Origin of the sequence: Aliidongia dinghuensis (assembly GCF_014643535.1) — a bacterium.
GTDB lineage: Bacteria > Pseudomonadota > Alphaproteobacteria > ATCC43930 > CGMCC-115725 > Aliidongia > Aliidongia dinghuensis.
The window spans coordinates 222,294-318,807 of record NZ_BMJQ01000009.1 but is presented as its reverse complement, the minus strand read 5'-3'; the positions used below and the strand labels follow the sequence as shown (position 1 = coordinate 318,807).

The window sequence follows — 96,514 nt, the reverse complement described above, 5'->3', positions numbered from 1 at the left end:
CTTGGCCAGATCCAGGCCGATTGTCGTAATCTCCATGGCGGATGGCTCCTTTGCTCGGGTTTGCCTGACAGCAACCCACCTTGGCACTCAGATGTCGTGAGCGGGAGCCATCCACCTCATCTGCTTTCGGGCATCGGCGCGGCGATTCGAGACATTCGCGCAGCGCGTCACCCCAGCGACTTCGGCAGCGACACCCCCGGTGATCTCGACCGCCGAACTTGCAACAGCTAAGCTCCTTAGCATCATGCAGAAGCCAGATTTTTCCCTTTCACAACACAACGACATCCTAGCGCCAGGAACCACCATTCACGGCCGGTGGGTGCCGCTGGAGGGGGATTCACCCCGGCGGCGTTGGGAAGGGATGGAGCGTTGGACCACAAGGCATGGCGTCGCCATATGCGCCTGGCATAGAGGTACGCCCGTCTCAGCCGAGAACGTTCGGTTGCCGAATGGAACCAGGGGCTATGTGGGCCACACCCAGTTCGGCCCTATTGTTGGCTGGCGGCGTCCCGAGCGTGAGACCGAACTCGCGTTCGACGGCTGGATATTTGGCAACGTCGAAATTACCGATGATGACGCCATCTTTACCGATGCCCCAGCGCAGCCCGTTGTCGCTCCGCCGCTCGATTGGGGTTATCCGGATCTTGAATGCGACCTTTGGAATAGCCCCAGTATCAGGGAGCAATGCCAGGATCAGGGATTTGCCATGGCTCTTTACGAAGCCTTGGTGAGCCGACACTGGCGGCAGATCGACGGGGGCATTTGGCACTGCACCAATCGCAACGCGGGCGCCATCGTCGCCGAGGTCCGAGGTCGTGGCGAGAACTACCATGACTACTACTGGCGGGGCCTGCCCGAACTCGCTGCCGGGCGAGAGCCTGAAGTTGAAACAGCCCTAGCACAGATTGGTTGGTCCCCGCTCGAAGACGCCCAACTGCATACCATCGAGGAAAATGCTAGGAATATCTTGAGCAAATGGGAAGTCAGGCCGAAGACGACGCAGCCGGTATGGTACGTAGATGTTAGAGTTCCCAGTAACAAAGTCCAATCAACTCGGATTGGCAGCCTTATTGCCCGCATCCACCTGCTTACGCTTGAGGGCAAGCTCTCGCAGTCTGAATGGCTTCAGATATTCGACACGTTGCATATTTAGCGATCGGGTATCCAATCCTACCTCTGACCGACTTTCAGATTCCGAAGCATAGGAGATCGCGTTGGGTGGATTTATGCCAGAGCCTGACAGCATTTATGCGGAGCTTCTAGGGAAGGTAAAGGCAGGTTTCTCGCTGGAAGAGGTTGGAGCGACAGACCCTCAACCTTGTTGGAGTTTCAGTGGACGTCCCGAAACAAGGTGTGGATTTCGGGGCCTAGATGCCGAAGGCCGGATGCTCGCCATCGAACTTCGCGTTATTGGGCGCGGCATGGGAATCAAATCCGCCGAGCTTCAGGTATTACGCGACTGCATTGATGGGACTGCCTTCGACTGGCTAAAGCTGACGAATGTTGTCGTGAGCCTAGCGCCGGAGATCGCGACCGAAAAATCACAGCGTGCGGAAGCCAGACTGCTCTCAGATCTGGAAGATGCGCCGTGGCAGCAACGCATCCGCCATTCAGAAGGAACGCCTTTACCTCAACACCTGCCGCCGGTTCTGGTTGGTCGCGGGGAATTTCGCGAGGTATTGGTCCTTGAGGAACCGACTGCTCAGTTTCACGTGGTGCAAGGGGCTGGATCACCGCATCGGGTAGAGGCGCTCTGCTATTCCTTCGCTCTCAGGCCCGCGCCGTTTCCACCTCGTTATCACGTCATCCGCGAACGAGAGGCAGAGTGATGAAAAGGCTGGCGAGCGGTCCGGTTCCCTGGCTTGGATGGCACCGTGGATGTCCGCAACGGAGCAGCGCTAGAAAACGTGTGTGCGTCCATGACGGGTCGGTGGCAGCCATCCATGCTGATCGACCGTCTGTGTTATCAATTTGTCCGTTTTGGTCGGGAGGTTGATCAATGGGCAGCGTGCCGATTGGAAGGGTAGGAAAAATAGTCTCCGGCGATGAGGCTGGCTGGTTCGTCAAGGTCCTGGACGACTCAGACGCTACGGGCGGCTTCCTGATTTTAACTTCGCGCGAGGATCATTTTGTCAGCGGGTTTGACAATTGGGTCGCTGATGAAAACGCCCTTAAGCAGTATCTGCACGAGGCCCGCTGGTTAATTGAGTGGGTTGCATGACGGCTTTCGAGAAACGGTCCAAGCTGGCTAAACGACTTCATTGGGTCGCGAACGGCCATCGCCAATGGATTTCCAACCTAGCGTAGCGGCCGGTTGCCGACGCCGATATTCATGGCGTTGAGCAGGTCGCCGTTGTCGCCGGACAATTCCCAGGCGAACAGGCCGGCAAGCCCGTCTTTGACCGCATTGTGCCCCTTCACCACGACGGCACGCGGGTCGTCGTAGCCGATATAGACCCGGCTTTCGGGGTTCCAGAGGGCAAAGGCCTCGAGCGCCCGGTCATATTCGACCCGGAAGCCGCCGATGCCGCGTCCGGCGGCGCCGATCGCCTGCTTCGCGAGTTCGCGATACTCGGTCGAGCCGTCGACGCCGTTGTAGCGGCCATCGAGCCGGCCGGTCGGCCCGACCTGCCAGCCGCGGCCATAGGCGGCGACGCCGCGCACGAGCTTGCCCGGCGGAATGCCGGCCGCGAGCAGCGGCGCCAAGCCGACCGGACCGACGGCCGGGTCCTGCGGATCCGCGACCGGCGCATGATGCCCGGCCAGGTCGGCCCAGGGGCCGTAGTAGTCATAGGTCATGGCGAAGAACAGGTCGGTGTCCCGCGCGGCGTCCCGATAATCGATCGCCGCCGTGCGCGCGCCGGCGGTGCCGATCGCCGAGGTCAGCAGATAGTGGCGCCGGCTGCCACCGAGCCGGTCGAGGCCCAAGCGCAGGTCGTGCAGCAGCGTCGCGTAGGCCTGCCCGTCCTCAGGCCGGCCGAGCTGCGCCTCGCCCGGCACCGGGCTGCTGTCGGTCGGGAATTCCCAGTCGATATCGAGCCCGTCGAACATCGGGTGCGTGGCGAGGAAAGCGACGGCGGAGGCGACGAAGCGCTGCTGGCCGGCGGGCGACCGGGTGAGCGCGAAGAACGGCTTCGACCCCATGGCGCCGCCGATCGAGGCCAGCAGCTTCAGGCGCGGGGCCGTGGCCTTGATGCGGGCGAAATAGCGGGCGAGGGCAGTATCGTCCCCGGGGGCGGCGACCTCGAAATCCTGCCGGGAGCGACACGCCTCGGCCGCATCCGTCGGCGCGTCCGGCCCGCAGATCGCGAGGAACGCATAGACGAGATGGGTCAGGTCCCGCGCCTGGACCGGGCTCACGCGATAGCCGCGGGCGATCGCGTCGCCGTCCAGGTAGAAGGCGACGACCTTGCCGCTGGTCTCCGCGAACGGCCGGACATGGCCGGAAAACAGCCGGTCGGGCTCGGCCTGCGCTAGCGTCGCGGCCGCGCACCAGGCACCGAGCGTCAGGCCGAACTTGCGTGTCAATGCCATCGAAGGGCCTCCCGAGCCAACTTCTCGCGGGATCGTCAGTCGATCGATTATTGGGGACGGCGGGACGCGATCCGGTCCTGCCGAAAGGATCGTCCAATATTATCAAATGATTTGTGGCCTGTCCTGCGGACACCAGCTTCTTGGGCGCCGTGGATTGCAGCGCCTATCGGACGAAAAGCCGTGGATTTACTTGGATTCTGAGGTGCCCATGGGGGTTCGGCCGGTCCCCTGAAAATTTGTCATTTTCGGCAATCTGCCGGTTTTCGCCTTTCCTGGCGTGGGCATTCGGAGTGGACTGGCCGCGTGCCATGGGCGCTTGGGTGCGCCCCATGTTTCCCTTCCAGGAATAGATCTTCTCCCTCTATTCCTCACCTGCGTGGCCCAAGACCCCGGACTTGGGCCACTCTTTTTTCATCGTATTGCCGTTGACATACGCCGCGATGCGCACTCTATCGGAAGAGAGTGTCGGCGGTGCGCGCCGCCGGACCGTCTCCGTCGCTGGAAAGAGATCACGCCCATGATGAAGACCATACCCGTCGCTCCCTTCGATTACCTGGTGTTTGGCGGTTCGGGCGATCTCTCCATGCGCAAGCTGCTGCCGGCGCTCTATTTCCGCGACCATGACGGCCAGCTGTCCGAGGGTTCGCGCATCATCCTCGCCTCACGCGGCGACCAGTCGACCGAGGAGCTGGTCCCGCGCGTGCGGGAGGCGATCGGCAAGCATGTCGCGGCCGAATTCATCAATGACGACATCTGGCGGCGCTTCGTCGGGCGGCTCACCTACCTCTCGCTCGACGCGACGGCGGAGCGGGGCTGGGACAATCTCGTGCACCTGCTGCAGGACCAGCCCGACCGCATCCGGGTGTTCTACCTGGCGACGGCGCCAGACCTGTTCGGCGACATCTGCCGCAACCTCGCGCGGCACAACCTCATCACGCCGCAGGCGCGCGTCGTGCTCGAAAAGCCGATCGGGCACGACCTCGCCTCGGCGCGCCACATCAACGAGGCGGTCGGCTCCGTCTTCGCCGAGCACCAGATCTTCCGCATCGACCACTACCTCGGCAAGGAGGCGGTGCAGAACCTGCTGGCGCTGCGCTTTGCCAATTCCCTGTTCGAGACGCTGTGGAACCGCACGGCGATCGACCATGTCCAGATCACGGTCGCCGAGACGATCGGCGTCGAGAGCCGAGGCGGCTATTACGACAAGTCGGGGGCATTGCGGGACATGGTGCAGAACCATCTCCTGCAGCTCCTTTGCCTGGTGGCGATGGATTCGCCGAGCAGCCTCAGGGCGGACGACGTGCGCGACGAGAAGCTCAAGGTCCTGCGCGCGCTGAAGCCGATCACGGCCGAGACGGTGGGGATGGTGACCGTGCGCGGGCAATATCGCGGCGGCGCCATCGGCGGCGCCTCGGTCGCAGGCTATCTCGACGACCTGGGCGAACCCACGAGCGACACGGAAACCTTCGTGGCCTTGAAGGCCGAGGTCGCGAGTTGGCGCTGGGCCGGCGTGCCGTTCTACTTGCGCACCGGCAAGCGGCTGCCCGAGCGCGTGTCTGAGATCGTCGTGCAGTTCCGCCCGGTCTCGCTCAACATCTTCCCGGCCGAGGCCGGCCTGTTCAGCGCCAACCGGCTCGTCATCCGGCTGCAGCCGGACGAGGGTATCAAGCTCGAACTGGTCAGCAAGGATCCGGGGCCGGGCGGCTTGCGCCTGCGCAACTCCGCGCTGAACCTCAGCTACGCCGAAGCGTTCAAGATAAGGTTCCCCGAGGCGTATGAGCGGCTGCTGATGGATGTGGTGCGCGGCAATGCCACGCTGTTCATGCGGCGCGACGAGGTCGAGGCGGCCTGGTCCTGGGTCGAGCCGATCCTCGACGGCTGGTCGCGGACCGGCCAGGCCCCGAAGCCCTATACCTCTGGAACCTGGGGCCCGTCGTCGGCGATCGCGCTCATCGAGCGCGACGGCCGCACCTGGCACGACGAGCCGATGTAACACCGGCCTGCGATCCTAGGGGCCAAGGGAGATGATTATGAGTGCAGCGCTGAATTCCGTCCTGGCCGACGCGACCGCCCGCATCATCGAGCGCAGCCGGCCGACCCGTGCGGCCTATCTCGACCGGATCGCGGCCGCGACATCCGACCGGCCGCACCGCACCGATCTCGGCTGCGCCAACTTCGCCCACGGCTTCGCCGCCTGCGAGGCGCACGACAAGAGCGACCTGCGCGTATCGGCGAAGCCGAACATCGCCATCGTCTCGGCCTACAACGACATGCTGTCGGCCCATCAGCCGCTCGAGCATTTCCCGGACGTGATCCGCGAGGCGGTACGCGCGGCGGGCGGCGTCGCGCAGTTCGCGGGCGGCGTGCCGGCGATGTGCGATGGCGTGACGCAAGGCCGCGCCGGCATGGAGCTGTCGCTGTTCAGCCGCGACGTGATCGCCATGAGCACGGCGATCGGGCTCAGCCACGACATGTTCGACGGCGCGCTGCTCCTGGGCGTGTGCGACAAGATCGTGCCGGGCCTGGTCATGGGCGCGCTTACCTTCGGCCACCTGCCGATCATCCTGGTGCCGGCCGGCCCGATGACCTCGGGCATCCCCAACAAGGAAAAGGCGCGGGTGCGCCAGCAGTTCGCCGAGGGTAAGGTCAGCCGCGAACAGCTGCTCGAGGTCGAGGCCGCGTCCTATCACGGGCCGGGCACCTGCACTTTCTACGGCACGGCCAATTCGAACCAGATGCTGATGGAGATCATGGGCCTGCATCTGCCGGGGGCGAGCTTCGTCAATCCCGGCACGCCGATGCGCGACGCGCTGACCCGCGCCGCTGCCCAGCGCGCCGTGGCGATTTCACCGCTCGGGTCCGATCCGACGCCGATGGCCAAGGTGATCGACGAGCGCGCCATCGTGAACGGCGTCGTGGGCCTGCTCGCGACCGGCGGCTCGACCAATCACACGCTGCACCTGGTCGCGATGGCGGCGGCGGCCGGCATCAAGCTCACCTGGGATGATTTCCACGATCTCTCGCCCGTGGTGCCGCTCCTGGCGCGCGTCTATCCGAACGGCCAGGCCGACGTGAACCATTTCCATGCCGCCGGCGGCATGGCGTTCCTGATCGGCACGCTGCTTGACGCCGGGCTGCTGCACGAGGACGTCGAGACCGTCGCCGGGCCAGGCCTCGGACGCTACCGGCGGGAGCCGACGCTCGAGGGCGGTGAGCTCGCCTGGCGCGACGGTCCGCGCGCGAGCCTCGATCCGGACGTGCTGCGCCCCGTGTCGGACCCGTTCTCGCCCGACGGCGGCCTGCGCATGCTGGACGGCAACCTCGGCCGCTCGGTCATCAAGATCTCGGCGGTCAAGACACAGCATCTCGTCATCGAGGCGCCGGCGCGCGTCTTCTCCTGCCAGGAGGAACTGGCCGCCGCGTTCAAGGCCGGCGAGCTGCATCGCGACGTCGTCGCCGTGGTGCGCTTCCAGGGCCCGAAGGCGAACGGCATGCCGGAGCTGCACAAGCTGACCCCGCCGTTGGGCGTGCTCCTCGACCTTGGCTACCAGGTGGCGCTCGTCACCGACGGCCGCATGTCGGGCGCGTCCGGCAAGGTGCCGGCGGCGATCCATGTGACGCCGGAGAGTGCCGAGGGCGGTCCGCTCGCGCGCGTCCAGGACGGCGACATCATCCGCCTCGACGTCGATGCCGGTACGCTCGAGCTCCTGGTCGATCCGGCCGAGTTCGCGGCCCGTCCGCTCGCGCCGTTCGACGCCCATCGTAGCGCCAAGGGCACCGGCCGCGAGCTGTTCGGCGTGCTGCGCCGTGCCGTGAGCGGCGCCGAGGCCGGCGCCACCGTGTTCGCGCCCGACTTCGCGTCGGTATGAGGCACCCGACGCGTCGTTAGTTTGACGACGCGTCGGCCTCGGCCAGCAGCCAGTCGTGGAAGGCGCCCATCGCCGGCGTCTCCGGGCGGGACTTGAGGCGGGTCAGCCAATATTCGCCGAGCGTGACCTCGGCGGCGAACGGCCGTTCCAGGCGGCCCTGGCGCAGGTCGTGCTCGAACATCCGTGCCGGCAGCAGCGCGATCCCGATGCCTTGCACCGCCGCTTCGGCCATCGTCAGCGACGAATCGAACACATAGCCATGGATGCTGGGTGCGGAGAGATCGACCGCAGTGAACCAGCGCTCCCATTCCTCCGGCCGGTAGGAGCGCAGCAGGGTCTCGCGCGTGAGATCCGCCGGATGCTGCAGGCGCCGGGCCAAGGCCGGCGCGCACAGCGGCGACAGCGGGGCGGCGAAGAGGCGCGTCGCCTCCGTGCCGTGCCAGGCGCCGTCGCCGAAGCGGATGGCGCAGTCCAATCCCTCGCCGGCCAGGTCCACGCGATTGTTGTTGGTCATGAGCCGCAGGTCGATGAAGGGATGGGCGGCGCGGAAGTCCGGCAACCGGGGCAGCAGCCAGCCGGTGACGAAGGTACCGACGGCGCCGACGGTCAGCACCTCGCGCATCCGCCCGTTGCCGAAGCGCTCCAGCGTGCCGCCGATCCGGCGGAAGGCGTCGGTCAACACGGGGAGGAGAGCCTCGCCCTCCTCGGTGAGCGCCAGGCCGCGCGGCAGGCGGCGAAACAGCGCCACCCCCAAGATTTTCTCTAGGGTCTTCACCTGCTGGCTGACTGCCGCCTGGGTCACGCGCAGCTCGAGGCCGGCCCGGGTAAAGCTCAAGTGCCGAGCTGAAACCTCGAAAGCACGCAGGGCATTGAGCGGAAGCAACGACAGCGACATGGGCGGGATCATTAGTTTTTCTTGGAGCTTCCGCAAGAGATGATCGTTTGTCGAAACGACCGGCGTCCGGCAGGTTCCGGCTCGTAAGAGGAGGGACGCATGATCGACAGACGGCAATTTCTGGTAATGTCGGGCGCGATGGTGGGCGGCTCGGCGCTGGGTTTGACACTTGCGCGGGCGGGAAGCGGCTTCGATGGTCTCGAGCGTGCCTTCGCCCAGATCGAGGCGGCGCATGGCGGACGGCTCGGCGTGGCCGTGCTCGATACCGGCAGCGATCGGCGGGCGGGCTATCGCCAGGACGAGCGTTTCCCACTGTGCAGCACCTTCAAGCTGCTGGCCGCCGGGGCCATCCTGGCTCGGGTCGAAGCCGGCAAGGACAGCCTGGAACGGCGTATCCGCTTCTCGGCCGCGGACGTGGTCGCCTACTCGCCGGTGACCAAGTCGCGGACCGGCGGCGACGGCCTGATGCTGGCGACGCTGTGCGAGGCCGCGATCACCCAGAGCGACAATACCGCGGGCAATCTGCTGCTGCGCACGCTCGACGGGCCGGCCGGATTGACCGCCTATCTGCGCAGCCTGGGCGACACCGTGACGCGGCTCGACCGGTGGGAAACCAGCCTGAACGAGGCCCAGCCAGGCGATCCGCGCGACACGACCACGCCCGCGGCCATGCTGGCGGACGTGCAGGCGCTGACCCTGGGCGCCGCGCTCAAGACGGCCGGGAAGGCGCAACTGCTCGAGTGGCTACGCGGCAACCGGACCGGCGACCGGCGGCTGCGCGCCAAGCTGCCGGACGGCTGGGTCGCGGCCGAGAAGACAGGTACCGGCGATCATGGCACCAGCAACGACGTCGGGCTGCTCTTTCCGCCCAATGGTGCGGCACCGCTGCTGGTGGCGGCCTATTTCACCGAGGGCCCGGCCGACAGCACCGTCCGGGACGGGACCCTGGCGGAGGTCGGTGCCAGCGTGGTCACGGCGTGGTTGTCGTGAGGCGAGGCTGATGTTGCGACCGTGAGGCGTGCTTCACACGTCGACCCAACGTTAGGGGGCTATATACCTCTCTCGTCTATTCCTCACCCCGGGCGCCGTCATGACGATGTTCTCCTCAGCCGGACTTTTCAGGCCGCCTCGTACGCTCAAGCTCATTCCCGTTGCCGTCGCACTTTCCTCCCCTTCTTTCGGTGGTGAAGACGATGCATGACCTGTGGGCGGACTGGCAGAAGTGGTCGTTGTACGAGCGGGCTTCCGCGGTCATCGGGCTCTCGTTCCTGACCGCGCTGGTTCCGGCATTCGTCGCGGCGGCGCTGTTGCCGCACTGAGTCTTGCTTCCGGGCGGGCGCTTACGCCGCCTGCCACTCTCCTGCAACCCAGGTGCCCAGCACCCGGTCGCGCGCGTCCAGCAGCGTGAGATCGGCCAGGTAGCCCGGTGCCAGCCGACCGCGCCGGTCGGCCATGCCTAGAAACTCTGCCGGATAGAGCGAAGCCATGCGCAGCGCCTCCTCGCGCTCGACGCCGAGGAGGCGGATCGTATTGCGCACGGCTTGACCCATGTCGAGGTCGGCGCCGGCGAGGGTGCCGTCGTCGGTCACGAGGCGCCCGTCCCGGCGATGGATCCTCGCACCATAGAGCGTGAAGCTCCGGGCATCAGTGCCGAGCGGCGTCATGGCGTCGGTCACGAGCATCAGCTTGCCGCGCGGCTTTGCCGCCAGTGCCAGCCGCAGCATCGCCGGATGGACATGGATGCCGTCGACGATGATGCCGCACCAGATCTCGGGCGAGGCGAGGGCGGCGCCGGCGATGCCCGGCTCGCGGTTGGCGAGCGGCGGCATGGCATTGAACAGATGGGTGAAGCCGCTGAGGCCCGCGTGGATCGCGTCGGTCGTGCGGGCGAAGCTCGCGGCCGAATGGGCGCCGGCGATCAGCAGCCCGGCCTCGGCGAGCGCGCCGATGACGGCATCCGACACCGTCTCCGGGGCCAACGACAGCAGCACCTTGCCGCCGGGGAACTCGTTCGGCAGCTCGACCAGATAGGCGAGATCGTCCGGCGTCGGCGCGCGAATAAAGGCGGCGTCGTGCACGCCCCGGCGTTCCCTGGCGAGGAACGGGCCTTCCAAATGCAGGCCCAGCACGCCGCTCGCCGGTGCGCGCATCGCCTCGGCCGCGGCCGAGGCCGCCGCGTGCATCTTGTCGGCGGCATCGGTGATGAAGGTCGGCAGCAGCCCGGTCGTGCCGAACCGGCGGTGGGCCGCGACGATCGTGCGGATTGCCGCCACGGTCGGCGTGTCGTTGAAGAGAGCGCCGCCGCCGCCGTTCACCTGCGTATCGATGAAGCCGGGGGCGATCAAGCTGCCCGCGGGCAGCGGCACGACCTCTGCACCGGCGGTCTCGCCCTGCACGAGGTCGAGGATCCGGCCGTCCTCGACGAGCAGCGCATGCCCGTCGACGATCCGCTCGCCGGTGAACAACCGGGCGCCTGTCAGGAGCCTGCGCATCAGACGGTTTCCGTCACTTTCTTGAGGTTGGCCGGGGCGTCGGGGTCGAGCCCGCGCGCCAGCGCCAAGCCCGGCACCGCCATGTAGAAGCTCTGCACCTGGGCGAGCGGCGCCACCTCCGGCGGCAGGTCGGGCAGCGCCGGCAGCGGCACAACGCCCGGCACCGTCGGGTCCGTGCTCAGCACCGTGGCGCCGAGCGCCACCATGCGGTGGATCGTGTCGCGGCTCGAGTCCAGCGTCCGGTCGGCCTGGGTCAGCGCGATGGCGCCGAAGCCGGGGCGGACCAGTTCCAGCGGCCCGTGGATCACCTCGGCGGCGCTGAACGCCTCGGCATGGAGCCGGCAGGTCTCCTTGAACTTGAGCGCCATCTCGAGTGCCGCGCCGGCGCCGAGCCCGCGGCCGATCACATAGAAGCTCGGGAGCGCCGCCAGCTGCTGCAGCGCCGGGCCCCAGTCGAGCCGGGCCGCCTGGTCGAGCCAATCCGGTACCCGCTCCACTGCGGCCAGCAGCCCGTCGTCGGCGCGCCAATGGGCGGCGAGCTGCAAAAAGGCGAAGGCCGAGGTCAGGTAGGACTTCGTTGCGGCGACGCTCGATTCCCGGCCGGCGCACAACGGAATGAACAGGTCGGCCTGACGGGCGAGCGGCGAGTTCTCGTCATTGACGAAGCACACGACAAAGGCGCCGCTCGCCTGTGCCGTCGCCGCAAGGCGCAAGAGGTCAGGGCTCTGCCCCGATTGCGACACGGCGATGAACAGCCCGTCCTTCAGCTGCAGCGGCGCGTTGTAGAGCGAGGCGACCGACGGGCCGATCGAGGCGACCGGCACGCCGAGTCCGGTCTCGATCAGGTACTTGCCATAGGCGGACGCATGGTCCGACGAGCCGCGCGCGCAGGTGACGACGAAGCGTGGTGCCAGTGCCCTGAGCTTTGCGCCGAGCGCCTTGAACGATGGGCCGCAACGCTCGATCTGGCGGCGGGCCGCATTCGCGGATTCGGCCGCTTCGCGCGCCATGGCGGGCAGGGGGTGGGTGGTCATGCGGATCTCGATCGGAATGGGCAGGAAAGGGGGGCGGGATCGCCGGTCATGGCGCGGCGCTCTGGCGGCGTGCCAGCAGGATGGCGCCGTCCATGGCGTCGCCTTCGGGTGCGGCAAGGCAGGCACGGGTGCGGGGGGCGAGCCAGCCCGTGATCGCCGGCGCGAGGCCGCCCATGAGGGCGACCCGGCCCCGACGATCATGGGCGGCACCGAGTGCCAGCAGCCGGTCGACGAAATGCGCGACATGATCGGCCGTCGCCTGGACGAGGGCGGTCGCGACCGGGTCGCCTGCCCCGGCATGGTCGAGCACTGTCGGAGCGAGGCTGCCGTAGTCGCCGGGCTTGGCGCCGCCCACCCAGGCGACGACCTGGGGCGGATGGCCGCCGAGCCGCGCCATGATCGCGCGCGTCAGGTCGCTTTCGGGGCCGAGCCCGTCATAGGCGCGCACCGCCGCGCGGATCGCCTCGCGGCCGAGCTGCGCGCCGCTGCCGTCGTCGGAAATCTCGAAGCCCCAGCCGCCGATCGGGTGGCCGCAGCCGCCGACCAGCGCATAGCCGGCGCTGCCGGTGCCGAGGATCAGGATCGCGCCGTCGCGGCCGCCGAACGCACCGAGGCACGCCGTGTGCGCGTCGGTCTCGGCGGCGACATGGGCGAAGTCGGGAGCGGCGACCACGACCCGCGCGGCGTCGGCCGCATCGGTGATGCCGGCAAGGCCGAGCCCGGCATGGATGCGGGGGAACGCCCGGCGATCGAGCCCGGCCTCGGCCAGCGCCTCGTCGGCCGCCACCAGGATCTGGCGCCAGCTCGCGTCCAGGCCCAGGCGGATGTTCGCCGCCCCGGCCTTGCCGTCGCCGAGGCGACGTCCCGCGCCGTCCACGAGTCTGGCCCGGCAGCCGGTGCCGCCGCCGTCCACACCCAGATAAAGTTCCCCCTCCGTCGTCATGCCCTGGCCTGCTCCGTTGCGATCTCTTGGGATCATACTAGAGCGACGCCGGGCGGCGAGCGGGCGAGATCGTCAAGCGCCCGGAACAATCCCGCAAAAGGGGGACAATCCCGTCAAAAACGACGGTTTTGTCCCTTCCAAGCCCTTCTTAGCCGCGGCCGACGAACGGCATCTTGGTGGCCATGACGGTCATGAACTGCACGTTTGCTTCCGGCGGCAGGCTCGCCATGTAGAGGAGCGCGCGAGCGACTTCGCCCACGTCCATGACCGCCTCGGGCGCGATCGTGCCGTTGGCCTGCGGCACGCCCTTGGCCATGCGGCCGCCCATGGCGGTGACCGCGTTGCCGATGTCGATCTGGCCGCAGGCGATGTCGTACTTGCGCCCGTCGAGCGAGATCGACTTGGTCAAGCCCGTGATCGCGTGCTTGGTCGAGGTATAGGGCGCCGAGTTCGGCCGCGGCGCATGGGCCGAGATCGAGCCGTTGTTGATGATGCGGCCGCCTTGCGGCGTCTGGTCCTTCATCATGCGGAACGCCGCCTGCGCGCACAGGAACGAGCCGGTCAGGTTGATCGCTACGACCTGGTTCCACTGCTCGGCCGTCAGATCCTCGAATGCCACGTCGGGCACGTTGACGCCGGCGTTGTTGAACAGAAGGTCGAGCCGGCCAAACCGCTCTTTCACCGCGGCGAAGAGGGTCGCGACCGAGGCGGGATCGCTGACGTCGGTCGGGACCGCCAGTGCGCGCTCGGCCGCTGCACCAGCGAGGCCCGCCGTTTCCTCGAGCTGCTCGCGCCGCCGCCCGGCGAGTGCCACGCCGTAGCCGGCACCCAGCAACGCCAATGCGCAACTCCGGCCGATGCCGGAACCGGCGCCCGTCACGACGGCGATCTTCAATCCTTCGTTCATGCTCGCTTCCTCCCCGAGGTCTGTCCGCTTGCGGTCGAGCCCCCGAGTATCAGGATTTTTGCGTCGAGGCGAAGACCCTTGATGACATTGGAGAAAAAACGTCGCGGCAGTGTCACTGTGGCGGAATGATCCGGCGTGCAACCCGTTGGCAGGTTCGCGTTCGTAGGATCCGCGGGCGGCGCCTCGGCGCGGTATCGGTCAGGAGCGGCAGGAAGATGACACGGTTCATTCGCCGGACCCTCTGGATGCTGCTTTCCCTTGCGGCCGTGATCTGGGCCTGCCCCCAGGCCCGGGCGCAGACGCCGTCGCCCATGGCGGAATGGCAATATTCGGCGGGCGTGCCGCTGCAGTCACTGTTCCAGGGCACGCCGCCCGACTGGCAGATCGAGGTTGGCCCCGCCGCTGACCTGCAGCCGCTCTATCCCGGCGCCGGCAAATACCGTGTCGAGATCGGACCGGACATCGATGTCCGCTATAAGGACCAGGTCTTCTTCTCGACCGGGGAAGGTTTGGGCGTGAACCTCCTCATTGACAAGACCTATCGCATCGGTGCCTCGCTCGGTCTCGACATGGGCCGCCAGGCAGACAGCGCCACGCGGCTGCACGGCACCGGCGACATCGGCTACGCCCCGGTGCCGAAACTGTTCGCCGAATATGTGATCTTCCCGGTCGTTCTGCGTGCCGACGTGCGGCGCGCCCTGGGCGGCGTCGACGGCTTCGCCGGCGATCTCTCCGCTTACCTGCCGGTCTGCTGCAACGACCGCTTCTTCGTGTTTGTCGGCCCGTCGGCCACCTTCGTCGATGACACCTACAATCGGCACGAGTTCGGCATCAGCGCGACCCAGCATCTGCGCTCCGGCCTGCCGCGCTTCAACGCCGGGGGCGGGCTGCAGAGCACCGGGATCGGCGCGAACCTCACCTGGATCCTCGGCGATCAGTGGCTGCTCGAAGGCGGCGTCACCGGCCAGCGGTTGCTGGGCGACGCCGCACACAGTCCGCTGACGCAGGCGCGCTTCCAGTACGACGCGAATTTCTCGGTTGGCTATCTGTTCTGAGCAGCCTGCCTGAGGGCGCTCGGCGCCACGCCCAGCCGGCGGCGCAGCTGGGCGGTCAGGTGGGCGTGCGAGGCGAAGCCGCAGGCGGCGGCGATTTCGGCAAGGCCGCTCGAGGTCGTTGCCATCAGGCGGCGGGCGCGCGCGATGCGCCGCTCGATCAGATGATCATGCGGCGTGACGCCGGCTGCGGCCTTGAAGGCGCGGCCGAAGAAGCCTGCCGACAGGCCGACGCATGCCGCCATCTCGGCGACGGAGAGACCGTCCTCCATGTGCGCTTCGATCAGTTCCTCGATCAGGCGGAGACGCCGCGGCGTCATCCAGCGGGCGGCCGCAACGTCGATCTTGTCGCCGTGCGGGCCGCCCGCCGCGCGCAGGACCGCGCCCTGCAGGATCGCGACCTCGCGCTCGAGCTCCAGCGGATCGGCGGCCGCCCGCATCAGGAGCAGCCGCCGCAGGCGACGCGCGGCCTCGATGGCGACCGGATCGACGTGATCATTGAAGTGGCCGGAACGGGCGTCCGGCTCCTCTGCCCCCGACCGCAGCCGGATCGTCAGGTATTCGCCGCCCGTGCCCGAGCGGGACAGCACGTCGCAGCCGGGTGGGACATAGGCGAGGCTGTTCGGCCGCGTCCGGAACGGCGTGACCCGGTCCGAGGCGAAGGCATGGGAGCCCGCCTGGGTCTCGAACGCGAAGCCGATGACCGGCACCTCGGGCGTATAGCCGACATCGTAGGGCGCGGCCGGCAGGAGCTCGACCCGGGCGTCATGCAGCAAAACGGACAGCATGGCCGGATGGTGCCTTGGGCCGGCGCGCTCGTCCAGGAGGTGCTGCGGCAGGCCCGATGTTTGGGTTGGTTTTCTGAAAGCGCGCGGGGACAAGCACGGCTATCGACGGCGCATCGTCATTGCCCCGCGAGTTCCATCATGCCGCTCTTTTCGCTCGAAGACCTCGCCGAAGTCATGCCGCTGGTCCGCAGTTTCGTGCCGCCGACGCCGGCCTATGCCTGGCCGCTGCTGCGTGCCCGGACCGGCGTCGACGTGATCGTCAAGCACGAGAACCACACGCCGACCGGAGCCTTCAAGGCACGCGGCGTGCCGGTCTATCTGGATGCGCTTCGCCGGGCGGGTGCGCTGCCGCCGGGCGTCGTCTCGGCGACGCGCGGCAATCATGGCCAGGCGGTCGCCATCGCCGCCGCCCGCAACGGCATTCCTGCCGTGATCGTTGTGCCTGCCGGCAATTCGGTCGAGAAGAATGCGGCCATGGCGGCCTTCGGCGCCGAGGTGATCGTCGCCGGCGCGGATTTCGACGAGAGCCGGGTCGTGGCCGCCGAGATCGCCGAGACACGCGGCTACCATGTCGTGCCCGCGTTCCATGCCGAGATCGTGAAGGGCGTTGCGACCTATGCTCACGAGCTGTTCACCGCCGTCCCCGACCTCGCGGTCGTCTATGTGCCGATCGGCATGGGGTCCGGCATCTGCGGGCTCATCACCGTGCGCGACCTCCTCGGGCTCGACACCGAGATCGTCGGTGTGGTCTCGACGGAGGCGCCGGCCTTCGCCCTGTCGTTCGAGGCCGGCCGGCCGATATCGACCGAGAGCGCCCGGACCTTCGCCGATGGCATGGCTTGCCGCATGCCACTCCCGGAGCCGGTCGAGATTATCCGCGCCGGTGCCGCCCGGATCGTCCAGGTCGGCGACGCGGCGATCGCGGATGCGGTGCGTGCCTATTACGCCGATACCCATAACCTCGCCGAGGGGGCTGGTGCCGCACCCCTCGCGGCCCTGATCGCCGAGCGTCAGCGCTATGCCGGCCGGCGGGCCGCGGTCGTGCTGACCGGCGGCAATATCGATGCGCCGCTGTTCGCCCAGATCCTGCGGGGCGGCACGCCTGCCGTGTAACAGGCTGAGGAGCGTCAACGGCCCGTAAGTGAACTGTCGACAACGCTGCGTAGCGTCGCCATGCGATAGGGCTTGGCTACGATCGGGCCGGGCGGATGATTGTCATTTTCGGCGAACACGCCGGTGAAGCCGGTCGCGTAGACCACGGGCAGCCCCGGGCGCAGGCTCGCGATCCGGCTGGCCAGCTCGAAGCCGCTCATGTCCGGCATCTGGATATCGGTGAAAACCAGATCGATCTGCGCCGGCCCGGAGACGATCTCGAGCGCCGCCGCCGGATGAGGCACGTCGATGACGACGTAACCCAGGCTTTCAAGTAAAGCGCGAGTCACGTTCCGAATATCGGCGTCGTCGTCGACCAGCAGGATCGTCGGATTTCGCTGTTCCATCTCTCGATAACAGTCGTCTCGAAGAAACGATCCGTCTCGATGTGGTTATGGGTGCATTCCGGATTCGCGCCGACTTGCCTCGGACCGGGTGCCGCGGAACGTTCGGCCGGGAGGCGGGGTTTGCCAGACGAGCCTCGCGCCGCGGCCGACATGCCATTGGACGTCGGGTTGCCGCCGTGAGGCGAGTGTTCGGAGTGGCTCATCATCATGTGGAAACCGCTCGCCGCGTCGGCCCTGGCGCTCGGCTGCCTGGGCGCCGCTGCGGCCCGGGCCGCCGAGGTTCCGGCCAATTATGACTATCCCTACCGGGACTCGTGGCTCGCGACGGCGTCGGTCGCCCTGCTCAACGATCCGAAGCTGCCGGAGAAGCAAGTCAAGGACCTGACCCTGCTGCCGGCCCGGGCACGCACGCCGCTGTTCGAGAACAGGGCGCGTGTCTATTATGTGACCTATCGCCAGGAGAAGCCGGCCGACCTCGTCGTGCTGATCTCGGGCCTGGGCTCGGTCGCGGAGGATCCGCTCGCGCTCTATCTGGGCGGCCAGATCTTCGCCATGGGCTACAACGTCATCGTCGTGCCCGACGCGTTCAACTGGCAATTCGCGCTCGGTGCCTCGACCTCGGGCTATGTCGGCATCCCGAGCGTCGATGCCGGCGACCTTGAGAATTTCATCGTCCGCGCGCGCGACCATGCGGTGCGGGCCGATGGCATGAAGATCCGCAAGACCAAGCTCGTCGGCTATTCGATGGGCGCGCTCGAAGGCGCGTTCCTGGCGGCGCGCGAGGCCGACCATCCGCGGCTCCGCTTCGACAAGGTCGTGCTGCTCAATCCGCCGGTCGATACGTTCTACGATCTGCATCTGCTCGACAGCCTGGCCGCGACCGGCGCCGACTGGTCGGCGGACGAGAAGAAGACGGCGAAGGCGCACGCCTTCAAGCTGGTGGCCGACGCGCGCCTGACCGATCCCAAGGGGGCGCCCTATTTCCGCGATCTCGCCCAGCGCAACACGCTGACCGATGACCAGCTGAAGTATGTGCTGTTCGGCCTGTTCCGCAGCAGCTTGAGCGACGTCATCATGGTGACGCAGCAGATCAAGGATCTGGGCATCCTGAAGACGCCGGCGGACGCGACCCATCTCGACGCGCGCGAGCGGGAGGCGGCGCAATACGGCTTCGAGGATTATCTCGCGAAGTTCATCGCGCCGCAGCTGGGCGGTGCGCAGGCGGGGAGCGAGCGGCTGAAGGGCGAGACGCTCTACGGCCTGCACGACTTCCTCGCGAACCACCGCGAGGTCGAGATCTTCCACAATGCCGACGATTTCCTCGTCCGGCCCGAGGACGTGGCCTATCTGCAGGCGACGCTCGGTAACCGGCTGACCCTGTTCCCGCACGGCGGGCACATGGGCAACATCTGGTACCCGGCGAACCAGCAGGCGCTGGCGCGGGCGCTCGGCAGCGGCCCGGTACCGCCCGCTGCGCCGCCCGAACCCAATGCTGAACAACCCAATGCCGCCCCTGAAGCCGCCCCTGAAGCCCAGGGCCAGGCAATTGCCGTGTCGGCGCCGGGTGGGCCGGCCGATCAGCCATCGAACGCACAGGCCGCCGCGGCGACGCCGGCGGCGAGCTCGCCGCCGAGCCCCGAAGCGTTGCCGCCGGCGCCGCCCACCCCCGCGGTCTCGCCACCACCCGCGCCGTCGCTCGATCCTCCGGTAACGGCGGCCGTGACGCCAAGTTCGCCGCCTGCTGCACTTCCGACCACGCCATCGGTGACGGTGCCGCCCGTCAACGCCGCATCGTCACCTTCGCCGCAGCCCGACGGGCTCGCTTCCGCGCTCTCGCCGCCGGATGCGCCGGTGACGGCGGCGGTGACGGCACCGACTTCGCCGCCGCCTCCGCCATCGCCCGCCGCACCTCCGGCCGCGCCGGCGGCGATGGCACCGTCCGTCAATGCCGCGTCGTCGCCCCCGCCGCAGCCGGATCCGCTGTCTTCGGCACTTTCACCGCCGGATGCGCCGGTGACGGCGACGGTGACGCCGCCCAACCCCATGCCGCCCAACTCCACGCCGGCGAGCCCTCCGCTGGCGAGCCCTTCGCCAACGATCGCCCCGGCAGCCGGCGTCGCGCCGCCGGACGCGCCATCGGTCGCAACGCCGGCGCCATCGGGCACGGTAACCGAACCGGCCGCTTCCGGACGGTCGCCGACCTACACGATCAAGATCCCGCAGATCCCGCAGGCCACGCCCTCCGAGATGCCGCCGTCCTGATCCCCATACCGCGGGGCGAGCGGTCTCCGGGTCGCGCAACTTATTGAACGCGGCGGCGTTTCTCTGTCGGGCGCCGGCGTCGTGGCGCCGCGGCTCGAGGGGTCCGATGAATCCTGCGCCTGCCGAGCGGATGGGGCGGATCTACTGCCCCGATTGCGGTCTCGCCCAGACTCTGCCGCCCCTGCCGGCCCATTCCGTCGCCGAATGCGGACGGTGCGGCGCCGTGCTGTTGCGGCGCATTCCCGGCGGTGCAGGCGCCGCACTGGCCTTGGCGCTCGCCGCTGCCCTGCTGCTGCTGCCGGCCAATCTCGAGCCGCTGATGGTCGTGCGGTTCGAGGGCGCGGAGCGGTACAATCTCACGGCGACCGGCGCGTGGGCGCTGTGGAACGACGGCTATCCCGGGCTCGGCACGCTCGTCGGCCTGTTCAGCGTGGCGGCACCCATCCTGTGGCTCGCGGCCCTGCTGCCGTCGCTCACCCTCGTGCTGCGCGGCCGGCGCCTGTCGGATGGGACCCGGTCCTGGCTTGGCTGGCTGTTCCGCCAGTCGCTCCGCCTGCGCCCCTGGGCGATGACCGAGGTGTATCTGCTCGGTAGCGTCGTGGCATATACCCGCGTCCGCGACGTCGCCCAAGTCGAGATCGGCTTCGGCGGCTGGGCCTTCCTGGCGTTCGCGCTGACCGTGCTCGCGGTCGATGCCGTGCTCGATCCGCGCGCGGTCTGGCGCGCGATCGGGCCGGGCTCGGTTGCCGGCAGCGAGACGGGCGACGTGATCGACTGCCACGGCTGCGGCCTCATGGCGCCGCTCACGGTCGAGGGCGCGCGCTGTCCGCGCTGCGGCACGGCACTCCATTGGCGCCGGCCCGATGCGTTCAACCGTACGGCGGCGCTGACCGCAGCTGCCTTCTTCCTCTACATCCTCACGAACATCCTGCCGATCCTCAGCATCGTCCGTTTTGGGCGCGACGAGCCGTCGACGATCTTCGCCGGCGTGCGCGAGCTTATCCAGCTCGGGCTCTGGCCGCTCGCCGCGATCGTGTTCGTGGCCTCGATCGCGGTGCCGCTCATCAAGCTCTCGGGCCTCACCTGGTTCTTGCTGGCGATCCGGCGCGGCTTCACCCGGCAGGTCATGCTCCGGACCCGGCTTTACCGCTTCATCGAGGGCATCGGCCGCTGGTCGAACATCGACGTGTTCATGATCTCGATCCTGACGGCACTCGTGCAGTTCGGCAGTCTCACCCGGGTCGAGGCCAAACCGGGGGCGGTCGCCTTCGCCGCGGTCGTCGTGCTGACCATGCTCGCCTCCCGGTCGTTCGACGCCCGGCTGATGTGGGACGTCGTGGAGGGCAGCGATGAGTGAGCGCGAAGGAACCGCCCGTATTCGCCGTAGCCACCTCCTGGCGCTGGTCTGGCTGGTGCCGATCGCGGCCTTCCTGGTCGTGGTCTGGGTCGGCTTCCAGACCTTTGCCGAGCACGGGCCGACCGTGACCATCACCTTCGCCTCGGCCGATGGGCTCGACGCCGGCCGGACCAAGATCCGGCACAAGGCGGTCGATATCGGTACGGTCAAGAGCGTGGTGCTGACCAAGGACATGAGCCATGTCGAGGTCACGGCGGTGCTGGATCGGCAGATCGAGGACCGGGTCACGACCAACGCCCGTTTCTGGGTCGTCCGGCCGCGCGTCTCCGCCGCCGGCATCACCGGCCTCGCCACGCTGGTCTCGGGCGCCTACATCGAGATGGACCCGGGGCCGGCGGACAAGAAGGGAGAGCCCGCCGACCATTTCGCCGGCCTCGAGGAGCCGCCGGTCGTCGACGAGGAGGATGTGCCCGGCACGCGCTTCACGCTCCATGCCGACGACCTGGGCTCGCTGGCCCAGGGCTCGCCGCTCTATTTCCGTGGCATCAAGGCGGGCGAGGTGCTGGGCTTCCAGCTGGGCAAGCAGGCGAGGCAGACCGACATCTTCATCTATGTCCGGGCGCCCTACGACAAGCTCGTGCGGCCGAAGAGCCATTTCTACAACGTGAGCGGCCTGTCGATCTCGGCCGGGGCCGGCGGCATCCGCGCCAGCACGCGCTCGGTCGAAGCGCTCATCGTCGGCGGCGTCGGCTTCGACACTTCGGACGCGGCCATGTGGGACCCGCCAAGCCCCAAGGACGCCGAATTCTACCTCTTCGGCAGCGCAGACGAGGCGAGCCATCAACCGGCGGGGCCGACTGTGACCTACCTTGCCTATTTTTCAGGCAATGTGCACGGTCTGGGTAACGGCGCCGCCGTCGAGCTCGAGGGCTTGCGGGTCGGGCAGGTGACCGATGTGCATCTCGACTATGATCCGAGCAGCGACACCTTGCGTGTGCCGGTCACCTATCAGCTCGACTTGAGCCTGCTGCCCTTCCGTGCCGACAAGAACGCCGACGGCAAGGAGGCGCCGGCCGACCTCGTCAACCAGGCGATGGACCGGCTGGTCAAAGAGGGCCTGCGCGCGCGGCTGGGCTCGGCGAACCTCTTGACCGGCCAACGCTTGATCCAGCTCGAATTCCTGCCCGACCAGCCCCCGGCGACGATCGACTATAGCGCCGCTGCGCCGCAGATCCCGACCGTGGCCTCCGGCGATCTCGACCAGCTGTCCGCCTCGGCCAGCGCGTTCACGGACAAGCTCGCGAAGCTGCCGATCGCCGAGATCGGCGCCGGGCTGCACGACATCGTGAGCCATCTCGACCAGGCGACCGCCGGCCCGGAGCTCGGGCGGGCCGTGAAGTCGCTCGATCGATCGCTTGCCAATCTCGACCAGATCACCCAGCAGGCGAGCAAGGAGGTTGGGCCGGCGCTCGCGAGCCTGCGTCGCACCGCCGACGCGGCCGACCAGACGCTCGAAGCGGTGCAGCAGCTGGTGGGTGCCGGCGGCGACCGCAGCCGCGACCTGCCGGCGCTGGTCCATGAACTGACCGATGCCGCACGCTCGCTTCGCGCACTCGCGGATTATCTCGACCGGCATCCGGAGGCGCTGCTGCGCGGCCGGACGGCGTCGGCACCGTAGGGGAGGGGCGATGCACGGACGCAATTTCGCCGTTGTCGGCCTAGTCTCGCTGCTCGCCGCCTGCGCCAGTGCGCCGGTGCGCTTCCATACGCTCGATCCCGTGGCGCCGGCGAGCCCGCTGCCGGCTGCACCGGCGCTGCGCGTGCCGGTCCGGCTCGTGAGCGTGACCCTGCCGCCCGAGCTTGACCGCCCGCAGATCGTGCGGCGCGCCGGACCGGGTCGGCTCGACGTCGCGGATGACGACCGCTGGGCGGGCGGGCTCGACGAGCTGGCGCGGCGGGCGCTCGCGGCCGACTTGGCGGCACGCCTGCCGCCCGGTGCCGTCGTGCCGCCGGACGACCCGGCGCCGCCGCGGCTGCTGCACGGGCTCGATGTGGTGATCGAGCGGTTCGAGGGCACGACGACGGGTGAGGGCGGCGGGCCGGTGACGCTCGAGGCGCGCTGGACCCTGCTTGGCGGTGCCCCAGGCCAGGCGCTCGCCCGGCATGACGAGCGGATCGAGGTGCCGGCCAACACGAGCAAAGACGGTATCGACATCGACGACACCGTCACCGCCATGAGTGTGGCGCTGGGCCAACTCGCCGAGCGGATCGCGCGGGAGATCCGCTAGTCTTTCGCCCGCGTGAGCGTGGCTCCGGGCAATTTGCCGTCGGAACCGGGAAGAACGTGCCGGGTTCAAATGTTAACGTCCGGGCCACATCTGATGGGATGCCGCAGATGGATCCGAGCGTCGGCGGAAGCACCGCCGATGCCTCGGATCGAAGGATGGTCCCGGGGTGGCACAAGCCCCCGGGTCGAATGGCTCGGGCGGTGTGACAAGCGGAATATTTGTCGAGGCGCGCCCGGTGCCCGGCTCGGTTGCGGTGGCACGCAACTTGCGGAATCCCCGATGAGCGCAGACGGTCCGAACCGCCGGCGCACCGACGGGAGAGATGCGATGTTCGCAGCTGGCTCACACGACGCCAAACGCACGGCGCTTCTTTGGAAGGACTGGCTGGATCTGCAGGCGGACCTGCGGCGCTGGACCAGGGCCGAACGGGTTTCGGCCGGGCTGATCGCTGTTGCCTTCGCACTTCTGCCCGCCACGCTGGCTCTGCTCGCCTGAGAGCGGACGCCATGGAACCTGATCGTCATCAACTTTCTGATTCCACGGGGGTATTGGATATGCGGCTCGTCTTTGGACCCGTCCTGAAGCAGCGGGAAGGCTATGCTTACGACAGTTGGGTGCCGGCGCAGGGCGTGCGCCGCAGCTATGCCTACAGCCGCATCGAAGATGCCTATTATGCACTCAAAAGCGCCATCGAAGAGGCGGCGGGCGGTGGCTGCACCGCGCCGGTCGTCTGCCGTACGAGCGACGAGTTCCGCTTGAACGTCGACGGCGCGTGGTTCGTGGCCGCCTGATTTCTTCCTTGCAAAATACCCGGCAAAATTCCCGTTCGAGTGGCAAGACGCCAAACCGCCGGTAGCCGATGCCGGCGGTGCACGGGGCCGGGCCGGCTGGCCGTCATCCCAGCCTCGTGCCCACCTCTGTCCCGGGCCGGCGCGGCTTCAAGCGAACCCAGCACAAATCACCCCTGCAAAAGTGACAGGCTGCCTGTGCTTGCCTATTGCTGCACTGCAATGTAATGAGCTTGATGCCTGATTAGGGCAGCCTGGTCTCCCCTTTCTCCCGTGAGTTCGGCAAGACATGAGCAATCTGCAGAAGCAGCGCGTTCTCGAAGTGCATCATTGGACCGATACGCTCTTCAGCTTCAAGGCGACCCGCGACCCGTCGTTCCGGTTCCAGAACGGCCAGTTCACCATGATGGGCCTGGAAGTCGACGGCCGCCCGCTGCTGCGTGCCTATAGTCTCGTCAGCGCCAACCACGAGGAAAATCTCGAGTTCTTCTCGATCAAGGTCGCGAACGGTCCGCTGACCTCGCGCCTGCAGCATCTCAAGGTCGGCGACGAGATCCTGGTCGGCCGCAAGCCGGTCGGCACGCTGCTGCTCGACAATCTGCTGCCGGGCAAGACCCTCTATCTGCTGTCGACCGGCACGGGCCTGGCGCCGTTCCTGGGCGTCATCAAGGACCCGGAGGTCTACGACCGCTTCGAGCGCATCGTGCTGGTGCACGGCTGCCGCTTCGTGGCGGAACTCGCCTACCAGGACCTGATCACCAAGGAACTGCCGGAGAACGAGTATTTCGGCGACATCGTGCGCGAGAAGCTCGTCTATTACCCGACGGTCACCCGCGAGGAATACCGCAACACCGGCCGCATCACCGCACTCATCCGCTCGGGCAAGCTGTTCTCGGACATCGGCCAGGCGCCGTTCGACCCGGAGTTCGACCGTGTCATGCTGTGCGGCAGCCCGGCGATGCTGAAGGACATTCATCAGATCCTCGACGAGCAGAAGTTCGTCGAAGGCTCGAGCTCGTCGCCCGGCCATTACGTCATCGAGAAGGCGTTCGCCGAGCAGTAAGCGCCGACAGCGCCGCACAGGCCTTCGAAACGGGCGTCCGGGCAACCGGGCGCCCGTTTTGTTTTTGGGGCCGCTCAGGTCTTCACAGCACCGTGTCCATATAGTATGCATAGCCTATGCATGAATTGTTGGCTAACAAGCTCGCAGCCCTGGCAACTGCCGTCACTGACCGGACGGACATGGCCTTCGGGCCGGCGCGCTCGCGCTCGTCGGTGGCGGCCTTGCAGACGCTGCTTCATTGGGGGCCACTTACCGCGACCGAACTGGCGCGCATTCTGGGCGTCGCGCAGCCGACCATGGTACGGGTGGCCGGCAGCCTGATCCGTGAAGGGCTGGTCATGCGCCGCGACAAGGAGGCCCGCAACGTGGCGCTCGAGCTGACCCGCGCGGGGCAGAGCGAGGCCGAGCGCCTCCGGCGCGTTCGCTTGGTGGAGATGGCGCAACTCCTCGGTGCCCTCGATGGCGAGCAGCGGCGATCGCTCGACGGGCTGGTCGATCTCCTGCTCGCGGCCGCGACGAACGGGCGCGCAACCGCGCGCTGCATCTGCCGTTTCTGCGCCCATGGCATCTGCGAGGGGGCGGCGTGCCCGGTCGGCTCCCGGGCGACGGTCCTCGACGGTGAGTTCAAGGAGAGGCGACGTGACGATCCTGGAGCATGAGGGCGTTCGTCCGAGGATAGACCCGACCGCGCGCGTCGCGCCCACGGCTACCATCTGCGGCGATGTTTCGATCGGCCCGAACACGTCCGTCGGCTTCGGCGCGGTCGTGGTCGCCGAGAGCGGCCCGGTCCAGATCGGTGCCAACTGCGTCATCATGGATACCGCGGTCCTGCGCGGCATCAAGGGCGCGCCGCTCACGATCGGCGACAATGTGCTGGTCGGGCCGCGCGCCTACCTCACGGGATGCACGATCGAAGATGACGTGTTCCTGGCGACCGGCTCAGCGGTCTTCAACGGCGCCCATATCGGCGGGAAATCGGAAGTGCGCGTCAATGGCATCGTCCATCTGCGGACGCGGCTGCCCGAAGGGTCGATGGTGCCGCTCAACTGGATCGCCGTCGGCGATCCGGCGGTCATCCTGCCGCCGGACCAGCATGAGAAGATCTGGGCGATCCAGAAGCCGCTCGACTTCCCGCGCTATGTCTTCGGCGTCGAACGGCCGCCGGAAGGGGAGACGATCATGCCGACGGTCATGCCGCGCTACGCCCGCGCGTTGCGGCGCCGGCACGCGGCGGACCGCGAGATCGGGCCCTGAGTGTAACGGCGCGAGATCGGCGCCGTGAAGCGCCTCAGATCCCCGCGTACCATTCATAGCCGCGATCTTCCCAATAGCCGCCGCGGCCGCCATGCAGATCGGCGAAGCTTCGCACCAGCTCGATGCGCATGAGGTATTTCGCCATCTTGTAGCCGAGCTGCCGTTCGAGGCGCAGCCGCAACGGCGCGCCGTGGGGAACGGTCAGCGGCTTGTCGTTCATGTCGTAGGCAAGGATCGTCTGCGGATGTGCCGCGTCGATCAGGTCGATGCTCTCATAGTAGCGGATGCTCTCGGGATCGACCCAGAACCCGCCGCCGTCGTCCAAGGCGTCGGCGCAATGGAACACGACAAAGCGTGCCTCAGGCCTGACGCTGGCGCGCGACAGGATCTCCGAGAGTGGCACGCCGGTCCATTTGCCGATGCCGCTCCAGCCCTCGACGCAGTCGTGGCGGGTGATCTGTGTGCGGGCCGGCAAGGCGCGCAGTTCCTCGAGCGACAGCGACAGCTCTTGCTCGACGAGGCCGTCGACCTTCAGGCGCCAATCCGTGAATTGATTGCCGGCGAGATCGCGATATGCCTCGTCCTGCGGGTCGGTCGAGCCATTGGCACGAAAGACCGGCGAGATATCGGCCTCGCCATATTCGGGTGCCAGCCGGTCGGCGCCGATCAGGAGGCGCTGCGCCCGGTATGTCAGGCCGTTTGCGGCATCGAGCACTGAACGGGTGTGCCGCTCGATCGAGAGGCGGTCGCAGCCCGACACCGCGAGGCCGCCGAGCGCCGCAAGTGCCTTCAGCAGGTCGCGGCGATAGAGACGATTACCGCGCATCGGTCGCCCCCGGTTTGCCGAGATCGTACCAGCCGGTGATCATCGAGCGCAGGTTGTTCCAGACGCCCGAGACCAGCACCATCACCAGATGCACGATGACGAAAAGCACGAGGCCCGATGCGGCAGCGAAATGGATGAGCCGCGCCGTCTGGCGCCCGCCGAAGAGTGTCAGAAGCTGCGGCACGGCGCTGTCGATGCCGGGCGACATGGTGAGGCCGGTGAGGACCATGAGCGGGAACAGCCCGAAGACGACGAGGAGATATGCCAGCTGCTGCAGCACGTTGTACCGCTTCGCCGCCTCGCCGCGCGGAAAGCGCAGGCGCAGATGGTCAAGGACCTCTCGCCCGACATGGCGAAGCGCCGCACGGCGGGGGAGCAGATCCCTGCCGATATGCCGGCTCGCGAAGCCCCAGGCGAGATAGGCGAGGCCGTTCGGCACCAACAGCCAGGCGAAGAAGAAATGCCAGCGCCGCCCGGTCGCAAGATCCTGGTAGCTCGGGATGGTGATCCAGCTTGGGAAGGCGCGCGGCGAGATCTGCCCAGCCTCGCGCGAGGCGCCGAGCACGCCCGTCGTGTCGAAGGAATGGCCGAGGATCACTGTTTCGCCGACGATGCCATGCTCCGACGGGCGCGCCAGGATCGACAGGGTCGGATGGTCGAAATCGGAGCGCTCGCCGACATAGAGCGCCGGATGGGCGTTGAAGATCTGCAGCCCGCTCATCAGCAGGAGCGTGAAGCAGACGACATTGATCCAATGGGTGACGCGCACCAGCCCGGCATGGCGGCGGTACCGGCGTTCGGCGCCAGGCGTATCGGGGGTGAGGACGGCGGCCATGTCGTACTCCGCGGGCGCACATGCTTTGCGCGTCGATGAACGGCAAAGCATGTGCGCGTCATAGACGAACCAGGTGATCGCAGAATGATTGCCGGTTGATCGCCTACTTCGCGGCGGCCTCGATTACTTTGGCGACGGCGGACGGCTGAGAGATGAAGACGGCGTGACTTGCGCTCACTTCGGTCACCTTGGCGCCCGAGCGCTGATACATCCAGCGCTGGAGTTCGGGGCTCACCATGTGATCCTGGGTGGTCAGGATGGCGTAGCTGGGTTTGGTGCGCCACGCCGCCACGGAGACAGGCGCCCCCAGAGCCTTCTCGGCGAGCTGCTGCTGCGAGTCCGCCAGGAATTGAGCCTCCGGGGCCGGGACATCCGCGGCATAGGTTGCGGGGAATTTCGCCGGCGGGAGGAAGAAATACTTGTCCGGCGTGTCATGATTGGCCGTGGCCCGCATGGCATCGTTGGGCGCCGCGAACTTCGACAGCAGTTGACCGCTCGCTTCCCCCGCGTCGGGCTGGAGGGCGGCCACATAGACGAGCGCACTGACCTTCGGGTCGGCGCCGGCCTCCGTGATCACGGAGCCGCCATAGCTGTGGCCGACCAGCACGACGGGACCCGCCTGCTGATCGATGGCGCGCTTGGTGGTCTCGACGTCCTCGGCAAGGCCGGTGAGCGGTTCCTGGACGATCGTCACATGGAAGCCGTCCTTGGTCAGGATGTCGTGGACGGCCCGCCAGCCGGAGCCATCCACCAGCGCGCCATGAACGATGACGATATCTTTCGCCGGCGGGTTCGGCGCGGCGTGAGCCATCGTGCCGCCCGTGGCAATCATGAGGGCAATCGCAGAAGTCTTTCGCAACATGGACATTTAAGTCTCCAAGGATATTTCGATTTGCCCGTCGTTTCGCGCGACCATCTCGGTGACGGGCGAGCGGGGATGGTGTCAGGTCGGCTGATTCTTCATGCCCAGGATGTCGACGGGCTCGACCGACGGCGGGCTTGCCAGCAGCTCGTCGACCCGTGACATCAGGGCCTTGGCCATGTCGCCGGCGAGGTGCGCCTGGCGATGCTCTTCACTCGCAAAGGCGTCGAAAACGCCGAACGTCGTCGGCGAGAGCTTGAGGGCGAACCAGATCGGCGTCGCCACCTCCTGATTCGTCAGTTCAAGGCCGGCGGCAAGGAAGGCCTCTACCGCCTGCTCCATGCCCGGCTTGGCTTCGAGCCGGACGAACAATCCACACTTGATCATTTTTTCCTCTCCACTAGGTGCTCGCTGAGCGCTCCAAAGTGGGGGGACCTTACTGGGGGAGCCTTGCCGGCTGTATTGGCAGGATTGCCAAGTTTGATATCGATTGAGCCACATCATTCCTGCTTATGGCGGACCCTGGGCTCGGGCAGCCGGGAGGCGCAAGCTGAGTCTGGAAGCGTGTTTGCTCTATTGGCAATAGTGTCTATTTTGATATCGTATTTGCCATGCACATCCATGTCCTTGCCCTCGACGGCGTGTTCGACACTGGCCTCGCCACGGTTCTCGACGCCTTCGGGATCGCCAATGCACTGGCGGAGATGACCGGCGTTTCCTCGCTGCGCTTCCAGACGACGGTGGTGGGCCTCGCCAAGACCGTCACGACCGCACAGGGCCTGAGCATGCCGGTGACCGCGGCGGCGCGCGCTGAGACACCGGACGTGGTGGTGATGCCTGCCATCAACCGGATCATGCCGGACCCGCTGATGCAGGCGCTGGCCAGCGGCGAGGTGCGCGAAGCCGGCGCGGTGCTGCGCAAATGGTCGGGGCTGGGCGCGCAGACCGCGGCGGCCTGCGTTGGCACTTTCGTGCTGGCGGAAGCGGCCCTGCTCGACGGTGAGCAGGCCACCACGACCTGGTGGCTGGCACCACTGTTCCGGCAGCGCTATCCGCAGGTGCAGTTGGACGAGACCCGTCTCATCGTGCAGTCCAATGCGGTCGTCACTGCCGGCGCGGCGCTTGGGCATCTGGACTTGGCCCTGACCCTGATCCGGCGCGCCAGCCCGGAACTCGCCAGCGTCACGGCGAAATACCTGGTGGCGGACACGCGCACGTCGCAGGCAGCCTATACGATCCCCGGCCACCTGGTTCACACCGACCCACTGGTGCACAAGTTCGAGCGCTGGGCGAGGGAACGTCTGGCCGAGGGCTTCTCGCTCGATCAGGCAGCGGCCGCGCTTGCCACCAGCAAGCGCACGCTTGCGCGCCGGATGCAGGGCGTGCTGGGCAAATCGCCGCTTGATTACTTCCAGGACCTGCGGATCCAGCGCGCCGTGCACCTGCTCGAGACCAGCCAAGCGAGCGTCGATCAGATCGCCGCCGAAGTCGGCTATGCCGAAGGTGTCACGCTGCGCGTGCTGCTGCGCCGGAAGCTTGGCCGCGGCGTGCGCGAAATCCGCCGCAGTCTGTAAGCTCCGTACCGGCGAACCTGCCGCGCCGGCAAAGAAAAGGGCGGTGCCGCGGCACCGCCCTTTCCCATTCGAACCGCTCGCCCCGAGCTTACACGATCGCCGGGCTGGGCAGTTCCGCCTCCGGCTTTTCCTCGTGCGCCTTGTGATGGTCGCCCGCGATCAGCATGTAGACCGCCGGCACCACGAACAGGGTGAACAGCGTGCCGATGGTGAGGCCGGCTGCGATGACGAGGCCGATGTTGAAGCGCGAGACCGCACCGGCACCGCTCGCGATGATGAGCGGGGCGACGCCCAGCACCATCGCGGCGGTGGTCATGAGGATCGGCCGGAGACGGATGCCGGCGGCGTACTCGATCGCCTCCCGCTTGCTACGGCCCGCGGCCTGCGCCTCGTTCGCCACCTCGACGATCAGGATGCCGTGCTTGCTGATGAGGCCGATGAGCGTCACCAGACCCACCTGGGTATAGATGTTGATGGTGGCGCCACCGATGCCGAGGCTCAGGAACACGAGCGCGCCGGCGATCGACATCGGCACGGAGACCAGGATGATCACCGGGTCGCGGAAGCTCTCGAAGAGGGCGGCCAGCGACAGGAAGATGATGATGATCGCAAGCCCGATCGTCGTGAAGAAGCCGCTCGACTCCTGGATCGCCTGGCGGGACGGGCCGCCGTAGTCGATCGTGTAGCCGGCCGGCAGCGTATCCTTGGCGATCTGCTGCAGGGTCGTGAGCGCATCGCCCATGGACACGCCCGGCGCCATCACGCCCTGGATCGTGGCGCTGTTCAGCTGCTGGAAGTGGTTGAGCGATTCCGGCACCGTCTTGGTCGTGATCTTGGCGACGGTCGACAGCGGGATCGGCGTGCTCTCGCCGTTCTTGATGTAGTAGTCGAGCAGCTGCTGCGTCGTCTGGCGCGACTGCTGCTCGACCTGCGGGATGACCTTGTAGGACCGGCCGTCCAGGCTGAAGTAGTTGACGTAGCCGCCGCCCAGCATCGCCGCCATGGCGCTGCCGATGTCGCTCATCTTGAGCCCCAGGTCGGCCGCCTTCTCGCGATCGATGTCGATGGTCGATTGCGGCTGGTCGATCTTGAGATCGGTGTTGAGGAAGATGAACTGGCCGGTCGCGAGCGCCTTCTGCAGGAAATCCTGGGCGATCGGATTGAGCCGATCGAAGGACTCCGTCGAGTTGATGACGAACTGGATCGGAAGGCCGTTCGAGCCGGGCAGGGACGGCGGCTGGAAGGCCACGATCTGCGAGCCGGCGATGCCGGCCAATGCGCCCTGCACGATCGGCTGCAGTTCGTTCGTCGTCCGGGTGCGCTCGTCCCATGGCTTCGTGACCATGCCCGCGATCGACTGGCCGGGCGCGTCGATCTGGAACACGTGGTCGGTTTCCGGGAACTTCGCGAAGGTCTCGTACACCTGGCGGTTATAGAGCTGGCGCTGCTGCAGGGTCGCGGTCGGCGCGGAGGTGACGAGGGCGATCACGACGCCCTGGTCCTCCTGCGGCGCCGGCTCCTGCTTCGCACCCTGCCACAGGGGCACGATCGAGCCCAGGATGATGAGCGCGAAAACATAGGTCACGGGCCGGAAGTTGAGCGCGCCATGCAGCGAGCGCTGGTACCAGCGGCGGATGCCCTCGAAGCGGCGGTCGATGAAATCGACGATCCGCTCCTCCCAGCCGCTGCGGTCGTGGCTGTGCGCCTTCAGGATGCGCGAGCACATCATGGGCGTGAGCGTGAGCGCCACCACGGCCGAGACCGTGACCGCACCCACGAGCGTGAAGGCGAACTCGGTGAAGAGCGCGCCGGTCAGCCCGCCCTGGAAGCCGATCGGGACATAGACCGCGATCAGCACGACGGTCATGGCGATGATCGGTCCGCCCAGCTCGCGCGCCGCCTGAATGGCGGCGCCCATGGGTTTCATGCCCTCCTCGAGATGGCGGTTGACGTTCTCGACCACGATGATCGCGTCGTCGACCACGAGGCCGATGGCCAGCACCAGGGCGAGGAGCGTCAGCAGGTTGATCGAGAAGCCGAAGGCGGCCATCAGGATGAAAGTGCCGACGAGCGACAGCGGGATCGCGACGGTCGGGATCAGCACCGAGCGCGGCGAGCCCAGGAAGATGAACACGACCGCCGTCACGATCAACAGCGCCTCGCCGAGCGTGTGCTCGACCTCGGTGATCGAGCTGTTCACGAACGCGGTCGAGTCGTAGACGATCTCGCCGTTCAAGCCGGTCGGCAGCTGCGAGACGATGTCGGGGAAGACCGCGCGCACGCCGTCGACCACCTGCAGCAGGTTGGCGGCGGGCGCCACCTGGATGCCGATATAGACCGCCTGCTTGCCGTCGAAGCCGACGGTCGATTCATAGGTGTCGGCGCCGAGCGTCACATTGGCGACGTCCTTGAGCCGCACGATGGCGCTGTTCGCCTGCTTCAGGATCAGGTTCTTGAACTGGTCGACCGAATGCAGGCTGGTCGATGCGCTCAGGTTGACCTGGATCATCTGGCCCTTGGTGTTGCCGACGCCCGAGATGTAGTCGTTCGAGGCGAGGGCGCTCGAAACGTCGGCGGCGGTCAGGCCATAGGCCGCGAGCTTCACCGGGTCCAGCCAGGCGCGCAGCGCAAAATTCTGCGAGCCCAGAAGCTCGGCCGTCTGCACGCCCTCGACCGCCTGCAGCTTCGGCTGGACGACGCGGACCAGGTAGTCGGTGATCTGGTTCTGCGCCAGCACGTCGGAATTGAAGCCGATGTACATGGCGTCGATGGTCTGACCGACCTTGACCGTGAGCGTCGGCTGCTGGGAGCCGGACGGCAGCTGGTTCAGGACGGAGCTCACCTTGGCCTGGATCTCGGACAGCGCCTTGTCGGAGTCATAGTTGAGCCGCAGGTTGACCGTGATCGTGCTGACGCTGTTCTGGCTCGTCGACGTCATGTAGTCGATGCCGTTCGCCTGGGCGATGGCATTCTCGAGCGGCGTCGTGATGAAGCCGGCGATGACGTCGGGGTCAGCGCCGTAATAGGTGGTGCTGACGGTGACGATGGCGTTCTGCGTCTGCGGATATTGCAGGATCGGCAGCGAGAACGCCGCGCGCAGGCCCAGGACCAGGATCATCAGGCTGACGACCGAGGCCAGGACCGGGCGGCGTATGAAGAGATCAGTGAAATTCATCGTCCGCTCCGACCGTTACTGGTCCTTGATCGAGGGATTGGCGTCGGCCGTCGGCATCACGGAGTTGTTGACGACGACCGGGCTGCCGTTGCGCAGCTTGACCTGGCCGGCGGTCACAACCTGATCGCCCTGCTTGACGCCCTTCAGCACCGCCACCTGGTCGCCGCGCGTGTCGCCGGTCGTGACGAACGTCTGGCGCACCTGCAGCAAGGCCTGGCCCTTGTCGTCCTTGCCCTTCTGCTCGACCAGGAAGACCGTGCTGCCGAAGGCGTTGTAGGTGATGGCCGACTGCGGCAGCGTCACGAAGTCCTCCGGCGCGCCGGTGTCGATCAAGGCGGTCGCGAACATGCCGGGCAGGAGCTTGCGGTCCGGGTTCTTGAACGCGGCGCGGATCTGCAGGTTGCGCGTCGAGGCGTCGACCTTGGGATCGACCGCGATCAGCTCGCCGTCGAAGCTCTGGCCGGGGTAGGAGTCGACCTGGGCCGTGACCTTCTGGCCGAGCTTGAGCTGGGAGAAGGCCTGCTGCGGCAGAGTGAAATCGACGAAGATCGGGTCGAGCGCCTGCAGCGTCACGATGGTCGTGCCGGCGTTCAGGTACTGGCCGACGTCGACCTGGCGGATGCCGAGGCGGCCGTCGAACGGCGCCTTGACCGTCTTCTTCGCGACGATGGCGCGCTGCTGCTCGGCGAGCGCCAGGTCGTTCTTGAGGTTGGCAGCGTCGCTGTCGAGCGTCTGCTGGCTCACGGCCTCGACCTTGAACTGCTTCTGGTCGCGCTCGTAGGTGATGCGGGCGAGCTCGGCCACCGCCTCCAGCGAATGCAGCTTGGCAACGTCATCGTCCGCGCGCAGCGTCAAGAGCGGCGTCCCGGCCTTGACCTCGTCGCCCGACTTGAACTCGATCTGGTCGACGATGCCGGACACTTCGAGCGACAGGTCGGCGCCGTTGACCGCGCGGAACGAGGCCACGGCCTTGAGCTGCGGCTGCCATTCCTGCATGCCGGCGGTGACTGCGGCCACCGTCTGGGATTCCTTGCCGAAGCCGGCGAGGAACTGCTTGATCATCTTCGCCCTGAACGCTTCGAAGCCGAAGATTCCGCCCAGCACGACACCGACCAGCACGAGCATGATGATCATGCGTTTGGCCATCGAAAACACTCCGTTCTTGAACGCCGGCTTCAGAGAGCGGCGTCGGTCATCTTTTGTTGGGCGGCGCCGCCATCCTTGGCGACGACATCGCTGCGATTCCACCAGCCGCCGCCGAGCGCCTGGAACAGGGCGGCCGTGTCGGCATAACGGGCGGCCTGGGCCTTCACGAGCCCGATGTGCGCCTGCTGGTAGTTTTGCTGGGCGGTCAGCAAGGTAAGGAACGAGATACCACCTGCCTGGTACTGCGCCTGTGCCAGGTTGAGACTGTCTGCGGCGGCGCGCTCGGCCTCGAGCTCCGCCTTGAGCGCGTCGGCGTCGGACGTGACCGCGCGGAGCGCGTTGGCCACGTCCTGGAACGCGGAGAGCACGGTCGAGCGATATTGCGCCGCGGCCTGGTCGTAGGCCGCGTCCGCCGCCCGCCGGGTATGGAGCAGCTTGCCGCCGTCGAAGATCGTGCCCGTGGCGCTGGCGCCGGCGCTCCACACGCCGCTGGCGAGCCGGAACAGCTTGCTCATTTCGCTTGCCTGCAGGGCGACGCTGGCGGAGAGCGTGAATTGCGGCAGCTCGTTTGCGATGGCGACGCCGATGTTGGCGCTCGCCGCGTGCAGGGTGGCCTCTGCCGCCTGGACGTCCGGGCGCTGGGCGACCAGCTGCGAGGGCAGCGAGACCGGCAGCTCGGTCGGCAGGGCGAGGGACGCGAGGTCGAACTGCTCGCCCGCGTCCTGGTTCGGAAAGCGGCCGGCAAGAACCTGGATCAGGTTGCGCTCCTGCTCCAGCTGCTTCTGTAGCGGCGGCAGCGTCGCCTGGGCCGCGGCGAGGGTCGCCTGCTGATTGAGGAAATCCGCGCGTGACGCGCCGCCGAGCGCCAGCTGGCGCCGGACCGTATCGAGGCTCTTGGTCTCGATCTGGATGACCTCCTCGGTCGCCTGGATCTGCGCCTTGAGCGAAGCCTCGGTGATCGCCGCCGTGACCACATTGGCGGTGAGGCTCAGATAGCTCGCCTCAAGCTGGAAGCGCTGGTATTCCGCCCGGGCCTCGAGCGATTCGATGTTGCGGCGGATGCCGCCCCACACGTCGATCGTGTAGGAGACGCTCGGGCCGACGTTGTAGAGGCTGTAGATCGTAGCGCCGGAGCCGCCGATCTGCTGCTTCTGGCGGGTGCCCGACGTGGTGCCGGTTACGGTCGGATAGAGCTCGCCTTCGCCGGCCAGCACGTTTTCATGCGCCTCGCGCAGGGCCGCCTGCGCTGCGTCCAGGTCCGGATTGGTCTTGAGCGACGTCTCGATCAGCTTGTTGAGCGGCTCGGAATGATAAAGCGACCACCATTCGCCCGGGATGTCCTTGCCATCGACGAGCTGCTGGACGGCGCCGCCCGACACGTCGGCCGACACCGTCTGCTTCGGCAGCGGGTTGCTGCTGGCACTGTAGCCGGCGTCGGTCGGCGCATCAGGCGCCTTGAAATCGGGGCCGACGGTGCAACCGGCAACCAATGCCAATGTCGCTGAAGAGGCCGCCCGGGCGATAATGCGCCTTGAGCTCGTCACGTCTCTGTGCTCCTGGAAGCCGATTATTGTTGGGTTGCCTGCGTGCCCCGAGGACGCAGGGGTTAATTTAAGAAACTAAGGGGTTTCTCGCCGCCAGGAAGCTAGGGATGTGATTCCCAGGAGTCAAGGGACGAGCCGCGAAATATCTTGCGGTTGCGCCTCGCAAAATCCTTGCTTGTGCAAATTTTGATCGGGAACGGAGGGTGCATGGCTGATCCACGCTTGCTCGCCGCGGCCAACCATCTTAAGTAAGAAACCACGGAGTTTCCTATCCGCACGACCTGCGGCGATGCGCGACCACCGACGCGCGGATAGGCGGAGGAGCGATATGGTCGATCTCATGACGGCAGTGTCGTGCTGCGGACCACGCACGCGCGGCCGGCCGAAGCCAATTTCCGAAGACGAGCGGCGCGGCCGCTTAATCCAGGCCGCCGAGGATGTCTTCATCGAGCGCGGCTACGGGCTCGCGACGATGGACGACGTCTCGCGCCGCGCCGGCATGTCGAAGAAGACGATCTATCAGCTGTTCGCGACGAAGCAGGCGCTGTTCGAGGCGCTCCTCGCGCAGTACATCGAGCACCTGATGATGCCGATCAGGGCCGATGACGGGACGCGCAGCCCCCGCGCCGTGCTCGAGGAGTTCCTGACGCAGCTGGCCCGCTTCGTGCTGTCGCCGCGCCAGGTCGCGATGAACCGGCTGGTGATCTCAGAGGCGCTGCGGACGCCGGAACTCGCGCAGTCCTTCATGCGCCAGGCGGTGGATCGCGGCCGAGGCACGCTCATTCAATGGTTCGAGCGCCAGCATGAACGGGGCGCGCTTTATATCGAGGACGCCGACGAGGCAACGAGCATGCTGTGCGGTTTCGTGATCAGCGAGCCGCAGATGCGCCTGCTCTACGCTTATGATGCGCCGCCGACCTGGGCGATGATCGACCGCCGGGTCAGGCGCGGCCTGGACATCTTCTTCCGCGGCACCGGGGCCGACCCTCGCGCGCCGGCCTGAACGGCTTTGGGCGCGCGGGAGCCGGGTCTTCGGCAATCAGGTCGTGGATCTCAGCTCGGCTTCCCGGCCGATCAGGCCCGGCGATTCGCCGGGGGCGAGCAACTGCTTCCAGATGACGGCGCCCAGGGCGGCACCGATTAACGGGGCGACCCAGAACAGCCAGAGCTGACCCGTGGCCCCGGTCGTCGCGAAGAAGGCGACGGCCGTCGAGCGCGCCGGATTGACCGACGTGTTCGTCACCGGGATCGAGATCAGGTGGATGAGCGTCAGCGCCAGACCGATGGCGATCGGCGCGAAGCCGGCGGGTGCCGCCTTCGAGGTCGATCCCAGGATGACGATGAGGAAGCCGGCCGTGAGCGTGATCTCGGCGATGAAGGCTGCCATAAGGCCGTAATGGCCGGGGGACAGCTCGCCATAGCCGTTCGAGGCGAAGCCGCCCGCCGCGAAGTTGGGGGCGCCCGAGGCGATCGCATAGAGCACCGTGGCGGCGACGAGGCCGCCCACGACCTGGACGACCCAATAGGGAATGAGTTCGCGCCACTCGAACCGGCCGGCGATCGCCAGGCCGAGCGAGACGGCGGGGTTGAAATGGCCGCCGGAGATGCCGCCGACGGCATAGGCCATGGTGAGGACGGTCAGGCCGAACGCCAGGGAAACCCCAACGAAGCCGATGCCGAGCTGTGGAAAGCCCGCGGCGAGCACGGCACTGCCGCATCCGCCGAAGACCAGCCAAAAGGTGCCGAAAAACTCCGCTGCCAGTTTTCTGCCCATTTTTAGCCTCCGATTGAACATGGCAGCGGAGTTCTACTCGGAAGGGCTTCTTTTTTCCAGAGAATTACTGAGGCTTGCCGCCTACCCGAGCGCGTTCGCCCGCGGGTTGATGGCGGCGAGCAACGCGTGCCCGGCGCCATTGGCGACGATCGAGATCGGCCCTGCGGCTCGGTCGAGCCGCAGCGTGTCGCCCGCAAGGACGGACCAGGTGCCGAGCTTGCCCGCATCCACGGTCAAATCGCCGGCGAGCGCGTAGAGCAGGGCCGTGTCGGCTGCGAGCGGAACCGAACAGGGAGTGCTGGAAAGGCGGAGCCGGCTCAGCGCGCCGGTCGTCGTCGCCCGGTCGAGGATCAGGTTGAAGTCGCGAATCGGGCCGCCGATGAGGCGGCAGTCGGTCGCCGCATCGCCGGGAAAGGCGAACGGGGCGGAGGCCTGATCGAGGCGCACCGGGGCCACACCCCGCTCGCCTTTCCCGGCGACGGCCAGTTCCATGCCGGTGCCGGCGACGACGGCGATGATCCGCTCATAGCCGGGAAAGGTCGAGAACGGGCCGCTCTCCGGCACGTCGGCGATGCTGACGCGCCACAGGAAGCGGCCGCCGGCGCCCTGGCTGTGAGTGCCGGCCGACAGCGCGACCTCCGTCGTGGTGCCGCGCCCGTTGCGCCAGGGCATGGTGCGGTAGTGCGCCGCCGGCAGCAGGCGGCCCGACGGGGTGCGGTCGATGAAGGAGCCGTTCATTGATCCCGCTTGGCGGTCAGGCTCGTGCGGATGCGGGAAAGCCAGTCGACCGCGCGCCGGAAGGTGCGATCGGTCTCGAAGAAGGCGGCGACGACGAGGTCGGCCTGTCCCTCGCTGCGCCAGGCGAACGGCAGCAGCAGGCGGTAATAGCCGAACTTCAGGAACAGGAGGTTGAAGACGCGCTCCGTATAGACGGGCTGGCCGGTCTCGACCGCGCGGCGATAAGCCGTGAGCGCCTCTGTGCGGGCCCGGGGCGACGCCATCTCGTCGACATAGCGCCCGGTCGGGTCTTCGCCCAGGAGTTCGGCGAGCCGCGTGCCGACCAGCCGATAGCGCGGGCGGAACGGCCGCTCGATCTCGACGAGGGCGACGTTGCCGAGGCAATAGGCGATGTCGGTCGGCTCGAGTTCGCTCCGGCGCGGCAACCGCTGGTCGCCGCGCAACTCATGCCAATGCTGCAGCAGGCGGCCGAGTTCCGGACGCTTGATCGTCGGCTGGGCTATCCTTGCCGTTCCCATGTCCTGCGGCGTTGCCAGCGGCAGGGGTGGCCGACGATCTAAAGTAAGCGAAGACATATCAGTCGTTACGGTCCTCTAAGGTGCTGTGACGAGAATGCATTTCTCGTATTAATAGTTGGTCTATGTTTGTTTGGATTTGATCGATCGCCATATTTTTTGCATTGCATTTTAGACAAGGACGTAGCGGTCGCGATCGATCCTTGAACACTCGCAACTCATGGTGCCCTGGCAAAAGTTCCATGCATCGTGTCTTTTTTTGGCGTCATTCAAGGCTGGACGACACGCAACTTTGCCTTATAGCAAGGTGGTCCAAAGGTTTAAGGGGGATGAGATGAGCATGGGCCCGTTCCGTTCGATCGGCTTGGCACTCCTGGGGGCGACCCTGTCGCTGCCGGCGCTTCCTGCGCTCGCCGCGGCGCCCGAGAGCCCGCCTCCCACGAGTTCGCCTCCCAAGAGTTCGCCGGCCGCGGGCGATACCGCGGTGGCCAAGGCGGCGCCGACCGACATCATCTTCAACCGCGTGTTCATCTTCTTTCGCAACAACGAGGCGACGTTGACGCCGCTCATGGCGAAGCAGGTGACGCGGGCGGCGGAGCTCGCCAAGCAGGGCGGCGCCACGCGCGTCAAGATCACCGGCTATTCCGACGATGCGAAGCACGCGGAAACGCTTGGCCAGGCGCGGGCCGACGTGGTCAAGGACCAGTTGGTGAAAGCGGGCATCGCCGCCGACATGATCCAGACCCAGCCGCGTATCAAGGCGCCGCCGCCGAGCGACGTTGGCGGGCCGAACCCGGCTAATCACCGCGTGCGCATCGCGCTCATCCGCGCACTGGCGGCACCCGTGGGCCCGCGCGACACCGCGCGATAGACCCCGTCAGCGGCCGGTGAAGCGGGCCTCACGCTTCTCGCGGAAGCTCGCGACGCCCTCGGCCGCGTCCTCACTCGCCATCAGGCGCTGCTGGACGGGGCCGAGCTCGGCCACGGCTGCGGCCGGGCCGTGCTCGATCGCGAGTGTCGCATTGCGGATCGTGGCCGCGACCGCGAGCGGCGCTTCAGCCGCGATCCGCTCGGCGAGCTCGATCGCGCGCTCGAACTGGCGTCCGGGCTCGACCACCTCCTGGACGAAGCCCAGGCGGAGCGCGGTTGCGGCATCGAATTCGTCACCGGTCAAGAGATAGCGCATGGCATTGCCCCAGCCGGCGCGCTCGACCATGCGGATCGTGGCGCCGTGGTTCGCCATGATGCCGCGCTTCACCTCGATCTGGCCGAACCGGCAGTCGGCGGAGGCCACGACGACGTCCGCCGCCAGCATCAGCTCGATGCCGGCCGTGAAGCAGATGCCCTGGACCGCCGCCACGACCGGCTTGGTGCGGAGCGGCGGGCGCAGGTTGTAGGGATCGACCTTGCCGGCGAGGCCCAGATGCTGACCCCGCTCGAACCAGGACTTGAGCTGGTCGAGTTGCAAGCCGGCGGTGAAGTGCGGGCCGAGTGCATGGAGCACGCCGCAGCGCACGGCCGGGTCATGCTCCATCCGGTCGAACGCCTCGGCGAGCTCGACGACCATCTTTTCGCTGAAGCCGTTGCGTTTCGGCACCCGGTCGATGCCCATGAGCAGGAGCGGCCCGCGCTGTTCGACGAGGATGCGGCCGTCAGCTGGCACGTCGGTCATGGGGCGGCTCCTGCGGGCGGGTGGCGTTAGGCATCGACCTCGAACTTGATGCCCTGGGCCAGCGGCAGGGCGCGCGAATAGTTCACCGTGTTGGTCGCCCGGCGCATATAGGCGCGCCAGCTGTCGGAGCCGGACTCGCGGCCGCCGCCGGTCTCCTTCTCGCCGCCGAAGGCACCGCCGATCTCGGCGCCCGACGGCCCGATGTTGACGTTGACGATGCCGCAGTCGCTGCCGGCCGCCGACAGGAAGGTCTCGGCCTCGCGCAGGTCGGTCGTGAAGATCGACGACGACAGGCCCTGCGGCACGGCATTGTGCAGCCGGATCGCCTCGGCCAGGTCCTGGTAGCGCAGCACATAAAGAATCGGCGCGAAGGTCTCGTGGCAGACGACCTCGGCCTGGGCCGGCATCTCGACCAGCGCCGGGCGGACGTAGAACGCCTCGGGGAACCGCTCGGCCAGCACGCGCTCGCCGCCCTGCACCTGGCCGCCAGCCTCGCGCGCGGCGCCGAGGCTCTTCTGCATCATGTCGAAAGCGGCGCCGTCGATCAGCGGACCGACGAGCGTGCCGGCCTCGAGCGGGCTGCCGATCGGAACCGAGCCGTAGGCGCGCTTCAGGCGGCCGACCAGCGCGTCATAGACGCTGTCATGGACGAACAGGCGGCGCAGCGACGTGCAGCGCTGGCCGGCCGTGCCGACGGCGGCGAACAGGATTGCGCGCACCGCGAGGTCCAGGTCGGCCGACGGCGCCACGATCATACCGTTGTTGCCGCCGAGTTCCAGCAGCGCGCGGGCGAAGCGCTTGGCGAGCCGCGGGCCGACCTCGCGGCCCATACGGGTCGAGCCGGTCGCGGAGACGAGCGGCACGCGCACGTCGTCGACCAGCGCCTCGCCGATCGGGCGCTCGCCGATGAGGAGCGCCGACAGGCCTGCCGGCACGCCGCCGAACTTGGCGGCCGCCTTTTCGAACAGCGCCTGGGTCGCGAGTGCGGTGAGCGGCGTCTTCTCCGACGGCTTCCACACACAGGCGTCGCCGCAGACGAAGGCGAGCGCCGCATTCCACGACCAGACCGCGACCGGGAAGTTGAAGGCGCTGATGATGCCGACCACGCCCAGCGGGTGCCAGGTCTCGCGCATCACATGGCCCGGGCGCTCGGTCGCGATGGTGAGGCCGTAGAGCTGGCGCGACAATCCCACCGCATAGTCGCAGATGTCGATCATCTCCTGAACCTCGCCCAGGCCCTCCTGGACGATCTTGCCGGCCTCGAGCGTGACCAGCCGGCCGAGCGGTTCCTTGTGGGCGCGCAGCTCCTCGCCGAACAGGCGGACGAGCTCGCCGCGCCGGGGCGCCGGCACCTCGCGCCAGGCGAGGAACGCGTCGTGCGCCCGGCCGATCGCGGCGGTCGCCTCGGCGGGTGTGGTCTCCTTGAGCTGGCCGATGACCGCGCCGTCGATCGGCGAGCGGACCGTGAGCGTGCCGCCCTCGTAGGCGCCGCGATCGACGCCTAGCTGGGCGAGCAGGGACGAGACCTCATGCGCGGTATTGATGGGGGCGGTCGACATGGCGGCAAAACTCCATAGGCACGATCATGCCGATGCTTAGCTCGTCGGCGCGCGTTGGTCATCCCCTGAAAACATCCGCCGCGCCGGAGCGCCGAGGCAAGGTGGGCCGCTTCGGCGATGTGACGAGGCGAGTGGCACAATGCCGAGAGGTGGAGAGGTGCTCGGCGGCCGAAACCCCTCTGCGCCGCAGCGCGGGGGCCGGCCGCCGAGCGGCGCCACGGCGCTAGTTCAGGCCCGCCGCATGGGCCTGGTTCGTGGCGCTGGTGATCGCGGCCGCCTTGTCACTCGAGAGCAGCAAGCCGTCCTTGACCAGCGCATCGGCCGCGGCCTCCGCAGCGGCGGTGTACTTTGCGAGCGTGCCGTAGCGCTCCTCGAGCGACGGTCGCGGATCCTTCGCCTGCAGCCGCTCGGCCTTGGTGAGCGCGAACGGGATCCAGCCGCCGGTCAGGTCGCAGGCGTCGCCCTCGCTGAAGCCCGCCTTGCGGACGTTCCAGCCGGTGTAGGTGCCAAGCGGGGCGCGGAGCGTCACGGAGCGGAGCCCATCGACATCGTTGCCGTCGGCATTCACCTGCGGCACCAGCGACGGATATTGCTGGAATTTATCGGGCGGCTCGGTCGAGATGATCCCGGTCACGTCGGCGGCGTTGTAGCGCGGGCCGCGCTTATAGACGTCGCGCGTATTGAAGATGCCGTGCGGGTCCGTGACCGTCGGAATGGCCGGGAACACGAACTGGTTCAGCGGCACGAGCGTGTGGCGGGCGAGCGAGGAATATCGGCTGGCCGGCGGCTCGGTGTCGTGCGCGACCCAGTGCTGGAGCGCCACCAGCAGCGCCCTAATATTATAAGTGTAGGAATTGGTGTTCGGCAGCTGCTGGCAGATGCCGGTCGAGGTCGGCAGCGGGGCCACCGGCGAGAAGCCGCCGTGCTGCGTGCTCGAGAACTCGTAGATCCTGACGTTGCGCGGCAGCGCCTCGTCGCGCGTGCCTTGCGGGTTCGTCGTGTCGCCGGCGCCCGATGCCTCCCAATATTCGATGTCGCTCATGGTGTGAACGATCTTCGGGCAGGTATCGGACAGGCGGCAGCGGTCGAGCAGGCCGCGGTATTGGCCGGAAAATTGATCAAGGCTCGGCTCGTAGGTGAGCGACGACTCCGGGCCGGGATATTGCTTCTCGGTATGCTGCGTGCCGGCGAGGCGGCCGGGTTGGGCGAAGCGGACGTTGATGTAGTTGCGCACGGAGCCGATGTGCGGCTGCATGCCGTCATAGACGCGGTGGTGCTGCTCGTCCTCGTTGAAGCCCAGGTCGAGGAAGGTGCGGAGCAGCCGGCCGCTCTGTGAAATGCCGTTCAAGAGCGTGTGCTTGATCTGACCGGCGAGCGGGTTGGGCGTGCCCGCGTCATCCTTCTTCGCATGGTGCAGGAAGGCGCCGACGTCGCGGATCGCCGCCATGCCCAGCCCCATGACGATCGGGTCTCGCGCCGTATAGACCAGCTCGTAGATATGGTTGGTGTCGAAGCCATGCTTGAGGCAGACCTTCTGCGCATTGGGCGTGCCGGGGAAGGGCACGCTCGTGCAGTCGGCGTAGGCCCAGTCGCTGCTGGGGATCGCGACTTTCGGGTCGCCCTGGTGCACGCGCATCGTGAGCACGTCGAACGTATTGTCGAGATTCACCGTCGGGTAGCCGGGCGTGTTCGAGCTCGAATCGGCGAGAATGTTCTGGGTCGAGGCCGGCACGCTCACGATGAATTCGGAGCGCACGAAGCCGGTGATGTAATGGCCGTCCAGCTGATGGGCGATCACCGGCTGCATGGTGACGAGGTTGGCGAGCGGGAGCAGGTCCGACTGCCAGCCGGCCCAGACCAGCGTGAAGCCCTGGCGTTCCAGGAACCCGTCGCCGGCCGGGTTCGCCGCCGTGGCGCCGACATTGTAGAAGCCCGGGTCGAGCTTGTTGCCGCGGTTCACGATCTCGAACAGCAGCGTGTGATTGCCTTTACTTTCGTCCACTGGTTTCAGGATGGAAATCTTGGTCGAATATTCGACCATGCCGTGCGCGTTGCGCGGTGCGAGCTTGATGTCCTGGATGACGGCATTGAGCGGATCGGCCGGGTCGAGCTCGCCCTTGGCGATGCCGTCGAACTGCTCGTAAGCGCCGACGCTGCCGAAGCTCGTCGTGCCGTAGGGCTGGCTCGGCGGGCCGAGCACGAGGCTGGTGACGCGGGCATCGGCTGTCGGTGCGAGACCGACGAGGGCGATCAGACTGGCGGCGAGGCACCCCGCCCATGGTTGGAAATGGCGCACGGCGCATAGGTTTTTCACGATTTCCTCCGTTGATTTTTGGTGGTTTTCAGTGGCGGAAACGCGGATTTTTTCTTGAGCCTATACCTGAGTATGGGGGTGCTCAATGTGTTGGCTGAACTTACGTATGTGGTTTTCCCAATATAACTGCGAGTAATGCCAGGGATGATTGCCGTGGATGGACCCGTCCGTCCGGCTCGGCGAGTGCGGTGAAAAAGTCAGGCTAATCGACCGAAAAGGCCTATCGGACGGTTGCCCTTCGGCCGTCGCTCAGGAATGCTAGCGCCCAACAAAAAGATCTTTGGTGAGGGGGAGGAAGGATCCATGCCGGGCATTACCCGCAGACGCTTCGTCGGTACGGCCGCCGCCGTCGGCCTTGGTGCAACCTTGCTGCCGAAGGGGCTGCGCGCTGCGGAATTCAGCTACAAGATGGCGAACAATCTCGCCGTCTCGCATCCGATGAACACGCGCCTCAAGGAAGCGGCCGACAGGATCCGCGAAGGCTCCGGCGGCAAGCTCGACATCCAGATCTTCCCGAACAGCCAGCTGGGCGGCGACACGGACATGCTGAGCCAGGTCCGCTCGGGCGCGCTCGAGTTCTTCACACTGTCGGGCCTGATCCTGTCGACGCTCGTGCCGATCGCGTCGATCAACGGCATCGGCTTCGCGTTCAAGAATTACGACCAGGTCTGGAAGAGCATGGACGGCGACCTCGGCGCCTATGTGCGCCAGGCGATCGCCAAGGTCGGCCTCGTCGCCTTCGACAAGATGTGGGACAACGGCTATCGCGAGATCACGTCGGCGTCGAAGCCGATCCTGAAGCCCGAGGACCTGGCCGGCTTCAAGATCCGCGTGCCGGTGAGCCCGCTCTGGACCTCCATGTTCAAGGCGTTCGGCTCGGCGCCCGCCAGCATCAATTTCTCCGAAGTCTATTCGGCGCTGCAGACCAAGATCGTCGAGGGCCAGGAGAATCCGCTCGCCATCATCGAGTCCGGCAAGCTCTACGAAGTGCAGAAATACTGCTCCATGACCAACCACATGTGGGACGGGTTCCACTTCCTCGCCAATGCCGAGGCGTTCAAGGCGCTGCCGAAGAACCTGCAGGACCTGGTGCAGGAGAATTTCAACAAGTCGGCGGTCGACGAGCGTGCCGACGTGGCCAAGCTCAACGCGTCGCTGCGCGAGGAACTGACCGGCAAGGGCCTGACATTCGCCGACCCGGATCCCGAGCCGTTCCGCGCGGCGCTCAAGAAGGCCGGCTTCTACGCCGAATGGAAGCAGAAGTACGGCGAGGAGGCCTGGGCGTTGCTCGAGAAGAACGTCGGCAGCCTCGCGTGACCAGGGCCGGGGAGCGGGAACGATGACGATGGCAGCGGCCGAACGGTCCCGGGCCGAGAAGCCTCGAGCGGGTGAGCCCGGGGCTGCGGCCGGCGGCGACCGTTTCGATCTCTGGCTCGCCCGCCTCACCGAATGGCCGGCAGCCGCTCTCGTCGTGGTCGAGGTCGTGGTGCTGTTCGCCGGCGTGTTCTCGCGCTATGTCGTCAACCGCCCGCTCACCTGGTCGGACGAGCTCGCCTCGATCCTGTTCCTGTGGCTCGCCATGCTGGGCGCGGTCGTCGCGCTGCGGCGCGACGAGCACATGCGCCTCACCGCGATCGCGGCGCTGCTGGCGCCCGTGTGGCAGACGCGGCTCCGCGCCCTCGCGGCCGCCATCGTCGCCGTCTTCGTGCTCGAGATCGTGGTACCCGCGCGCACCTATGTCGAGGCGCAATGGTTCATCACCACGCCGGCGCTCGAGATCCACGACAGTTTCCGCGTCGCGGCGATCATCACGGGCGCGCTGCTCATGCTGGTGATCGCGGTCCGCCGGCTGATCGCCTGCGCGAGCCTGCCGCAGATGCTGGGAGCCCTCGCGGTCGTGGGGCTCGTCGCCGGCGCGTTCTGGCTTGCCAAGCCGTGGCTCATGGGCCTGGGCTTCGGCAATCTCGTCGTCTTCTTCGTCCTGCTCGTCGCCGCCTGCGTCGCGATCGGCGTGCCGATCGCCTTCTCGTTCGGCGTCGCCACCATGTCCTATCTCGCGGTGGTGACGCGCATGCCGCTCACGATCGTGGTGAGCCGCATGGACGAGGGCATGTCGGGCCTCGTCCTGCTCGCGGTGCCGCTCTTCGTGTTCCTGGGTCTGCTCATCGAGATGACCGGTCTCGCGCGCGTGCTGGTCGCCTTCATGGCGTCCCTCGTCGGCCACGTGCGCGGCGGGCTCGCCTATGTGCTGCTGGGCGCCATGTATCTCGTGTCCGGCATCTCCGGCTCCAAGGCGGCCGACATGGCGGCGGTGGCGCCGGTGCTGTTTCCGGAGATGAAGCAGCGCGGCGCCAAGCCGGGCGAGCTTGTGGCGTTGCTCTCCGCTTCCGGTGCCATGGCCGAGACGATCCCGCCGAGCCTCGTGCTCATCACCATCGGCTCGGTCACCGGCGTCTCGATCGCAGCCCTCTTCACCGGCGGCCTGCTGCCCGCAGCGGTCGGCGCGCTGGCGCTCGCTGTCGTGGCACGGCTGCGCGGCCGCAACGACGACGTCTCCGGCATTACCCGGGCGCCGCTCAGCGAGGTCGGCAAGCGTTTCGTCGTGGCGCTGCCGGCGCTCATCCTGCCGTTCGTCATCCGCGCCTCCGTGGTCGACGGCATCGCGACCGCTACCGAGGTCTCGACCGTCGGCATCATCTATGCGCTTCTGGTCGGGCTGTTCGTCTATCGCCAGTTCGACTGGCGCCGCATCCTGCCGATCCTGGTCGAGACCGCCTCGCTCTCGGGCGCCATCCTGCTGATCATCGGCACCGCGACCGCAATGGCCTGGGCGCTCACCCAGTCCGGCTTCTCGCGGGCGCTCGTCCAGATCATGAGCGGGGTGCCGGGCGGTCCTATGGGTTTCCTCGTCATCTCGATCCTGGTGTTCACGATCCTCGGCAGCGTGCTCGAGGGCATCCCGGCGATCGTGCTGTTCGGCCCGCTGCTGTTCCCGGTCGCGCGCGCGCTCGGCATCAACGAAGTGCACTACGCCATGGTCGTCGTGCTGGCCATGGGCATGGGCCTGTTCGCACCGCCGTTCGGCGTCGGCTTCTATGCTGCCTGCGCCATCGGCCGGGTTTCGCCTGATCTCGCGATGGCCCGGGTCTGGCCCTACCTGGCGGTGCTGCTGGCCGCGACGGTGCTGGTCGCCGCCGTGCCCTGGCTCTCGATCGGCTTCCTCTAAAGGCGCCTCCCTAAAACCGGCACCGCGTTTGCGGAGAGAGAAGGGACCGGGCGTTTCGCCCACCCGATTTCGCCGGATTTCAGGAGGAAGCCATGTCACTCAACAACATTCGCACCGCCGAAGAACTCGCCGCCTGGATGAAGCGGATGAACCTTTCGCTCACCTCCGCTGCGGAACAGCTCGGTCGCAAGCGCGCGACCATCGCGCGATATGTCAATGGAATCACGGACTTGCCTGAGAGTGTCGCCCGGCACGCGTCGATCATCGAGGCGGCACGCGGCGGCCAGCCGTTCGAGAGCCGCGGCGGCCGGCGCAGCGTCCGCCCGATCTGAGCCGGCGCGGCGCATCGCAAAGTTCAAGGTATAACACCAGGCAAAATGCAAATGCGGCACCGGCAGGTGCCGCGCTTCGCAAATTGCCAGCGCTTCCGCCCCACGCACCTTCGCCAGCAGCACCTTCGTTCGCAGCACTTTCGCCCCCAGCACTTTCGCCCCCAGCACTTTCGTAAGGGGGGACGGCTCGATATAGTCCGGCCATGCCGTCCCCCTCGCCCCTCCAGGCCAGCCGCAATGTTCCGGCCCTGCTCGACGCCGCAGTCAGGGCGCTCGAGGCGGGCGATCTCGCCGAGGCCCGCGCCTGCTGCGAGCGGGTGCTCTACCTGCAGCCGAAGAATGTCGACGGGCTCCATCTCCAGGGTCTGGTCCTGTGCGCCGGCGGAGAGAGCGAGAAGGGCCTGAAGCTCATCCGCCGGGCGATCGCCTTCGCGCCACGCCACGCCATCGCCCTCAACAACCTCGGCAACATCCTGAAGGACCTGGGCCGGCTCGACGAGGCGCTGGCGTCCTACGACAAGGCGCTCGCCGTCGATCCCACCCTGGCCGACGCCCATTACAATGCCGGCAACGCGCTGCGCGCCCTCGACCGGCCGGCGGACGCGGTCGGGCGCTACGATCGGGCGCTGGCGCTCAGGCCTGCCGATGCCGCCGTCCTCGTCAACCGCGGCAATGCTCTGGGCGACCTCGGCGACCTCGGCGCGGCGCTGGAAAGCTTCGAGCGGGCGGTCGCGGTCCGGCCGAATTTCGCCGAAGGGCACTACAACCGCGGCAACGCGCTCGCCGCCCTCGGCCGCGGCGACGAGGCGATCGCCAGCTATGACCGCGCACTGGCGCTGGAGCCCAATCACTCCACCGCGCTCAACAACCGGGGCATTGCCTTGCAGAGCGCCGGGCGCCTCGAGGCGGCGCTCGCGAGCTATACCCGCGCGCTGGCGCTCGACGCCACTGACGCCGAGGCGCTCAACAATCTCGGCAGCCTGCGCCATGACCAGGGACGGGTCGCAGACGCGGCCGAGGCCTACGGCCGTGCGGCGGAGCTGCGGCCGGATCTGCCCGGCCCGGGCAGCAACCTCCTGCTGCTCCGGAACTACACGACCGAGCTTTCGCCCGCGGAAATGCTGGCGGCGCATCGCGCCTGGGCGAGGCACCTCGCCGTGCCGGCGCTGCCATTTCCTCCGCGCCGGCCAGGGCGGCTGCGCATCGGCTATGTCTCGGCCGATTTCCGGACCCATTCGGTCGCCTATTTCTTCGAGCCGCTGCTGGCCTGCCACGACCGGGACAGCTTCGAGGTCTTCTGCTACGCGGCCGGCCGCAAGACGGATGCGACGACGGCCCGGCTCCAGGCGCTCGCCGAGCATTGGGTCCCGATCGATCGCCTGACCGATGTCGAGGTGGCGGCGCGCGTACGCGCCGACGGGATCGACATCCTGGTCGACCTGGGCGGCCATACCGGCCAATCGCGGCTCGCCGTCTTCGCCCATCGCGCGGCGCCGATCCAGGTCACGTGGCTCGGTTATCCGAACACGACCGGGCTTCCGACTGTGGATTACCGGCTGACCGACGCGGTCGCCGATCCGCCGGGCGAGACCGATCCGTTCCACAGCGAGCGGCTGGTCCGGCTCGACGGCGGCTTTCTGTGCTACCGGCCGTCCGGGGCCGCCCCGGACGTGGTGCCGCCGCCCGTGAGCCGGAACGGCTTCGTCACGTTCGGCTCGTTCAACCACCCGGCCAAGCTGTCCGACGCGACGGTCGCCTGCTGGGCCCGGCTGCTCGCCCAAGTCCCCGAAAGCCGGCTGCTGCTGAAGGCCCGCACTTTCGAGGATGCGTCGACGTGCGATTATCATCGCGACCGCTTCGCCACGGCCGGCTTGGCACCCGACCGGCTCGACCTCGTCAGTTACATCGACGATCCGCAAGGCCATCTCGCGGCCTACGGCCGGATCGACGTGGCGCTCGACCCGTTCCCCTACAACGGCACGACGACGACCTGCGAGGCGCTCTGGATGGGCGTGCCGGTCGTGAGCCTCGCCGGCGACCGCCATGCTGGACGGGTCGGCGCCAGCCTCCTGCATCGGATCGGGCTCGACGAGTTGGTCGCCGAAGACGGCGACGGCTATGCAGCGCTGGCCGTGGCGCTCGCCGGCGACGGCGAGCGTCTCGCCTGGCTCCGCGCCGGCATGCGCGACCGTCTCCGGGCGTCAGTGCTGCTGGACGAGACCGGCTTTGCCCGGTCGATCGAGGCCGTGTACCGAAGCTTCGTCGCCGCCTAGCCGGAGCCGCCTTCGCGCGGGGAGCTCAGCGTCCCGCCCCATAGCCGGTCGTAGCTCCAGCCGAGGCCGGGCAATGAGCCGGGCAGGACGCGCTTGTCCTCGGCGAAGCTGCGGCCGCGCCATTCCATGCCCTGTTCCAGGCGGTGCACCAGGAGCGGCCACCAGGGCCGGGGCTTCAGGCCGTGCTCGGCGCGGATCCGCTCGATTTCGGCTGCCCCCTCGACCGAGCGCTTGCGCGTGCTGGTCGAGCTCGGATTGAGCCGCGAAGCGCCCAGGAACCGGTTCACCCGATCGACCCGGCCGATCATCATGAAGCGGGCGAACAGGTCGAAATCCATGGCGAAGCGGTATTTCGCGTCAATGCCGCCGGCGCGCTCGTAGACGCCGCGGCGCCAGAAGCAGGTTTCCTGCGGAATGCGTGGCCAGCGGCGCATGGTGCCGTTCGAATGGCGCGGCAGCAGCCAATAGCCGACCGCGCGATCGTCCGCGTCGATCAGGACACGGTGGCTGTAGATCATGTCGACCCTGGGATGGGCCGCGAAATACCAGGCGACGAACTGGAGCGTCTCGGGCGCCAGCAGGTCGTAGCTGTTGACCCAGCCCATGATCTCGCCGGTCGCGCGCGCGAAGCCGCGCTGCAGGGCGGGGGCGGGGCCGTCGTCGGGCGTGCTTTCGATATGGGCGAAATGGCGCCGGTAGCGCTTCAGGATCTCGAGCGTGCCGTCGGTCGAGCCGCCGTCCATGACGATATATTCGAGGCGCGGGTAGCGCTGGCCCAAGACGGATGCCACGGTCCGCTCGACGAAGCGCACTTGGTTGAGGCTCGGCGTCACCAGGCTGATGCGGGGGCGTTCCATCCGGCGTCAGCTCCGCAGGTCCGGTTGCAGCACGGCGTAGAGATAGTCGCCGCGCCCGCGCCAGTTCTGGAACAGGCGGGCGGCGAGCGCCGTCACCTCGGCCGCGGCACGGGTTTCGGCGTCGGGGGCAAGCCCGTGCGGCACGGCGCCCATCAGGCCGAGCGCATTGAGCTTGAGGCTGAGCCAGCTCCAATAGGGATGCGAGAAGCTGCGCATGCGGAGCGGCCGGAGACCGCTGGCCCCGGCGAGGCCGGTCAGCGTGCGCGCCGAGAAGACGAAGCGGTGGAATGGCGGGTGCCAGTGCGCCCAGGTCGGCCCGAATCGGTCGATCTGCGCCGAATCGAGATTGGGCGTGCTGATGAGGATCAGCCCGTCCGGCTCCAGGAGCCGCGCCGTCCGTTGGAGGGCCAGGAGCGGTTCGGTCGTGTGCTCGAGCGTATGGGCGAGGATGATGAGGTCGAAGCGCTCCTCGGCCGGGATGACGCGCAACGCGTCCTCGACGCCGCCGAGCCAGACGCCGTGCCCCTTGGCGCGCGCGGCTTCCACCGTCCGTTCGCTCGGATCGCAGCCGAACGTGCGCCAGCCTTCGGCGCGGAACTCGTCCAGCAGGTCGCCCTCGAAGCAGGCGAGGTCGAGCACCCGCAGCGGGCCGGTGCGTTTCGGCAGCAGGCCGCGCAGCATGCGCTTCATTTCCGGCATCGTCGGATCGGCCCAGGACACGAGGCGCCGCCGGAGTGCCGCCGGCACCAGCCCGGCCAAGGCGGTCGCGGGATCGGATCCGGCGGGTCGGCAATGGCGGAACGGACTCGCCGCATCCTCGGCCGGCGCGCGGATCTCGCGGGTGGTGCCGCCGTAGTGCCACTCGTGCAGCCGGCGGAGCGTCGTCCGGTCGATTTCGGGGCCGACCGCGGCCACGTGGCTCTCCGGGTGGTACCAGATCTCGTTCATGCCCGCCTCGCCGAAGCGGGTGTCCGGGCTCGAGAACAGCAGCCGCCGGGGCAGCGCACCGCTGATGGGGCAGCGGGCCGGCGCCAAGGGCTGCATCGGCGGGCGCGTCGATCCGGCCGGCGCGGCCGGCACGCTCTCGTCCGGGGCGAGCGGAAAATAGAGCCGCCGCCGCGGTCCGAGCCGGCCGGCTGCCGTCTCCAGCCGTTCGACCAGGGCCAGCGCCAGATGGCGCGGCAAGTCCGCGAGCCGTTCCGCCGTCGAGCGGGCCAGTGCTTGTCCCGGCGCGTATCGCGCCTGGAGCTGGGCGCCTTCGGCCTCGTAGGCCGCCATATCCTCGCTGAGCTGCCCAGGGCGCACCCGGAAGGCGCTCACGTGGCCGTCGAGCCGGCGCAGCGGATAGCGGCGCGCGAGCTCGACCCACAGCGCCCAATCGCCCGCGAGCTTCAGCGACCGGTCGAGGCCGCCGATCGCGTCATAGGCGACACGCCGGAAGAATACGCCGTCCTGGAACAGGAACTGCCCGTCGAGCAGGCGGCGGTAGTCGACGAGGCCGAGCGGCTGGTTGGCGAAGCGCCAGTCGCCGATGGCGAGCAGGTTTTCGAAATAGACGACGCGGTCGTCCGGGAACACGGCGAAATGGCGGCCGACCCGGTCGAGTGCCCCCGGCAGATAGAAGTCGTCGGCATTGAGCCAGGCGAACACCTCGCCGGTTGCCCGCGCGAAGCCCTTGGCAACCGCGTCGTAGAGCCCCTCGTCGGGCTCGGCGATGACGAGATCGAGCCGGTCGGCATAGTGCGCGATGATCTCGCGCGTGCCGTCGGTCGAACCGCCGTCGACCAGGATATATTCGAGCCCCGGATAGGCTTGGCTGAGCACCGATTCGATCGTCTCGGCGATCGTCTCGCGCGCGTTCAGCACCGGCGTCACGATCGAGATGCGTGGCAGGCCGGGCGGCCCGTCCGCGGCTGGCGGCGAGGCCTGGCACCAGAGCGCGTCCAGCCACCGGCCGGCCGATTGCAGGGCCGTGCGCAGCATGGCCCGGTCGTCGCCGCGTTCGATTGCGGCGTCGCGCGCCCGGAAATGCGTTGTCACCGCGGCGAGTCGCGCCTCGAGCGCGGCCGCGCGCCGCGCCAGCGCCGCGACTTCCTCAGGCGTGCTCGGCAGGGGCGGTGGCGCCTCCGGCCCGACCGGCAGTTCGAGCTGCTCGGGCTCGGCTTCAAGCGGGACGGTCATGGATCACCGGTCCCGTCGGGGCGAGCCGAGACGGGCCATACGGGTCGATCGGGTCCGTTCTTTGGCGCACATGCCGCCCACCATCGCAAACGCCCCGCTGAGGGTCAACCGCGCCGGCCCTTCGTTTCCCGATGGAATTTTGCGGTATTCCGCGCTGCCGCCAGCATGAGCGTTAAACGCGTATTTCGTCTCAGTTGAAACCATGGGCGGGGTGCGTCAGGATGACGTCAACGACTATGCCAGCAGGCTCCCATCGCCTGCCAAAGTGTCGTGTTCGTTGCACTTTTCCGTCGTCAACCGGTGTTTGCATGCCGGCTCCATTGGCGGATGCGTGCCGTGCTCGGTACCGGCATCCAACAAGAATGGCTTCATTCGATTGGGGGTTAATATGTTTGTATCGCGTTTTGCGATTGGTGCCGCGGCAGGAGCCGCCGCCATGCTCGGGCTTGCCTCGGCCATGCCCGCCCAGGCAGCCGTCACCGAGCAGGTGCAGGCGAGCCAGCAGGTCGGTTTTGAGCTGTTCCTGCCGCTGCGCAACGTCGCGCAATTGGATCAGCTGCTCGAAGCGCAGCAGACGTCAGGCACGGCCGAATATCAGCAGTGGCTGACGCCGCAGCAATTCCACGAGCGCTTCGGGCCGACCGACGCGCAGGTCGCCCGGGTGACCGCGAGCCTGGCCGCGGCCGGCCTCACGGTGACGGCGACCCATACCCGCAGCCTGCATATCGAAGGCAGCGCTGCGACGGTGCAGAAGCTGTTCGGCACCCGCCTTGTCTATAAGGCGAACGGCGTCGGCGGCAAGCGTCTGGCGGCCGAGGGCGGTGTCGTGCTGCCGGCGGCGCTCGCCCAGGAAGGCGCCGTGGTTGCCCATTTCTCGCCCAGCGTTCACCTGCGCTCGCACGCTCGCAGCATCGCGCTCGGCGCCAAGGATCTCGAGACCCCGGCGAACCGTTACGCGGCGAGCGGGCCCTATTGGTACAACGACCTGAAGCAGGCTTACGATTACCCCTCGTTCCAGGCGAAGGCGCCGCTCACCGGCAAGCAGCTGAACGGCCAGGGCGTCAACGTCGGCATCGTCATGGCGTCCGACGTGCTCGATTCCGACATCAAGGCCGTGTTCGATCATGAGCACTGGACGACGACGACCGGCACGCCGGATCCGGTGCTGGCCGGCCGAGTCGCGATCAACGGTGGAGCGCCGTTCAGCACCTCCAACGGCGCGTCGTTCGAGGCGTCGCTCGACGTCCAGCAGGTCCTGGGCGGTGCCACCGGCTCGAGCGTCACTCTGTTCAACACGCCCGATCTTTCGGACGAGCAGATCCTCGACGCCTATCTCACCATCGTCGAGGCGAACAAGATGGACGTGGTGAGCTCGTCCTTCGGCGGTTGCGAGCTGTTCTATACGGCGGCCTACAACAACGGCGTCGACCAGATCGGCGTCCTCGACGTCTATGACGAGCTGTTCAAGCAGGGCAACGCGCAGGGCATCACCTTCGTCGCCAGCTCCGGCGACAGCGGCGGCCTCGGCTGCCCGGACGTCAACTACCTGAGCGGCCTGCCCAGCAAGTTCGTCGCCGGCGTCGAGCAGCCGGCCTCGAGCCCGCATGTGACCGCCGTCGGCGGCACGAACCTCATCACGACCGCACCGCCCAGCCCGCAGACGAACCCGCCGACGCTCACGTCGAAGTACGTCGCGGAAAACGCGTTCGGCGATCCGGAACTGCCGTACGACCCCTATGGTCTCGGCAGCAATGTCAGCGGCGGCTACTGGGGCGCCGGCGGCGGCATCAGCGTGCATTTCGCCCGCCCGCTGTACCAGAGCCTGGTCCGGGGCTTCGAGGAAGTGAGGTCGCGGATGCGTACGGTGCCGGATCTCGGCATGCAGGTCGGCGGTTGCCCGGCCGGCATCGTCGCCAGCACCTGCGGCGCGGATGGCACGCGCAGTGCGGTTGTCATCTCTTTCGGCGGTAGCTTCGACGGTGTTATCGGCACGTCGGTCGCGGCGCCGGAGTTCGCCGGTGTCGTGGCGCTCGGCGTGCAGCGCTTCGGCCACCGGCTCGGCAACCTCAACACCTACATCTACAACACGGCTTTCGTGCAGCACTATCTCGGGAAGTCGTCCGCGCCGTTCCGCTTCTATCACCAGAACATTCCTGGCTTCGACGGGCTCTACAACGCGGACCCGACGAAGCAGGCGTATAACTTCATGACCGGCAACGGCACGCCCGACGTCCGGAACTTCCTGGCGCTGCCGAACGTGGCACCGGCGGGCGATCCCCAGACGATCAGCAATCCCTGACGCCAGTCCTAGGCAAGGGGAAATGGAAATGGCGGGGGCAACCCCGCCATTTTCGTTTGTGCCTCAGCCGCCCAGCTCTCAGCTACCGAGCGTGGCGATCAGCGATGCGCTCAGCAGGTTGCCGTGGCCGGGTGCGGTCGCGGTCGGCCGGACCTGGCCGAGCGCCGTGCCCGTCTGCTCTTGCGTCTTCGCTTCGGCGCCAACGTCGGCGAGGCTGAATTGTACGCCCTTGCCGCGGTTCTTGAGCGCGGACAGCGGATTATCCGCGACCGGCGAGCGGAGATGGGCGAGGGCGACGGTTTCGGTCATGATGACGCTCCTTGGGATCGACGAATGACTCGTGATGACAGGTGCGACGCAAACACGATACCAAGATAGAGAATGTTGTGAATCAATTGCTTAAGCTTGGGGAATCGATGAGGGGCGGCAGATTTTGCCCGGCAGCGGCGACCGATTGGGATGGTCTGGCCCATGTGCGGTAGGCTGTTCCAGACCAGCCCGCCGAAGCGGCTCGCGGAGCTGTTCGGCACGGCGAATCCGCTCAGCAATGCGCCGCCCCGCTATAACGCCGCTCCCACGGACGCGCTCTTGACCGTCCGCTTCAATCCCAAGACCGGCGAGCGTGCGCTCGACCCGCTGCGCTGGGGCCTTGTGCCGCATTGGGCGCGCGATCCCAAGATCGGCGCGTCGCTCAATAACGCCCGTGCCGAGACGATCCGCGAGAAGCCTGCGTTCCGCGACGCATTCGCCCGGCGGCGCTGCCTCGTGCCGGCCGACGGCTTCTACGAATGGCACCGGCCGACGGAAGGAGCAAAGCAGCCCTATGCCTTCGCTCATCCGGCCAATGACGCGGGCGAGCGGCCGCCGCTGGCGCTGGCCGGGCTCTGGGAAGCCTGGCGGGATGCGGACGGGCAGATCCTCAGGACCGTGACGCTGGTGACGACCGCAGCCAATGCGGTCATGGCGCCGATTCACCACCGGATGCCGGTCATCGTGATGCCGGAGGACTGGCCCGTGTGGCTGGGCGAGGCAGTCGGCGACGCGGTCGCCTTGATGCGCCCCTGCGCCGAGCCTCTGCTCGACCTTTGGCCGGTCGGTCCGGCGGTCGGGAACATCAGGAATCAGGGTGCGGAACTGCCGCTGCCGTTGGTGTCTTCGCGATGATCTCCGGGCCGAACAGGCGCTTGGCCGTCGCGATCACCCGGCGAATGTAGCGCAGGCTCTCGGCCTTGTTGCGGGAGTGATACCAGCCGACGCCGGTCCAGAACTCGCCGGCGGCATTGATCTGGCGGCGCAGCAGGGTTGCCGTCACCCGGATGTTGAAGCAGCCGTCATATTGCAGGAGCGCGCGCGTCTCCTCCGGCGAGCGGCGGATGGCCTGCGCGATCTCGCCGATCCAGACCGTGTTGATCTGGCCGGGCCCGTAGTCCTCGGTGCCATTGCTGTTGTGCGCATGCGTGCCTTCATGGCCGGCCTCGACCGTCAGCACGGTCATGAGGATTGGCGGCGGCAGCTTGGCCGCCTCCGCGGCGAGATAGATGCAGGCCGCAGCCGCTTCCGGAAGCATGGGGCCGGGTCGATCGTTGAAGGACGGCTTGGCTCATAGCAGAAAACGCCGCACCACGCAGCGTCGAATCAGCGGCGTTACCCTCGTGCGCCGATCGGCGATGGTATATAACCGGCCGGCCGGCGATCTGCCCGCCGGCGGGTCCGGGGGGATCTCTCAGGCGATGTCACCCGAATACGGGCGAAGCACGCGGATTTTGATCGGCGGCAATTGCGGCGTCACGTTCTGGTTGGACTGCCAGACCCGCTTCGTTTCGGCGTCGAGATAGAAATGGTTCTCGAACTCCCAGGCGAGCGGATGGCTGATGCCGGTCTCGGTGAAACTGCGGGTCGTGATCTCGCCGTGGAGCAGCGTCACGCGCGCCTGACCGGTTGCGGCCAGCGTCGACTGGGCGGGCACGGAAAAGAGCTGCGCCTTGGGGAAGTCGAGCAGCCGCATGCAATCTCCGGCAGCGACCGCGCCATCGGCAACCGGGTCCGTGCTGCCGGGTGCGGTCACGACATCGATGTCGCCGCTCGTGAAACGGATGATACGACCATGGCGGGTGACGATGAGCGAGCGGTCGGCCGCGATCCAGGTCAGATCGTTGCCGTCGACCGTCGCCAGCACGACCATCGCTTCGGGCGCCGTGCCAAGCTGCACGCCGATACTGGCGAACGGCACGCGCTCGACATCTGCGTCCGTAAAGGCACGGTCGGCGAAAAAACTGCGCGCGAGATCGGCGGCCGCCGAAAGATTCGGATTGCGGGAGTTGCCGCAGCCTGCCAGTAGAAAAGTCCCTGCACCGAGAAGTGCAGAGCGCCGCGTTATCTTCACCGAATTGATTGTCACGAATTAACCTGTCTGGCCAAGCCGTAGGAATTGAATATGCTAGCTGGTCGTCGCGTAATTTTCACCATCCTCCTCGGCCTGTCGATCGGCGCTTCGGCCATTCAGTCGGGGGCGACGCTGGCCCAGACGCTGCCGGCGATACCGCAGACGCTGCTCGACCAGCTGCAGCGCCAGCAGGGTGGTGATACCGGCGAGCTCAACGTCCAGCAGCCGCTGCCGACGGGACAGGAGCGCGGCAGCCTCCAGAGTGGCCAGCAGAACCCCAACGCGAACAACCTGCAGTCGGGCCTCCGCGCTCAATCCAGTCCGCTGCCGCCGACGCCGCTCGAGCAGGACTATTCGGCCCGGGCGAGCGCGTCGCTGCGTCTGTTCGGCCGAGAGCTTTTCGCCCGTTCGACGCCGGCCACAGGCGGCACGGTCACCGGCGCGCTGCGCGACAGCTACGTCATGGGCTTCGGCGATGAGGTCGTGGCGACGCTGCGCGGCCAGGTGTCGCGCACCTATCGCACGCGTGTCGGGCGCGACGGCCAGGTGGTGCTGCCCGACTTGCCGCCGGTGCCGGCGGTCGGGCGCACGTTCGGCGACTTCCGCGCCGATCTCGAGGCCGCCGTGAAGCGCGCTTACGTCAATACCGACAGCTTCGTGTCGCTGGGCGAAGTGCGGCAGATCACCGTGCTGGTCGCGGGCGAGGTCAAGAACCCAGGGCAGAAGCATTTGAGCGCGTTTGCGACGGTCGTCGACGCCTTGAGCGGCGAGCTCGCCCAGGGCGCGAGCCTGCGCAACGTCACGCTCACCCGCGACGGCCAGAGCCGGACGATCGATCTCTATGATCTCCTGACCGGGAGCAAGGCGGACATCGACATCAAGCTCGCCGAGGGCGACCAGATCTCGGTCGCCCCGCTCGGCGCCACGGTCGCCGTTGCCGGCGATATCGCCCGCCCGGCGATCTACGAGATCCCGCGCGGCGGGATCGCGACGCGCGCGCTGGTCGACCTCGCCGGCGGCTTCCTGCGCCCGGCCGGCAACCGGCTGATCCGGGTCTCGTTCGACGCGTCCGGCCGGCAGCGCACGACGGAGATCGAGGCTTCGGGCCGCGTCATGCTGCAGCCGGGCGACCTGCTGCTGGTCGAGAAGCGCGAGAACATCCAGGTCGACCAGGTCAGCCTCTACGGCCGGGTCCGCGTCCCGGGCGAGCGGGCGCTCGCCCAGGCACGGTCGGTCCGCGCGCTCATCGGCAACGGGACGACACTCGGGCTCGATCCTTATCTGCCGCTCGCCGTGCTGGTCACGGTCGACCCGACGACCCAGGTCCGGCGCATGGAGGGCATCGATCTCGCCGCCGTGCTGGCCGGCACGCGCGACTATCCGCTACACAGCCTCGACACCCTGATCGTGCTCGGCAAGGACGACATCGCCTATCTCGCCTCGTCCGACGTCCAGGCCGTGCTGGTCGGCCAGACGCCGCCGAGCCTGCTCGCGACCCGGCCGCTTGCCCCCGGCGAATCGGTGCTGATCCAGCATGGCGGCGGCGGCAACAATGCGGCCTTGATCAATGGGCGCGCGCAGCCGACGACGAATGGCGTACCGCTGCAGCCGTCAACGGAACTGCCCATCTACAGCGATCCCTACCTGATCTCGTCCTGGCCGCGGGGGTCGAATGACCCCGCAGCCGATGCGGCGCCGCAGGCGTTCGACCGGGACGCGGCGCAGAATCGCGGGTGTCCGGCACTCCAGGAACTGGCGGCCATCGTGCAATCGGACGCCAACAGCGGGCGGTTCGACAATGCCGTGCAGCTGGCGACCAGCGGCGCCGGTGCCGCGGCGCCGACGCAGAGCGTGCAGCCGTGCCCGCCGATCATGGGCCGCTATCCCGACCTGCTGCCGTTCCTGGTCGAGCACGCGATCACCCTGCGCGGCGAAGTCCGCCGGCCCGGCATCTACCCGGTCGTCGAGGCGAGCCTCGCCGAGGTCGAGCAGGCGGCGGGCGGCGTCACCCGGGCGGCTGACTTCAAGAACATCGAGGTCTCGCATTTCACGATCGATGGCCCGCAAGGCCTTGCGAACGTCGATCGGCAGACCTTGAGCCTGACGCAGGCGGATTTTGCGCGTGTGCCGCTGTTCGCCGGCGACGTGGTGCATTTCAACTCGGTCTACGACCGACGTGACAGCGGGCCGGTGGTACTGGCCGGTGAATTCAAGCAGGCAGGCCTGTTCGACATTCGGCGCGGCGAGAAACTGTCCGAGCTCATCCGCCGCGCCGGCGGCCTGACCGACGATGCCTATCCTTATGGCGCGGTGCTGACCCGCCTGTCGGCGCAGCGGTCCGAGCAGGAAGGCATCGATCGGAGCATCCGGCAGATCGATGCCGGCCTGACCGCCGCCGTCGCGAATGTTTCCGGGGCCAACGTCAATTCGAACGCGTCGACCATCGCCTCGCTGCAGGCGGCGATGACCGAGCTCAAGTCGGCGAAGCCGCTGGGCCGCGTCGTCTTCGAGGCTGATCCGGCGACGCTTGCCGCCCGGCCCGATCTCGACATCATTCTCGAGCCGGGCGATCGCATCACCATGCCGAAGCGGCCGAACTCGGTCTCGGTGACCGGCGACGTGCTCAACCCCAGCTCCCAGCAGTTCGAAGCGGGTATTGCGCCCAAGGAATATATCAAGCGTGCGGGCGGCTATCTGCAGACCGCCGACACGGACCACGTCTTCGTCGTCCTGCCGAACGGGGCGGCGGAGCCGGTCAGCTCGTCGATGTGGAACTTCTCGAAGGTCGCGGTGCCGCCAGGCAGCACGATCGTCGTGCCGCGCGACCTCTCGCCTGATGCGCTCTCGGTCATCCGCGACGTGACGCAGGTGCTGAGCCAGATCGCCATCACGGCGGCGTCGCTCGCGGTCATCAACAACTAGGCGCGATCGTCGGTCGGATTCGAGAAGCTCGGGTGGCCTTCTTCCTTGCGCGTTTCTCCCACCATCGGTTTCGGCTGATGGCGGGCGCGGCGCTATTTTGCCTCGCCGGGGCGGCGCGGGCCGACGGGGAGCTGCGCGAGATCCTCGATCCGGGGCAGGGGCTCTATCCCTCGCAGGACGATTTCGGCGAGATCGGCCTGTTCCAGGTGCCGACCGCGCGCATGGGCGACGATGGCGACATCCGCGGCAGCGGCAGCTTCATCTCGCCTTATCACCGCTTCGCCTTATCCGGCCAGGCCTTCCCCTGGCTCGAAGGCGTGTTCCGCACGACGCAGATCACGAACCGGCTCTACGGCCTCGGCTCCGGTTTCGGCGGCCACCAGAGCTACCGCGACCGTGGCCTCGACCTGCGCTTCCGGCTGTCGCGCGAGGGGCCGGACCTGCCTGACGTCACCATGGGCATCACCGACTTCGCGCAGCTCGGCCAGTTCGACGAGGAATATCTCGTCGCGACCAAGCGCTACGGCGATTTCGACGTGACGCTCGGGCTCGGCTGGGGCCAGCTTGCGAGCGACGCGATGTTTCCCAACCCGCTCAAGTTTCTATCCAGCCATTTTGCCAATCGTCATCCGATCTCGGGCGCGGGCGGCTTCCGCACCGACTTCTTCACGGGCCCCAACATGAGCCTGTTCGGCGGCTTCGAATACAAGACGCCGTGGGACGGGCTCATCTTCAAGCTCGATTTCAATCCGAACGATTTCCGCCACGACTCGTTCAACGAGATCAACGACATCAAGTCGGCCGGCCCGATCGACGCCGGCTTCGTCTATCGCCCGTTCTCGTCCGGCCCCGAGATCTCGCTCGGCATGGAGCGCCAGAACACGGTGATGCTGCGCGTCGGCTTCAAGACCAACCTTGGACATCTGACCGGGGCCGAGGCGCCACTGCTGAGCCATGTCCCGAAGATCGATCCGCAGCGGGTGCCAGTGCCGCCGCTGCCGCCGGATGAGGTGGCCGTGCGCGACAAAGCGCTCGCAGGCACCGACCCAAGCGACCCGGCGACAGTGCGCACCGCGCTGCCGCGGCCGGAGCCTGTGCCGGCACCGCTGCCGGCGGAAAGCTGGAGCGCACTCGGCGACCTCGGCCTCGCCGCCGACGGGCTGGGTTTCCGCATCCTGTCGATCGGCACGGCCGGGGGGGGCGCGACGGGGGGGGGCGCGACGGGGGGCGTGCGCCGCGTGACCGTGGTGCGCCGGGCGGCGGCGCGTGGCGACCTCGCCGAGGACATTGGCCAGTTCGCTCGCATGGCCGGGCGTCTGCAGCCGGCGGTCGACCGGGTCGATCTCACGCTCGACGACGGGGGCAGCGAGCGGCGTTACCGGCTGGACCTGCCGGCGCTCGAGCGCGCGGTGGCTATGACCGGGCGCACGGACGAGAGCGTGCGCGCGCAGAATCCCGACCCCAAACCAGTTCCGGCGCCGCATCGCACGATCGAGCGGCTGGACCGGGAGATCGCCAAGGCGATCTTCGCCGATCTCGAGGCGGCGAAGATGATCGGCTATTCGTTCGAGATCAAAGGCCACGAGGCGATCCTGCGCCTCGGCAACTACCGCTACCGCTATCTGCCGAAGGCGCTGGGTGACGCGGCCCGCATCATCGACGCGCGCGCGCCGGCGGAGGTCACGGAGATCACCATCGCCGAGGTCGAGGGCGGGGTCGAGGTCGGGCGCGTCAAGATGCGCCGCGACGACCTCGAGCGCGCCTTCACCGGCCGCGGCACGGCGGAGGAAGTGTTCGCCCATGCCGAGCTTTCAGGCGGCGACGCGCTCGGCGACGGCGCGATCGAGAACCCCGACATCTTCCCGGATTTCACCTATCGCATCCGGCCGCGGCTCAAGACGCAGTTGAACGGCCCCAACGGCTTCTTCCTCTATTCGCTCTATGCCGGGCTCTCGACCGATGCGCAGATCCGGCCCGGCCTGACCTTGTCCGGCGAATTCGGCGTCAACATGCTGGACAACCTCAACCGCCTGCAGAATCCGTCGAACAGCCTCTTGCCCCATGTGCGCAGCGACATCGCGCAATATCTGAAAGACGGCAAGTACGGCATCCAGAGCCTCTATGCCGACTACGAGACGCGGCTCGGCGACGATCTCTACGGCCGTCTCACCGCCGGCCTGCTCGAGGAGATGTACGGCGGCGTCGACGGCGAGCTGCTCTGGCGCCCCTACGGCTCACGCTGGGCGTTCGGGCTGGAGGCGAACCAGCTCTATAAGCGTGGTTTCCACGAGCAGTTCAACTTCCAGAGCTACAATGTCGCGACCGCCCAGGCATCCGTCTATTACGACATGCCGTGGTACGGCCTGCAGAGCACGCTTCGGGTCGGCCGCTATCTGGCGCGTGACATCGGCTTCACCTATGAGCTCTCGCGCGAGTTCGAGAGTGGCATGCGCGTCGGCGGCTTCTTCACCATCACCAACGTGCCGTCGAGGATCTTTGGCGAAGGCCGGTTTGACCGCGGCCTGTTCATCAGCATCCCGATCGACCTCGCAACGCCATTCCCGAGCCGCTCGTCGATCGGCACGGTCTATCGCCCGCTGACGAGAGACGGCGGCCAGTTGTTGAGCAGCCCGAAGCAGCTCTATTGGGAAACGTACGGGGAGGATCCGGAGCGGTTGCATGACCATTGGGATGGGTTGACGCAGTGACTTGAGCGGGCAAGCAGTGCGCCCGATCCGCCAAGACGGCGCGATCAGCCAAGCACTGCCCTTAGAAGGCGGTGCGTCTGCTCTCCCGCTGAAGACCAGGGGAACATCTTGGCGCGCTCGAGGCCCTTGCGAGCAAGGTCGCTATGGAGACGATCATCCTCCACAAGGCTTAGAATCGCGGCGGCGAAATCGTGGGGCTTGTTAGGATCGAGGAGAATTCCGGCATCGCCTACGACCTCCGGCAAGGAGGTCGCATTGCTGGAGATGACGGGTGTGCCGGACGCCATCGCCTCCAGCGGCGGCAGGCCGAATCCTTCGTAACGAGAGGGAAAGACGAACCCTCTAGCTCCGGCAATGAGCGCCGGAAGAAGAGCGTCGTTAACGTGGCCGGTCAGTAAGGTATTACGGGGAACGTGATTCAGGTCGAGCTTTGAATAGACATCGCTCTTTCCCGAGCCGCCAGCCAGAATGAGCATTACGTCGTCCGAGATGCGATTCTCCAGCTGCTGCCAGGCGGCAAGCAATGTTGAAAGGTTCTTGGCAGGCTGCAACGTGCAAAGACTGAGAATATAGGGCCGGTCTCGCGGGATCTTCAGGGCAGTCCGCATCTCGATAATCGCTTGGGCGTCATGCGGGTGGAACCGGTCGGAAACGCCGCAAGATATCATCTCGACCTTGGAGTATGGCACACCCGTATGTCGAACGATCTGCTTTCGTGTGAATTCCGAGATGGCAATGATCTTCTCGACCCGAGGGTAAAGCTTCGGCATTAGCCATTTGTAGAATTTGACGAACGTCGGATCTCGATCGTCAGGCACGTCGAAGACTGACGTGTCAAAGCAAGTAACAACTTGTCGACGCACAAGCAGTGGGCCGGTAATGCTGGGACTCCAAAGCACGCTGCCCTTGCCGCCTCTGAAAAGAGCAGGTAGAATTCCTTGTTCCCAAAGATGGCCTCGCCCGCCATGGTGGAATTTTTCTGGCGCAATTCGGGTGATGTTTTGAGGCAGGCAGGCCAAAATCTCGGTCAGATAGCGCTGCGCACCGCTCAGCCGATGGCTCAGGATGCGCGTATTTACCTGAATTCCAGATTCGTCCTGCATCGAAACTCATCCTCTATTCAAACGCACAAGGTAAAGACAGACCCTCCCGAGACTTTTCAGTCGCAGGTGGATCTCACGGTCGAGAGAGATGGGCGACCTCAAAGGTCGTAGCACTGTCGGAGGCCGATCTTCGGCTAATGAGTTTTTTCCGTCGTCGGCAATGGTTAAACGCATCCTACTCGAAACGCTCTCTGCCGCAATAGAGAGCCGGCTGTTGGGCGCGCGACATCGGTTTCACCTACGAGCTTTCGCGTGAGTTCGAGAGCGGCATGCGCGTTGGCGGCTTCTTCACCATCACCAACGTGCCGTCGAGCGTCTTTGGCGAAGGCCGGTTTGACCGCGGCCTGTTCATCAGCATCCCGATCGACCTCGCGACGCCGTTCCCCAGCCGCTCGTCGATCGGCACGGTCTATCGTCCGCTGACCAGAGACGGCGGCCAGTTGTTGAGCAGTCCGAAACAGCTCTATTGGGAGACGTACGGGGAGGACCCGGGGCGGTTGCATGACCATTGGGATGCGTTGATGCAGTAATGCCGCGTCGATGGTTTGCTTTTCTGCCTTCGAACGCGCTGCTGCCGGAACGCGCGAGCCCGACGAGAAAGCATCTAATCTAACGGGCGTAAAAGGGTTGGCCTTGCGGACTGAACCCTGATATCGCAGACGTCGAATGAGCACGGCGCGGAGCACTCGTGATGTCGGATATCGCGCAGCCAGGTTTGGTTGATGTCGAAGGTGTGGGCGCCCTGGGACAACGCCTGGGGAGATATATTCGATGGATCATCGCGTTTAGCCTCGTCGGCCTTCTTGTCGGCATTCTCGTGCTTGTTTTCGTGCCGGCCAAATATGAAGCCGTTGCCGTTGTGGCCCCGCCGATTGACCGAAGCGGCGCGAAGGTTCGCGGCGACGTCAGTACCTCGTCGCCTACCGGGCTTTTGGCTGGCTTGGCAGGCGCTCAGTCGGCGCCTCCCGTGCTTCAGCGGTTCGAGCAGACGTTGCATTCGCGTCGTCTGGCTGACGAGCTGATCAAGGACGGCAGCCTTGCGCACAAGATATTTGCGGGGCAGTGGGACGCGCAATCGCAGACATGGGTGAAGCCGACCGGTCTGCTCGCTTCCGTTCACGAGTTTATCCTGAGGCTTCTGCATCGTCCGACGGATACGACTCCGACGGCCTGGCATCTTGAGGATTTTCTCGGCCGGTACATTGTCGTCACTCCGCTTCCGCGTAGCTCTGCCTTTCAAATTAAATACAGCTGCCCTGAGCGAGACTTCTGCCTAGAGTTGCTCCGAACTGTCGTCGAAAACGCCGATGGCCTGATTCGCCAAGATGTCATCGAACACGACAGGAGCTATTCGAGCTTCATTGCGGCGCGTATGCAGAGCGTCACAGATGTAGTCGACCGGCAAGTGCTTACTAATCTGTTGTCAGACATTCGGCGTGACGAGATGCTTGCCGACAGTGGGGTCAACTATTCGATGGATCTTGTCGATGGCCCGTCGGTCTCCAGCCTGCCCACCGAACCTCGAATTGGTTTGACACTGGCACTGGGCCTTTTTGGGGGCCTGATGCTCAGTACGATCGGCGTCCTGGTTTACGAGAGCCTCGGTCTGGAGGCGTTGATTTCGCATCTGAGACGTTAAAGCGAAGGTTCTTGCCGGTGGATTTCTATAGTTTCAGCAAGTTGCTGATGTCGTTTGCCTTGCTGGAGCCGGTGATCATATACCTGGCATGCTGGCCGTCGCCGCGTAATTTGCTTTTTACGCATCATCTCCCATTCACATTGCTCCCTCTTGTTGGGGGTGTCTTCTATTATTTCGACTACCAAATTGGCCTGCTGGCCGGCGCTGGTCCTTATCTGGAATCGCTTCTCCTGGTGCTCGTAATCGGCGCTACGGCTCACGCGGTTGCGTTTTATTCTGGTTTCAAGCTCGAGACCCCGATCAAAGGCGCAATTCTGCGCTTGCTCGAAAAAGTGCGGAATGTTGGCCCGCAGGCCCCGCAGCGCTTGATCAAATTCGTCACCGTTCTGGCCGTCGCCTCATCTGCACTGCAACTATTTGCCTATGCGAAAATGGGCTTTGCCCCGATCTTTGCTGCAGATCCTCTGGCGGCGAAATTTTATGGCGGTGAGTATCAGGAAGCCTACGCACCGGTAGCACCGTTCCTACGTTTGGGTTTCCAGATTTATGTAGCGATCGCGCCGCTTTTCATGGTCTGCCTCCCTAAGGGGCTAACCAAGAAGGTCGCTTACATAACAATCGTCGTTATTGCCGCCGGTACAATCTTTCTAAGCCTGAAGCGCGGACCAATTGCTGGTCCGTTCGTCGATTTTCTTCTCGCTGGTAGCGTTTTTTATAGGGGTGGAAAATATTCATCGGCCGTAATGATCGTATACTTGATGATATACGCGTTTGGAGCGGCCGCCAATGGTATTTTGTTCTACGTTTTAGGGCTCAGTCAGCGTCTGGATCCTGAGCTTATATTTTCTGGCGTGCCAGACATCTCAGATCTTATTATGTTCTGGAGCGGCTTTCAGGCGAGGCACTATGATCTGTCGCTCGGCCGAACGGTGCTCGGCGCGCTCATCCCCTATCACTATGAATGGAATCCGTCGGTTGTGACGAAGCTTGCGATTGGGGCTAGTGCCAATGCCCCGACGGGTGGATTCCGATTGCCGGACGCCGTATGGGGTTACGTTGCGTTCGGCTATGTCGGCGCGGTTCTTTGGCCTGCGTTCACGGGGGCAATGGCAGGTATTCAAATGTCAATCATGCGTAAGATCGTATTGCGGCGTGATCTGACATTTTTCCAGTTCTACATGATGTACTTCCTTTTGACAGCCATTATGGGCTTTGCGACGAGTCTTCTTGCGCTGAGTCTTGACCTAGTTACGGCGATGCTGTTTACCGGCATCGTCATCGTGTTGCTTGTCGGCTGGCCGAGGGGCAGAAAAATCACGGCGAACGTAGCGCGCTGATTTGACGACGACGTATCTACGCTTGAGGGCGTGGTTTGGGTTTTGTCACCAAGCGAGGTGACTCGGTAAGGATCTGATGCTATCGCGTGGGGACAGTCCTGGCGTAGCCGTTTTTTCTCCTGGTTGTCCCGCGTGGTGCGGCATTCTCGGCTTGTCGATCTTGGGTGGTTTCAGACGTGGGCAATGAGAGGTCGACCGGACGAAGGTTCGCTCCACGGGATTTCCTGCTCGTCCAGGGTCGCAATTTCGGGGACGCGTTGATCACCACCGGCCTCGTGGAGGCGCGAGGGCGGCCGTTTCCCGACGCGCGCGTTTCGATCTTCACCCGGCCTCATTTCCGCTCGCTTTATCAAAGCAACCCTCATGTGTCCGCGGTCTATGCCGCCAACTTCCCAATGGGGACCGACAAGCGGTTTGGTATTGCCGGTGCCATGGATCTGCTCCGACAGGTTTGGAAGCTCCGTCGGCGCCGCTTTGACTGCGTGATCAATCTGGGCGGCGATTTTCGCGAGAACCTGCTGTCTTGGCTCATCAGTCCACGGGGAACCGTCAGCCCGTATTGGGAGGCCGGGCATCCGTTTCGGCGGATGATTCGCGAGGGTTTGGGCAGCCTTCGCGCTCACCCAGTCCCAATCGAGCGTGCGACGCTGAATATCTATGACGCGCAAGAGTGCATCGCTCGAACGCTTGGGGCGACGGGACCGGCGCAGCCGCGGCTCTACATGGAGGACGGCGAGGCTACCCGCCACGCGCCGACGCTCGACGCCATCGGGCTCCATGTGTCGGCCAGCCTCGAATGCAAGCAGTGGCCGTTGTCGTCCTGGCGCGCGCTTATTGCCGGCATTCGGGCACGCGGGTTCGGGGTCCGTATCTTCGCGGCGCCTGACGAGCGCGCGAGCCTCATGGCGGGCTATGGGGATGTGATCGATGCGCAGACGGAACTGATCACCGGTTCGCTGCGCGACTTCTTCGAGGCATTGAGCCGCGTGCGCGCGGTCGTCTGCTTGGATAGCTTTTCCATCCATGCCGCCTATGCGATCGGCGTGCCGAGCATCATGCTGAACGGCAGCCATCTGGCGGAAATGGTGCTGCCGCCCGGCGCCGAACTGGTGAACGGCGGCTTGGGGCTGGCTTGTGCGCCGTGCATGAACAGCCCGACGTGCGGCGGCTCGGATAAGCCTTATCAGTGTATCCGGGGGATCAGTGCGGACGCCGTGCTGGAGCGGCTCGACCGGCTCGACCGGCTCTGTTCGGCTTCGACGCCATGAGCGGACGACCGCCGGGGTGGCTTTGCCCGGCCTGTCGGGCCGGCCGAGTGGGGCCTCGTATCGGCGAAGGAGGGTGGTAGAGGACGTGACGAACGGTTGTGGCTCCTCTCCCGGCCTCAGGGTCGTCCTGCCGCCGAGGCGGCGGCCGTCGCCGCGTTATTACGTCTACAACAAGGCGTTTCTGCGCGCGCTCCAGCTTGCGGATGGGGTGCTGTCGATCCTGCGCCACTTCTGGCCCAAGCCCGCGGTGCCGGCGCGCCCGTCGCGTATCCTGGTGTCAAATTGCGCCGATTTCGGTGACGTCGTCTTGGTGTTGCCAGCGCTGGAGGCGCTGCGCGGCCTGTTTCCGCAAGCCCAAATTGGCTTTCTCTCTTCGGCGAAGACGGTGCCGGTGCTGGCCGGCACCGGGCTTGTCGACCGGCATCATGTCGTCGAAGGGCGTTTGCTGGACATCCTGAAGCGAGAGCAGGGGCTTAGCCGCCTAAAGGCGTTGTGGCGGTTCATCCGCGCCCGCCAGACGACCGCGCGTGAGTTGCGGGCGGCCGGCTATGACGTTGCGTTGGATCTCTATCTCTTTCCGTTTCCAGCGTCACCGTTGCTCTATATGGCGGGGATTCCCGTGCGTGCTGGCTTCGCGAGTGGCGGATTCGGACCGCTCCTGACGCACCCGGTCGAGCCGGGCGCCGAGCCACGGCCGATTTTTGACAGCCCGCGGGATGTGATCTCGGCCCTTTGGCCCAGCCGCGCCGCCGACCTGCCTGCTTTCGAGCCCAGCTATCCAGGACATCCCCGGCACGAAATTGCACCATTCGAGGATGGCGGCCGCTACTGGGTCGTGCACATGGGGGCGGGGGCCGTCTACAAGGAGTGGCCGGAGGCGCAGTGGCGGGATCTGTTGGCCACACTCTTGCGGCGAGGGGTTAGGTTCGTGCTGACGGGCAGCGGCGCCCGGGAACGGGAGCGTATCGAGCGGACGATCGCTGCGATGGGCAGCGCTGGCATCCGCGGCTTTACCGATCGCCCCTGGGCCGAATTCGTGGCCGTGGTTGCGCGAGCGGAGCGCGTGATCTGTCTCGATTCATCGATCGTTCATGTCGCTGCCGCATTTCGGGTGCCGACGACGGCGTTGTTTACCGGTATCAATGACCTCCGGGAATGGCGCCCGGCCAGCGATGTCTGCGGCATCCTGATGGCTCCCGTTGGTTGCGCGCCGTGCAACAGAAGGGATTGTATCGAGTTGCTGTGCCTTCGCGGACTAAGCGCTGACGACGTGCTGTTGAAGCTCTGAACCATCGAACGTGATCGATCGCCGATTGAATAGAGCTGTGAGGCGGGCGGCTTTGCTGGCCTTGAGTTTGCTTCGATCGTATTGTCGCTGAAATTTGATAGTCAGTTGTTTCTTCATCGTGGTTTCGCAATGCCACAGTCAGCGTCGGTTAAATAAAGGGCGCTCGAATTTTCAAAGAAAGCAGTGTGCATATGTCGAACGATTTTTCGTTGACGATCGTCATTCCGACCTACGATCGCAATCGTCAGCTGCTCGAGACAGTAAAAGCGTTGCTGCCGCAGTTCGGCGGCGGCATCAATATGGTTATCCTCGACAATTGCTCGCCGGTACCCGTAGCAGAGACTTTGGCGCCGCACCTGTCCGAATATCCGATCTCGGTCGTTAGGAATAATTGCAACATTGGCGCGGATGCCAATATCGTCCGTTGCTTTGAATATGCGGACGGCGAGTGGGTATGGGTGCTCGCCGACGATGATGTTCCTGATCCGAATGCGATTTCCATCGTTCGCAGAACGATAAAGGACAATCCCGCTCTTGGTCTTATAAATTACTATGCGCCATGCGCGACTCATCCAGTGCGAACGCAGACAAAATTTTCTCACGGGGTTGGTGAATATATTGCCAACATGGATTCATTCGGCTCCCATCTCTTCCTCCCATCGTCAATTTACCGTGCATCTGAGGCGCGGAAATATATGAAAATCGCGCACCGTAATATTCATACGCTTGCGGCGCACCTATCCCTCGCCTTGTGCTACATGCAAAACGGGGGGGTCGCGTGCCAGTCCTCCGAAACCATTGTCAGATTTAAGAACGATTATACAGCTGCGGTGGGGTGGTCGCGATTGGCCTTCGGCCTGGGGTGTTCGTCGCTGCCCGATCTCATTCACGACGCGCAACATCGTCGCTTGCTGCGCCGAAAAATAGCGTCTTTTCTGCCTTTTAAGACCATGTATGCAGAAGCATTGATAATTTCTCGTGACCGCATATCAGATCGCTACGGACATTTTATGTATAAGGCTGCTGTTGGTCGGATTTTCTCTGGCGTCGGCATGCCCAAAAAGCATGCTCTCGGCCTTGTTCTTGCGCTATCGTTATTATTTCCAAGAATTGCCTTTTGGACTGTTTCTCGTGTTCTCACGACAATAAAGGGAAGTCCGCCGAATGTAACCAGGATGCGTGCGGCTGAAGACATGTTGTCTTTTCATTGGGAATCTTAAAATATATGATAATCTCTTATCGAGTGGGGTGATAGGTGAAATTTTCTCTTGTTGTTTGCAGCTTGGGTAGAACTGTCGAAATTTCCGATCTGTTTGAGAGCTTGAACAGGCAGGATTTCAAGGATTTCGAGGTCATTGTTGTTGACCAAAACAGCGATGATCGTCTGGTCGAGATACTTGGTGATAGGAAATGGCAGTTCCCCGTCACCCATCTGCGGACGCCGACAGCGCGGGGCGCCAGTCGGGCCAGGAACAATGGGTGGCGCGTTGCCCGCGGCGAGATCATTACCTTTCCGGACGACGATTGCTGGTATCCTCCATGGATACTCTCGAAGGCTCTCGGCATCCTGGAGCGAACCGGCGCTGACATGGTGACCGGGCGGGCCGCGGACCTGACGGGACGGAGCATTAACGCCAGGTTTGAGATGTCCCCGCAGATAATTTCCCTACGCAACCTTTGGTCCACCCATATCGAATGGGTTGCCTTTTTTCGCCGCACAGCTTTCGAAATGATCGGCGGCTACGATGAGGACATCGGCCCCGGCGCCGCGAGTCCCTGGCAGGCTTGTGAAGCGCAAGACGTTTCGTTGCGCGCACTCAAGCTGAAGTTGCGTTGCTACTTCGATCCAAGCCTATATGCCCATCACAAGGAAGCCGTCGTCACAAACCCCGACGAGACAGTCACGAGAAAACAGCGTGGTTATGCCAGAGGTATGGGGTACGTTCTAAGGAAGCACGAGTTTGGGCCGTTTCATCTCCTGTACTGGATCGCTCGCCCTGTCGGCGGAATGCTTTATTATTTTCTCCAAAATAAACGGAATCGTGCCAAATACAGTGCTAACGTTGTTATGGGCAGGGTCGAGGGCTGGCTGAAAGTGAGGCCCAAAAGTCCATAGAGGGACTTCCGGTGGGTAAGTCGTCGTCCGTGAAGAACCCGCCTGAGGGCTATTTCAGGCGGGTTTTGCGTCTGTTCCGTCGGCGCGCCATGCCAGGATCCAGGCGCGCAAGATCGCTGCGAACCACCTCTGCAGGAGGTGGAAGTTGAAGCCGGCGGCGGCGAGGACCGCATTGATGCGGTCGCCGTCTCGCCCTTTGAGGTAATTGCGGTCCATCCGGTGCTCGGCCTTCAGGTGACCGATGACGGGCTCTGATGTTGCCCCCATTTGACCGGACACTCAGGCGGTTGCGGACTGGGCTGCGATGAACTCGCGGGGCGAGAGCATCTTGAGCCTGGCATGCGGGTGGTTGGCGTTGTAGTCCTCGAACCACCCAGCAATCAATCCGAGGACAGTGGCGGCATCGGGCAGCGGCGTGATGCGGACGTAGTCGCGCTTCAGCGTTCTGACGAAGGCCTCCGCGAGGCCGTTGCTTTGCGGGCTCTTGACCGGGGTGAAGCAGGGCTTCAGGCCGAGCTGGCGGGCGAAGATGCGTGTCTCCTTGGCGGTATAGGGCGCGCCATTATCGGACAGCATCTCGATCACGGCCGGGGCGTGGCAAGCGCCGAAGCGTTTCTCGACCGCTTCCAGCATCATGTCGCGGATGTCCGAACCGCTGATCCCGGCATTCACGACGGCGCGCCAGGCGATGACCTCGCGATCGTGGGCATCGATGATGAACGCGCCACGGATCACGTCGCCGTTCCAGCAAGTGAACTCGAAGCCGTCCGAGCACCAGCGCAGGTTGGAGCGCATGACCACGACCTTGCCGTCATGCACCAGGCCGGGGCGATCGGCGTGCTTCCGGGCCAGCAGCAGATTGTGGGCCTGCATGATCCGGTAGACACGCTTGTGGTTGACCGGCTCGGTCCCGCCGGCCGCGAGCTGCCGGTTCAGGAGCACGGTGATCCGGCGGTAGCCATAGGTCGGGCGCGCCGTCACCAACGCCGTGATTAGCGGCACCACCGCCGCGTCTTGCGCTTTGTGATAGCGCCGACGCGGCTTCGTCTTGCCGGCGAGCCGGTCGATCAGGTTGGAGCGCGCCACGTCCAAGGTCTCGGCGACGGCCTTCACGGGGTATCGCCCTTCAGCGGCGACCGCGCGAGCAAGGTCGGTTTTTTTGCCCGCGACTTGTCGAGCGCCTCGCGCAGAATCTCCGCCTCCAGGGTCTTGCGGCCGAGCTGGCGCTCCAGTTCCCGGATGCGCTCTTCGAGCTGCCGCACGACCTTGTTGCTGGTGACATCGTCATCGTCGGCCACGGCAACACTCCCTCCGGCGAGCATGAGCCGACGCCAACGATACAGCAGGTTGGGCGCCACGCCGTTGCGCCGTGCCACCACCGAGATGCTGGACCGCTCATCCAACGTCTCCTCGACAATCCGCAGCTTCTCGGTGGCACTCCAGCGGCGACGGCGCCCGCCGTCGGTGATGATCTCAACCTCAGACATAAGCACGTGCTCAGGCATAGGCCTAAGCCTCCAGGGCTATGCCCAGGTGTCCGGTCGAAACAGGGGCCAGTTCAGGCTCGATCGCCGCCCTTCCTTTCATCTCGTGCTTGATGGCGGCGGTGGTGCGCCGGACCTGGCCGGTGATCCAGACCCGGAACTTCTCCTTGTGGCTGTGGCCCTTGTAGCCCTTGTCGACGTGGATGCGTTTGGGCTCGATGCCGGTCAGCCTGGTGAGGTCGGCGATGACGGGACCGAGCGTGTGGCCATCGAACGGATTGCCGTGCAGCGCCTTGGCGTGCAGCACGAACTGGCCGCCCTTGGGCTTGGTGACCGACGTGACGACCGAGACCTTGCAACCGAACTCATAGGGCGTGCGCGCCTTGCCCTTGCCGATGCATTCGACCTCGGGCGCGTGCAGCGCATAGACCTTCTGGCCGCGCTGGCGATGGTGCTGGTGGCGGACCCTGACCGCCAGGTCCCGCAGCGGCGCGAAGCGCTCGCCGAGCGCGGTATCGCCGGCGATCTTGCGGTTGATGTCGCGGATCAGGCGGCCGAGCGGGGTGCGCAGGAACTTCAATTCCCGGTTGGCCCGTCTGAACTGGTGGGCGTGGGTATAGCGGCCCACCATGATCGCCGCCCGCTTGACGAGCCGGAGATAGCTCTGGCGCAACGCGATGCCGTGGCGCTTGGCGAAGGCAACCAGCTTCTCGATCGCCCTGTGGGTCAGCCTCGCGTCGGTCGGATGCGCGATCGCCTTCGGCTGGACCGTGGTATCGACCGCGACGTGCTCGAGGTCTCCGGTGACGAGCGCCCCGGTCTTGGCGGCGACCGCCAGGCTCTCCTGGATCAGCGCCGCGAGCCGCTCCTCGCCGAGCCGCTGGCGCCAGCGGGTCAAGGACGAGCGGTCGAAGCGCAACTCGTGCCGGAACACTTCTTCGCCGCAGAAGAACTGAAAATACGGGTTCTCGACCCAGCGGGCGCACAAGGCCTCGTCACTCAGCGAATGCATCTGCTTCAGGATCAAGAGCCCGGCCATCAGCCGGACCGGCAGCGGCGGATGCCCGGGGCTGGGCTTGTAGACCCCGCCGAGCTGCCGATCGAGAAAGCTCCAATCGATCTGCCGTGCCAGCCGCACCAGTGGATGGCCCATGTCGATGATCTGGTCCAGCGCCGGCCGGAACAGCTCTTTCTGACGATCATCCCGAGGCTGCGCCATCGCGTTCCCCAAGCGGAATCCCTCGGAGAATCGAATCAGAAATCGCCCGAAACAGCCATCGGAAAACGCAGGAAAACCACCGCCTCAACAGGACATTCCTGCAAATACGATTACTTCAGCAGCCCGAAAAACGTCATCCGATCAATGCGCTATCGATTGATCACGGACGACTAAGTCACCGCGTCTCCGGCCCCTGGCCAATAGGGGCTGCGCCTATGGCCTCCTACGCGCGCCTTACTGCCGCATGCAACTTTTCGATGATGTATTCGATTCTCGGCAGATCGAGTCCGGGGAAGACGCCGACCCAGAAGACCTGGTTCATCACGAAATCCGACCGCTCCAGATTGCCGATAACGCGGCAATGCAGTTTTTCGTATGCTGGCTGACGCAGCAGATTGCCGGCGAACAGCAGGCGGGTGCCGATCTTCTTTGCTTCGAGAGATCTCACTATTTGCTCGCGTGTGACCTTGGCGCCTTCTCCTACCGCGATGGGAAAGCCGAACCATGACGGGTCCGAGTTGGGCGTCGCCTGCGGCAGGATGAGGCTGTCCTGCAGGTCCGCCAGCCCCTCGCTCAACAGGGTGAAATTCCGCCGCCGGGCCGCGATGAAGTCGGGTGCGCGGTCGAGCTGCGACAGGCCGACCGCGGCCTGCATGTCGGAGACCTTCAAGTTATAGCCGATGTGGCTATAAGTATATTTGTGGTCGTAGCCTTCCGGCAGCTTGCCCAGCTGCCAGTCGAAGCGCTTGTTGCAGGTATTGTCCTTGCCCGGGGCACACCAACAATCCCGGCCCCAGTCGCGCATGCTCTCGAGGATGCGCCGCAGTAGGGCGCGGTCGGTCAGTACGGCGCCGCCTTCACCCATGGTGATGTGGTGGGCCGGATAGAAACTGCAGGTCGCGATATGGCCGAAGGTGCCGACAGGCTTGCCGTCATACGTGGCGCCGAGCGCGTCGCAGCAGTCTTCGATCAGCCACAGCCCATGCTGGTCGCAGAACGTCTTGACCGCAGCGAGGTCGAACGGGTTGCCGAGCGTATGGGCGAAAATCACGGCCCGCGTCCGGTCCGACCACGCCTCTTCCAGCATCGAGACGTCAGCATTATAGGTCGGCACGTCGACGTCGATGAACACCGGGATGAGCCCGTTTTGGATGATCGGGTTTAAGGTCGTGGGGAAGCCGGCGGCGACGGTGATGACCTCGTCGCCAGGCTTCAGCCGACGATCCTTCAGCAGCGGCGACGTGAGCGCGGATACTGCCAGCAGGTTGGCCGACGAGCCGGAATTGACCAGCAGCGCGTGCTGGCGTCCGAAGAAGCTTGCGAAGCGCGGCTCGAACGCCTCGGAGAAGCGGCCGGCAGTCAACCACATATCGAGCGAGGCATCGACCAGGTTGCGCATGTCGGCCGGGCTCATCACCTTGCCCGACACCGGTACGGCGCTCTGTTCCGGCACGAACGGCCGCGGGCCGTGAACCAGCGCATGATATTCCTCGGCCAGCGTCAAGATCTGTTCGCGCAGCGTGGCGGCCCGATCGGCGGTGTTTTCGGTCATGGTCATACTGGTCTCGAAACCTAATTTCTAAAGCCCCGGGCGCGGGCGATGGCGCGGTGTATCAGAGGCGATATCAGCCGCTTCTTCAAATTGCGCGATCTGGCCAAGCGTGACTGCACGGATGTCGGCGCCGTCCCGATGCGCGCGATACCAGTCGACGATCGTCGTGAGCGCGTCGTCCAGGCGCCAGCGAGGCTGGTAGCCGAGCCGCGCGCCCGCTTTGGCCGTGTCGAGATAGAGATAGCTTGCCTCGTGCGGCTGCGGTGCCGCGTCGAGTTGCCAGGCCGCATTTTCACCCCACAGGGCGGCGAGCCGGTCGGCGATCCAGGACACCGGCCTGGCATCCTCCTGGCGCGGGCCGAAGTTCCAGCCTTCGCCACCCGCCGTGCCGTCCTCGTAGAGCTTCTGGCACAGCAGCAGATAGCCGCTGAGCGGCTCCATCACATGCTGCCAAGGGCGCACGGCATGGGGAGAGCGGATGAGCGGGGTATTGCCCAGGGCAAATGCCTGGACCAGGTCCGGGATCAGCCGATCCTTCGCCCAGTCGCCACCGCCGATGACGTTGCCCGCCCGCCCGGAGCCGATGGCGACGCCATGCTGATCGTAGGCCGCCGGGTTGAAGAACGAGGAACGGTAAGCGGCGGTGACGAGCTCGCTGCACGCCTTGCTGTTGCTATAGGGGTCGTAGCCGCCGAGCGGGTCGATCTCGCGATAGCCCCAGGTCCAACCGCGGTTCTCGTAGCATTTGTCGGTCGTGACGATCACGACCGCCCGCACAGAGTCGACCGACCGGACGCCCTCGAACAGGTTGACGGTGCCCATGACGTTGGTGGCATAGGTGCCAACCGGATCGACATAGCTTTCGCGCACCAGCGGCTGCGCCGCCATGTGGATGACGATGTCGGGGCGGGCGGCGGCGACCGCGGCCTTCAGTCTGTCGAGGTCACGGATGTCCGCGATCCGATGCGAGGTCAGCACCTCCGCGACGCCGGCGAGCGCAAACAGCGAGGGCTGCGTCGGTGGTTCCAGCGCATAGCCGTGGACCTCCGCGCCAAGCCTGGCCAGCCAGAGCGACAGCCAGGCGCCCTTGAAGCCGGTATGCCCGGTTAGAAAAACCCGGCGGCCGCGCCAGAACGCCGCCGACGGTGTCATTTCCAGACCTTCCAGGGCGCCTTTCCGGAAGTCCAGAGCTCCTCGAGATAGGTCTTGTCGCGCAGCGTATCCATCGGCTGCCAGAAGCCGTCGTGGCGGAAGCCCTTGAGTTCGCCCTCGCGCGCCAGTCGTTCCAGCGGCTCGCGTTCCCAGATGGTCTGGTCATCCTGGATATAATCCACGGTCTTGCGCGACAGCACGAAGAAGCCGCCGTTGATGTAGGCCTTGTCGCCGACCGGTTTTTCCTCGAACGAGGTGATGCTGTCGTTGCCCATGATCGAGATCGCGCCGAAGCGCGCGTTTGGGCGCGTCGCCGTCAGGGTCGCAAGCTTGCCATGCTGCCGGTGGAAATCGATGGAGGCGGCAATGTCGATCTCTCCGACGCCGTCGCCATAGGTCAGGCAGAATTCGTCGCCGGTCAGGTGATGGGCAACCCGCTTGATGCGACCGCCGGTCATCGTCGCGTCGCCAGTGTCGATCAGTGTGACGCGCCAGGGGTCGGAGTAATTCTGATGTACTTTCGTCGTTCCGGCTTCCATGTCAATCGTTACATCCGACATGTGCAGCGCGTAATTCGCGAAATACTCCTTGATCATATACCCCTTGTAGCCGAGGCAAATAATGAAATCATTCAGCCCGTACTGTGAGTATATCTTCATGATGTGCCACAGAATAGGCCGGCCGCCGACCTCCACGAGGGGCTTCGGGCGGACATCGGTTTCTTCACGAAGGCGCGTACCCAAACCTCCGGCGAGAATAACGACCTTCATATACTTTCCTCGGAGAAATCTGGGGGAACCATACACGATGATCGGGCTGAATCAATCATAATGGGCAACGGGGCGGTCACTTGCCGGGGCGTTCGGCGAAGCATGCGCGGAAGGTGAAAACGTGGGTCGCATCGATCATAGCGGGAGGGTACAAACGCTATCGCTGGACGGCCTCGCGATCTTGCGTGCGGTCCCGCGCCCTGGGATTGGTTTCTAGTCGGTTTTGAAGAACACCATGCTTGATCTTCGCCATCTGGTGCGACGCCTTTGTAATCCGACGATCCTCTTGGGGATGGCTTCGAAGATCTGGCCGGCGGTCGCAGGTCTAATGACCCTCTACCTCATCACCTCGAAATTTTCGCCGGTCCAGCAGGGCTACCATGTGACCTTCCAGAATCTGGTCAGCATGTCGGTGTTCTTCGAGCTAGGCCTGTCGCAGGTGGTCGTGCAGTTCGTAAGTCACGAAATGGTCGACGTACGCCTGGGGAGGCTCGGTAAGCCCGCTGGGAATCCGCAGGCGATCGCGCGGCTGGCGGGCATCGCGCACTTTGCCAGCCGGTGGTTTCTGGTCGCTTCCGTGGCCATGGCGGTCTTGCTGACGCTCGGTGGGAGTCTGTTCTTTTCCAGCCAGCCGTCCGAGAACATCCATTGGACCGGCCCCTGGCTGCTCGTCAGCCTGGCGGCCAGCGTCGATCTGCTGCTGCTGCCCAGCGAGGCGTTGCTGCAGGGCTGCGATCGGTTCGTCGATGCGTACACCTATCGTCTGGGTCGGAATGTCGCCGGTTCGATCGCGCTGTGGACCACCATGGCGAGCGGGGGCGGCCTGTGGTCGGCAGGCGTCGCACTCTGCGTCAGTTGCGTGGTTGGTGCTACGATCCTGTTCTCGCGCCATCGCGGCCTGTTCTTGACCCTGATGCGCTGTGCCCACGACCGCAGCATCGACTGGAAGCGCGAGATGCTGCCGCTGCAATGGCGCATCGGCCTGAGCTGGCTCAGCGGCTATTTCATCTTTTCGATGTTCACGCCGCTCGCGTTTCATTTTCAGGGCGCGGTGGCGGCCGGCAAGGTCGGCCTGACGCTATCCCTGGTCAACATGATCTCGGCCATCTCCATGACCTGGTCCGAATCGCGCCAGTCGCGCTTCGGCACCCTGATCGCCAGCCGTCGCTGGCGGGAACTTGATCAGGCGGCGATCCAGGGCGGATTCCTGTCCATAGGCACTGCTGTGTTGGGGGCCTGCGCCCTGTTCGTGCTGATGGCGCTCCTGCCTTATACGGGCCTCACGATTGCGAGCCGTTTCCTGCCACCAGAGCACATGGCGTTCTTCGTCGGTACGATGCTGTCAAACTGCGTCATCTTCGTCGAAGCCGTCTATCTACGGGCGCACAAGGCGGAGCCGTTCGTCTGGCTGTCGGTCGGCAATGCCGTGCTGGTCGCCTCGACCATCACCATCGGCGAGGCGTTCTACGGCACGGTCGGCATGGGGCTCGCCTATTTCCTGTCGACGGCGCTGGTGATCCTGCCGATTGGGACGATGATCATGATGCGCTTTCGCGGCGCTTACCGCCACGGCATGACGGCGACTGCGGCCGAATGAGACGGTCGGTGGAGGGCTCGTATGGTCGGTTAGGAGAGCCGATCATTGATGCGAAGCCGGTTCGCGACATGCTATGCAGGGCTGTAGGGTTCAACCGCGGCTTGCCATTGATCTAAAGGGCCGCGCTTCGCCTGCTTCCTCGCTGTAAAACCAAGACGGGCATGGCGCCTTCTCTCTCGTGTAAGCGGAAAGTGAAATGATCGGAGCTGAATACATCGCCGAATTTCTGGCTAGAGTCGGCAGCGATCGGGTTTTTCTACTCACCGGTGGGGCGTGCGCCTTCATGATCGACGCCGTCGGGCGTCATCCGGAGTTGAGCTACACCTGTTTCCAGCATGAACAGTCGGCGGCCATGGCGGCGGATGCGGTCTGGCGCACCGGCCGCAAGGTCGGGGTGTCGATGGCGACGTCCGGCCCCGGCGCCACCAACCTCATCACCGGCATTGCCTGTTCCTATTTCGACTCGATCCCGTCCCTGCACATCACCGGGCAGGTCAACCAGCGGGAGGGCAGTGCCTATCACGGCGCGAACGTCCGCCAGTCCGGCTTTCAGGAAACGAAGATTGTCGACATGGTGCGCCCCATCACCAAATACGCGGTGATGGTACGCAGCGGCGAGGAATTGCGCCAAGAACTGGCCAAGGCCTATTCGATCGCCGTCAGCGGCCGGATGGGGCCGGTTCTAATCGACGTCCCGATGGACATCCAACAGATCGAGATCGTAGGCGAAATGCTGCTGCCGCCATTCGTCCCGCCGGCCGACGAAGATGTCTTCGATGCTGTGTGTGCGTTGGGGGCGACGCTTTCCGCGGCCCGGCGGCCGATTGTGCTCTGGGGCGGCGGCATCGGCCTAGCAGGCGTGCAGGCGGAGGTCGCGCACTGGCTGGAACAGGCCAAGGTGCCATTTGTCTCCAGTTGGGCGGGGCTCACCTATTTCGACCATGACCACCCGGGGTTCTTGGGCCAGATCGGCGTCTACGGTAACCGTGGCGCCAATTTCGTCCTGCAGAACGCGGATACGGTAATCGTGCTGGGCAGCCGCCTCGACAACCGGCAGCGCTCTGGCAATGCCCGGAATTTCGCGATCGGCGCCACCGTCCATGTCGTCGATGTCGACGAGGAAGAACTGAAGAAATATGTGAACGATGGCTACCGGACGAGCCAAGTCGATTTCCGCCTGCTGCCGAAGGTGCTGGCGGCGCTGCCGCCGGCGAGCCCGGATCCGGAATGGTCCAACTATGCCGGCGAGATGAAGCAGCAGTATTACGGTCGGGAGACCAGCACCTCGGCCGCTCGGTTGAACAGCCTGTCGCCCTACGATGTCGTGCGCCGCATCAATGCGTCCATCGCCGACGACGCAATTGTGATCGGCGATACCGGCGCTGCCCTCTGCTGGCTGCACCAGGCCTTCAAGGTGAAGGACCATATGCTGTTCACAGCGGGCGGCAATTCGCCCATGGGCTATGCCTTGCCGGCGGCGATCGGCGCCAAGCTCACGGCGCCCAATCGCCAGATCGTGTCCTACAATGGCGATGGCGGGTTCCAGCTGAACCTGCAGGAGCTGCAGACCGTCAAGAGCCGCAATCTCGACATCGCCATCGTGATCATGAACAACGGCAGCTATGGCATCATCAAGCAGTTCCAGGACAGCTACCTCGGCAGCCGCTACGACGCATCCCGCGACGGCTACAGCGCGCCGGACTTCGGCTTGATCGCGCAAGCCTATGGCCTGGAATACATGCGGGTCGAGCACCTCGAGCAGATCACGCCGGCGCTGTTCCAGGGCAAGGCGATCATCATCGACGTGGTCCTGAGCGAGAACACGCTCATCGAGCCGAAGCTCGAAATGGGGCGGCCCATCAACGACCAGTTTCCCTATCTGGACGCGGCGGCCTATGCCGAGGGCAACAAGTTCGTCGACTACGAACGGCCGGCCCGTCTGAAGGATCTAGTTCGTTCGTCCTCGTAGCCGCGAAGGGCCGAAAAGTCGGGACATGGTACAGCTAGCGATCCTGGGGTCGACGAGCCGCATCGCCAAAGATCTGATCTGTTCTCTGGCGCAGAAACATCCGTCGCTCGCCCTGTTTTCGCGGCGCCCCGACGAACTGGCGGCTTGGGGGCGGGAGCAGCATCTACCGGGCACAGTGCAATCGCTCGGCTACGAGCGGTTTCAGGATGGCGCGTTCGACGCGGTCCTCAATTTCGTGGGATCCGGCGATCCGGCGCGCACGGCGGCCATAGGCAGCTCGATCCTCGACATCACTCATGAATATGACGACCTGGCGCTCACCTACCTGCGCCGACATCCTCAGACCCGCTACCTCTTCATGTCGAGCGGCGCCGCCTACGGGCGGACGTTCCTGCGTCCCGCCCAGGCCTATACCCAAGCGGAATTCCCGATCAACGGCCTGTCGGCGACCGATTTCTATTCCGTCGCCAAGATGTATGCGGAATGCCGCCACCGCGCGCTGGCGGATGCCGCGATCGTCGACATTCGCATCTTCAACTATTTCAGCCGGACGAGCGACATCGCGGCGCGCTTTTTCATGACCGACATCGTGCGGGCGATCGCCAACGGCGAGGTCCTGAAGGTCAGCGAGGCGCCGATGCGGCGGGATTTTCTGGCGCCGGTCGATTTCGCACACCTCATCGATTGCGTCCTGCGGGCCGATCCGGTCAACATGGCAATCGACGCCTATTCCAAAGCGCCGCTCGAAAAATTCGAGCTACTGGCCCGCATGCGCGAGGAGTTCAGCCTGCGGTTCGAGGTCGTGCCCGCGCCGCCCGTGGTCATCTCGACTGGTGCCAAGCCGGAATATTTCTCGGAGAACCGCCGTGCCGAAATGCTCGGCTATCACCCAACTTTCAGCTCGATCGAGGGCGTCGTCATGGAGGTGCGTGCTCTGTTCAAGCAGCTGGGGACCGTCAGGGGCTAATCAGCCCCCTCACGCCGCCGCCGGCGCATTGTCGATCGCCTGCTCGATGTCCGCGAAGCTCGGCTGGTCGTGGGCCAGGAGCACCATGCGGGCGCTCTCGACGGCCATGATCGGGGCGTAGCCCTGCATATAGGCGATGATGCCGCTCTTCATGCAGATGTAGTAGCGCACCTCGGCGTCGGCGACGCTCTTGAGCTTGGCGGCCATCGGCGCCACGAAGCCGTAGCTGATGAGCACGCCCAAGAACGTACCGACGAGCGCGCCGCCAATGAGATGCCCCAGCACCTCGGGTGGCTCGGTGATCGAGCCCATCGTGTGGATGACGCCCAGCACGGCGGCCACGATGCCGAGCGCCGGCATGCCGTCCGCCATGCCGGTGATGGCGTGAGATACTTCGAGCGATTCGTGGTGGTGCACCTCGATCCGCGCGTCCATCAGCGCTTCCATCTCGTGCGCGTTGTCGGCGCCCATGATCAGCATGCGGAAAAAGTCGCAGAAGAAATCGACCGCGTGATGGTCGTGCAGAAAGGTCGGGTACTGCTGGAAGATCGAGCTCTCTTCCGGGTTTTCGACATGGGTCTCGAGCGCCATGGCGCCCTTCGATTTCGCCAGCTTGAAAACGACGTTGAGCATGACCAGGAGCTCGACGAACGCCGGCTTGCCGAATTTCGGTCCCTTGAAGACCTTGGGAAACTCCTTGCCGACCGCCTTCAGCACCGTCTGCGGGTTGCTGATGATGAAGGCGCCGATCGCGGCACCAACGATGATGATGAACTCGAACGGCTGCCACAGCGCCGGCAGGTGACCGTCGTTGGCCACGTATCCCCCGAACACCGCGACCAGAACCACGCCGACGCCGATAAAGAAGAACATGGCACTCGCTTCCCACCTGCCGGCGTGCGCCCGACGATTCGGCCGCGCAACGCGCAGTTTCAGACGTGAGAAATACCGTCCCGATGGTTAGGGGTTCATTAACCGTGAGGCGCCGGCCATCCAGCGCCTCACACCCCCAAATAAGCCGCTCTTACCCGCTCATCCGTCATCAGTTCCCGGCCGCTGCCGCTCGTCACGATGCGCCCGGTCTCGAGCACGTAGGCTCGTTCGGCGAGCTCCAGCGAGGCTGCGACATTTTGTTCGACCAGGATTACGGTCAGGTCGCGTTCGCGGTTCAGGCGCTCGATGATGCGGAACATCTCGAGGACCAGCGCCGGCGACAGGCCGAGCGACGGCTCGTCGAACATGATGAGCTCCGGTCGGCCCATCAGGCAGCGGCCGATCGCCAGCATCTGCTGCTCGCCGCCGGAGAGCGAGCCGGCCGCCTGGCCTCGCCGCTCGGCAAGCCGCGGGAAGAGCGTCAAGACCTCGGCCAGCGTCTCGGCCTTCGCCCGGCGCGCGCGCGGCAGGTGGCCGCCCACCTCCAAATTCTCGAGCACGCTCATGGTCGGGAAGATCTGCCGGCCTTCGGCCACCTGGCCGATGCCGAGGTTGCAGATCTCGTGGGATGGCCGGCCCTGGATCTCCCGCCCGCGCCAGGTGATGCGGCCGGCGCGCGGCCGCTCGATGCCGGCGATGGTGCGGATGAGGCTCGACTTGCCGGCACCGTTGGCGCCGACGATCGCCGTAACGCCGCTCGCGGGCACGTCGAGCGACACACCCGAAAGCGCCTGGGCGTCGCCGTAATAGAGGTCGAGCCCCTCGACCGAGAGCGCGATCTCGCTCATTCGGCGGGCGCTCCGCCGAGGTAGCTCGCAAGCACGGCCGGGTCGCGCACCACGGCTTCGGGCGCGCCCGAAGCGATGATCTCGCCGTGATGCAGCACGATGATGCGCTGGGCCAACGCCATGACCGCCCGCATGACATGCTCGACCAGCAGGATGGTGAGCCCGGTCTCGCGGTTGAGCCGGCGGAACACCTCGACCATCTCGTCGATCTCGGTCGGCCTGAGGCCGGCCATGACCTCGTCGAGCAGCAGGAGCTTGGGGCCGGTCGCGAGCGCGCGCGCGACCTCGAGTCGCTTGCGTTCGGGCAGGGTCAGCGTATGGGCCGGGGCCATGGCCTTGCCGTCGAGATGCAGCAGTCGGAGGACGCGCGCCGCTTCGCGCCGGGCCGTGGCCACGTCGGCGGTCGCCCGCAGCGCGCCGACCGTCACATTGTCCAGCACCGAAAGCTGGGCGAAGGGCTTCACCACCTGGAACGTCCGGCCGATGCCGGCGCGGCACGCCTGGTCGGCGGCAAGCCCGGTGAGCGGCCGGCCATCGAGCGTCACCGTGCCGGCGTCCGGCCGGATGGCACCGGCGATCAGGTTGAAGCAGGTCGTCTTGCCGGCGCCGTTCGGCCCGATCAGCGCCACGATGGCGCCCGCCTCGACCGCGAAGCTCGCACGGTCGACGGCCTTCAGGCCGCGAAAGCTCTTGGTAAGGCCTTCGACCTCGAGCAGCGCCATGGGCTCAGTCCTCCCGTGCGGCGAGGCCAAGCCAGCGCGCGAGCCAGGGCCAGATGCCGTTCGGCAGGTACTTGATCACCAGCAGCAGCACGACGCCGTAGAACAGCTGTGTCGCGCCTGGCACCTGATGCCCGGTCGCGTCCAGCAGCGCCTGCAGGCTTTCGCTGAGGCCGGTCAGCACGAAGGCGCCCAGGATCGGGCCGGCCAACGTGCCGAGCCCGCCGACGAGCGGGCCCAAGATGATCTCGATCGACTTCGCCGCGCCGAAACTGTCGGCCGGCGTCAGGCTGTTGTAGTAGAAGGCAGCAATGACGCCGGCGACCGACGCCATGGCGGCGGAGATCGCGGCGGCCAGCACCCGGTAGCGGAACAGGTCGATGCCGAGGGCACGTGCCGCCTCGGGGTCTTCGCGGATCGCCAGCCAGTAATAGCCGATGCGGCGATGGCGGAGCGTGTGGCACAGCCAGAAGGCACCCGCGGCCAGGATCAGCAGCAGGTAATAGAACAGCTGCGGCCCGCCGCGCAGGTTTGCGATGTCGAGCTGCCCGCGCTCGACCACCGGCAGGAACAGGCCGCCGGCGCCACCCAGCCAGTCGATGTGTTCGAAGCCGATCCGGGTGAACTCGGCGAAGGCGATGGTGAGCAGCGCGAAATAGACGCCGCCGATGCCGAAGCGGAAGGCGAGGGCGCCGATCGCAGCACCTGCCAGCGCTGCAACGGCGGCGGCAAGCAGCACTCCCACCCAAGGCCCGATGCCGGCGTGCAGGTAGAGTGCGGCCGAGAGATAGGCGCCAAGCCCGACATAGAGCGCGTGGCCCAAGGACAGCTGGCCGGCGAAGCCCATCATCACGTTCCAAGCCTGCCCGACATAGGCGTAATAGAGCGCCAGCACGAGCACGGACAGGAGATAGGGCCCGGCGACGAAGGGTGCCGCCAGCGCCAGGGCGAACCCGGCCAGCACGAGTGCCCGGGCCGGCATCGACAGCGCAAGGATTGACTGGGTCATGCGCTGCGCCCTAACAGCCCCTGCGGCCGGAACAGCAGCACCAGGATCAAGAGGCCGAAGCTGACCATGCTCTTCATCGAGGGCACGAGCACCAGCCCAGCCAGCGCCTCGCTGACACCGATCAGCACGCCCGCCACCAGTGCTCCCGCCATGTTGCCGAGCCCGCCGACGATGACGATGACGAAGGCGAGGAGGGTGTAGGCGGGCCCCAGCGACGGCGTCACGTCGCCCAGCAGCACCAGCATGGCGCCGGCGGCGCCGACGCAGGCGGCCCCACAGCCGAAGGTGAGGGCGAACAGGCGCCGGACGTCGAGCCCGACGACGAGCGCGCCGCGGTAATTGTCGGCGCAGGCCCGGATCGCCTTGCCGGTCGGCGACAGGCGGAAGAAGGCGAACAGCGCCGCCGCGACCGCGAGGGCTGCGAGTGCCGCGTAGAGCCGCACTTTGTCGACCAGCAGCGGCCCGAGCTCGATACTGTCGAGCGCATAGTCGACCTGGACGCTGCGCGCGTCGGGCCCGAACAGGATGAGCGCGCCGTTGGTCAGGATCATGCCGACCGCGACCAGCAGCATGAACTGCGCATGATCGGGCCGCGTCATAAACGGATGCACGAGCAGGCTCTGCAGCGCATAGCCGACGAGGAACATGAGGGCGGCGAGCGGCACCAGGATCCACAGCGGGTCGACGCCCCAGGTGCTGCAGCCGAGCACCGTCAGATACATCGCCACCATCGTCAGTTCGCCATGGGCGAAATTGACGACGCGCACGACGCCGAAGATGACCGAGAGGCCGAGCGCCATCAGGCCATAGACGAGACCGGTCAGGATCCCGCCGATGATGACGTTGGCATAGACTTCCCAGGTCATGGAGTGATGGGGTCCCGATCGGAACGGATGACGGCGGGTGTGGCGCCGCTTGGGCGGTCCCGCCGCTGGGTCATAGCCCGCGGCTTCGGCCCGGATCAACTGCTTTGGCGTGCAGGACCGGCGCCGCGCTGATTTGCTGCGCTGCGGCGGAGTCGCGCTGGCGACTCGGCTATGGCGCTCAAAAGTTGTCCCGTTGGCGCCGGCGGTCGACGACTGACCGGGTCGACCAGCGCTGGAGGCCCAGCCATTGAGGGTGCTGGCGGTATTGATGGATGCGGATCGCAATAGTATGACATTTATGAAAAAAGCAAGATAATTCCATGCCTTCCCGATCACGGCTTTCGGCGCCGAGTCGCGCCGAACCGCGACAAAAAAGTGACAGTGAAAAGCATTTTGAGTTGCCAGGCTGGAAATCTGCGGATACGGTCCAACGCGTTCGGTGAGGACCTGCCCGACCCAGGGCGAAACGTGAACCCGAATCGAGTTCATCCTGTGGATGAATTTTGGGATAAATCGGGAACGCGGGACAAGTGTGCCGCACCGGATGTGGCTCAAGACGGATTTGCAGCCTAGGCGTCAGGGGCATCGTCTCGTCAGGGCGATGATGCGACAGGCGGCAATCGGCTTACCGCGCGGGGGATGATGATCGGCACACTTTCGAGGCTTGGGGGACGTCTGTTCCCTGACCGGCAGATCCTGATACGTAGCAATGGACGGGTTACCCATCTGAACCTGTCCGGCCCGTTACAGATGTCGTTCGTCGCCGCGTCGGTCTTGAGTGTCGCCGCGGTCGCCCTCACCACGTTCATCCCCACCACGCTCACGCCGAAGTCCGATGCCGACCTCAACCTGCAGGTCGACGCCAGCTCGTCGCAGGCCGAACTCGCCCGCGCGGTCGAGACGCTGAAGGCGCAGCTGGCCGAGGCCCAGTCGGCGGCGCAGCTGGCCGACAGCCGGGTGAAGACGCTCGCCGACCAGCGCAAGGACGCGGCACCCTCGGCCGACGGTGATGCGCAGCAGGCGGCGGCCGAACTCGATGCCGCGAAGCTGACCGAGCGCGTGGCGCAACTCGAGAACGACCTCAAGATCCTGGGCGCTCAGAACGCGCAGAACCGGTCGCTCTACGAACAGACCGCGGAACAGCTGGCGCAGGCGACGACCGAGCGCCAGAAGCTGACCGCGGAGAAGGGCAAGCTGCAGAAGTCGATCGGCGAGCTCGCCCAGGCGAAGGATGCGGCGGAAAAGACCATCGCGGCCGACCGCGAGCGCCTGAAGCTCAAGGTGAGCGAGCTCGAGAAGAAGCTCGCGACCCGGCCGGCCCCCCGGGCGGAGCTCACGGGCAAGCTCGTGACCGTGCCGACCACCGATGGTGCCTCAGCTGCTGGCACTGTGGGCGGGGGCGCTGCGACCGACGGCGAGGAAGAGCCGGCGGGCAAGGTCGAAACAGCCGACAACGGCTTCAGTGTCGAAAAGCTGCTGGCCCAGCTGGGCGTGCGCCCGGCGTCGGTGGGCGGTCCCTATGTCGCGGTCGGCGCGAACAAGGGGGCGCAGCTGCCGGACGAGCAGGTCGCGAAGCTGATGAAGACGCTGCCGCTGACGGCGCCGCTCGACAAATACAATTTCGAGAGCCCGTTCGGCGTGCGCCACGACCCGTTCAACGGCCGCATGGCCATGCATACCGGTGTCGATCTCTCCGGCCCCTACAAGACCCCGGTCATGAGCACGGCAGCCGGCACGGTCGTGTTCGCCGGCTATTCGACCGGCTACGGCAAGCTGGTCGAGATCGACCACGGCAACGGCATCCACACGAAATACGGCCATCTGAACCGTATCCTGGTCAACGTCGGCCAAAAGATCGGCAAGCACAGCCAGATCGGCCTCCTCGGCTCGAGCGGCCGGTCGACCGGCCCGCACGTGCATTACGAGGTCGTCGTCAACGGCACGCCGCAGGATCCGGAGAAATTCCTCGAGGTGGGAAAAGCGGGTGTTCTCAAGGCGTCGAACTGAGGAAGGCGGCAAGCCGCAGCCGGTCGTGAGCCGGCGCGGCGGGCTGTCGATCCTCGCGGCCGATTTCCAGATCACGGGCAGCCTGCGCTCCGACGGTGAAATCCACATCGACGGCATCGTCAACGGCGACGTCGAGGCGAGTGCCATCACGGTCGGCCAGACCGGCACCGTGATCGGCAACCTGTACGCCGACCGCGTGACGATAGCCGGTACGGTCCACGGACTCGTGAGCGCGTCGCACGTGTCGCTGCTCAAGACGGCCCGCGTCCACGCCGATGTGCGCTGCCACGCATTCGACAGCGCGCCCGGCGCGGTGCTCGAGCTGCAGGGCGAATCGGCCGCAGCGACGGCGGAAGCGGCGGCCGAGCCCGAGGTTTCCTGACGGGAAGTTTCCTGGCGGGAAGTTTCCTAACGGTCAGGCGGCGAGCGCCTCGCGGAACAGCGCGGGATCGACATTGCCGCCGGACGCGATGACCGCGACCGTGCGCGGCTGGCCGGGGAAGCGTCCTTCGAGGGCTGCTGCGAGGGCGATGGCGCCGCCCGGCTCCACCACCAGCTTCAGTTCGTTGAACGCGACCGCCATCGCGCGCTTTGCCTCGGCATCGCTCGCGACCAGGCCGCCGGCCAGGTGCCGACGGTTGATCTCGAACGTGAGCCGGCCGGGCGTCGCGGCCAGCAGCGCATCGCAGATCGACGTCGCCCCCGGCGTGTTGGCGACGCGGCTACCCGCAGCGAGCGAGCGGGCATGGTCGTCGAAGCCGGTCGGTTCGGCGCAATAGACCTTGGTCACCGGGCTCCTGGCGGCGAAGGCGAGGGCGCAGCCGGCGATGAGGCCGCCGCCGGACGAGTTGGCTGCCATGGCGTCGATCGCGATGCCGCGCTCGGCCGCCTGCGCAATGATCTCGAGCGCTGCCGTGCCCTGACCGGCGATGATGTCGCGCTCGTCGTAGGGCTTGACGATGGTGGCGCCGCGCTCGGCGGCGATGCGGGCCGCGACCGCCTCGCGGTCCTCGGTCCAGCGGTCGTAGGTCACGACCTCGGCGCCGTAGCCGCGCGTGTTGGCGAGCTTGATCGCCGGCGCGTCGGCCGGCATCACGATGGTGGCGGGCATGCCCAGGATCTCGGCCGCAGCCGCCACACCCTGGGCGTGGTTGCCGGAGGAGAAGGCGACCACGCCGCGCCGCCGAGCGGCCTCGTCGAGCTGGACCAGGCGGTTGAACGCGCCGCGGAACTTGAAGGAGCCGGTGCGCTGCAGCGGCTCGGCCTTGACCAGCAGGCGGAAGCCCAGGCGCTTGTTGAGCGCGCTCGACTCGACAAGCGGCGTCACGATCGCCTGGCCCTTGAGCCGGTCGGCGGCCGCCACGACGTCGGCGAAGGTTGGCAGGTCGGCGTCAGCAACGGTCGAGGAACTCATCGAGTACTCCTTCTACTTCCGGCTCGCCGAGGTGCGGCGTGTGGCCGACGCCCGGCACGGTCACGGTCTCGAGATCGGGCTTCGCCTCCACCATCCGTGCCAGGCCTTCGGCGGTCAACAGGTCCGAGATGCCGCCGCGCACGACGAGCGCCGGGATCCGGGCGAAGCCGCAGAAGAGCGCCCAGAGATCCATGCCGCCGGTGTCGCCGGCGACGAACGGCCGGGCGATCGCCGGGTCCCAGTCGTGGTGCCAGAGCCCATCCCCGCCCCGCCGATAGGTGCGCTCGGCGAAATCGAGCCACTCCTCGTCCGTACGATAGGACAGGTGGCTGAACTCCGTGCGGAGGTAGCGCACGGCCGCGGCGAGGTCGGGTTGCGGATGGTCGCGGCCGATGCGCTCGATGATATTGCCCGACCCGTTGCCCACGGTGGGACCGATGTCGTTCAGCACCAGGCCTGCGGCGGCGCCCGGCTTCAACGCGTTGAGCGCCATCGAGAGCAGCCCGCCGAACGAGGTGCCGACCAGCACGACCCGGCCAAGATCGAGCGCCGCCATGATCTGCAGGATGTCGCCCAGGATCACCGGCGGCGCATAGTTGCGCCAGTCCGGGTCGCGCGCCGAACGGCCGCGGCCGCGATAGTCCGGACAGACGACGCGGCGCTTGCCGGCATGGCGCAGGGCGAGGGCATGGTAGTCCTTGGAATTGCGCGAGATGCCGGCAAGGCAAAGAAGCGGCGCGCGTGGTGCCAGCGGATCGCCATAGTCGCGCAGATAGAGCTGCGCACCGTCCTGGGCCGAGACGAAGCGTTCGCGAAATTCGGTCATGCTGGCGGCTGATCCGGCTGGGTGCGGCGCTCGACCGTCACGAGCAACCCTCACTCTTCCTTATCGCGCCATCTCGCCCGAGGCAACATAGCCCCCCCGCGAAGCGCTTGTAAGAATGCGGGAGCAACTTTAAGTTCGGGCCATGGTGGGCGGATGTTCTTCCGCCGCTTCTGCGCGATCCGCGCTTATCGACCGACCTCTGGGGGCCTGATTGCTCGATCCGGATGAGATGCCAACGGTGACGGCGGTCATCCTGGACTACAACAAGGCGCGCCGGGTCGTTGAGAATGTGCGCGGCTTGCTGCGGCAGCGCGGCCGCTTCAAGCTCGAGATCATCGTCGCGGACAATTCGTGTAATCCCGCGAACGCCGCGATCTTGGCGCCCCTGGCGGAGCACGACGGCGTCAAGCTGCTCGTCAATTCGGAGAACCTGCACTATGTCCGAGGCTGCAATCGGGCAGCGGAGCAGGCGATCGGCGCGTATATCCTGATTGTCAACCCGGATATTCTTTGGCCTGAGCTCGATACCGTGCAGGTTCTGCTGGAGTATCTGCAAAAGCATCCCTCCGTCGGCATTGTCGGCCCGAAACAGATCGAAGAGCCGAGCGGCAAGGTGGCGATGACGGCCCGGGCTTTCCCGCGTCTGTTCACCCAGGTCGCGCGGCGTACGCCGCTCCGCAAGCTGCCTGGAGTGCGCAAGCTCGTTGCGTATGACGAGATGGCCCATCTCGACGTCAACCGGACACAACCGGTCGACTGGCTGCAGAGCTCCTGCTTCCTGGTGCGCCGCGACCTGTGGGACGAGGTCGGCGGGTTCGATCCGCGGTACGTCATGTTCCTGGCGGATCCGGAGATCTGCTGGCAAAGCTGGAGCCGCGGCCTGTCCGTCGTCTATCACGCCGATGCGGTCGTTGCGGCCGACGGGATCCGCTGCTCGTCAGGCGGCCTGTCGGAATTCTTCCGCAAGCCCATCCTGCGCCAGCACCTGCGCGACTCGCTGAAATACCGCTGGCGGCATGCCTGGCGGAAGAGCCCGCGCCGGCAGGTCGTCTGACTCGGCTCGGCCGGCCCTATCGTCTCAAGTCCGCCTCGAGCGAGAAGGCCAGCGACCGGTTGCCGATCCTCAAGCGGTAGACCTGCAGGTTTTCGAGCACGCGCTGGACGTAGTTGCGCGTCTCGCTGAACGGGATCTCCTCGACCCAGTCGACGGCGTCGACGTCCGGCGAGCGCGGGTCGCCGTAGTCGCCGAGCCATTGCCGGACGCGTGCCGGGCCTGCGTTGTAGGCGGCGATCGCCAGCACGTAAGAGCCGTTGAACTGCGCGATCAGCGAATCGAGATAGGCCTGGCCCAAGGTCACGTTGTAGATGCCGTCGGTCGAGAGCTTGCGCTCGACGAAGGGCAGCTCGAGCGTCTTGGCGACCTGGCTCGCCGTCCCCGGCATCAGCTGCATGAGGCCGCGCGCGCCGGTCGGCGAGAGCGCGCGCGTGTCGAAGGCGCTTTCCTGGCGCGTCAGCGCCAGGAGCAGCGCCTGTTCCGCGCCGGCGTTTCGCGGCATGGGCACCAGCGGATAGCCGGCGCGCAGCAGCGACACGCCGCTGTAGCTCGCCCGCTTCGCCGCGGCGACGCCCAGATCCGGCCGGCCGATCTCCTCGGCCAGGTCGGCGACCAGCGCGTGGTCGGTCGGGTTCTCGGCACTCTCCGACAGGCTGATCAGGAAGGGCTTGATGTAGTCCTCCTCGTCGACCGCGGCGAGGACACGGATCGCGTGGACCAGCTCCTTCTTGTTGAAGGCGGCGGCCTGGGTCGTCGTCGCCTTCGGCTCAGGCACCGGTTTCGGCGGCGGTGCCACGCCGGGCACGGCGCTCGCGAGCTGGCCGTAATAGGTCGTCGGGAACTGCGCCGCCTTGGCGTACCAGTCGAGCGCCTCCTGCGACCGGCCGAGCGCATCGGCGGCGCGGCCCGCCCAATAGGCGCCGCGCGAGACGGTGAGCGGCAGCTTCGCCACCCCATAGAGTCTCTGGAAATGCTCGTAGGCGTGCTGTGGATCGTTGAGGAAGCGCAACGAGATCCAGCCGGCGGTGAACTCGGCCTCCGCGAGATTGCCGCCGTCCGGCAGGCGATGATCGGCGATCACCCGGTAGGCGCGCCCAGCGTCGTGCGCCGCCAGCAGGTGGCGGGCCAGGATCTGGCGTTCCGGCCACCAGAGCTCGGGCCGCTCGAGGTCCTTCGGCGCTTGCAGCAGGATGGTGAGTGCCTCGTCGTCCATGTCGTGCTGACGGCGCCATTTCAGCCGCGCGAACAGCAGCCCGGGGTCGTTCTGCAGGCTGGCCGGTACTCTGGCGACGGCCGCTTCCGCCCCCTTGGCCGACTCCACGAGCTTGAGGCGCGCTTCGCCGAGCAAGCGCCAATCCGGCGACACGCGGGCGAGCTGGCGCGTCGCCTCCTCGAGCTTGCCGTCCCAGATCAGCCGGTCGAGCCGGCGGTCTTCGGTCTCGGTCGTGAATTTGTCGCCGTAGCGGGCGATCACCAGCTTCTCCTCGGCGGCGGAGAAGTCGCCGGTGATCCAGATCTCGCGAATCCGGTCGGCATAGCCGGCGGGGTCGCCGCCTGCGACCATCAGCTCCGCCTCCTTCAGCTTCGCCGAGGGGCTGACCGGCTTGTGGTGCTGAAACCAGGTCCGCAGCGTCGCGTCCGGCACCTGGTCGAGGGTTTCCTCGGCCCGGAGCCGCAGCATGGCCTGGCGCGGCCAACCTGGGTTCTGGTCGACGAACTGGGCGATCTCGCCGAAGCTGTGCCCGACTTGGGAGCGCTGCAGGTCGAGCCAGAGGATGAGCTTGGCCGGCAGCGGGTCATTGGCGTTCTGCGCCAGGTTCTCGGCCCGTGCCCACTGGCCGCGGTCCATCAGATCGAACGCCTGGCGCGCGATCGGCATGTCGTGGGCGGACAGCGGTTCGGCGGCGCGGGCGGATGATGCGTGATAGAAGAGGAGCGCAGCGAGGCTGAGTGCGGAAATCGAGGCGCCGTGGCGCAAGGCCCTGGCAGGAACGCGGCCTCTGGTGGCACGACGCCGGCGGGCGTCGTTCGTCGTGTCGTCGGACAAGGAACACTCCCCTGGAGAGGCGCCTATTCTACCGGTGAACGGCCGGTCGCGCCAAGCGGCGTTGCGCGGTTTCGCGTGCCATTTGCCGGCTCTGCCTTGCATGGGCGGCAGGGCAGGCGACCCGATCTGCCGCGTGTGTTGCGGCCACGTGTCGTGCTCGCTATGGTCGGGCCAGAATGGAGACGGCCGCTTCGATCCCGAGCTTCGGCCCGGCGCCCCGAACGGCGGCCTGGAGGAAAGACCATGCAGTTCACCGGATCTTATGTCGCGCTGATCACCCCGTTCCGGGCCGATGGCAAAGTGGACGAGCGCGCGTTCCAGGATCTCGTCGCCTGGCAGATCGCCGAGGGCACGGACGGGCTGGTGCCATGCGGCACCACTGGTGAATCGACGACCATGAGCCACGAGGAGCATCGCCGCGTGGTCGAGCTCTGCATCGAGGTCGCCAAGGGCAAGGCCGTGGTCATGGCGGGCACCGGCTCCAACTCGACGGCCGAGGCAATCGAGCTTACGCGCCACGCGGAGAAGGCGGGGGCCGACGCGGCGCTCGTCGTCGTGCCCTATTACAACCGGCCGACCCAGGAAGGCCTCTACCAGCACTACAGGGCGCTGCACGACGCGACCGGCCTGCCGCTCGTCATCTACAACATTCCCGGCCGCGCCGGTGTCGACATGTCGGTCGACACCATGAAGCGCCTGGCAGAGCTGCCGCGCATTGCAGGCGTCAAGGACGCGACCGCCGACCTCGCCCGGCCGATCCGCACCAAGCTCGCCATTCCGGGCGATTTCTGGCAGCTCTCGGGCGAGGACATCACGGCGCTGCCCTTCCGCGCCCAGGGCGGCCACGGCTGCATTTCCGTCACCGCCAACATCGCGCCGCGCGATCTGGCCGAGATGCACCGGGCGTGGGACGCGGGCGATTTCGCGACCGCGGAGCGGATCAACGAGCGTCTGGCGCCGGTGCACGATGCCATGTTCTGCGAGAGCAGCCCGGGCCCCGTGAAGTATGCCGCCTCGCTCCTCGGCCGCAGCGCCCCCAGCGTGCGTCTGCCGCTCGTCGAGCCCGCGGCCGCGTCCAAGGCGCGGATCGAGGCGGCGATGCGCCAAGCCGGCCTGCTGAACTAAGCCGGCCAGCGGCAGAGCGTCAGGAACCAGCCCCGTGGCGTTGCGTCCGACCGACAAGTTCGTCGCCCAGAATCGCAAGGCGCGGCACGATTACTTCATCGACGACACGCTCGAGTGCGGCATCGTGCTGGTCGGCACCGAGGTGAAGTCGCTCAGGAAAGGGCACGCCAGCATCGTCGAGTCGTTCGCGCGCGAAGAGGGCGGCGAGATGTTCCTGGTCAACGCCCATATTCCGGAATACGAGGGCGCCTCGCGCTTCAACCATGAGCCGCGCCGGCCGCGCAAGCTGCTGTTGCACCGCAAGGAAGTGAACAAGCTCCTGGGCGCCATCAAGCGCGAGGGCGTGACGCTCGTGCCGCTGTCGATCTATTTCAACAAGACCGGCCGCGCCAAGGTCGAGCTCGGCCTGGCGCGCGGCAAGCACAAGCACGACAAGCGCGAATCCGAGAAGGCGCGCGACTGGAACCGCGAGAAGGCGCGCATCATGCGCGACAAGCGCGCGGACTGACGGCGTCACGCGTCGCC

At 66.2% G+C, this 96,514-nt stretch carries 84 protein-coding genes and 2 pseudogenes; 45 read left to right on the top strand and 41 right to left on the bottom strand.

Annotated features, from left to right (window positions below; genetic code table 11):
- The 4 genes from IEY58_RS34405 to IEY58_RS18690 form a co-directional block, all read left to right on the top strand.
- On the top strand, window positions 1-231 hold a 231-nt coding region (locus IEY58_RS34405; protein WP_229743813.1), incomplete at its 5' end, for a hypothetical protein.
- Between the two features lie 235 nt (window positions 232-466).
- On the top strand, window positions 467-1,153 hold the full coding sequence (locus IEY58_RS18700; protein WP_189048509.1) for a hypothetical protein: 687 nt from the start codon (window positions 467-469) through the stop codon (window positions 1,151-1,153).
- 232 nt (window positions 1,154-1,385) lie between these two features.
- A complete protein-coding gene (locus IEY58_RS18695) occupies window positions 1,386-1,829 on the top strand; it encodes a hypothetical protein (protein WP_189048507.1) in 444 nt (147 codons plus the stop codon).
- A 170-nt stretch (window positions 1,830-1,999) separates the two neighbouring features.
- On the top strand, window positions 2,000-2,221 hold the full coding sequence (locus IEY58_RS18690; RefSeq protein WP_189048505.1) for a hypothetical protein: 222 nt from the start codon (window positions 2,000-2,002) through the stop codon (window positions 2,219-2,221).
- Between the two features lie 77 nt (window positions 2,222-2,298).
- Here IEY58_RS18690 and IEY58_RS18685 read toward each other — a convergent pair whose 3' ends face one another.
- Window positions 2,299-3,534, bottom strand: coding sequence for a glycoside hydrolase family 18 protein (locus IEY58_RS18685; RefSeq protein WP_189048504.1), 1,236 nt, complete (start codon window positions 3,532-3,534; stop codon window positions 2,299-2,301).
- A gap of 517 nt (window positions 3,535-4,051) precedes the next feature.
- On the opposite strand from IEY58_RS18685, the gene zwf reads away from it, so the two are divergent.
- The gene (gene zwf / locus IEY58_RS18680; RefSeq protein ID WP_189048502.1) at window positions 4,052-5,527 is read left to right on the top strand and encodes a glucose-6-phosphate dehydrogenase; all 1,476 of its coding nucleotides are present in this window, start codon (window positions 4,052-4,054) and stop codon (window positions 5,525-5,527) included.
- Between the two features lie 37 nt (window positions 5,528-5,564).
- Window positions 5,565-7,403 (top strand): phosphogluconate dehydratase, encoded by a 1,839-nt coding sequence (gene edd, locus IEY58_RS18675; RefSeq protein ID WP_189048500.1) that lies wholly within the window; start codon window positions 5,565-5,567, stop codon window positions 7,401-7,403.
- A 16-nt stretch (window positions 7,404-7,419) separates the two neighbouring features.
- Here the strand turns inward: edd and IEY58_RS18670 are convergent, their stop codons facing one another.
- Window positions 7,420-8,298, bottom strand: a complete 879-nt coding sequence (locus tag IEY58_RS18670) for a LysR family transcriptional regulator (RefSeq protein ID WP_189048498.1) — start codon at window positions 8,296-8,298, stop codon at window positions 7,420-7,422.
- Between the two features lie 99 nt (window positions 8,299-8,397).
- Between IEY58_RS18670 and bla the strand changes: the two genes are divergently transcribed.
- Window positions 8,398-9,288 (top strand): class A beta-lactamase, encoded by an 891-nt coding sequence (gene bla / locus IEY58_RS18665; protein ID WP_189048496.1) that lies wholly within the window; start codon window positions 8,398-8,400, stop codon window positions 9,286-9,288.
- A gap of 203 nt (window positions 9,289-9,491) precedes the next feature.
- Window positions 9,492-9,617, top strand: coding sequence for a hypothetical protein (locus IEY58_RS34655; RefSeq protein WP_268237582.1), 126 nt, complete (start codon window positions 9,492-9,494; stop codon window positions 9,615-9,617).
- A gap of 21 nt (window positions 9,618-9,638) precedes the next feature.
- On the opposite strand, the gene nagA is transcribed toward IEY58_RS34655, so the two are convergent.
- The 4 genes from nagA to IEY58_RS18645 form a co-directional block, all read right to left on the bottom strand.
- Window positions 9,639-10,790 (bottom strand): N-acetylglucosamine-6-phosphate deacetylase, encoded by a 1,152-nt coding sequence (nagA, locus tag IEY58_RS18660; protein WP_189048494.1) that lies wholly within the window; start codon window positions 10,788-10,790, stop codon window positions 9,639-9,641.
- Window positions 10,790-11,824 carry an SIS domain-containing protein gene (locus IEY58_RS18655; protein ID WP_189048492.1) on the bottom strand — a complete coding sequence of 345 codons (1,035 nt, stop codon included), beginning with the start codon at window positions 11,822-11,824 and terminating at the stop codon, window positions 10,790-10,792. Before IEY58_RS18655 ends, nagA begins: the two co-directional genes overlap by 1 nt.
- A gap of 46 nt (window positions 11,825-11,870) precedes the next feature.
- Complete coding sequence (locus IEY58_RS18650; protein WP_189048490.1) at window positions 11,871-12,767, bottom strand: BadF/BadG/BcrA/BcrD ATPase family protein; 897 nt, start codon at window positions 12,765-12,767, stop codon at window positions 11,871-11,873.
- 148 nt (window positions 12,768-12,915) lie between these two features.
- The gene (locus tag IEY58_RS18645) at window positions 12,916-13,674 is read right to left on the bottom strand and encodes an SDR family oxidoreductase (protein WP_189048488.1); all 759 of its coding nucleotides are present in this window, start codon (window positions 13,672-13,674) and stop codon (window positions 12,916-12,918) included.
- Window positions 13,675-13,889: 215 nt separating this feature from the next.
- Between IEY58_RS18645 and IEY58_RS18640 the strand changes: the two genes are divergently transcribed.
- Window positions 13,890-14,729 (top strand): MipA/OmpV family protein, encoded by an 840-nt coding sequence (locus IEY58_RS18640; protein WP_229743811.1) that lies wholly within the window; start codon window positions 13,890-13,892, stop codon window positions 14,727-14,729.
- Here the strand turns inward: IEY58_RS18640 and IEY58_RS18635 are convergent.
- Window positions 14,717-15,514 carry an AraC family transcriptional regulator gene (locus IEY58_RS18635; RefSeq protein WP_189048486.1) on the bottom strand — a complete coding sequence of 266 codons (798 nt, stop codon included), beginning with the start codon at window positions 15,512-15,514 and terminating at the stop codon, window positions 14,717-14,719. The two genes, IEY58_RS18640 and IEY58_RS18635, sit on opposite strands and share 13 nt — an antisense overlap.
- Before the next feature lie 138 nt (window positions 15,515-15,652).
- Between IEY58_RS18635 and IEY58_RS18630 the strand changes: the two genes are divergently transcribed.
- On the top strand, window positions 15,653-16,627 hold the full coding sequence (locus tag IEY58_RS18630) for a threonine dehydratase (protein ID WP_189048484.1): 975 nt from the start codon (window positions 15,653-15,655) through the stop codon (window positions 16,625-16,627).
- Between the two features lie 14 nt (window positions 16,628-16,641).
- Here the strand turns inward: IEY58_RS18630 and IEY58_RS18625 are convergent, their stop codons facing one another.
- Window positions 16,642-17,013, bottom strand: coding sequence for a response regulator (locus IEY58_RS18625; RefSeq protein WP_189048482.1), 372 nt, complete (start codon window positions 17,011-17,013; stop codon window positions 16,642-16,644).
- Between the two features lie 207 nt (window positions 17,014-17,220).
- Here IEY58_RS18625 and IEY58_RS18620 point away from each other — a divergent pair, with 207 nt between their 5' ends.
- From IEY58_RS18620 to IEY58_RS18580, 9 genes are all read left to right on the top strand, one after another.
- Window positions 17,221-19,275, top strand: coding sequence for a hypothetical protein (locus IEY58_RS18620; RefSeq protein ID WP_189048480.1), 2,055 nt, complete (start codon window positions 17,221-17,223; stop codon window positions 19,273-19,275).
- A 106-nt stretch (window positions 19,276-19,381) separates the two neighbouring features.
- Window positions 19,382-20,632 (top strand): paraquat-inducible protein A, encoded by a 1,251-nt coding sequence (locus IEY58_RS18615; RefSeq protein ID WP_189048478.1) that lies wholly within the window; start codon window positions 19,382-19,384, stop codon window positions 20,630-20,632.
- Window positions 20,625-22,310 carry a PqiB family protein gene (locus tag IEY58_RS18610; RefSeq protein ID WP_189048476.1) on the top strand — a complete coding sequence of 562 codons (1,686 nt, stop codon included), beginning with the start codon at window positions 20,625-20,627 and terminating at the stop codon, window positions 22,308-22,310. Before IEY58_RS18615 ends, IEY58_RS18610 begins: the two co-directional genes overlap by 8 nt.
- Window positions 22,311-22,320: 10 nt before the next feature.
- On the top strand, window positions 22,321-22,920 hold the full coding sequence (locus IEY58_RS18605; protein WP_189048474.1) for a PqiC family protein: 600 nt from the start codon (window positions 22,321-22,323) through the stop codon (window positions 22,918-22,920).
- Between the two features lie 279 nt (window positions 22,921-23,199).
- Window positions 23,200-23,415, top strand: coding sequence for a hypothetical protein (locus IEY58_RS18600; protein ID WP_189048472.1), 216 nt, complete (start codon window positions 23,200-23,202; stop codon window positions 23,413-23,415).
- A gap of 11 nt (window positions 23,416-23,426) precedes the next feature.
- Window positions 23,427-23,711 (top strand): hypothetical protein, encoded by a 285-nt coding sequence (locus IEY58_RS18595; RefSeq protein ID WP_189048470.1) that lies wholly within the window; start codon window positions 23,427-23,429, stop codon window positions 23,709-23,711.
- Window positions 23,712-23,997: 286 nt separating this feature from the next.
- Window positions 23,998-24,771: a ferredoxin--NADP reductase gene (locus IEY58_RS18590; protein ID WP_189048468.1), complete on the top strand. Its 774-nt coding sequence runs from the start codon at window positions 23,998-24,000 to the stop codon at window positions 24,769-24,771.
- A gap of 128 nt (window positions 24,772-24,899) precedes the next feature.
- On the top strand, window positions 24,900-25,430 hold the full coding sequence (locus IEY58_RS18585; protein ID WP_189048466.1) for a MarR family winged helix-turn-helix transcriptional regulator: 531 nt from the start codon (window positions 24,900-24,902) through the stop codon (window positions 25,428-25,430).
- Window positions 25,411-26,025 (top strand): gamma carbonic anhydrase family protein, encoded by a 615-nt coding sequence (locus IEY58_RS18580; protein WP_229743810.1) that lies wholly within the window; start codon window positions 25,411-25,413, stop codon window positions 26,023-26,025. Before IEY58_RS18585 ends, IEY58_RS18580 begins: the two co-directional genes overlap by 20 nt.
- A gap of 34 nt (window positions 26,026-26,059) precedes the next feature.
- Here the strand turns inward: IEY58_RS18580 and IEY58_RS18575 are convergent, their stop codons facing one another.
- The 4 genes from IEY58_RS18575 to IEY58_RS18560 all read right to left on the bottom strand — a co-directional run bounded on the left by IEY58_RS18575 (window position 26,060) and on the right by IEY58_RS18560 (window position 28,920).
- Window positions 26,060-26,851 (bottom strand): molybdopterin-binding protein, encoded by a 792-nt coding sequence (locus IEY58_RS18575; RefSeq protein ID WP_189048463.1) that lies wholly within the window; start codon window positions 26,849-26,851, stop codon window positions 26,060-26,062.
- Window positions 26,841-27,686 carry a cytochrome b/b6 domain-containing protein gene (locus IEY58_RS18570; protein ID WP_189048461.1) on the bottom strand — a complete coding sequence of 282 codons (846 nt, stop codon included), beginning with the start codon at window positions 27,684-27,686 and terminating at the stop codon, window positions 26,841-26,843. The genes IEY58_RS18575 and IEY58_RS18570 overlap by 11 nt, the downstream gene beginning before the upstream one ends.
- A 103-nt stretch (window positions 27,687-27,789) precedes the next feature.
- Entirely contained in the window at window positions 27,790-28,554 is a 765-nt protein-coding gene (locus tag IEY58_RS18565; protein ID WP_189048459.1) for an alpha/beta fold hydrolase, read from the bottom strand.
- A 75-nt stretch (window positions 28,555-28,629) separates the two neighbouring features.
- On the bottom strand, window positions 28,630-28,920 hold the full coding sequence (locus IEY58_RS18560; protein WP_229743809.1) for a putative quinol monooxygenase: 291 nt from the start codon (window positions 28,918-28,920) through the stop codon (window positions 28,630-28,632).
- A gap of 239 nt (window positions 28,921-29,159) precedes the next feature.
- On the opposite strand from IEY58_RS18560, the gene IEY58_RS18555 reads away from it, so the two are divergent.
- The gene (locus IEY58_RS18555) at window positions 29,160-30,122 is read left to right on the top strand and encodes a GlxA family transcriptional regulator (RefSeq protein WP_189048455.1); all 963 of its coding nucleotides are present in this window, start codon (window positions 29,160-29,162) and stop codon (window positions 30,120-30,122) included.
- An 88-nt stretch (window positions 30,123-30,210) separates the two neighbouring features.
- Here the strand turns inward: IEY58_RS18555 and IEY58_RS18550 are convergent, their stop codons facing one another.
- From IEY58_RS18550 to IEY58_RS18540, 3 genes are read right to left on the bottom strand one after another with little or no spacing between them, the layout of a single operon-like run.
- Window positions 30,211-33,297: an efflux RND transporter permease subunit gene (locus IEY58_RS18550; RefSeq protein ID WP_189048453.1), complete on the bottom strand. Its 3,087-nt coding sequence runs from the start codon at window positions 33,295-33,297 to the stop codon at window positions 30,211-30,213.
- Window positions 33,298-33,312: 15 nt separating this feature from the next.
- Entirely contained in the window at window positions 33,313-34,443 is a 1,131-nt protein-coding gene (locus tag IEY58_RS18545) for an efflux RND transporter periplasmic adaptor subunit (protein ID WP_189048451.1), read from the bottom strand.
- A 29-nt stretch (window positions 34,444-34,472) separates the two neighbouring features.
- Window positions 34,473-35,987: an efflux transporter outer membrane subunit gene (locus IEY58_RS18540; protein ID WP_189048449.1), complete on the bottom strand. Its 1,515-nt coding sequence runs from the start codon at window positions 35,985-35,987 to the stop codon at window positions 34,473-34,475.
- A gap of 328 nt (window positions 35,988-36,315) precedes the next feature.
- Here IEY58_RS18540 and IEY58_RS18535 point away from each other — a divergent pair, with 328 nt between their 5' ends.
- Window positions 36,316-36,990 (top strand): TetR/AcrR family transcriptional regulator, encoded by a 675-nt coding sequence (locus tag IEY58_RS18535; protein WP_189048447.1) that lies wholly within the window; start codon window positions 36,316-36,318, stop codon window positions 36,988-36,990.
- A gap of 36 nt (window positions 36,991-37,026) precedes the next feature.
- On the opposite strand, the gene aqpZ is transcribed toward IEY58_RS18535, so the two are convergent.
- The 3 genes from aqpZ to IEY58_RS18520 form a co-directional block, all read right to left on the bottom strand.
- Window positions 37,027-37,761 carry an aquaporin Z gene (aqpZ, locus tag IEY58_RS18530; protein ID WP_189048445.1) on the bottom strand — a complete coding sequence of 245 codons (735 nt, stop codon included), beginning with the start codon at window positions 37,759-37,761 and terminating at the stop codon, window positions 37,027-37,029.
- Window positions 37,762-37,842: 81 nt separating this feature from the next.
- Window positions 37,843-38,499 carry a HutD/Ves family protein gene (locus IEY58_RS18525; RefSeq protein WP_229743808.1) on the bottom strand — a complete coding sequence of 219 codons (657 nt, stop codon included), beginning with the start codon at window positions 38,497-38,499 and terminating at the stop codon, window positions 37,843-37,845.
- Window positions 38,496-39,017, bottom strand: a complete 522-nt coding sequence (locus IEY58_RS18520; protein ID WP_189048443.1) for a PAS domain-containing protein — start codon at window positions 39,015-39,017, stop codon at window positions 38,496-38,498. Before IEY58_RS18520 ends, IEY58_RS18525 begins: the two co-directional genes overlap by 4 nt.
- Window positions 39,018-39,348: 331 nt before the next feature.
- Between IEY58_RS18520 and IEY58_RS18515 the strand changes: the two genes are divergently transcribed.
- Window positions 39,349-39,885: an OmpA family protein gene (locus IEY58_RS18515; RefSeq protein ID WP_189048441.1), complete on the top strand. Its 537-nt coding sequence runs from the start codon at window positions 39,349-39,351 to the stop codon at window positions 39,883-39,885.
- A 6-nt stretch (window positions 39,886-39,891) separates the two neighbouring features.
- Here IEY58_RS18515 and IEY58_RS18510 read toward each other — a convergent pair whose 3' ends face one another.
- The 3 genes from IEY58_RS18510 to IEY58_RS18500 form a co-directional block, all read right to left on the bottom strand.
- Window positions 39,892-40,686 (bottom strand): crotonase/enoyl-CoA hydratase family protein, encoded by a 795-nt coding sequence (locus tag IEY58_RS18510; protein ID WP_189048439.1) that lies wholly within the window; start codon window positions 40,684-40,686, stop codon window positions 39,892-39,894.
- Between the two features lie 26 nt (window positions 40,687-40,712).
- A complete protein-coding gene (amaB, locus tag IEY58_RS18505) occupies window positions 40,713-42,245 on the bottom strand; it encodes an L-piperidine-6-carboxylate dehydrogenase (protein WP_189048438.1) in 1,533 nt (510 codons plus the stop codon).
- 223 nt (window positions 42,246-42,468) lie between these two features.
- On the bottom strand, window positions 42,469-44,559 hold the full coding sequence (locus tag IEY58_RS18500; RefSeq protein ID WP_189048436.1) for an alpha/beta hydrolase domain-containing protein: 2,091 nt from the start codon (window positions 44,557-44,559) through the stop codon (window positions 42,469-42,471).
- Between the two features lie 303 nt (window positions 44,560-44,862).
- On the opposite strand from IEY58_RS18500, the gene IEY58_RS18495 reads away from it, so the two are divergent.
- The 4 genes from IEY58_RS18495 (at window position 44,863) to IEY58_RS18480 (ending at window position 50,390) form a co-directional block, all read left to right on the top strand.
- Window positions 44,863-45,876 carry a TRAP transporter substrate-binding protein gene (locus IEY58_RS18495; protein ID WP_189048435.1) on the top strand — a complete coding sequence of 338 codons (1,014 nt, stop codon included), beginning with the start codon at window positions 44,863-44,865 and terminating at the stop codon, window positions 45,874-45,876.
- A 22-nt stretch (window positions 45,877-45,898) separates the two neighbouring features.
- A complete protein-coding gene (locus tag IEY58_RS18490; RefSeq protein ID WP_229743807.1) occupies window positions 45,899-47,785 on the top strand; it encodes a TRAP transporter large permease in 1,887 nt (628 codons plus the stop codon).
- A gap of 92 nt (window positions 47,786-47,877) precedes the next feature.
- The gene (locus tag IEY58_RS18485; protein WP_189048433.1) at window positions 47,878-48,117 is read left to right on the top strand and encodes a helix-turn-helix transcriptional regulator; all 240 of its coding nucleotides are present in this window, start codon (window positions 47,878-47,880) and stop codon (window positions 48,115-48,117) included.
- Window positions 48,118-48,320: 203 nt separating this feature from the next.
- Complete coding sequence (locus tag IEY58_RS18480; RefSeq protein WP_189048431.1) at window positions 48,321-50,390, top strand: O-linked N-acetylglucosamine transferase, SPINDLY family protein; 2,070 nt, start codon at window positions 48,321-48,323, stop codon at window positions 50,388-50,390.
- Here the strand turns inward: IEY58_RS18480 and IEY58_RS18475 are convergent.
- A complete protein-coding gene (locus tag IEY58_RS18475) occupies window positions 50,387-51,247 on the bottom strand; it encodes a glycosyltransferase family 2 protein (protein WP_189048429.1) in 861 nt (286 codons plus the stop codon). The two genes, IEY58_RS18480 and IEY58_RS18475, sit on opposite strands and share 4 nt — an antisense overlap.
- Window positions 51,248-51,253: 6 nt before the next feature.
- A complete protein-coding gene (locus IEY58_RS18470) occupies window positions 51,254-53,428 on the bottom strand; it encodes a glycosyltransferase (protein WP_189048427.1) in 2,175 nt (724 codons plus the stop codon).
- 436 nt (window positions 53,429-53,864) lie between these two features.
- On the opposite strand from IEY58_RS18470, the gene IEY58_RS18465 reads away from it, so the two are divergent.
- Window positions 53,865-55,727, top strand: coding sequence for a S53 family peptidase (locus tag IEY58_RS18465; protein ID WP_189048425.1), 1,863 nt, complete (start codon window positions 53,865-53,867; stop codon window positions 55,725-55,727).
- A 78-nt stretch (window positions 55,728-55,805) separates the two neighbouring features.
- Here the strand turns inward: IEY58_RS18465 and IEY58_RS18460 are convergent, their stop codons facing one another.
- A complete protein-coding gene (locus tag IEY58_RS18460) occupies window positions 55,806-56,036 on the bottom strand; it encodes a hypothetical protein (RefSeq protein ID WP_189048423.1) in 231 nt (76 codons plus the stop codon).
- Between the two features lie 162 nt (window positions 56,037-56,198).
- Between IEY58_RS18460 and IEY58_RS18455 the strand changes: the two genes are divergently transcribed.
- Entirely contained in the window at window positions 56,199-56,891 is a 693-nt protein-coding gene (locus tag IEY58_RS18455; protein WP_189048421.1) for an SOS response-associated peptidase, read from the top strand.
- On the opposite strand, the gene IEY58_RS18450 is transcribed toward IEY58_RS18455, so the two are convergent.
- Together IEY58_RS18450 and IEY58_RS18445 are read right to left on the bottom strand one after the other, a co-directional pair.
- Window positions 56,842-57,294, bottom strand: a complete 453-nt coding sequence (locus IEY58_RS18450; protein ID WP_189048419.1) for a lytic transglycosylase domain-containing protein — start codon at window positions 57,292-57,294, stop codon at window positions 56,842-56,844. The two genes, IEY58_RS18455 and IEY58_RS18450, sit on opposite strands and share 50 nt — an antisense overlap.
- A gap of 156 nt (window positions 57,295-57,450) precedes the next feature.
- Window positions 57,451-58,110, bottom strand: a complete 660-nt coding sequence (locus IEY58_RS18445) for a YjbF family lipoprotein (protein ID WP_268237583.1) — start codon at window positions 58,108-58,110, stop codon at window positions 57,451-57,453.
- Between the two features lie 51 nt (window positions 58,111-58,161).
- Here IEY58_RS18445 and IEY58_RS18440 point away from each other — a divergent pair, with 51 nt between their 5' ends.
- Entirely contained in the window at window positions 58,162-61,032 is a 2,871-nt protein-coding gene (locus tag IEY58_RS18440) for an SLBB domain-containing protein (RefSeq protein WP_189048416.1), read from the top strand.
- Between the two features lie 32 nt (window positions 61,033-61,064).
- Window positions 61,065-63,740, top strand: a complete 2,676-nt coding sequence (locus IEY58_RS18435; RefSeq protein WP_189048414.1) for a YjbH domain-containing protein — start codon at window positions 61,065-61,067, stop codon at window positions 63,738-63,740.
- A 44-nt stretch (window positions 63,741-63,784) separates the two neighbouring features.
- Here IEY58_RS18435 and IEY58_RS18430 read toward each other — a convergent pair whose 3' ends face one another.
- Window positions 63,785-64,843, bottom strand: coding sequence for a glycosyltransferase family 4 protein (locus tag IEY58_RS18430; protein ID WP_189048412.1), 1,059 nt, complete (start codon window positions 64,841-64,843; stop codon window positions 63,785-63,787).
- Window positions 64,844-65,070: 227 nt separating this feature from the next.
- Here IEY58_RS18430 and IEY58_RS18425 point away from each other — a divergent pair, with 227 nt between their 5' ends.
- The 7 genes from IEY58_RS18425 (at window position 65,071) to IEY58_RS18395 (ending at window position 72,491) form a co-directional block, all read left to right on the top strand.
- Window positions 65,071-65,373, top strand: a complete 303-nt coding sequence (locus IEY58_RS18425; protein WP_189048552.1) for a YjbH domain-containing protein — start codon at window positions 65,071-65,073, stop codon at window positions 65,371-65,373.
- Between the two features lie 161 nt (window positions 65,374-65,534).
- Window positions 65,535-66,482 (top strand): Wzz/FepE/Etk N-terminal domain-containing protein, encoded by a 948-nt coding sequence (locus IEY58_RS18420; protein WP_189048410.1) that lies wholly within the window; start codon window positions 65,535-65,537, stop codon window positions 66,480-66,482.
- Window positions 66,483-66,499: 17 nt separating this feature from the next.
- Window positions 66,500-67,819 (top strand): hypothetical protein, encoded by a 1,320-nt coding sequence (locus tag IEY58_RS18415; protein WP_189048408.1) that lies wholly within the window; start codon window positions 66,500-66,502, stop codon window positions 67,817-67,819.
- A gap of 257 nt (window positions 67,820-68,076) precedes the next feature.
- A complete protein-coding gene (locus IEY58_RS18410) occupies window positions 68,077-69,087 on the top strand; it encodes a glycosyltransferase family 9 protein (RefSeq protein ID WP_189048406.1) in 1,011 nt (336 codons plus the stop codon).
- Between the two features lie 85 nt (window positions 69,088-69,172).
- Entirely contained in the window at window positions 69,173-70,375 is a 1,203-nt protein-coding gene (locus IEY58_RS18405; protein ID WP_189048404.1) for a glycosyltransferase family 9 protein, read from the top strand.
- Between the two features lie 209 nt (window positions 70,376-70,584).
- Window positions 70,585-71,595 carry a glycosyltransferase family 2 protein gene (locus IEY58_RS18400; protein WP_189048402.1) on the top strand — a complete coding sequence of 337 codons (1,011 nt, stop codon included), beginning with the start codon at window positions 70,585-70,587 and terminating at the stop codon, window positions 71,593-71,595.
- 35 nt (window positions 71,596-71,630) lie between these two features.
- A complete protein-coding gene (locus IEY58_RS18395) occupies window positions 71,631-72,491 on the top strand; it encodes a glycosyltransferase family 2 protein (RefSeq protein ID WP_189048400.1) in 861 nt (286 codons plus the stop codon).
- Window positions 72,492-72,545: 54 nt separating this feature from the next.
- On the opposite strand, the pseudogene IEY58_RS18390 reads toward IEY58_RS18395, so the two are convergent.
- The 6 genes and pseudogenes from IEY58_RS18390 to rfbF form a co-directional block, all read right to left on the bottom strand.
- Window positions 72,546-72,743 (bottom strand): annotated as a pseudogene (locus IEY58_RS18390) (hypothetical protein); the annotation flags it as partial.
- A gap of 27 nt (window positions 72,744-72,770) precedes the next feature.
- A protein-coding gene (locus tag IEY58_RS18385; RefSeq protein ID WP_189048398.1) for an IS3 family transposase occupies window positions 72,771-73,996 on the bottom strand; the annotation gives its coding sequence in 2 pieces (ribosomal slippage) (window positions 72,771-73,654 and window positions 73,654-73,996; 1,227 coding nt in all).
- Window positions 73,997-74,024: 28 nt separating this feature from the next.
- Window positions 74,025-75,194 (bottom strand): annotated as a pseudogene (locus IEY58_RS18380) (IS5 family transposase); the annotation flags it as partial.
- 223 nt (window positions 75,195-75,417) lie between these two features.
- Window positions 75,418-76,746 (bottom strand): lipopolysaccharide biosynthesis protein RfbH, encoded by a 1,329-nt coding sequence (rfbH, locus tag IEY58_RS18375; RefSeq protein ID WP_189048550.1) that lies wholly within the window; start codon window positions 76,744-76,746, stop codon window positions 75,418-75,420.
- A gap of 27 nt (window positions 76,747-76,773) precedes the next feature.
- Window positions 76,774-77,898, bottom strand: a complete 1,125-nt coding sequence (gene rfbG / locus IEY58_RS18370; protein WP_189048397.1) for a CDP-glucose 4,6-dehydratase — start codon at window positions 77,896-77,898, stop codon at window positions 76,774-76,776.
- Window positions 77,895-78,668 (bottom strand): glucose-1-phosphate cytidylyltransferase, encoded by a 774-nt coding sequence (gene rfbF / locus IEY58_RS18365; RefSeq protein WP_189048395.1) that lies wholly within the window; start codon window positions 78,666-78,668, stop codon window positions 77,895-77,897. The genes rfbG and rfbF overlap by 4 nt, the downstream gene beginning before the upstream one ends.
- A 235-nt stretch (window positions 78,669-78,903) precedes the next feature.
- On the opposite strand from rfbF, the gene IEY58_RS18360 reads away from it, so the two are divergent.
- From IEY58_RS18360 to IEY58_RS18350, 3 genes are all read left to right on the top strand, one after another.
- Entirely contained in the window at window positions 78,904-80,265 is a 1,362-nt protein-coding gene (locus IEY58_RS18360) for a hypothetical protein (protein WP_189048393.1), read from the top strand.
- A 196-nt stretch (window positions 80,266-80,461) separates the two neighbouring features.
- On the top strand, window positions 80,462-82,234 hold the full coding sequence (locus IEY58_RS18355) for a thiamine pyrophosphate-binding protein (RefSeq protein WP_189048391.1): 1,773 nt from the start codon (window positions 80,462-80,464) through the stop codon (window positions 82,232-82,234).
- 25 nt (window positions 82,235-82,259) lie between these two features.
- Window positions 82,260-83,201, top strand: a complete 942-nt coding sequence (locus IEY58_RS18350) for an NAD-dependent epimerase/dehydratase family protein (protein ID WP_189048389.1) — start codon at window positions 82,260-82,262, stop codon at window positions 83,199-83,201.
- A gap of 9 nt (window positions 83,202-83,210) precedes the next feature.
- On the opposite strand, the gene motA is transcribed toward IEY58_RS18350, so the two are convergent.
- From motA to IEY58_RS18325, 5 genes are all read right to left on the bottom strand, one after another.
- Window positions 83,211-84,074 carry a flagellar motor stator protein MotA gene (motA, locus tag IEY58_RS18345; protein ID WP_189048387.1) on the bottom strand — a complete coding sequence of 288 codons (864 nt, stop codon included), beginning with the start codon at window positions 84,072-84,074 and terminating at the stop codon, window positions 83,211-83,213.
- A 128-nt stretch (window positions 84,075-84,202) separates the two neighbouring features.
- The gene (locus IEY58_RS18340; RefSeq protein ID WP_189048385.1) at window positions 84,203-84,922 is read right to left on the bottom strand and encodes an ABC transporter ATP-binding protein; all 720 of its coding nucleotides are present in this window, start codon (window positions 84,920-84,922) and stop codon (window positions 84,203-84,205) included.
- Window positions 84,919-85,644 carry an ABC transporter ATP-binding protein gene (locus IEY58_RS18335; protein ID WP_189048383.1) on the bottom strand — a complete coding sequence of 242 codons (726 nt, stop codon included), beginning with the start codon at window positions 85,642-85,644 and terminating at the stop codon, window positions 84,919-84,921. The genes IEY58_RS18340 and IEY58_RS18335 overlap by 4 nt, the downstream gene beginning before the upstream one ends.
- 4 nt (window positions 85,645-85,648) lie before the next feature.
- The gene (locus IEY58_RS18330) at window positions 85,649-86,650 is read right to left on the bottom strand and encodes a branched-chain amino acid ABC transporter permease (protein WP_189048381.1); all 1,002 of its coding nucleotides are present in this window, start codon (window positions 86,648-86,650) and stop codon (window positions 85,649-85,651) included.
- Window positions 86,647-87,516, bottom strand: a complete 870-nt coding sequence (locus IEY58_RS18325) for a branched-chain amino acid ABC transporter permease (RefSeq protein ID WP_189048379.1) — start codon at window positions 87,514-87,516, stop codon at window positions 86,647-86,649. The genes IEY58_RS18330 and IEY58_RS18325 overlap by 4 nt, the downstream gene beginning before the upstream one ends.
- A gap of 750 nt (window positions 87,517-88,266) precedes the next feature.
- On the opposite strand from IEY58_RS18325, the gene IEY58_RS18320 reads away from it, so the two are divergent.
- Both IEY58_RS18320 and IEY58_RS18315 read left to right on the top strand, forming a co-directional pair.
- The gene (locus IEY58_RS18320) at window positions 88,267-89,523 is read left to right on the top strand and encodes a M23 family metallopeptidase (RefSeq protein ID WP_189048377.1); all 1,257 of its coding nucleotides are present in this window, start codon (window positions 88,267-88,269) and stop codon (window positions 89,521-89,523) included.
- Window positions 89,501-89,905 carry a bactofilin family protein gene (locus IEY58_RS18315; RefSeq protein ID WP_189048375.1) on the top strand — a complete coding sequence of 135 codons (405 nt, stop codon included), beginning with the start codon at window positions 89,501-89,503 and terminating at the stop codon, window positions 89,903-89,905. Before IEY58_RS18320 ends, IEY58_RS18315 begins: the two co-directional genes overlap by 23 nt.
- Before the next feature lie 33 nt (window positions 89,906-89,938).
- On the opposite strand, the gene IEY58_RS18310 is transcribed toward IEY58_RS18315, so the two are convergent.
- Window positions 89,939-90,937: a threonine ammonia-lyase gene (locus tag IEY58_RS18310; protein ID WP_189048373.1), complete on the bottom strand. Its 999-nt coding sequence runs from the start codon at window positions 90,935-90,937 to the stop codon at window positions 89,939-89,941.
- Window positions 90,915-91,763, bottom strand: coding sequence for an alpha/beta fold hydrolase (locus IEY58_RS18305; RefSeq protein WP_189048371.1), 849 nt, complete (start codon window positions 91,761-91,763; stop codon window positions 90,915-90,917). The genes IEY58_RS18310 and IEY58_RS18305 overlap by 23 nt, the downstream gene beginning before the upstream one ends.
- Window positions 91,764-91,992: 229 nt before the next feature.
- Between IEY58_RS18305 and IEY58_RS18300 the strand changes: the two genes are divergently transcribed.
- Entirely contained in the window at window positions 91,993-92,817 is an 825-nt protein-coding gene (locus IEY58_RS18300; protein ID WP_189048369.1) for a glycosyltransferase, read from the top strand.
- A 16-nt stretch (window positions 92,818-92,833) separates the two neighbouring features.
- On the opposite strand, the gene IEY58_RS18295 is transcribed toward IEY58_RS18300, so the two are convergent.
- Entirely contained in the window at window positions 92,834-94,864 is a 2,031-nt protein-coding gene (locus tag IEY58_RS18295; RefSeq protein WP_189048367.1) for a lytic transglycosylase domain-containing protein, read from the bottom strand.
- Between the two features lie 243 nt (window positions 94,865-95,107).
- Between IEY58_RS18295 and dapA the strand changes: the two genes are divergently transcribed.
- Together dapA and smpB are read left to right on the top strand one after the other, a co-directional pair.
- On the top strand, window positions 95,108-95,989 hold the full coding sequence (gene dapA, locus IEY58_RS18290) for a 4-hydroxy-tetrahydrodipicolinate synthase (protein WP_189048365.1): 882 nt from the start codon (window positions 95,108-95,110) through the stop codon (window positions 95,987-95,989).
- A 34-nt stretch (window positions 95,990-96,023) separates the two neighbouring features.
- Window positions 96,024-96,497, top strand: a complete 474-nt coding sequence (gene smpB, locus IEY58_RS18285; protein WP_189048363.1) for an SsrA-binding protein SmpB — start codon at window positions 96,024-96,026, stop codon at window positions 96,495-96,497.
- Window positions 96,498-96,514: the final 17 nt, after the last annotated feature.

Coding starts and splice junctions, on each gene's coding strand:
- IEY58_RS18305 (WP_189048371.1), bottom strand. CDS start 91,763: ATGACCGAATTTCGCGAACGCTTCGTCTCGGCCCAGGACGGTGCGCAG.
- IEY58_RS18645 (WP_189048488.1), bottom strand. CDS start 13,674: ATGAACGAAGGATTGAAGATCGCCGTCGTGACGGGCGCCGGTTCCGGC.
- IEY58_RS18340 (WP_189048385.1), bottom strand. CDS start 84,922: ATGAGCGAGATCGCGCTCTCGGTCGAGGGGCTCGACCTCTATTACGGC.
- aqpZ (WP_189048445.1), bottom strand. CDS start 37,761: ATGGGCAGAAAACTGGCAGCGGAGTTTTTCGGCACCTTTTGGCTGGTC.
- IEY58_RS18520 (WP_189048443.1), bottom strand. CDS start 39,017: ATGGGAACGGCAAGGATAGCCCAGCCGACGATCAAGCGTCCGGAACTC.
- IEY58_RS18465 (WP_189048425.1), top strand. CDS start 53,865: ATGCTCGGGCTTGCCTCGGCCATGCCCGCCCAGGCAGCCGTCACCGAG.
- IEY58_RS18590 (WP_189048468.1), top strand. CDS start 23,998: ATGAGCAATCTGCAGAAGCAGCGCGTTCTCGAAGTGCATCATTGGACC.
- IEY58_RS18510 (WP_189048439.1), bottom strand. CDS start 40,686: ATGACCGACGTGCCAGCTGACGGCCGCATCCTCGTCGAACAGCGCGGG.
- IEY58_RS18460 (WP_189048423.1), bottom strand. CDS start 56,036: ATGACCGAAACCGTCGCCCTCGCCCATCTCCGCTCGCCGGTCGCGGAT.
- IEY58_RS18455 (WP_189048421.1), top strand. CDS start 56,199: ATGTGCGGTAGGCTGTTCCAGACCAGCCCGCCGAAGCGGCTCGCGGAG.
- IEY58_RS18685 (WP_189048504.1), bottom strand. CDS start 3,534: ATGGCATTGACACGCAAGTTCGGCCTGACGCTCGGTGCCTGGTGCGCG.
- IEY58_RS18555 (WP_189048455.1), top strand. CDS start 29,160: ATGCACATCCATGTCCTTGCCCTCGACGGCGTGTTCGACACTGGCCTC.
- IEY58_RS18565 (WP_189048459.1), bottom strand. CDS start 28,554: ATGTCCATGTTGCGAAAGACTTCTGCGATTGCCCTCATGATTGCCACG.
- IEY58_RS18360 (WP_189048393.1), top strand. CDS start 78,904: ATGCTTGATCTTCGCCATCTGGTGCGACGCCTTTGTAATCCGACGATC.
- amaB (WP_189048438.1), bottom strand. CDS start 42,245: ATGTCGACCGCCCCCATCAATACCGCGCATGAGGTCTCGTCCCTGCTC.
- nagA (WP_189048494.1), bottom strand. CDS start 10,790: ATGCGCAGGCTCCTGACAGGCGCCCGGTTGTTCACCGGCGAGCGGATC.
- IEY58_RS18655 (WP_189048492.1), bottom strand. CDS start 11,824: ATGACCACCCACCCCCTGCCCGCCATGGCGCGCGAAGCGGCCGAATCC.
- IEY58_RS18635 (WP_189048486.1), bottom strand. CDS start 15,514: ATGCTGTCCGTTTTGCTGCATGACGCCCGGGTCGAGCTCCTGCCGGCC.
- IEY58_RS34655 (WP_268237582.1), top strand. CDS start 9,492: ATGCATGACCTGTGGGCGGACTGGCAGAAGTGGTCGTTGTACGAGCGG.
- IEY58_RS18475 (WP_189048429.1), bottom strand. CDS start 51,247: ATGGAACGCCCCCGCATCAGCCTGGTGACGCCGAGCCTCAACCAAGTG.
- IEY58_RS18480 (WP_189048431.1), top strand. CDS start 48,321: ATGCCGTCCCCCTCGCCCCTCCAGGCCAGCCGCAATGTTCCGGCCCTG.
- IEY58_RS18450 (WP_189048419.1), bottom strand. CDS start 57,294: ATGCTTCCGGAAGCGGCTGCGGCCTGCATCTATCTCGCCGCGGAGGCG.
- IEY58_RS18690 (WP_189048505.1), top strand. CDS start 2,000: ATGGGCAGCGTGCCGATTGGAAGGGTAGGAAAAATAGTCTCCGGCGAT.
- IEY58_RS18630 (WP_189048484.1), top strand. CDS start 15,653: ATGCCGCTCTTTTCGCTCGAAGACCTCGCCGAAGTCATGCCGCTGGTC.
- IEY58_RS18605 (WP_189048474.1), top strand. CDS start 22,321: ATGCACGGACGCAATTTCGCCGTTGTCGGCCTAGTCTCGCTGCTCGCC.
- IEY58_RS18620 (WP_189048480.1), top strand. CDS start 17,221: ATGTGGAAACCGCTCGCCGCGTCGGCCCTGGCGCTCGGCTGCCTGGGC.
- IEY58_RS18535 (WP_189048447.1), top strand. CDS start 36,316: ATGGTCGATCTCATGACGGCAGTGTCGTGCTGCGGACCACGCACGCGC.
- IEY58_RS18470 (WP_189048427.1), bottom strand. CDS start 53,428: ATGACCGTCCCGCTTGAAGCCGAGCCCGAGCAGCTCGAACTGCCGGTC.
- IEY58_RS18550 (WP_189048453.1), bottom strand. CDS start 33,297: ATGAATTTCACTGATCTCTTCATACGCCGCCCGGTCCTGGCCTCGGTC.
- IEY58_RS18420 (WP_189048410.1), top strand. CDS start 65,535: ATGTCGGATATCGCGCAGCCAGGTTTGGTTGATGTCGAAGGTGTGGGC.
- IEY58_RS18330 (WP_189048381.1), bottom strand. CDS start 86,650: ATGACCCAGTCAATCCTTGCGCTGTCGATGCCGGCCCGGGCACTCGTG.
- IEY58_RS18440 (WP_189048416.1), top strand. CDS start 58,162: ATGCTAGCTGGTCGTCGCGTAATTTTCACCATCCTCCTCGGCCTGTCG.
- zwf (WP_189048502.1), top strand. CDS start 4,052: ATGATGAAGACCATACCCGTCGCTCCCTTCGATTACCTGGTGTTTGGC.
- IEY58_RS18545 (WP_189048451.1), bottom strand. CDS start 34,443: ATGGCCAAACGCATGATCATCATGCTCGTGCTGGTCGGTGTCGTGCTG.
- IEY58_RS18485 (WP_189048433.1), top strand. CDS start 47,878: ATGTCACTCAACAACATTCGCACCGCCGAAGAACTCGCCGCCTGGATG.
- IEY58_RS18515 (WP_189048441.1), top strand. CDS start 39,349: ATGAGCATGGGCCCGTTCCGTTCGATCGGCTTGGCACTCCTGGGGGCG.
- dapA (WP_189048365.1), top strand. CDS start 95,108: ATGCAGTTCACCGGATCTTATGTCGCGCTGATCACCCCGTTCCGGGCC.
- IEY58_RS18490 (WP_229743807.1), top strand. CDS start 45,899: ATGACGATGGCAGCGGCCGAACGGTCCCGGGCCGAGAAGCCTCGAGCG.
- IEY58_RS18610 (WP_189048476.1), top strand. CDS start 20,625: ATGAGTGAGCGCGAAGGAACCGCCCGTATTCGCCGTAGCCACCTCCTG.
- edd (WP_189048500.1), top strand. CDS start 5,565: ATGAGTGCAGCGCTGAATTCCGTCCTGGCCGACGCGACCGCCCGCATC.
- rfbH (WP_189048550.1), bottom strand. CDS start 76,746: ATGACCGAAAACACCGCCGATCGGGCCGCCACGCTGCGCGAACAGATC.
- IEY58_RS18430 (WP_189048412.1), bottom strand. CDS start 64,843: ATGCAGGACGAATCTGGAATTCAGGTAAATACGCGCATCCTGAGCCAT.
- IEY58_RS18695 (WP_189048507.1), top strand. CDS start 1,386: ATGCTCGCCATCGAACTTCGCGTTATTGGGCGCGGCATGGGAATCAAA.
- IEY58_RS18570 (WP_189048461.1), bottom strand. CDS start 27,686: ATGGCCGCCGTCCTCACCCCCGATACGCCTGGCGCCGAACGCCGGTAC.
- IEY58_RS18495 (WP_189048435.1), top strand. CDS start 44,863: ATGCCGGGCATTACCCGCAGACGCTTCGTCGGTACGGCCGCCGCCGTC.
- IEY58_RS18600 (WP_189048472.1), top strand. CDS start 23,200: ATGAGCGCAGACGGTCCGAACCGCCGGCGCACCGACGGGAGAGATGCG.
- IEY58_RS18575 (WP_189048463.1), bottom strand. CDS start 26,851: ATGCGCGGTAATCGTCTCTATCGCCGCGACCTGCTGAAGGCACTTGCG.
- IEY58_RS18325 (WP_189048379.1), bottom strand. CDS start 87,516: ATGACCTGGGAAGTCTATGCCAACGTCATCATCGGCGGGATCCTGACC.
- IEY58_RS18350 (WP_189048389.1), top strand. CDS start 82,260: ATGGTACAGCTAGCGATCCTGGGGTCGACGAGCCGCATCGCCAAAGAT.
- IEY58_RS18670 (WP_189048498.1), bottom strand. CDS start 8,298: ATGTCGCTGTCGTTGCTTCCGCTCAATGCCCTGCGTGCTTTCGAGGTT.
- rfbF (WP_189048395.1), bottom strand. CDS start 78,668: ATGAAGGTCGTTATTCTCGCCGGAGGTTTGGGTACGCGCCTTCGTGAA.
- IEY58_RS18335 (WP_189048383.1), bottom strand. CDS start 85,644: ATGGCGCTGCTCGAGGTCGAAGGCCTTACCAAGAGCTTTCGCGGCCTG.
- IEY58_RS18320 (WP_189048377.1), top strand. CDS start 88,267: ATGTCGTTCGTCGCCGCGTCGGTCTTGAGTGTCGCCGCGGTCGCCCTC.
- motA (WP_189048387.1), bottom strand. CDS start 84,074: ATGTTCTTCTTTATCGGCGTCGGCGTGGTTCTGGTCGCGGTGTTCGGG.
- IEY58_RS18300 (WP_189048369.1), top strand. CDS start 91,993: ATGCCAACGGTGACGGCGGTCATCCTGGACTACAACAAGGCGCGCCGG.
- IEY58_RS18615 (WP_189048478.1), top strand. CDS start 19,382: ATGAATCCTGCGCCTGCCGAGCGGATGGGGCGGATCTACTGCCCCGAT.
- bla (WP_189048496.1), top strand. CDS start 8,398: ATGATCGACAGACGGCAATTTCTGGTAATGTCGGGCGCGATGGTGGGC.
- IEY58_RS18355 (WP_189048391.1), top strand. CDS start 80,462: ATGATCGGAGCTGAATACATCGCCGAATTTCTGGCTAGAGTCGGCAGC.
- IEY58_RS18625 (WP_189048482.1), bottom strand. CDS start 17,013: ATGGAACAGCGAAATCCGACGATCCTGCTGGTCGACGACGACGCCGAT.
- IEY58_RS18650 (WP_189048490.1), bottom strand. CDS start 12,767: ATGACGACGGAGGGGGAACTTTATCTGGGTGTGGACGGCGGCGGCACC.
- IEY58_RS18310 (WP_189048373.1), bottom strand. CDS start 90,937: ATGAGTTCCTCGACCGTTGCTGACGCCGACCTGCCAACCTTCGCCGAC.
- rfbG (WP_189048397.1), bottom strand. CDS start 77,898: ATGACACCGTCGGCGGCGTTCTGGCGCGGCCGCCGGGTTTTTCTAACC.
- IEY58_RS18640 (WP_229743811.1), top strand. CDS start 13,890: ATGACACGGTTCATTCGCCGGACCCTCTGGATGCTGCTTTCCCTTGCG.
- IEY58_RS18525 (WP_229743808.1), bottom strand. CDS start 38,499: ATGAACGGCTCCTTCATCGACCGCACCCCGTCGGGCCGCCTGCTGCCG.
- IEY58_RS18595 (WP_189048470.1), top strand. CDS start 23,427: ATGGAACCTGATCGTCATCAACTTTCTGATTCCACGGGGGTATTGGAT.